93 protein-coding genes (2 of these 93 running past the window's edge) are annotated in these 115,343 nt (G+C 48.1%); 40 read left to right on the forward strand and 53 right to left on the reverse strand.

Annotated features, from left to right (window positions below; translation table 11 throughout):
* The 4 genes from ACJJJB_RS11950 to ACJJJB_RS11965 all read left to right on the forward strand — a co-directional run.
* On the forward strand, positions 1–1,143 hold the 3' portion of the coding sequence (locus tag ACJJJB_RS11950; RefSeq protein WP_445364977.1) for a TRZ/ATZ family hydrolase. It extends 183 nt beyond the left edge of the window; only the last 1,143 of its 1,326 coding nucleotides appear in the window; its start codon lies off the left edge, out of view; it ends in the stop codon at positions 1,141–1,143.
* A gap of 73 nt (positions 1,144–1,216) precedes the next feature.
* Positions 1,217–1,918 (forward strand): bifunctional 2-polyprenyl-6-hydroxyphenol methylase/3-demethylubiquinol 3-O-methyltransferase UbiG, encoded by a 702-nt coding sequence (ubiG, locus tag ACJJJB_RS11955; RefSeq protein WP_020413367.1) that lies wholly within the window; start codon positions 1,217–1,219, stop codon positions 1,916–1,918.
* A 12-nt stretch (positions 1,919–1,930) separates the two neighbouring features.
* On the forward strand, positions 1,931–2,590 hold the full coding sequence (locus ACJJJB_RS11960) for an HAD family hydrolase (protein WP_020413368.1): 660 nt from the start codon (positions 1,931–1,933) through the stop codon (positions 2,588–2,590).
* 60 nt (positions 2,591–2,650) lie between these two features.
* Positions 2,651–3,409 (forward strand): YciK family oxidoreductase, encoded by a 759-nt coding sequence (locus ACJJJB_RS11965; RefSeq protein ID WP_444901210.1) that lies wholly within the window; start codon positions 2,651–2,653, stop codon positions 3,407–3,409.
* 62 nt (positions 3,410–3,471) lie between these two features.
* Here ACJJJB_RS11965 and ACJJJB_RS11970 read toward each other — a convergent pair whose 3' ends face one another.
* Positions 3,472–3,786 (reverse strand): hypothetical protein, encoded by a 315-nt coding sequence (locus ACJJJB_RS11970; RefSeq protein ID WP_444946418.1) that lies wholly within the window; start codon positions 3,784–3,786, stop codon positions 3,472–3,474.
* 251 nt (positions 3,787–4,037) lie between these two features.
* Here ACJJJB_RS11970 and ACJJJB_RS11975 point away from each other — a divergent pair, with 251 nt between their 5' ends.
* The 3 genes from ACJJJB_RS11975 to ACJJJB_RS11985 all read left to right on the forward strand — a co-directional run bounded on the left by ACJJJB_RS11975 (position 4,038) and on the right by ACJJJB_RS11985 (position 6,499).
* Positions 4,038–4,457: a hypothetical protein gene (locus tag ACJJJB_RS11975; RefSeq protein WP_444946417.1), complete on the forward strand. Its 420-nt coding sequence runs from the start codon at positions 4,038–4,040 to the stop codon at positions 4,455–4,457.
* Between the two features lie 208 nt (positions 4,458–4,665).
* Positions 4,666–5,814, forward strand: coding sequence for a sigma-70 family RNA polymerase sigma factor (locus ACJJJB_RS11980; RefSeq protein WP_040628847.1), 1,149 nt, complete (start codon positions 4,666–4,668; stop codon positions 5,812–5,814).
* Between the two features lie 100 nt (positions 5,815–5,914).
* Complete coding sequence (locus tag ACJJJB_RS11985; RefSeq protein ID WP_157533489.1) at positions 5,915–6,499, forward strand: acyloxyacyl hydrolase; 585 nt, start codon at positions 5,915–5,917, stop codon at positions 6,497–6,499.
* A 19-nt stretch (positions 6,500–6,518) separates the two neighbouring features.
* Here the strand turns inward: ACJJJB_RS11985 and ACJJJB_RS11990 are convergent, their stop codons facing one another.
* On the reverse strand, positions 6,519–7,622 hold the full coding sequence (locus tag ACJJJB_RS11990; protein ID WP_445364978.1) for a glycosyltransferase: 1,104 nt from the start codon (positions 7,620–7,622) through the stop codon (positions 6,519–6,521).
* A 189-nt stretch (positions 7,623–7,811) separates the two neighbouring features.
* On the opposite strand from ACJJJB_RS11990, the gene ACJJJB_RS11995 reads away from it, so the two are divergent.
* The gene (locus ACJJJB_RS11995; RefSeq protein ID WP_020413375.1) at positions 7,812–8,702 is read left to right on the forward strand and encodes a TraB/GumN family protein; all 891 of its coding nucleotides are present in this window, start codon (positions 7,812–7,814) and stop codon (positions 8,700–8,702) included.
* A 266-nt stretch (positions 8,703–8,968) separates the two neighbouring features.
* Positions 8,969–10,279 (forward strand): OprO/OprP family phosphate-selective porin, encoded by a 1,311-nt coding sequence (locus tag ACJJJB_RS12000; protein ID WP_445364979.1) that lies wholly within the window; start codon positions 8,969–8,971, stop codon positions 10,277–10,279.
* 57 nt (positions 10,280–10,336) lie between these two features.
* Here the strand turns inward: ACJJJB_RS12000 and ACJJJB_RS12005 are convergent, their stop codons facing one another.
* On the reverse strand, positions 10,337–13,894 hold the full coding sequence (locus ACJJJB_RS12005; RefSeq protein ID WP_445364980.1) for an indolepyruvate ferredoxin oxidoreductase family protein: 3,558 nt from the start codon (positions 13,892–13,894) through the stop codon (positions 10,337–10,339).
* A gap of 277 nt (positions 13,895–14,171) precedes the next feature.
* Between ACJJJB_RS12005 and ACJJJB_RS12010 the strand changes: the two genes are divergently transcribed.
* Positions 14,172–14,642, forward strand: a complete 471-nt coding sequence (locus ACJJJB_RS12010; RefSeq protein ID WP_020413378.1) for an Lrp/AsnC family transcriptional regulator — start codon at positions 14,172–14,174, stop codon at positions 14,640–14,642.
* Positions 14,643–14,697: 55 nt separating this feature from the next.
* Here ACJJJB_RS12010 and ACJJJB_RS12015 read toward each other — a convergent pair whose 3' ends face one another.
* Both ACJJJB_RS12015 and ACJJJB_RS12020 read right to left on the reverse strand, forming a co-directional pair.
* Complete coding sequence (locus ACJJJB_RS12015) at positions 14,698–15,204, reverse strand: shikimate kinase (RefSeq protein WP_020413379.1); 507 nt, start codon at positions 15,202–15,204, stop codon at positions 14,698–14,700.
* A 37-nt stretch (positions 15,205–15,241) separates the two neighbouring features.
* On the reverse strand, positions 15,242–15,964 hold the full coding sequence (locus ACJJJB_RS12020) for an acyltransferase (protein WP_020413380.1): 723 nt from the start codon (positions 15,962–15,964) through the stop codon (positions 15,242–15,244).
* A gap of 107 nt (positions 15,965–16,071) precedes the next feature.
* On the opposite strand from ACJJJB_RS12020, the gene ACJJJB_RS12025 reads away from it, so the two are divergent.
* Positions 16,072–16,689, forward strand: a complete 618-nt coding sequence (locus tag ACJJJB_RS12025; RefSeq protein ID WP_020413381.1) for a class I SAM-dependent methyltransferase — start codon at positions 16,072–16,074, stop codon at positions 16,687–16,689.
* On the opposite strand, the gene ACJJJB_RS12030 is transcribed toward ACJJJB_RS12025, so the two are convergent.
* From ACJJJB_RS12030 to ACJJJB_RS12065, 8 genes are all read right to left on the reverse strand, one after another.
* Positions 16,618–17,724, reverse strand: coding sequence for a prenyltransferase/squalene oxidase repeat-containing protein (locus tag ACJJJB_RS12030; RefSeq protein WP_353376755.1), 1,107 nt, complete (start codon positions 17,722–17,724; stop codon positions 16,618–16,620). The two genes, ACJJJB_RS12025 and ACJJJB_RS12030, sit on opposite strands and share 72 nt — an antisense overlap.
* Before the next feature lie 5 nt (positions 17,725–17,729).
* Positions 17,730–18,482 carry a class I SAM-dependent methyltransferase gene (locus tag ACJJJB_RS12035; protein ID WP_020413383.1) on the reverse strand — a complete coding sequence of 251 codons (753 nt, stop codon included), beginning with the start codon at positions 18,480–18,482 and terminating at the stop codon, positions 17,730–17,732.
* Positions 18,482–19,825, reverse strand: coding sequence for a glycosyltransferase family 4 protein (locus ACJJJB_RS12040; RefSeq protein WP_020413384.1), 1,344 nt, complete (start codon positions 19,823–19,825; stop codon positions 18,482–18,484). The genes ACJJJB_RS12035 and ACJJJB_RS12040 overlap by 1 nt, the downstream gene beginning before the upstream one ends.
* Before the next feature lie 576 nt (positions 19,826–20,401).
* Positions 20,402–21,787, reverse strand: a complete 1,386-nt coding sequence (locus ACJJJB_RS12045) for a glutamine synthetase family protein (protein WP_282952927.1) — start codon at positions 21,785–21,787, stop codon at positions 20,402–20,404.
* Positions 21,788–21,911: 124 nt separating this feature from the next.
* Positions 21,912–23,261 (reverse strand): aspartate aminotransferase family protein, encoded by a 1,350-nt coding sequence (locus ACJJJB_RS12050; RefSeq protein WP_353376609.1) that lies wholly within the window; start codon positions 23,259–23,261, stop codon positions 21,912–21,914.
* Between the two features lie 329 nt (positions 23,262–23,590).
* A complete protein-coding gene (locus ACJJJB_RS12055; protein WP_445364981.1) occupies positions 23,591–24,262 on the reverse strand; it encodes a GntR family transcriptional regulator in 672 nt (223 codons plus the stop codon).
* Positions 24,259–25,365 (reverse strand): hypothetical protein, encoded by a 1,107-nt coding sequence (locus ACJJJB_RS12060; RefSeq protein ID WP_353376607.1) that lies wholly within the window; start codon positions 25,363–25,365, stop codon positions 24,259–24,261. Before ACJJJB_RS12060 ends, ACJJJB_RS12055 begins: the two co-directional genes overlap by 4 nt.
* A 60-nt stretch (positions 25,366–25,425) precedes the next feature.
* The gene (locus ACJJJB_RS12065) at positions 25,426–25,866 is read right to left on the reverse strand and encodes a VOC family protein (protein WP_353376606.1); all 441 of its coding nucleotides are present in this window, start codon (positions 25,864–25,866) and stop codon (positions 25,426–25,428) included.
* Between the two features lie 75 nt (positions 25,867–25,941).
* Between ACJJJB_RS12065 and ACJJJB_RS12070 the strand changes: the two genes are divergently transcribed.
* The 3 genes from ACJJJB_RS12070 (at position 25,942) to ACJJJB_RS12080 (ending at position 29,107) form a co-directional block, all read left to right on the forward strand.
* Positions 25,942–27,111, forward strand: coding sequence for a hypothetical protein (locus tag ACJJJB_RS12070; protein ID WP_353376605.1), 1,170 nt, complete (start codon positions 25,942–25,944; stop codon positions 27,109–27,111).
* A 135-nt stretch (positions 27,112–27,246) separates the two neighbouring features.
* Positions 27,247–27,993 carry an aspartate/glutamate racemase family protein gene (locus ACJJJB_RS12075; RefSeq protein ID WP_353376604.1) on the forward strand — a complete coding sequence of 249 codons (747 nt, stop codon included), beginning with the start codon at positions 27,247–27,249 and terminating at the stop codon, positions 27,991–27,993.
* A 403-nt stretch (positions 27,994–28,396) separates the two neighbouring features.
* A complete protein-coding gene (locus ACJJJB_RS12080; RefSeq protein WP_020413393.1) occupies positions 28,397–29,107 on the forward strand; it encodes an SIMPL domain-containing protein in 711 nt (236 codons plus the stop codon).
* Positions 29,108–29,159: 52 nt separating this feature from the next.
* On the opposite strand, the gene ACJJJB_RS12085 is transcribed toward ACJJJB_RS12080, so the two are convergent.
* On the reverse strand, positions 29,160–30,521 hold the full coding sequence (locus ACJJJB_RS12085; protein WP_353376603.1) for a metal-dependent hydrolase family protein: 1,362 nt from the start codon (positions 30,519–30,521) through the stop codon (positions 29,160–29,162).
* Between the two features lie 91 nt (positions 30,522–30,612).
* Here ACJJJB_RS12085 and ACJJJB_RS12090 point away from each other — a divergent pair, with 91 nt between their 5' ends.
* Entirely contained in the window at positions 30,613–31,224 is a 612-nt protein-coding gene (locus ACJJJB_RS12090; RefSeq protein WP_020413395.1) for a glutathione S-transferase family protein, read from the forward strand.
* A 437-nt stretch (positions 31,225–31,661) separates the two neighbouring features.
* Here the strand turns inward: ACJJJB_RS12090 and ACJJJB_RS12095 are convergent, their stop codons facing one another.
* The 4 genes from ACJJJB_RS12095 to ACJJJB_RS12110 form a co-directional block, all read right to left on the reverse strand.
* Entirely contained in the window at positions 31,662–32,573 is a 912-nt protein-coding gene (locus ACJJJB_RS12095; RefSeq protein ID WP_445364982.1) for a hypothetical protein, read from the reverse strand.
* Positions 32,574–33,496: 923 nt separating this feature from the next.
* Positions 33,497–34,087 (reverse strand): hypothetical protein, encoded by a 591-nt coding sequence (locus ACJJJB_RS12100; RefSeq protein WP_445364983.1) that lies wholly within the window; start codon positions 34,085–34,087, stop codon positions 33,497–33,499.
* Between the two features lie 2,931 nt (positions 34,088–37,018).
* Complete coding sequence (locus ACJJJB_RS12105; protein WP_026305088.1) at positions 37,019–39,835, reverse strand: M16 family metallopeptidase; 2,817 nt, start codon at positions 39,833–39,835, stop codon at positions 37,019–37,021.
* Positions 39,836–40,089: 254 nt separating this feature from the next.
* Entirely contained in the window at positions 40,090–41,178 is a 1,089-nt protein-coding gene (locus ACJJJB_RS12110) for a Glu/Leu/Phe/Val dehydrogenase dimerization domain-containing protein (protein WP_020413400.1), read from the reverse strand.
* A 347-nt stretch (positions 41,179–41,525) separates the two neighbouring features.
* Here ACJJJB_RS12110 and ACJJJB_RS12115 point away from each other — a divergent pair, with 347 nt between their 5' ends.
* A complete protein-coding gene (locus tag ACJJJB_RS12115; RefSeq protein WP_353376598.1) occupies positions 41,526–43,493 on the forward strand; it encodes a VacB/RNase II family 3'-5' exoribonuclease in 1,968 nt (655 codons plus the stop codon).
* Positions 43,494–43,617: 124 nt separating this feature from the next.
* Complete coding sequence (locus ACJJJB_RS12120; RefSeq protein ID WP_445364984.1) at positions 43,618–45,090, forward strand: aminoacyl-histidine dipeptidase; 1,473 nt, start codon at positions 43,618–43,620, stop codon at positions 45,088–45,090.
* Between the two features lie 1,353 nt (positions 45,091–46,443).
* On the opposite strand, the gene ACJJJB_RS12125 is transcribed toward ACJJJB_RS12120, so the two are convergent.
* The 3 genes from ACJJJB_RS12125 to ACJJJB_RS12135 all read right to left on the reverse strand — a co-directional run bounded on the left by ACJJJB_RS12125 (position 46,444) and on the right by ACJJJB_RS12135 (position 49,970).
* Complete coding sequence (locus ACJJJB_RS12125) at positions 46,444–47,349, reverse strand: polysaccharide deacetylase family protein (RefSeq protein WP_445364985.1); 906 nt, start codon at positions 47,347–47,349, stop codon at positions 46,444–46,446.
* Entirely contained in the window at positions 47,349–48,212 is an 864-nt protein-coding gene (locus tag ACJJJB_RS12130) for a GNAT family N-acetyltransferase (RefSeq protein ID WP_445364986.1), read from the reverse strand. The genes ACJJJB_RS12125 and ACJJJB_RS12130 overlap by 1 nt, the downstream gene beginning before the upstream one ends.
* 681 nt (positions 48,213–48,893) lie before the next feature.
* The gene (locus ACJJJB_RS12135) at positions 48,894–49,970 is read right to left on the reverse strand and encodes a bile salt hydrolase (RefSeq protein ID WP_445364987.1); all 1,077 of its coding nucleotides are present in this window, start codon (positions 49,968–49,970) and stop codon (positions 48,894–48,896) included.
* Positions 49,971–50,290: 320 nt separating this feature from the next.
* Here ACJJJB_RS12135 and ACJJJB_RS12140 point away from each other — a divergent pair, with 320 nt between their 5' ends.
* The 6 genes from ACJJJB_RS12140 (at position 50,291) to rdgC (ending at position 55,924) form a co-directional block, all read left to right on the forward strand.
* Entirely contained in the window at positions 50,291–50,689 is a 399-nt protein-coding gene (locus tag ACJJJB_RS12140; protein ID WP_020413407.1) for a VOC family protein, read from the forward strand.
* A gap of 401 nt (positions 50,690–51,090) precedes the next feature.
* On the forward strand, positions 51,091–52,191 hold the full coding sequence (locus tag ACJJJB_RS12145; protein ID WP_282952912.1) for an alpha/beta hydrolase family protein: 1,101 nt from the start codon (positions 51,091–51,093) through the stop codon (positions 52,189–52,191).
* 89 nt (positions 52,192–52,280) lie between these two features.
* Complete coding sequence (locus ACJJJB_RS12150) at positions 52,281–52,784, forward strand: hypothetical protein (protein ID WP_445364988.1); 504 nt, start codon at positions 52,281–52,283, stop codon at positions 52,782–52,784.
* A gap of 10 nt (positions 52,785–52,794) precedes the next feature.
* On the forward strand, positions 52,795–53,133 hold the full coding sequence (locus tag ACJJJB_RS12155) for a hypothetical protein (protein WP_444946405.1): 339 nt from the start codon (positions 52,795–52,797) through the stop codon (positions 53,131–53,133).
* Positions 53,134–53,638: 505 nt separating this feature from the next.
* Complete coding sequence (locus tag ACJJJB_RS12160; RefSeq protein WP_445364989.1) at positions 53,639–54,766, forward strand: alkaline phosphatase family protein; 1,128 nt, start codon at positions 53,639–53,641, stop codon at positions 54,764–54,766.
* Positions 54,767–54,931: 165 nt separating this feature from the next.
* Complete coding sequence (gene rdgC, locus ACJJJB_RS12165; protein WP_353376592.1) at positions 54,932–55,924, forward strand: recombination-associated protein RdgC; 993 nt, start codon at positions 54,932–54,934, stop codon at positions 55,922–55,924.
* A 98-nt stretch (positions 55,925–56,022) separates the two neighbouring features.
* Here the strand turns inward: rdgC and gnd are convergent, their stop codons facing one another.
* Positions 56,023–57,543 carry an NADP-dependent phosphogluconate dehydrogenase gene (gene gnd / locus ACJJJB_RS12170; protein ID WP_020413413.1) on the reverse strand — a complete coding sequence of 507 codons (1,521 nt, stop codon included), beginning with the start codon at positions 57,541–57,543 and terminating at the stop codon, positions 56,023–56,025.
* Between the two features lie 1,143 nt (positions 57,544–58,686).
* Between gnd and ACJJJB_RS12175 the strand changes: the two genes are divergently transcribed.
* On the forward strand, positions 58,687–59,169 hold the full coding sequence (locus tag ACJJJB_RS12175; RefSeq protein WP_020413414.1) for a PraA/PraB family alkane oxidation protein activator: 483 nt from the start codon (positions 58,687–58,689) through the stop codon (positions 59,167–59,169).
* Positions 59,170–59,605: 436 nt separating this feature from the next.
* Here ACJJJB_RS12175 and ACJJJB_RS12180 read toward each other — a convergent pair whose 3' ends face one another.
* The gene (locus tag ACJJJB_RS12180; RefSeq protein WP_445364990.1) at positions 59,606–62,608 is read right to left on the reverse strand and encodes a TonB-dependent receptor; all 3,003 of its coding nucleotides are present in this window, start codon (positions 62,606–62,608) and stop codon (positions 59,606–59,608) included.
* 401 nt (positions 62,609–63,009) lie between these two features.
* Positions 63,010–63,525 (reverse strand): sigma-70 family RNA polymerase sigma factor, encoded by a 516-nt coding sequence (locus ACJJJB_RS12185; protein ID WP_083922726.1) that lies wholly within the window; start codon positions 63,523–63,525, stop codon positions 63,010–63,012.
* Positions 63,526–64,555: 1,030 nt separating this feature from the next.
* Between ACJJJB_RS12185 and ACJJJB_RS12190 the strand changes: the two genes are divergently transcribed.
* The 6 genes from ACJJJB_RS12190 to ACJJJB_RS12215 all read left to right on the forward strand — a co-directional run bounded on the left by ACJJJB_RS12190 (position 64,556) and on the right by ACJJJB_RS12215 (position 69,517).
* Positions 64,556–64,933, forward strand: a complete 378-nt coding sequence (locus ACJJJB_RS12190; RefSeq protein ID WP_445364991.1) for a hypothetical protein — start codon at positions 64,556–64,558, stop codon at positions 64,931–64,933.
* 72 nt (positions 64,934–65,005) lie between these two features.
* On the forward strand, positions 65,006–66,478 hold the full coding sequence (locus tag ACJJJB_RS12195; RefSeq protein ID WP_445364992.1) for an alpha/beta hydrolase: 1,473 nt from the start codon (positions 65,006–65,008) through the stop codon (positions 66,476–66,478).
* A gap of 116 nt (positions 66,479–66,594) precedes the next feature.
* The gene (locus ACJJJB_RS12200; protein WP_020413421.1) at positions 66,595–67,689 is read left to right on the forward strand and encodes a PaaI family thioesterase; all 1,095 of its coding nucleotides are present in this window, start codon (positions 66,595–66,597) and stop codon (positions 67,687–67,689) included.
* Positions 67,690–67,829: 140 nt separating this feature from the next.
* Complete coding sequence (locus ACJJJB_RS12205) at positions 67,830–68,363, forward strand: DUF2058 domain-containing protein (RefSeq protein ID WP_020413422.1); 534 nt, start codon at positions 67,830–67,832, stop codon at positions 68,361–68,363.
* A 6-nt stretch (positions 68,364–68,369) separates the two neighbouring features.
* Positions 68,370–68,915: a DUF1415 domain-containing protein gene (locus tag ACJJJB_RS12210; protein WP_445364993.1), complete on the forward strand. Its 546-nt coding sequence runs from the start codon at positions 68,370–68,372 to the stop codon at positions 68,913–68,915.
* 14 nt (positions 68,916–68,929) lie between these two features.
* On the forward strand, positions 68,930–69,517 hold the full coding sequence (locus ACJJJB_RS12215; RefSeq protein ID WP_282953563.1) for an endonuclease dU: 588 nt from the start codon (positions 68,930–68,932) through the stop codon (positions 69,515–69,517).
* A 626-nt stretch (positions 69,518–70,143) separates the two neighbouring features.
* Here the strand turns inward: ACJJJB_RS12215 and ACJJJB_RS12220 are convergent.
* The 3 genes from ACJJJB_RS12220 to ACJJJB_RS12230 all read right to left on the reverse strand — a co-directional run bounded on the left by ACJJJB_RS12220 (position 70,144) and on the right by ACJJJB_RS12230 (position 71,883).
* Complete coding sequence (locus ACJJJB_RS12220) at positions 70,144–70,674, reverse strand: isochorismatase family protein (RefSeq protein ID WP_020413426.1); 531 nt, start codon at positions 70,672–70,674, stop codon at positions 70,144–70,146.
* Between the two features lie 107 nt (positions 70,675–70,781).
* Positions 70,782–71,216, reverse strand: a complete 435-nt coding sequence (locus ACJJJB_RS12225; protein WP_020413427.1) for a hypothetical protein — start codon at positions 71,214–71,216, stop codon at positions 70,782–70,784.
* 181 nt (positions 71,217–71,397) lie between these two features.
* On the reverse strand, positions 71,398–71,883 hold the full coding sequence (locus tag ACJJJB_RS12230; protein ID WP_282952908.1) for a hotdog fold domain-containing protein: 486 nt from the start codon (positions 71,881–71,883) through the stop codon (positions 71,398–71,400).
* A 449-nt stretch (positions 71,884–72,332) separates the two neighbouring features.
* On the opposite strand from ACJJJB_RS12230, the gene ACJJJB_RS12235 reads away from it, so the two are divergent.
* The 4 genes from ACJJJB_RS12235 (at position 72,333) to ACJJJB_RS12250 (ending at position 76,308) form a co-directional block, all read left to right on the forward strand.
* Entirely contained in the window at positions 72,333–72,980 is a 648-nt protein-coding gene (locus ACJJJB_RS12235) for a hypothetical protein (protein WP_444946399.1), read from the forward strand.
* A 352-nt stretch (positions 72,981–73,332) separates the two neighbouring features.
* The gene (locus ACJJJB_RS12240) at positions 73,333–74,355 is read left to right on the forward strand and encodes a phospholipase C/P1 nuclease family protein (RefSeq protein WP_020413431.1); all 1,023 of its coding nucleotides are present in this window, start codon (positions 73,333–73,335) and stop codon (positions 74,353–74,355) included.
* 58 nt (positions 74,356–74,413) lie between these two features.
* Positions 74,414–75,742, forward strand: coding sequence for a peptidylprolyl isomerase (locus ACJJJB_RS12245; protein ID WP_444946398.1), 1,329 nt, complete (start codon positions 74,414–74,416; stop codon positions 75,740–75,742).
* Entirely contained in the window at positions 75,727–76,308 is a 582-nt protein-coding gene (locus tag ACJJJB_RS12250; protein ID WP_282952906.1) for a hypothetical protein, read from the forward strand. The genes ACJJJB_RS12245 and ACJJJB_RS12250 overlap by 16 nt, the downstream gene beginning before the upstream one ends.
* A gap of 575 nt (positions 76,309–76,883) precedes the next feature.
* Here ACJJJB_RS12250 and ACJJJB_RS12255 read toward each other — a convergent pair.
* The gene (locus ACJJJB_RS12255; protein WP_051089500.1) at positions 76,884–77,858 is read right to left on the reverse strand and encodes a DJ-1/PfpI family protein; all 975 of its coding nucleotides are present in this window, start codon (positions 77,856–77,858) and stop codon (positions 76,884–76,886) included.
* Between the two features lie 742 nt (positions 77,859–78,600).
* Positions 78,601–80,685 carry a neutral/alkaline ceramidase gene (locus ACJJJB_RS12260; protein WP_444946397.1) on the reverse strand — a complete coding sequence of 695 codons (2,085 nt, stop codon included), beginning with the start codon at positions 80,683–80,685 and terminating at the stop codon, positions 78,601–78,603.
* 695 nt (positions 80,686–81,380) lie between these two features.
* On the opposite strand from ACJJJB_RS12260, the gene ACJJJB_RS12265 reads away from it, so the two are divergent.
* The gene (locus ACJJJB_RS12265) at positions 81,381–84,458 is read left to right on the forward strand and encodes a cellulose binding domain-containing protein (protein ID WP_444946396.1); all 3,078 of its coding nucleotides are present in this window, start codon (positions 81,381–81,383) and stop codon (positions 84,456–84,458) included.
* 110 nt (positions 84,459–84,568) lie between these two features.
* Here ACJJJB_RS12265 and ACJJJB_RS12270 read toward each other — a convergent pair whose 3' ends face one another.
* Together ACJJJB_RS12270 and pcaB are read right to left on the reverse strand one after the other, a co-directional pair.
* Positions 84,569–84,961, reverse strand: coding sequence for a nuclear transport factor 2 family protein (locus ACJJJB_RS12270; RefSeq protein WP_444946395.1), 393 nt, complete (start codon positions 84,959–84,961; stop codon positions 84,569–84,571).
* Between the two features lie 49 nt (positions 84,962–85,010).
* Positions 85,011–86,360, reverse strand: coding sequence for a 3-carboxy-cis,cis-muconate cycloisomerase (gene pcaB / locus ACJJJB_RS12275; RefSeq protein WP_445364994.1), 1,350 nt, complete (start codon positions 86,358–86,360; stop codon positions 85,011–85,013).
* Between the two features lie 1,129 nt (positions 86,361–87,489).
* Here pcaB and ACJJJB_RS12280 point away from each other — a divergent pair.
* Genes ACJJJB_RS12280 through ACJJJB_RS12290 form a run of 3 tightly spaced genes read left to right on the forward strand, consistent with a single transcriptional unit; the run spans position 87,490 to position 89,987 of the window.
* Positions 87,490–88,311, forward strand: a complete 822-nt coding sequence (locus ACJJJB_RS12280) for an iron-containing redox enzyme family protein (protein WP_445364995.1) — start codon at positions 87,490–87,492, stop codon at positions 88,309–88,311.
* The gene (locus tag ACJJJB_RS12285) at positions 88,289–89,059 is read left to right on the forward strand and encodes a class I SAM-dependent methyltransferase (protein ID WP_445364996.1); all 771 of its coding nucleotides are present in this window, start codon (positions 88,289–88,291) and stop codon (positions 89,057–89,059) included. Before ACJJJB_RS12280 ends, ACJJJB_RS12285 begins: the two co-directional genes overlap by 23 nt.
* The gene (locus ACJJJB_RS12290; RefSeq protein ID WP_445364997.1) at positions 89,052–89,987 is read left to right on the forward strand and encodes a TauD/TfdA family dioxygenase; all 936 of its coding nucleotides are present in this window, start codon (positions 89,052–89,054) and stop codon (positions 89,985–89,987) included. The genes ACJJJB_RS12285 and ACJJJB_RS12290 overlap by 8 nt, the downstream gene beginning before the upstream one ends.
* 98 nt (positions 89,988–90,085) lie before the next feature.
* Here the strand turns inward: ACJJJB_RS12290 and ACJJJB_RS12295 are convergent, their stop codons facing one another.
* The 11 genes from ACJJJB_RS12295 to cysM form a co-directional block, all read right to left on the reverse strand.
* A complete protein-coding gene (locus ACJJJB_RS12295) occupies positions 90,086–90,388 on the reverse strand; it encodes a hypothetical protein (RefSeq protein ID WP_020413443.1) in 303 nt (100 codons plus the stop codon).
* 512 nt (positions 90,389–90,900) lie between these two features.
* Positions 90,901–92,049 (reverse strand): tRNA-queuosine alpha-mannosyltransferase domain-containing protein, encoded by a 1,149-nt coding sequence (locus ACJJJB_RS12300; RefSeq protein ID WP_445364998.1) that lies wholly within the window; start codon positions 92,047–92,049, stop codon positions 90,901–90,903.
* An 83-nt stretch (positions 92,050–92,132) separates the two neighbouring features.
* Positions 92,133–93,014: an NAD(P)-dependent oxidoreductase gene (locus tag ACJJJB_RS12305; protein WP_282952894.1), complete on the reverse strand. Its 882-nt coding sequence runs from the start codon at positions 93,012–93,014 to the stop codon at positions 92,133–92,135.
* A 5-nt stretch (positions 93,015–93,019) separates the two neighbouring features.
* Positions 93,020–93,817, reverse strand: a complete 798-nt coding sequence (locus tag ACJJJB_RS12310; RefSeq protein WP_445364999.1) for an undecaprenyl-diphosphate phosphatase — start codon at positions 93,815–93,817, stop codon at positions 93,020–93,022.
* A gap of 3 nt (positions 93,818–93,820) precedes the next feature.
* Entirely contained in the window at positions 93,821–94,525 is a 705-nt protein-coding gene (gene tsaB, locus ACJJJB_RS12315; RefSeq protein ID WP_020413447.1) for a tRNA (adenosine(37)-N6)-threonylcarbamoyltransferase complex dimerization subunit type 1 TsaB, read from the reverse strand.
* A gap of 180 nt (positions 94,526–94,705) precedes the next feature.
* The gene (locus ACJJJB_RS12320) at positions 94,706–95,503 is read right to left on the reverse strand and encodes a hypothetical protein (protein ID WP_020413448.1); all 798 of its coding nucleotides are present in this window, start codon (positions 95,501–95,503) and stop codon (positions 94,706–94,708) included.
* Positions 95,504–95,769: 266 nt separating this feature from the next.
* A complete protein-coding gene (gene hemH, locus ACJJJB_RS12325) occupies positions 95,770–96,768 on the reverse strand; it encodes a ferrochelatase (RefSeq protein ID WP_020413450.1) in 999 nt (332 codons plus the stop codon).
* Between the two features lie 172 nt (positions 96,769–96,940).
* A complete protein-coding gene (gene adk, locus ACJJJB_RS12330; RefSeq protein ID WP_020413451.1) occupies positions 96,941–97,594 on the reverse strand; it encodes an adenylate kinase in 654 nt (217 codons plus the stop codon).
* Between the two features lie 147 nt (positions 97,595–97,741).
* Positions 97,742–98,569 (reverse strand): nucleoside triphosphate pyrophosphohydrolase, encoded by an 828-nt coding sequence (gene mazG / locus ACJJJB_RS12335; RefSeq protein WP_020413452.1) that lies wholly within the window; start codon positions 98,567–98,569, stop codon positions 97,742–97,744.
* A gap of 14 nt (positions 98,570–98,583) precedes the next feature.
* Positions 98,584–100,830 carry a GTP diphosphokinase gene (gene relA, locus ACJJJB_RS12340; RefSeq protein WP_020413453.1) on the reverse strand — a complete coding sequence of 749 codons (2,247 nt, stop codon included), beginning with the start codon at positions 100,828–100,830 and terminating at the stop codon, positions 98,584–98,586.
* Between the two features lie 646 nt (positions 100,831–101,476).
* On the reverse strand, positions 101,477–102,367 hold the full coding sequence (gene cysM / locus ACJJJB_RS12345) for a cysteine synthase CysM (RefSeq protein WP_020413455.1): 891 nt from the start codon (positions 102,365–102,367) through the stop codon (positions 101,477–101,479).
* Positions 102,368–102,586: 219 nt separating this feature from the next.
* On the opposite strand from cysM, the gene ACJJJB_RS12350 reads away from it, so the two are divergent.
* On the forward strand, positions 102,587–105,418 hold the full coding sequence (locus tag ACJJJB_RS12350; RefSeq protein WP_020413456.1) for a response regulator: 2,832 nt from the start codon (positions 102,587–102,589) through the stop codon (positions 105,416–105,418).
* Here ACJJJB_RS12350 and acpS read toward each other — a convergent pair.
* The 8 genes from acpS to ACJJJB_RS12390 form a co-directional block, all read right to left on the reverse strand.
* A complete protein-coding gene (gene acpS, locus ACJJJB_RS12355) occupies positions 105,415–105,801 on the reverse strand; it encodes a holo-ACP synthase (protein ID WP_020413457.1) in 387 nt (128 codons plus the stop codon). The genes ACJJJB_RS12350 and acpS overlap by 4 nt on opposite strands.
* Positions 105,798–106,547, reverse strand: a complete 750-nt coding sequence (recO, locus tag ACJJJB_RS12360) for a DNA repair protein RecO (RefSeq protein WP_020413458.1) — start codon at positions 106,545–106,547, stop codon at positions 105,798–105,800. Before recO ends, acpS begins: the two co-directional genes overlap by 4 nt.
* A 26-nt stretch (positions 106,548–106,573) precedes the next feature.
* Positions 106,574–107,473, reverse strand: a complete 900-nt coding sequence (era, locus tag ACJJJB_RS12365; protein ID WP_026305091.1) for a GTPase Era — start codon at positions 107,471–107,473, stop codon at positions 106,574–106,576.
* A 116-nt stretch (positions 107,474–107,589) separates the two neighbouring features.
* Positions 107,590–108,270: a ribonuclease III gene (gene rnc, locus ACJJJB_RS12370; RefSeq protein ID WP_020413460.1), complete on the reverse strand. Its 681-nt coding sequence runs from the start codon at positions 108,268–108,270 to the stop codon at positions 107,590–107,592.
* Positions 108,263–108,703 carry a DUF4845 domain-containing protein gene (locus tag ACJJJB_RS12375; protein WP_282952884.1) on the reverse strand — a complete coding sequence of 147 codons (441 nt, stop codon included), beginning with the start codon at positions 108,701–108,703 and terminating at the stop codon, positions 108,263–108,265. The genes rnc and ACJJJB_RS12375 overlap by 8 nt, the downstream gene beginning before the upstream one ends.
* Positions 108,704–108,751: 48 nt before the next feature.
* Positions 108,752–109,519 (reverse strand): signal peptidase I, encoded by a 768-nt coding sequence (lepB, locus tag ACJJJB_RS12380; protein WP_020413462.1) that lies wholly within the window; start codon positions 109,517–109,519, stop codon positions 108,752–108,754.
* Between the two features lie 43 nt (positions 109,520–109,562).
* Positions 109,563–111,368 (reverse strand): translation elongation factor 4, encoded by a 1,806-nt coding sequence (gene lepA, locus ACJJJB_RS12385; RefSeq protein WP_020413463.1) that lies wholly within the window; start codon positions 111,366–111,368, stop codon positions 109,563–109,565.
* Positions 111,369–111,501: 133 nt separating this feature from the next.
* Positions 111,502–112,899 carry a DegQ family serine endoprotease gene (locus ACJJJB_RS12390; protein WP_020413464.1) on the reverse strand — a complete coding sequence of 466 codons (1,398 nt, stop codon included), beginning with the start codon at positions 112,897–112,899 and terminating at the stop codon, positions 111,502–111,504.
* 175 nt (positions 112,900–113,074) lie between these two features.
* Here ACJJJB_RS12390 and mpaA point away from each other — a divergent pair, with 175 nt between their 5' ends.
* Positions 113,075–113,779: a murein tripeptide amidase MpaA gene (gene mpaA, locus ACJJJB_RS12395; protein WP_020413465.1), complete on the forward strand. Its 705-nt coding sequence runs from the start codon at positions 113,075–113,077 to the stop codon at positions 113,777–113,779.
* Here mpaA and ycjG read toward each other — a convergent pair.
* The 3 genes in view from ycjG to ACJJJB_RS12410 are tightly spaced (at most 40 nt apart) and all read right to left on the reverse strand, a layout consistent with a single transcriptional unit that may run on beyond the window.
* Positions 113,767–114,714: an L-Ala-D/L-Glu epimerase gene (gene ycjG, locus ACJJJB_RS12400; RefSeq protein ID WP_020413466.1), complete on the reverse strand. Its 948-nt coding sequence runs from the start codon at positions 114,712–114,714 to the stop codon at positions 113,767–113,769. The two genes, mpaA and ycjG, sit on opposite strands and share 13 nt — an antisense overlap.
* 40 nt (positions 114,715–114,754) lie before the next feature.
* Positions 114,755–115,183 (reverse strand): SoxR reducing system RseC family protein, encoded by a 429-nt coding sequence (locus ACJJJB_RS12405; RefSeq protein WP_020413467.1) that lies wholly within the window; start codon positions 115,181–115,183, stop codon positions 114,755–114,757.
* 29 nt (positions 115,184–115,212) lie between these two features.
* A protein-coding gene (locus tag ACJJJB_RS12410; RefSeq protein ID WP_020413468.1) for a MucB/RseB family sigma factor regulatory protein crosses the window boundary here: on the reverse strand, positions 115,213–115,343 show its 3' portion. 1,063 nt of this gene lie beyond the right edge of the window; only the last 131 of its 1,194 coding nucleotides appear in the window; the start codon falls outside the window, past its right edge; the stop codon is at positions 115,213–115,215.

Genomic DNA, 115,343 nt, shown 5'->3' on the forward strand with positions numbered 1-115,343 from the left:
TTGATTCCCGGCTTAATTAATACTCACAATCACGCCCCTATGACATTGCTGCGAGGCTATGCCGATGACCGCCCGTTAAAAGAGTGGTTGGAGCAACATATCTGGCCGACAGAACAACGCTGGGTGGGCCCAGAATTTGTTGCAGATGGCAGTCGTCATGCCATTGCCGAAATGCTGAGATCTGGCACCACTACATTTTCTGACCAGTATTTCTTTCCTGAGGCCGTAGCTTGTGCAGCACGGGAAAGTGGCATCCGGGCCCATATCGCCTTTCCTGTACTGGACGCACCCACTCCTTGGAGCCGGCATAGTGAGGAAGCACTACATAAGGGTCTAGCTCTTCGAGATGACTATCGCGCCCATGAGCGTATCGAAGTGGTCTTTGCACCGCACGCCCCCTATACAGTGGGGGATCAGACCCTGGAAAAAATCGCTGTATGCTCTGCGGAGGCCCAGGTTCCCATACAAATACACCTGCATGAGACTTTTCACGAGGTAGAAACCGCTTTAGAGAAAAGTGGAGAACGCCCAACTGAGCGCCTCTTGCGCCTGGGCCTGATGGGGCCGCAAACTCTATGTGTGCACATGGTCGCAACCAACGAAAGGGATATCGAGCTACTAAGTAAAAGCGGCGCCCATGTAGCGCATTGCCCCTCTTCAAATCTCAAACTAGCTTCCGGCTTCTGCCCTGCGACAGAGATTCTAGACGCCGGTATCAATGTATCGCTTGGCACTGATGGCGCAGCCAGCAATAACAGCCAGGACCTTTTTGCCGTAGCTAATACCGCCGCCCTTCTGGCAAAAGCAGTCAGCGGCCGAGCTACCGCTCTACCCGCACACCAAGCCTTGGCAATGGCCACTATCAACGGCGCACGCGCACTGGGAATTGATGAAATTACCGGAAGCCTTGAAATTGGTAAAAGTGCAGACATTACTGCTATCAATTTGGGGGGAATTGAGCAACAGCCAGTACACGACCCGATCTCCCAGCTGATTTATACCGGGGGCGGCCATAATGTAAGTGATGTCTGGGTAGCCGGCAGACAACTTTTAAAACAACGCCAATTGCAAACCTTGAACGAAATAGAGGTAGTTCAGCGAGCACAACTGTGGCGTGATAGAATTGCCGGCCATTCGCGCTGAGCGCGAATTAACCCCCAGTGATCCTATTACCGGCGAGGGTCGGCCACTAGCGACGGAGTTTGCATAGAAGTTCATGAGTAATGTAGATCCTGCAGAAATTGCCAAATTCGAACAGCTCGCCAGCCGCTGGTGGGATAAAGAGGGCGAATTTAAGCCACTCCATGAAATCAATCCGCTGCGCGCCAACTATATCGATGGACTTGCATCAGTCGCGGATAAGAAGCTATTGGATGTCGGATGTGGCGGGGGCATTTTGACGGAAGCCATGGCCCAGAGAGGCGCTGACGTTACCGGCATCGACATGGGAGAGGCACCACTGAATGTGGCCAAACTGCATGCACTGGAAAGCGGCGTAAATGTAAATTACCGGCGGGTAGCTGTCGAAGACTTGGCTGAAGAAATACCGGCTAGTTTTGATGTCGTTACCTGCCTGGAAATGCTGGAACATGTGCCCGATCCGTCATCGGTGATCCGCGCCTGCGCGAAGCTTGTCAAACCCGGTGGCCACCTATTTTTTTCGACAATCAATCGCACTCCTAAGGGCTGGCTTTTCGCAGTAGTAGGGGCAGAATATATCCTACGCTTACTACCCAAAGGCACCCATGAATACGGCAAGTTTATCCGTCCCTCAGAAATGGGCGCCTGGCTGAGGGAAAGCGATTTGGAGTTAAAGGATATTACCGGTATGACATACAACCCGGTAACTCGCACTTATAAACTCAACTCTCGCGATGTCGACGTAAACTACCTTGTGCATGCCATTAAACCCGAGTAAGCGGACGATAAAATGAAAGCAGCTTTATTTGACCTGGATGGCACTCTTCTCGATACCGCGCCAGATTTTATTGTTGTACTTAATCAACTACGGCATCAGGAACAACTGCCTCCACTGCCAGATGAAATAATCCGCGGCACGGTTTCCAATGGTTCTCGCGCATTGGTAACACTGGGGTTTGGCAAGGAAGAGGGAGACCCAGAGTTCAGCAGTCTGCTACAGCGCCTTCTGGATCTATACCTTGCTCACTTGGCTGAGCAAACAGCGCCTTTCCCGGGTATTGAAAACTTGTTGGACACCCTCGTGGACAACAGTATCCCCTGGGGCATTGTGACCAATAAGCCCGAGGCATTTACGCTACCATTAATGCAGGCATTTGAGCACTTGCCACCAGCAGCAGCTGTGATTTGCCCAGACCACGTCAGCAAGACAAAACCAGACCCGGAGCCCATTTTCCTGGCATGCAATCAAATTGGCTGTGCCCCCTCGGAAGCCGTTTATATTGGTGATCACGAGCGGGATATTGTTGCGGGGCAGCGTGCTGGAATGCCAACAATCGCCTGTAGTTATGGTTACATTGATGCATCAGACAACCCAGCCAACTGGGGCGCAGATCACTTGGTCAGCTCTGTAGAGGAAATCTGGCCCCTGCTTAAACAACATTATATTTAACTTTCTAACCCGCGCAGTAACGCCCAGCTCTTGTGCTTGGCGATAGCATCAGGATTTTTCATGTCAGAATTTGCCGGCGACTATGTTGCGCCCACCAACCTGCTCAAAGATAAAATAATACTCATTACTGGTGCTGGTGACGGCATCGGAAAAACTGCCGCAAAAACTTTCGCCTCACACGGAGCCACTGTAGTTTTGCTGGGGCGAACCACAGCAAAACTGGAAATGGTATATGACGAAATTGAAGCAGCTGGCGGTCCTCAACCAGCAATATTTCCGCTCGACTTGAATGAGGCCCGGATCGAGAATTTCGAAAACCTTGCCGAAGCAGTTGATCAAGAGTTTGGCCGACTGGACGGGCTGCTACACAATGCGAGTCTCCTCGGCCAACGAACACCACTAGCCAACTACAACTTCGCCACCTGGCAGCAGGTCATGCAAGTAAATATCAATGCAACATTTGGTCTCACTAAAGCCCTGCTACCACTACTGGAAAAATCTAAAGCTGGGTCGATTGTATTCACCAGCTCAAGTGTTGGTTTAAAAGGGAGAGCCTACTGGGGCGCCTACTCAGTATCAAAATTTGCTACCGAAGGGCTAATGCAGGTTCTCGCCGATGAATTGGATGGCGTATCAAATATACGGGTAAATAGCCTAAATCCCGGCGCCACACGGACATCTATGCGCGCCACTGCATATCCAGCCGAAAACCCCCAGTCTGTGGTAGCTCCCGAAGAAATAATGCCCACTTATCTCTACTTGATGGGAGATGACAGCCTAGGCCAGAGTGGTAAGCACTTCAGTGCACAAAAACGATAATATTGCTAACTGGAAAAACCGGGCATAGCTCGGTTTTTTTATGTCATAAATCAAGAAATTAATTAGCCCTTCCGCTGCCCTGGAGACTTCTTGTCCAGATCGCTATCCCGCTCTGTACCACCATGCTCAGGGGCATCTGCAAAAATATCCCCTTCAAACTCCATCATTTCATTACCCTCGAAAATCTCTGCTTTTTTATCTACCTTACCACTGCTGTCGAAGAGATTTTGCTGAGCTCCACCCTCGAGTGACTGACCTGCTACCAACTCCGTCGCTACCGCTAATGCCGCCCCCGAAACTGAAAGTCGCATGCCCTCATAACAAAAATAGGTGGCCACAAGGGCAAACAAGACTGCTGGAGTTGCTAGACTTTTCATTTTCCACTCCTGGATAGCTTTAATTTATAAAATTTTTCCAATTGATAAATTAATACCCAGGATTTAGTTGATATGCCCCCCCCTGGATACCAAGTCAGATTTAGCCAATAGATCAATCAGACTTAAGAATGAGGCTATTTTTCCACGCAGATTCAGGCAAAAGCGTGAAATATCGCACAAATTTCATTGTCCAGCCCTGCTGGGTCGGGCAGAATAACGCTAACACTAGGCAATAATATGAAATAAAGATTATGAAAGCGGTTCTTTGTTCTCTTGCTTTAATTTTATTGACCCCAATAGCGTATGCTAACTCCTTGACAAAACAGCTGGAAACCTGTTCTGCAATAGCAGTAGATGAAGATCGATTGGCTTGCTTCGATAGCCTCAGTGGCTCCTTGGAACAGCAAGCAAAACAAAACTTTGGCCAAGAACATAAAGCGACCCTTCAAGTTCCAGAGTACATCGAAGCCAAAATCGCCAAAATTCAAGATGACTCTTATGGTAAAAAAATTATTACGCTAGACAATGGCCAGATCTGGAAGCAAAGCGGAAGTGCACGCATATTTTGGGGGGCTGGCGATCTAGTCACTGTAGAGCGTGCCATGCTCGGCTCTTTCTTTATGAAACAAGCAGACGGCGGTCGCAAAATGCGAGTAAAGCGGGTTAAATAACAACCTTTCTTGTCTAAAGGGCAGTAACAGACCCTATTAGCTGCCCTTCCAACCTCAAAGAAGCCCGACAATTAGAACCTTCTAGTCATCGAAAGGAAGGCGCAATAATCAACTTTCATCTATGGTTAAGGTGAAATGGGCGCCACAGGCTGCCTGGAGAGACCAACCAGTACATATCGTTCACGCAGTCAACAGAAGGTTTGAGCACTTGTCCCGAGAAAATTTCTACTCAAGGGATGAAGACTGGCTGAAGGATACAGACAACGCCCTCTCCGATTCCTGCTCCAATGCAGATGATCGCGACCAGGCCACTGATGCCGGGCCCGATATCGAAGAGATTCATTCTGTTGGGGAGCCACTCTCTGAGAGTGGCACAACCCCCATGCAAAGCTACTTAAAGCACCTTTATCGACTCGAGCTGCTAACTCCTGAGGAGGAACACAGTACCACATGCATGCTCAGAGATCTGGAAGACAAACTCATTGTCATCTTACAGCAATACGGCACCGAGCTAGTGCAATTGCGCAGTGAAGGTGTAGAGCAACGGGGAAGTACAGGGGCCTATGATCATGGGCTGATCATAGAGCGCACAGAAGCCCTATTAGTCCTCGATCACCTACCACGCAGAGAGCGCAGTAGACTCAACGGCGTGCTAAAGCGCTTCCAAAAACAGCGCAAAAAGCTGATCCAGTGCAATCTGCGCCTGGTAATCGCCATTGCCAAGCGTTTTCGCAACCCATCGGTTCCTTTTATCGACCTTATCCAGGAAGGCAATGTCGGTCTGATGAAAGCCATAGAGCGCTTTAAGCCACAAATGGGTTATCGCTTTTCCACCTATGCCTATTGGTGGATTCAACAGGAAATCCAGCTGGCCCTGCGCCGAAATGAGGACCTGGTTCGCCAACCTGCAAATGTCCAGGATGATCTGAGAGCGATCTACAGGGCGATAGGTGAAGTCCGTGCCCAAGGGCTTCCCGCATCCGATGAAAATCTCGCTACGCAAACCGGCTTGGACCTGGAGCGTATCCAAAGCCTACTAAAGCTGCCTGGGCCCACCGGCTCGTTAGATGACCCTGTTGCCGATGACCAAAGCAGCACGCGACTCGACTACGCGCCAGCCGACGAACTCTACAATACCGACGAGCTGGTAACCAACCAGGAGTTGGCCGAGCGATTGCGTGAAGCTGTCGCGCGACTACCTGCCAGACAGAGAACTGTTTTAAATCTTCGCTATGGGCTGGTATCCGATAGAGACTGCTCATTTCGAGTCATCGGCGAACAACTGGGATTAAGTCAGGAAAGGGCCAGACAACTGCATTCCGACGCACTTCGACAACTGAAGCGGCAATGGCGCTGAAAAAAAGGAAGAAGCCGGTGGCAAGCCTCATCATTGAAACTTGCCATCGCCATCTTTCCCTCTAGTCTTAATAAAGCTCAATTAGTTAACATCGGAAGTTATGCGTAAGCCAGTGGTTTCATGTATGTGCGGTAATACCCTTAAAAATTACGCACCTTTTTTTATTTATGGACTCTTAATTTCCCCTTTCACTTTTGCTGAGTCAGAATTTATTGCTAGCGCAGGAAAGGGGCTGGGCAGTGAGCTGATGCAAGTGCACTCCATCTCAGCCGCAGAAATGGCAGGCTTCAGCTATTCCTACCTGCTCGCATCATCCAATCTCGACAACAATTTTTGGGAATGGTGGGGGCAAGGTAGTTATTCCCACATGCGAATAAAATATCGCGACGAAAGCCAGCAACAAAATATATTTGAATTAAAGCCTCTACTGCGCTGGTACCCACGCAATGAACCTCGCGGCGGATTTGGAGAAGCTGGTGTAGGCGCATCCTATTTAAGTAACGATCATTTTGGCAGTATCAGAATGAGCACAAAATTAAACTTCGCACTGCATTTTGCTTTGGGCTATCGCTTCTCAGGTGGCCATACACTATCTTTACGCTATAGCCACTTCTCCAATGCCAGGACCAATACACCCAACCCCGGCTTCGACTTCGCATCCCTAAATGGGCACTTCAATTTTTAGTCAGGCCAAAAATAGATTATCAAGGCCTATCCAGTAATTCATGGTAAAGGTTTACAGTTTGTTTAACTAAATCCTCATTATAAAAACTGTGAAATTCAATTTTTACTAAACGATCGGTTAAGGCTAAAGCAGCTTCAGATAAAGCTTCTACATTTTTGCGCTCTACGATTCCCTCCGGAAAACAATGGGCCAACACTTCCCCCGCACACGTATCCTTATAAGCAATCACTGGACATCCCATTGCAAGCGCTGCCATAGCATTCCTGCCGCATGGCTCATACGGGCGAGCAAGACTAACTAACACCTGGGATGAGGCATACAGCTCGCGCATGTCCTGGCGAGCCCCAAGGAACAGCACGCGCCCTTCTAAACCCAGTTCTTGGGCATATAACTCCAGCTTGCGGATATAACGCAAATCATCCTTTTGTTGCTTGCCAATAACCAAGCCCATTATATCCTCACGACCTCGCACTGAATAAGCGAGTCCCTGTAGAAAAAAGCCTAACTCTCCTTCCAGGGATAAATCCCCCGAATACAGCCACCAGTTTTTTCCCTCCAGCTGAGGATAATTATTCAGAAGACGCAAATGCCATTGCCCTGAAATGGGTTTGCTACGATCAAATTCCTTAGCGCCAACTCCCCAGGGAATAACACTGGCCGGCGAGACCATCTTCTTTCCGTAGTGCGCCTGTAATTGATTAGCCACTCCAAGGGATGTGGCGATAACCCGCTCCCCGGCAATCACACCAGCATCTCGGCGACTGGGTGCACGATTGCTATCGACATGGGTTACCAAACCTGGACGATTTACATCATCCATACGCCGCCAAGCCCGCGAAGTCAATAAAGCAGCTAACCGTCCATGCACATGTATGATATCTGCTTGTAGCCCGGCCAAAATATTAGTAAGACGCCGTACAAGGGGTTGTGACCAGAGGGGTTTTTTATTCAAAGGCAGTTGAATATGCTGGATACCATGTAGCTTGAGACGAGCAACCAGCGCCCCACCTGCCGAGATCACAACAGGCTCATGCCCCTGTTGGCTCAACGCTTGTATAAAGTCCAATGCGGCCTTCCCTGCATCTCCAGGCTCTAACTCAGGCCAAACTTGTACAATTCTCAAAATGTTTACCGCGAAAATGGAACAAAGTCACTATTTTGACTCTCACTGATTTAGTTTCCCAGTAAATTCCGCACATGCCAACGGGAAAACCTACACATATGGCCAGTTTATCTTTGCCGTCACCTCCAGTATCAGCGCCTACTCCAGGGTGTTACTATTCTTTCGCTTAAACAAGATCAGGGACCAGCAATGATTCATCGTTACTTATCACAGTCGATAGCTCTCGCTCTCATATTATTTGTCGGTTTAGTAAATGCCGCAGAAACTGACCAAGGTATCTTCTGGAAGGCCACCAAAGAGAACCAGACTATCTATCTGCTGGGCTCAATCCACTTAGCTACAGAAGACTTCTACCCCATGCGCCCCCAAATTGAGCGCGCCTATGCCGAGAGCGATGCCATTGCAGTAGAAGCCGATATTCTCGCTGCGGAAGGCGATATGCTGCTACAGCAGAAAATCATGATGGAATCAGTCTACCAGGGTGAACGTAATCTACGTGACGACCTCCCCCCGGAAACGTACAAACAGCTACAGAAGTGGATACAAAAGCACAATATGCCGGAGGCTATGTTTATTCGCCAGCGCCCTGCAATTGCCATGATTTCCATGAGTATGGTCGAAATGCAGGCCCATGGCCTCAATCCTGAACTGGGTATAGATCGCCATTTTCTGCAAAAAGCCAAGAAAGATGACAAACCGGTCGTTGAACTCGAAGGGGTTTTACAGCAGTTCCAACTGTTAAATGGCCTGGACAACCCAGCTCTTCTGTTACAACAAACCCTTGAGCAGCTGGAAGATATATCCAGCTTCCTCCCCAAGCTCACCAAGGCTTGGAAGGACGGCGATGAGAAAACTCTCCACCACCTAATTATCCTTGACGGACTCAATGAAAACCCGGAATACAAACCGCTTTACGATACGCTGTTTTTCAAGCGCAATGAAAATATGGCGAAGCGAATCAGCTTAAAAGCGCCAAACCATTCATCCCTGTTTGTTATTGTTGGAGCAGGACACCTAGTTGGGGGGGGCAGCATCGTGGAGCTGCTCAAAGAGGACGGATACAAGCTGGACCGGATATAGCCCCCACCGGATAATATTCGAGCTATTTGGTAGTACGAGACGATACTCCCTCCCAATAACCTTGCCGCCAGTTTCTTTTGGGCGGCAATCTTCTTCCCCCATTTCCCGCCAGGACAACAACTATTAACAGCAATCAGCTTTGCTCCATCTCGCGCGGGGTACATACAGAGAAAACCTAATACTCCCTTACAACTGGTCCATGCACACTTGCTAAACTGCAACAACACGCCGCGGTCGCTAAGTACCGCTTTGATACGGAGCGTCATATGAAATGCTATGGCCTATATTGCGCCTTAGCCTTTGCTTTTCTATCGCCCCCTGCTTTGGCAGACAAAGCCGAATCGAAAGGGGGGCTCAAAATTGTCTCCGACGACGGGAACTTTTCTGCGGAACTTGGAGGTCGCATCCATTTTGACACCTACCTCTTTGATAAAGATGATAGCTACTATGAAGACCTCATTCTCATTGACGACTTTGAAGAACCGGTAAATACCACAGATTTCCGTCGGGTACGCCTGGCAATGAAAGGGAAGCTATGGGAGTGGGAATATAAGCTCGAACGGGACTTTGCCACTAGCGGTACCGCTGGGCTTAGAGATGTTTATTTGGCAACCGAAGTCCTCGATGGAAGGCTCCGAATAGGAAACTACAAACCGAACCGTTCCATTAATGAGCTTACGTCCTCCAACGAAATCACCATGATGGAACGCGCCTTTGCTACCGCTGCCGGCATCTATGACAACCGAGGCAGGCAGCAGGGCATCGGCTGGAATACCTACTGGTGCTGCCATACTTTTGGCTTTGATTTGATAAATTTGCGCAATCCTGGCGACCCCCGCAATTCAGGTGTTGGCGCCACAACCAGGTTTACCTGGGCTCCGATTGATGACTATAAAAGTACATTGCATCTGGGTGCCTCGCTTAGTTATGAAGATGCCAATCAAAACACTCCTCCTCGGAGGGCCCTAGTCGAATATGCCGGCCGCCGCGGCCCAGAGCAATTAGTCGCATTGAGCCCAGGCGGAAACGCTTTCTTCTTTGGGGAATTTGGCGATGAGGAGTTTTATCTTGGGAAGCCAGAAGGTGATGTACTGATACTAGGTCTGGAACTGGCTGGTACTTACGGCCCTTTTTTTGCTCAATCGGAGTATGCTATTGGCAGATTCTCCGGTGACTTTTTCCTCTCCGAGCTCACTTTCGAAGAGTTTTTTGGTGCCCCACCCAACTTCTTTTGCGACCCACTTACTGGTTGTTTTATCGGTGACCAAAGTGTCCATACTTGGTATATCACTGGAAGCTGGGCAGTAACCGGGCAACACAAACCCTATAACTATAAGAAGGGTCTTTTTAAGTCAATTAAGCCCCGGCCTCCAGCTGGGGCTTTCGAAGTGACGGCCCGCTACGACACGATTGAAAATCGCGACATTCCCAATATGACGGTTCAAAATTTTGTCTTTGGATTTAATTATTATTTCAATCCCAAAGTGCGATTCATGTTAAATGTGACTCTAGGTAATGACCGCTTTACTGGAGATCAAACCCGACAGTTTGCTGTTCGCATGCAGGGATATTGGTAATTATCAACGAGGGAGGCTCAACGGCAAGCCGTCAAACCGCCCAATGAGAATTAATAATTAACCAACCTGCTGGGCATTAGCAGGATCAAATACCTCCACTTCAGAGGCCCGTTTGATATCGCGCACCGGGTTTTCGAATCGAGTGAGAGCCACATCACGCTGTTGCCTGGCTTTCTCCAGATTGGCCTCTTTCACGTGGCCATAGCCTCGAATTTCCTCTGGATAGTTGAGTAAATCAATAGCTGCGGCGTGGTTCTGTGCATTCAGCTCACCCATTACCTTATCGACCAACTCCTCATATTCGCTAATTAAGGCACGCTCCATTCTGCGCTCGGCAGTGTAACCAAACACATCCAATACGGTACCGCGCAGGAATTTTAATTTGGCCAGGACACCGAAGGCTTTAAACATCCATCCGCCAAACTTCATTTTGCGTGGGCGCCCCAATACCTTGTCAAAACGCGCCAGCAGGGGCGGGGCCAAGTTGAACTCCAACTCAATTTCGCCGCTGAAATTCTCCTGCAGGGATTGAGTAAAACGGCCATCGGTATATAAGCGCGCCACCTCGTATTCATCTTTATAGGCCAAGAGTTTGGCGTAATTACGCGCGACAATCTCTGCAAGCTTGAGATTGCCCGGCACTTTAAGAACTTCCGCTGCCTTCACCTTATCCACCAGGTTTTGGTAGCGCTGCGCCAGTTCAGTATTCTGGTAACCAGTGAGATGCTTTACCCGGTGAGCAACCACTTCTTCCAACCCCTGCGGTAAAGCAACAGGGACTTGGTCGTGAGCCAGTAGCTTGTTTAAGGTTTTGGAATCAGCAGCAGCAAGACGACCAGCGGCAAAGCCCTGCAGGTTGCCCTCAACTGCAACACCATTCAGCTCAATAGCCTGCAACAACGACTCCTGAGAAAGCGGCAATAACCCTTTTTGCCAGGCAAAACCCAACATAAAGATATTTGCGGCCAGGGTATCCCCCAGTGCCAACTTGGTGAGCCTATGCGCCTCTACAGACTCCAACTCACAAACAGCATTACTCAAGGTGTCTAATACAGCCTGAGGCGAGTGTGCATCCTCACGACCCAAAACAGTAGCAGCGGTTGGACTCAGATGGGTATTTACCACTGCCCGACTATGGGTTTCATCCAGCTTAGCCAGACAGGCTGCGAGGTTGCCCGCGGCAATCAGGTCACAAGCCATCAGCGCGTCTGCTCGACCATCAGAAATACGAACAGCCTGCAACGCGTCAGGCTTTGCAGCAAAGCGGATATGGGAATAAACCGCCCCGCCCTTTTGCGCAAGGCCAGTCTGATCCAGGGTACTGCAGGCCTTACCTTCAATGTGGGCTGCCATTGCCAGCAAAGCACCGATAGTAACCACTCCGGTTCCACCTACACCGGTTACCAGGAAGTTAAACGGCTCACCCAGGGCGGGTAGTTGCGGTGCAGATAATTTATCCGCCTCAGTGCGTAACACATCGCCAACCCCGGCACCTTTGGCCAGGCGCCCACCTTTCACAGTAACAAACGATGGGCAAAAACCATTGATGCAGGAGAGGTCCTGATTGCAACCAGTCTGGTTTACCCGGCGCTTATCCCCCAGGGCAGTAGCAACTTTTTCTACCGCGATACAGCTGGATTGCTGCACGCAGTCACCACAGCCTTCACACACCAGCTCATTGATAAACGGGCGCCCCTCTGCCTGGGGTAACAGGCCGCGTTTGCGCTTGCGGCGCAGCTCAGTAGCGCAGGTTTGGTCGTAGATAATTACTGTACAACCTTCAACTTCGCGAAGCTCTTCCATAACCGCCGGCATATAATCGCGATGGCGGATCTCCACCTCGGCAGGGAAAGATAGAGCACCCTTATATTTATCCGGGTTATCCATCACCAGTACAACTTTCTGCACCCCCTCAGCCAATACCTGGCGACAGATCATATCCGGTGCCAGCTCTCCGTCATGGGGCTGGCCACCTGTCATAGCGACAGCGTCGTTAAACAGAATTTTGTAGGTGATATTCACCTTGGCTGCGACAGACGCCCGAATGGCCAAGATTCCTGAGTGAAAATAAGTGCCATCACCCAAGTTCACGAATACGTGCTTTTCACTGGTAAAAGGCGCCTGGCCTACCCAGTTGACGCCCTCGGCGCCCATCTGAGTAAAGGTAAAAGTCTCCCTATCGAGCCACTGGGCCATATAGTGACAGCCAATTCCCGCGAGAGCACGGCTACCTTCAGGCACTTTTGTTGAGCGGTTATGGGGGCAACCGGCGCAGAACATGGGCAAGCGTGAAACACTGGAGCCCGCCTGCTGGGAAATCCGCTGGGAAAGGGCATTGAGGCGCATCAGGCGATGGCGACCACGCTCACCCAACTTGTCGTCACCCAACACAAAGCCCAAAACCTGGGCAACAATCGCCGGTGAAAGCTCACCGTAAGCGGGCATCAGTGGCTGGTCATGCTCATCCACCTTACCGAGAATACGCGGGAAATTAGGGTCTTTAACGTGGACGTTATACAGCTCCTCTTTAAGCTGCACTTCCATCAAGCTGCGCTTCTCCTCCAGCACTAGCAGGGTATCCAGGCCTCGAGCAAATTCCTGAATGCCAGGTACATCCAGCGGGTAAGTCATACCCACCTTGAGAATCCGAATTCCAAGCTGCTTAGCCTGGCCTTCATCAATCCCCATATCCTCAAAAGCCTGCATCAGGTCAAGATGGGCCTTGCCGGTAGTGACGATGCCGAGACTGGCCTCGGGATTTTCCAGCACAACTTTGTTCAGATTATTGGCACGGGCAAAAGCCAACGCTGCCGGACGCTTATAACGCCACAGGCGCTCCTCCTGCTCCAGGGGGTTATCCTGTTTGCGAATATTTAAGCCCCCCTTGGGGCGCTCGATTTCCGGATAGGTGAACTGCACACGCTGCGAGCCCACTTCTACCGTGGCAGAACTGTCCATATTTTCCGCCAGAGTGATCATCGCTACCCAGCAGCCACTGAAGCGGGACAACTCCAAGCCATAATGACCATAATCCAGTACCTCCTGCACAGTGGCGGGGTTGAGCACTGGAATATGCATATCTACAAAAGCAAATTCAGATTGGCCCGGGTATGAAGATGACTTACAGCCGTGGTCGTCGCCGGCCACAATCAGGGCTCCACCCTTTGGAGAGGACCCTGCAGCATTCGCATGGCGGAAAGCATCACAGGAGCGGTCCACACCCGGTGTCTTTCCATACCAAATGCCACAGACGCCATCTACCTCAGCGCCTTCAAACAGACCCACTTGCTGGGAACCCCATACCGCAGTCGCAGCCAGCTCTTCATTGACGCCCGGCTGGAAACGAATATTGTGCTGCCCCAGTAGTTTTTTGGCGCGAGAAAGCTGCAAATCATAGCCACCCAGCGGTGATCCGCGGTAACCAGAGATAAAAGTCGCGGTATTGAGACCGCGGGATTGATCCATACGCATCTGGTCGATCGGCAGGCGCACCAACGCCTGGATGCCAGAGAGAAGCACACGGCCTTTAAGGGTGGTATAGCGATCGTCCAGGGATACTTGCTTCTTTACCTGGTTGTCCGCCGCGCGCTGGGGACTGGTTACGTTATCAGTCATACACCTAACTTCCGGTCGTTTATTCTTCTCGAAACTCGGTTCGAATTTTAAGTCATTATTCTTCCGAATCGCCTCGTATCAGCAGTCGGATGCCGGGTTCGTGATGGGCCCACAGAATCCTTTGGCGGGCAATCACAAAAAGCATCCGCCCTGAGACGGATTGGTCAGGTCATACTAGTTCGTTAAGCGCAACAGAGCATTGCTTTATTTACGTAAATGTGCGTAAATTTGTGATGAAAATCTCGATCGATCAAATTTTTATAGGATAGGAGTCTTTATGAAGCGTTCGACAGACCTGGATGATTTTGACCGTAAGATTCTGCGAGCGCTGCAGGAGAACGCCGATTATTCCATGGCGGAGCTAGGAGACAAAGTCGGCCTCTCCCACACTCCCTGCTGGCGCCGGATCAAAAGGCTGGAGGCGGAAGGGATTATCCGTGGCCGGGTAACCCTGCTGGACCCCCGCAAGTTAGACCTGGGAGTGACAGTATACTGCTATGTCACTATCCACAACCATGACGAAGAATCCCTGAACAATTTTGAGTCTGCGGTCCAGGATGTCCAGGAAGTTGTAGAGTGTTATTCAACCAGTGGTGACAAAGACTATGTTCTACGTGTTGTCGTGGACAGCGTGGAGCATTATGAGCAACTTCTAAAGCGCTCTCTGGTGCACCTGCCCAACGTGGCCTCGGTGAACTCTACTTTTGCCTTAAAGCAAGTGAAGTACACCACCCAGCTTCCCCTCTGAGGAAAGATATAAGTCAGAGCCCCAACAATCAAGGGGCTCTACTGCCGCTCTAGGGTTATCGTGGCAGTTGACTTAACAACCGATCCAAAGCCTGCTGCATGGTCAGACCGTCGCAGTCTACCGTAATGTCCGCATATTCCCGGTACAGAGCTTGGCGTTCAGTAAACAGAGCTTCAAAAGTCTGCCCCGGAGCCTTAGCAATCCCGCGACTTTCATAATTGTGAATACGGCGGCGCAACTCTTCAGCAGAGCACTCCAAGAACACGATTGTGCCGAGCTCTTTTAAATTGGCCATACCTTCGTCGCTATAGACAGCGCTGCCACCCGTAGCAATGACATGGCTGGGCAGATGGGAAGCCGCAATCACTTCTCCCTCAATAGCCCTCAAATTCAAATAGTCGCTTTCTGCCATGATCTCCTGCAGGGTTTTCCCCTCCCTGGCTTGGATCAGTACATCGGTATCGACAAAATCAAGAGCCAACTCCTTTGCCAGCAACACACCCAGGGTGCTCTTGCCTGCACCAGGCATACCAATCAGAACAATACTTTTTCTTTTTTTCATCAGTTCAAATGTTCGAGAATAAATCGTGCATACCTTTTTAATCCCCACGGCGAGGGAAAACTACCGAACGCAACCAACCTAAGACGCCGTTGCCCTTGAGCATCATCTTGTCAAGCTCATCCAGATTATGGGCCTGGCGAAAAGCATCGGCAAATAATGCCTCACGAGTAATCATTCGGCGTTTGGGATTAATACTTTTTACAGGCTTTGCAGGATTACCAGCAACTACAGTATTTGCCGGAACATCCTTGGTAACCACACTGCCTGCTCCAACCACCGAATTATCCCCAATACTCACCCCCTTACAAATCGTCGCACTATCACCAATCCAGACATTATTTCCCAAGCGGACTGGTGCAGTGCAGCGAAAAGGCCTGGTGCGATTATAGAGTCCATGCCAATCCGAATCCGAAATATATACATTCGCGGCAATCATACAGGCGTTGCCAATTTCTATGGACTGTGCAGCGGAAATACGCACACCCGGGGAAATCAGCACATAATCACCGATGGTGATAAATGCCTCGCCACCCTTATGGCCAAATGTCGTAAAGCGAATACATTTTTCTGCATTGGAAATTAAATGGGGATAATTACCAATACGGACATTACTGCCAAAAACATAGACCGAAGAGGGATCCATCACTTCAGGCTCGACCCCCATGGCATCAAATTGTGGCAGCAGAAAGTACTCAGTGCGCCAGTTGCGCCAACGCAACTGTAAACGCTTCATCCAATAGGGCCTATGGTCCTTGCGCATACATTAAATTCTGTTTGATTTAGCACTACATATAAAACAAATCGCAATTGCTTTTGTATAAGCAGCGGTTTAGTGTTTGGTCCACAAAAAATAGCAAGCGGTTACCCATGTCCATTAAATTATCTATCGATATTCGAGCTATCAAAGGATTTCTTGCTGCCCATGAAGGTGAAGCACTTTACCATCTGGCCGCGGAGGCCAGCGGCCTGGGGCCCTGCCTGGAGGTCGGCAGCTACTGCGGAAAATCGACAGTGTACCTAGCTACCGCCTGCAAACTCACAGACAATGTGGTCTTCGCTGTGGACCACCACCGCGGCTCGGAGGAGCATCAACCCGGCGAGGAGTACCACGACCCGGACCTTTTTGACGAAAGAGCCCAATTAATGGACAGCTTTCGCAATTTTCGCGCAAATATCCGTGCAGCTGAGCTCGAGGACTGGGTAGTTCCTGTCGTGGCACCCTCTGCTATCGCTGCACGCCACTGGAATACACCTCTCGGCTTGGTGTTTATTGACGGAGGCCACTCTTTGGAAGCTGCGATGACCGACTACCGCAGCTGGTCCCGCCATATTGTTCCCGGTGGCTACCTCGCCATCCACGATATATTCCCGGACCCGGCCGACGGCGGCCAGGCCCCTTACGATATTTACAAGCTAGCCCTGGCTTCCGCTCAGTTCGAGCTCGTCGAAACTGTAGACACCCTGGGTATCCTGAGACGTATTTGAAGACAGTTGTACCGATGTAAACAAACTACTCGCCGGCGTCAGGTCGGCGAGTGCATCCGCCGCCAACAACATAGCACCCACAGTCCAAGTAGTTTTCTCTTCCGGCCAAACTGCCTCATCCCGATAGACATAACCAGTCCAGTAACCGCCATCACTGTCCTGCCAGCGGTGAAGCCCCCGAAATATAATCTCAGCACGGGAACGCTGCCCTGCAGCCAATAGTGCCATTGTCAGCTCGCAAGATTCCGCCACAGTTACCCAGGGCTCATCATTAACACAGCGACAACCCAGTCCCGCCACGACAAACTCATCCCAACGCTGATGCAGGCGAGTGCGAGCAGCTTCTCCAGAAAAGGCCCCTGTTAACACAGGATAAAACCAATCCATGGAAAAGCGTGCCTTACTTTCCCAGGTTCGATCGAAACGTTCCGGCTTGTGCCGCAAAGCGTACCCCAAAGCCTGGCGCCCCTGCTCCCAACTGGGGCGGTCAACACGCAGCTCTCTGGCAATGTTGATGGCACATTCGAGGCTCTTAAAAACCGAAGAACAGCCAGTTATCAGGGCATCTTTCTTTGGCTCTCCCTCTGCATCCACCGCCCAGTGAACTTCCCCGTGCTCCGTCTGCAGTGCCAAAACAAAATCAATTGCACGCTCAACCATCTGCCAGTAGCGGCGCAAAAAGCCTTTGTCTCCGCTAATCAGATAAAAGTGCCAAATGCCGGTGGCCACATAGGCAACAAAATTTGTCTCACGGCGCTCACGATTATCAACAGCACCGTTTTTGTATGCCGCCCACCAGCTGCCATCGGCCAACTGAATATCTGCCAACCAGCGATAAGCTTTTTCTGCGGCGGCAAATTCACCTGCGATTGCCAAGCCCATGGCCGCCTCAACGTGATCCCAGGGATCGGCATAATGTCCCTTAAACCAGGGAATAGAGCCATCGGGCAGTTGCTGGGAGAGAATATAGGCAGCACTGTCACGGACAAACCCATCGGGAAAGAGGTTTGTGTTTTTTACCGGAGGAATAACCATCTCACTCACGAACTCGCCTCCCCCACCAAGCGCAAAGTCTCCGGCGCTTCCTGCTCAGCTTTGACAAAATAAAGCGCGATACTTTTACCTAACAGCGGATTCAGTATCTTTTCCGCGGCACGAGTAAGCATTGGCTGCTTCATCAAGTCCCAAACCAACAAGCGATGATAGGCTGCAACTAAGCGGGAGTCCGGCTGATTCCAGAACAGACACTTCAGCCACCAATACGGGGAGTGCAAAGCATGAGCCTTATGGCGCGCAAAATAGCGATGCCCCAAGGACTCAATACTTCCCCTCAGCTCTTTCTCACGGAATATACGAATATGGCCCCCCTCCACCTCATGGTATTCATCGCTCAGTTTCCAGCAGACCCACTCGGGGAAGTAAGATGGTACCGTGGCAGCAAAAATACCGGAGGGTTTCAAAACCCGATCGATTTCTGCTAGGACCGCTTTGTAATCCTCAATATGCTCCAATACCTCTGAACAAATCACCACATCGAAAGTGGCATCGGCAAAAGGTAGCCGCAGGCCATTGGCAACCCCAAGTAACAGGCGCCCTTTGGCATGCTCCGGGCTTTTAAAAGGCTCAGCCCGCTTACTGGCTGTACGCACATCATCAAGGCATAAATCTATGCCGAAGATATCCACTTCATCAGTAATCATCAGGTGAATGGAGTGGCGACCTTCGCCACACCCGAGATCCAGAACTTTTTGTCCTGGGCGAAGACTCAGGTGCTTCGGATCTACAGTAATCATCAAGCCGCCTCCGCACCGCTGACATCTGCGCCAACTATCTCATCTTCATGTCGACGCTGCACTGCAGATTCACCCAGTATTTCACGGTAATAAGCCACGAGGCTCGCAGCTGCCAGCCCCCATGAGAACTTATCCTCTATTCGTGCCCTACCCTTAGCACTCAGCTCAGCTTGAAGAGATATATCCGACAAAACCCGACCAAGGGCTTCACCCAATGCCTGGCTGTTACCAGCCGGCACCACTATGCCAGCATCCCCTACCACCTCTGGTAGCGCGCCACCGTCGCTGGAAACTACCGGTGCCCCACAGGCCATGGCTTCACCAGCAGGCAGTCCAAATCCTTCATATAAAGATGGGCAGGCTACCACTGTGGCACTGCGGTAATACCCCACTAATTCAGCATTGGAAATGCCAGAGACAAACTGCACTGCATTCTGCAAATCGAGCCGATGAAGCAGCTCCTCCGTTGCCCCCCCCTCCCGTAGCTTCCCCACCACCAACAACTCGAGACCGTTAAACCTCTGGCGCAAGCTGGCAAGTGCCAGCAATAACACCCCCAGTCCTTTGAGTGGCTGATCTGCTGAGGCAGTTGTCATAATTCTAAGTGGCAGGCGCTCAACACTTTCGCTGGGGCTGAATATTTCTGTGTCGATGCCGTTATAGATCAGGTTTATCTGTTCTGGCTTCACACCAAACTGCTCGATGATATCCCGCTCTGACTGGCGTGATACTGTCACAATATGGCGCAGCTTACGTGAAACCTTGATCTGCATTTTCAGGAAGTTATGCCAGCGACGCACCAGCAGGCGAAAACGCCAATCCGGCGCCGCATCCAACGCCAATTGGCGATCACGGGTAATGGGGTGATGGATAGTAGCTACGACAGGCAGCCCACTTTTTTCAATATCCAACAATCCATAACAAAGAGACTGGTTATCGTGCACTATGTCATAGTCACGGCCGTGTTTACGCAAGTATTTGGCCACGCGGCGACCAAAGGTGTAAGGCTCGGCAAAACCGCCGGTGAGTTTGCTCCACCACTCAAAAAAGTCCGCCCAGGAAAGCAGGTGTTTAGCCTTAAGAGCTCGCACCGGGTTCTCAACCTCATACAGGTTCAGTCCCGGCATCTTTATCAAATTTACCCGCTCATCCAACTCTGGATAGGGTTGGCCTGAGATAACATCCACAGAGTGGCCAGCATCAACCAATGCCTTACTCAGGTAGCGAAGGTAGATTCCCTGACCACCGCTATGTGGATTGCTGCGATAACCTAATAAACATATTTTTAGCGGCCGCGTCTTGCCAGCCATTGGACCGTCTGCACAATTTCCCAAGGCGGTCATAGATTCCCCATCTGCTTGTTCTGAGGCCCACCTATCTTTCACCAATCCGGTAACACCGCGTCGTGGAGCTATGTTACGTCGACTGATAAATCGGGGGCCTTACGCTAGTAAAGCGGAAGAATACACTGGCGTGGAAATGACTGCTAGGCAGAAGCTGTCCACACTATTGGCCAACCCGACTGCCATGTAGATTGACGAGCCAAACTGAAAGCCACATACAGCAATGCTTTCCCCCCAAAGAGTGAAAACAAACACGACTGGATTCAGGAGAGCCTATTCCATATCGACCCAATCTATGTATTGACAGTCACTCACTGATCATTGGGAAAAAGAACCGAAGGAAATCCTAAGCATCTGCGATGGTGTAATGGATAACTGAAGAAACGTTTTGCGAGGATAAAAAAATGCCCGCCAGAGGCGGGCCAGGTTTCTCGAACACACTTTCAGGAGGAGAGTTTCAAGCGCGTTACGCACTTAAATTTAGGTATAGCAGAGTATTACAGCTCTCCATCTGCCCTGTCGTAAAAGCCGTTCAGTATTCATACAATCGGTGCTGTATCACCTCTTAAGTCATCGCTAAACGCGGTGCAAATAGCTCTGGTACTCCACATCTGTAACCCGTGAACCAATTTCCACCTGTTCCTGACGCTTAAGTAACAGGAATAATTCAATAAAGCGTGGATCAAGGTACTCACGCCATAGCTGGCTCTGCTCAAAACGCTTGAGTGCGCCACTCCAGGTATTAACCAATTGCTCACTTTCAACTTGATAGGCGTCGCCTTCCACTGGAGCTGGCGGTTGCAGCTGGTTTTCCAGGCCATGACAGACGCCAACAAGAATTCCCGCCAGAACCAGATAGGGGTTTACGTCTGCTCCGGCAATGCGGTGCTCAATACGCCGAGCTTCGGGGTTACTTGCCGGAATCCGCAAGGTCGTCGTGCGGTTATCATAGCCCCAGCAAAGATTTAGCGGCGCATGTGAGCCCTCCTGGAAGCGACGATAAGAATTGCTATGCGGCGCGAAAAATGCCATCGCATCGTTTGCGGTTGCCAACATACCAGCCGCCGCTTGGCGCAGCAGATCTGACCCCATCTCACTGCCGTCGTCAAAAACATTTTTTCCCGAACTGTCGATCAAGCTCATATGCACATGCATACCGTTACCGGCCTGATCCCCAAACGGCTTGGCCATAGTGCTCACCCGGAAACCATGGCTGCGGGCCACACCTTTCAACAGTCGCTTGAACAGTAGGGTCTGATCGGCAACCTTCACCGGATCAGCACTGTGCAACAAGTTAATTTCAAACTGACCTGGCGCGCACTCGGACAGTACAGAATCAGCCGGGATCCCCTGCTCTTCACAAGCAGCACGAACATCAGCAAAGAAGTGGCGCTGTGCATTCAGCTCAGACAAATCGTATACGTCTGTGGAAGGCACCAACTCAGCGTCGTTATCACTAACCGGGCGCGGTCGTGCCAGGTGATCCACCTCATCACGTAACAGGTAAAACTCCAGCTCGGTGGCACAAACTGCGGTGTAACCAAGTTTTTTTAATCGATCCACCACTCGCTGCAACTGGGCGCGTGGATCTGCGTACAGTGCGCTTCCATCCGCCTCATGCAGTTGCATATGCAATTGGGCCGTCTCTTCTCTGTGCCATGGCGCCAGGCTGATCGGCGAAACCGGCAAGCAGACACCGTCGCTGTCTCCACTGGCGAAGACCAGGGGACTGTCTTCGATATCCCGCCCCCAGATGTCCAGGCTGACAGCGCTGCGCGGCATCTGCAGACTGCCTTTAAGCAGTTTTTCTGCCGCCTCGGCAGGCAGCCATTTGCCACGGGGCACACCGTTAATATCGAACATAAAGCCTTCAATCCACTTTAGGTCCGGGTGCTCTGCCAGGAATTTACGCGACTGCTCCAGCAGCTCTGGCTGGGCAGTGAATTCTTTTTCTTGAGACATAAGTTGCCTGAGGTAATCCAGTCAAACCGCAAAAGCGGCCTTGAGCCACCACTCACATCCGCCACCGACAGACGATGAGGGGCGACCTAGGGCCGCTCTCATAAATAGATGCGATACCGCGAGTTTACGCCAGTGCTTTTGCGGTATCGTCCAGGGCGCGATGCGCCTTCTCCACCAACTCATCGACCTGCTCAGTGGTAATAATCAGCGGCGGCGCGATAACCATTGCATCGCCCACAGCACGCATTACCAAACCGTGCTTGATACTGAGATCACGACACACTGCACCTGCGGTACAGTCGTCATCGAAGCGGGCACGGCTCGATTTATCTTTTACAAGCTCCAGTGCTCCAACCATACCCAGACTTCGGGCTTCACCGACAATCGGATGCTCTGCCAGCTCAGCCCAGCGCTTGGCCAGGTAAGGGCCTGTCACATCGCGCACATTCTCAATAATTTTTTCATTGCGCAGGATGTTAATTGTCGCCAATCCTGCCATACAAGCTGCCGGGTGCGCTGAGTAGGTGTAACCGTGAGTAAATTCACCACCCTTACTTTTAATCACGTCAGCAACACGATCACCCACCATGGTGCCGCCCAGCGGGAAGTAACCATTGGTTACTGCTTTGGCAAAAGTCATCAGATCGGGCTTGAGGCCGTAAAAATCTGCGCCAAACCACTCACCGGTGCGACCAAAGCCAAAAATCACTTCGTCCATCACCAGCAAGATATCGTACTGATCCAGCACCTTCTTCACTTCTGGCCAGTAGGTTTCCGGTGGGATTACTACACCACCAGCACCCTGTATAGGCTCTGCAATGAAAGCGGCAACTGTCTCAGGTCCGAGTTCCTGGATCTTTTCATCAAGGCTGCGCGCAGCATGAATGCCGAACTCTTCCGGGGACATATCGCCACCCTCGGCAAACCAGTAAGGCTGTTGCACATGCTCAATGTAGTCCAGCGGCTGAAACTGCTTATGCATACCACTCATACCACCGAGGCTAGCACCGGCAATGGTAGAGCCGTGATAGCCATTCTTACGGGAGATCACGATACGCTTCTCAGGTTTATCCTGAAGATCCCAGAAACGGCGAATCAGACGCAAGTTCGTATCGTTTGCTTCGGAGCCGGAGCCGGTAAAGAAAACGTTGCTCATATTGGCCGGGGTCACCTCCGCCAGAGCATCAGCCAGCTCAATAGAAGGCACAGTGGTGCACTGGAAGAAGCTGTTATAGAACGGCAGGGTATTCAACTGCTCATAGATGGCATCGCTAATTTCTTTACGGCTGTAACCCAGGTTACAACACCACAATCCAGACATACCGTCCAACATACGATTGCCATCGATATCAGTGATGTAGGCACCTTCAGCGCTGGTAATCACTCGGGTACCCTGCTGGCCCAGATCGTTGAAGTCCGTAAAGGGGTGCAGCAGGTGCTCGCGGTCGTGTTGTTGCAGCTCACTCTTGTTCATATTTCGCTCCTGGCTTTTGCTCTGGGGCTTTCCCGCCGCTCCGGACAATCAGCCTCTGCTTGTCGGGCGGAGGTTTTCCCGCAATCTGTCACCCGCCCTGCTCAATGGGTATCACAAGGCGAATTATTACTACCAAATTTGTGATCACATTTTAGTAGCGAGACTCACAGAAGCGCAAGATCTATCTATGCCTCACAGCAACCTTAAGGTCGAATGAGGCCAAGTGGGCAAACTGAGGGAAAGCTAAAACCAGATGGTCATTTTGTTTGGGCGACGTCTCCTGCCACGCGCGGTTTGATGTACAGCGGGTTAACAGTCACGGCGGCTTGCTAGAGCAACTCCTCAGCGGAGATTGAGCCGAGCCCCTCTTCTATATCCTGGCGAATGGCGCGGCGAATCCTCTCTACACTTCTGTCTGCAATGGCATCCAACAAATCCTCGTGGCGATCCGGCAGCTCCTGAACACCAAAGCGCTGAAATACAAGATGCTGAAGAGGCGCTGTCTGCAGCCATAAGCTCTCGATCAACGAGAGAATGATATGCGGCCGCCCCATGCGATAGAGAGTAAAGTGAAAATCGAGATTAGCAGTGACATACTGCTCAATATCCTTTTGTTCGAGGGCAGCCGTCACCCGCGCATCCAGGGCTCGTAGCTGCTGCAGTTCTTCCTCCTGTACAAACGGCAGGGCCTGCTCCGCAGCCTGGCACTCAAGCGCAACACGCGCCGCACAGATCTCATCGAGCTTCTCAGGAGTCATTGTCGGCACCGTGACACGACGGGTATCGGATAACTCCAAGGCCCGCTCAGAAGTCAGGCGCCGCAAGGCTTCACGCACCGGCATAGGGCTGCAATCCAGCTCCGCAGCCAAGCCGCGAATGGTAATCGCATGCCCCGGCAAAAATTTGCCACGTAAGATAGCATCTCGCACCTGGAAATAGACTCTCTCCTGAGTGGTGCGAAACTCTTCCTGCGGATGATTAAACTCCTGCGCCATGTTCATGCGGCCCTGACCTGATGTAACTTGTGCGGAATATCATCGAAGCCAACCTCTATGAGGTGGTCCGCTGCACGGCCACTCTGCCAGACTTCATGGAAATCATCGGCAACCCATTTGCTCAGTTCCACAACCTTCTTCCAATAGCGAATCCGTTCCTCGCGGCCCATCTTATAAAAATCATTACGATCAGGGATTTTGCCATAGGGCAGCTTCGCCACGAATGCAGGAGAAGGTGCCACCAACAGTGTCGATGACATAGCATCACCTCGCACACGACGCCAGGAAAGCCCTTTATCAAACCAGCCCGGCACCATAAACGGGAAAAAGTGCGGGTAGAGCACCAAACCCTGGGGGTGACTGAAACGTAAATCAAAATGGTAGTCGGTGATACCACCATCACGATAATTTCCCTGTGGAGCACCAGCGGGGTTGCGAACTCCCGCCATCACCAATGGAATAGAACCACTCGCCAGGACCGCTGCACAAACATTGTCCGCGGATAGCGCCGTATCCACCGTACTCAGGTTGCCAAACCGTACTGCGGCATCACGGCCAGAGTGAAAAACCACCCGTTCCCAAAAAGCGCTCAGGCTGTGCCTGGAGAGCGCGTTGGCCATGGCCGATGCAAACAACGCCGGGGCCAGGAAGGCGCGCTTTTCACTAGCCAGGGGACCGCGGCCACGCACAGTGACAAAATGGCTGTGCCACAGCGGGTTGCCTGCTACTTCGCCTGCACCATTTTCACCTAAAACATTGAGCAGGATTTGCTCCCCGGCAGCAGTGATCTCCGCCGGTGTCGGTTTGTCTGAGGCATAACTCTGATGGATATAACCATATTCCAAGCACTCCAGGGCCTCCAATGGCTCCGCCATGGCGTAACACATATTGCGAAAGCTACCGATTGAAGACCCCAGTGTCGCGATAGGATCACGACGCCCCTTAAAAAATTCCCCCATCAGTACCCGGTCCAACTGGCTGATGACCAGCCACTTGGGGCCTCCTGAGGCCCCCACCAGGGTGGAAAACTGTTCCTGGCGTAAGCCCTCCTCACGAATCTGGTGCGCCGCATTTGCGCCGGCCAATAATATGCAACTGGTATTCTTCACAAAGCGTCTCTTAAGGTATCCATTCAGGCGGAAGTGTACCGGGTTTGAATCCTGAGGGGATCACCACTCTCCGGTATTCTCCATTGATTGCCAGGGTTCCTGAGGCGCCAACGGCTGTCCATTTTGTAGTAGCTCTATCGAGATACCATCTGGAGAGCGAAAAAATGCCATATGTCCATCACGGGGAGGCCGGTTGATAGTCACGCCCGCATCCATCATCCGCTGGCAAACGGCATAGATATCATTAACTCCGTAAGCCAAATGGCCAAAATTGCGCCCGCCACCATAGGATTCCGGATCCCAGTTGTAGGTAAGCTCCAGCATAGGGGCCTTATTTTCCCTTGCGGCATCTACATCTTCCGGTGCAGCCAGATACACCAAAGTAAAGCGACCTTTGTCGTAATCGTTACGCGTTACAAGCTGTAGCCCTAACTTTTCACAGTAAAATTTTAAAGATTCTTCCAAGTCGGCCACGCGGACCATTGTATGCAGATACCTCACCCTCTACTCCTTCCTGCTATCAGGATCTAAAATCGCGGAATAATAAATAATTCAGCCTCGCGTGGCGAAAAGCAAATGTATAAGAAATTCTATCGAGCCTTTTCACAAGCCCCTAGCGGCAGCCCCTCTGCCATGTTGCATATGGCCTGCCACTCCCATCATTATTGGCCGGATATCACTCTGGAGGCGGTGCAACAATATTGGCACGATGCGGCACTGCTTGCCGACGATAAATGGGGACCCATTTTTCACGAGAAAATACCCGCCTGGCAAAATGCTGTCGCGCGCACACTACAAATTCCAGATGCCGGGCAAATCGCTATTGCCCCAAACACCCACGAATTGGTTTACCGCTTGATCAGCGCCCTGGATCCCGCCAAGCCACTGCGCATACTCACCACCGATAGCGAATTCTACAGCTTTGCACGCCAATTACAGCGACTCGAAGAATTGCCCCATGTGGAAGTAACGCGTATTCCAAAGACCCCCTATGCGACACTAGCCGAGCGCTTTGAGAGAGAGCTGCATACCCGGAACTACCAGCTGGCTTATGCCAGCCTGGTATTTTTTGATTCTGGCGTGGTATTCCCCGAGCTGCTACGTATTACTGAGCAAAAACCCGAGGAAACCGAGTTTGTTATTGATGGCTACCATGGTTTTTTTGCTCGCCCCATTGACCTGAGCAAGGTCGCAGATAAGGCCTTCTTTACTGCAGGCTCCTATAAATACCTAGGTGCCGGTGAAGGTCTGTGCTTTATGAGTATTCCATCCCAGTGTCGCTTGCGCCCGCTCAACACTGGCTGGTTTGCCGAAATGGCAGAACTTGAAAATCGCCCTGGAAGTGTCAATTACGGGGATAACTGGCTGCGTTTTGCCGGCGCCACTATGGACTATTCCTGCCTGTACAAGGGTCTTGCCATTTTCGATCTATTCCGACGCGAAGGTATCACCGTAGATAAAATCCACCGCTATGTCCTCAATGCCCAAAGCCGCTTCCTGAACACAATGGACAAAAACAGCCACCCGCTACTCAACCGGGAGCGCCTGATTCACCACGACCTGAAGGAGGGCCATGGCCACTTTTTCACGTTCGATTGCAGCACAACAGAAAACTCAGAAAAGCTACAAAAAGAGCTGAAAGCCCGAGCAGTCCTTTGCGACAGGCGCCAACATCTGCTGCGCCTGGGCTTTGCTATCTACCATGACGACAATGAAACTTATCAGCAGGTTTTTGGCTCTCCCTAAATAAATTCGCGGGCACCGTTCTGCTGACTAACATACCAAGCTAGCCAGCGGCCCGCTCAGCCTCTATTGATCCATACTCTAATCCATACTTTAGCGGGCGATATAATCTAGAAATAAGAGAGTCTGGACCTGATCATGAAGCTGCTTCTCCTCAACCCAAATACCACAGAATCTATGACGTCACTAATGGCGGGCGCCGCACAAAGGGTTGCATCTCCGCGCACCAAAATCGTAGCGACCACCGCCAAGATCGGCTTTCCTTATATTTCAAGCCGGGTCGAGGCCGAAATTATTGCTAGTGATATCCTCGAGACAATTGCTGAACACCACACACAGGTAGACGCAGTCATTATCTCTGCATTCGGGGATCCAGGTCTTATTGGTGCGCGTCAGTTATTCGACATTCCCGTGATCGGTGTTGCCGAGGCGGCAATGCTGACCGCTTGTGCGCTTGGCCAGCGCTTCTCGATAATCACATTTAGCGATAGTTTGGCGGACTGGTTTCGCGATGGTGTGCTGCGTGCCGGTCTCGAAAATCGCTTCACCGGCATTCGCCTACCTAGCGAGCGTTTCCAATCGATCGAAACCGTACAGGAAGAGCTTAGCGAAAGCTTGGTTCAGCTCGTAGAAGAAGCCGCATATACTGACCGGGCAGATGTCGCCATCCTCGCTGGAGGGCCACTCGCCGGTCTTGCCACAAAGGTTTCTGGCAGACTGCCGATTCCTGTAGTCGATCCAGTCCCTGCCGCTGTCGTGCTAGCAGAGGGTCTTGTACGGCTCAACCCAGGCATTGCCCGCGTAGGTGGTTTCGCCCGTCCGCCCGCGAAAGACACATTGGGCCTCCCCGATAGCCTCGCCAGGCGAATAGAGCACACTGACTGAGCTTCTTCCAAGCCCTCCTTATAATAATCTCTACTCTCCCGACAGCTCTGACTCATAGAATTACGGCGGCTGGATTTAGCCTGCCAGGTACAGCCTGCGATTGAGCATCCTAAAAACACATGCAGCCACGTGTTTCCAACAGATGTCGATACCTTCTTCTCCTGGGGTTTGTTATCTACCAAGAAAGATGAAACTTATCAGAAGAAATTTAGCTCTGATTAAGTTGGCAGCACTTTCCCGGCCAAGTGGCAAGCCAATATTGCCAAGCAGCTTGTCTACAGCTCCCCGATGATCCGTTATGCTGACCTTCTTGCTCAGCTGCGGTTCAGAAAGGCACTGATAGTATTTGGCGCCTAATGCATCGGAGTGATGCCAAATCCATAGCGATTGATAAGGAAAAATCATGAAGTTAGTAAAATTCTCGACAATCACAGTGCTTACTCTGCTTATCGCCGCTTGCGGAAATGGGCAGGCTCCCTCCGAACGGGGAACCCTGGTCTCTATTGCGGCTCACGGTGAAGCCAGCCAGATACCAGATGTAGCCAATATTTCCGTGGGCGTGGTAACAGAAGCCCAAGACAGCAAAAAGGCCATGAGTGATAACGCTGAACAAATGGAATCACTGATGGCGGCGATAAAGAAAGCGGGTATCGCCAAGAAAGATATCCAAACCAGCGGTATCAGCCTTTCTCCCCGCTATCGCTACCAACAAAATCAAACCCCGAAAATAGTGGGCTATACAGCGCGGAATACGGTGAGCGTTAAAGTGCGTAAACTGGATAAACTGGGCCAGGTACTGGACGGTTTGGCAGCTGCTGGAGCAAACCAAATTCACGGCCCAAGTTTTGAAATCGGCGAACCTGGCCCGGTCAAAGCGGAAGCCCGTGAAAAGGCCCTCTTAGATGCCCAGGAGCGAGCTACTATCTATGCAAAAGCCCTGGGAATGAAAGTTCGAAGAATTGTTAGTATTTCTGAAAATGGCAATGGCGGTATGCCCCGCCCGATGATGCTGCGCAGTGACATGGCGGTAAAGGAAAGCGCTTCAACCCCAATCTCTCCCGGTGAGACGACCCTTTCCGTAAATCTTGAGCTGGTATTCGAACTGGAAGACTAAGACAAGCTTTCCGGCTCCACCAATATTTTATGGGGCCGGAAATCTGTTCCCTTCAGCTCTCGCCCACACCCTCGATAAATACCTCAACCGCAGGTTCGCTGGGCTCCTTAAATACTTTGCCCCCTTTCATTACAAATTGCACCCGCTGCAATTCGGAAATATCCTCCAGGGGATTGCCCGCGACTGCGATAATATCGGCAATTTTACCCTCGCTGATGCTACCCAGCTCATCCTGTACCTGCAGAAGTTGAGCCGCATTCCACGTGGCCGAACGGATAGCGTCTGCTGGCGTCATACCACCTTGCACCATCAGTACAAACTCCCGAGCATTCTCTCCGTGCCTGGTGACCCCTGTATCGGTGCCAAAAGCAATTTTGACACCGCGCTTATAAGCTTTGGAAAAAGTATCCTGCATTAACGGGCCCATAGTTGCTGCCTTGGGGCGCACAATATCTGGCAGGAACCCTTCGATTGCAGATTTTTCAGTCACCCACTCCCCCGCCATGAGTGTCGGTACAAACCAGGTACTATTGCGCCGCATCAGGTCCATTACTTCTTCATCCATGTAGGTGCCGTGCTCAATTGAATCCACTCCAGCACGGATCGCACGTATCATCCCCTCCTTGCCATGGGCATGCACCGCCACGGTAAAACCATAGTCCTTAGCCGCTGCAACAATGGCCTCAAGCTCATCCTGCATAAACTGTGGGTTCTGTCCGCTTTTGGCAACACTCAAGACACCACCGGTTGCAGTAATCTTGATTAGATCTGCACCATCTTTATAGCGCTGACGTATTGCCTTACGAGCAGAGATTGGGCCATCGACAACACCATCGACCGGGCCGGGATTACCAACCAGATCTTCACGGCGTCCATTTGTGGGGTCCGCATGGCCACCGGTGGTAGCAATTGACTTACCCGCAGTATAAATTCTCGGCCCCTCAATCGTGCCAGCTTCAATAGCCCGGCGCAGGCTCACGGTTACATTATCGTGATCACCAAGATTGCGTATAGTAGTAAAACCCGCTTGTAATGTGCGATTAGCTGCATCTACACTGCGCAGAGCAAAGTCTGCCGGATTCCAGGTATAGGACTCCACGTAAGCGCGAGGACCAAACTCATAAGTAAGATGGCTATGCATATCCATAAGCCCTGGCAATACGGTGTACTCGCGCAGATCTACCAGGGACTCCCTATCCCGCTTGGCAAATCCTTTTTGTACCGATTCAATCCGGCCACCCACCACATGAATGGTGCGATTTTCCAATAATTTTCCATTAGTGCTGTCGAACATTTTCCCCGCATAAATAGCGATACTCTCTGCAGATACCGGCAGGCTGAAGAATCCTACACAAACCGCCACGGCAGTGGCGGTGCGGCGAAAGAAGCTGTTTCTCTTGGCACTTGTGGTCATTGTCCTCACCAGTAAGTCTCTCTTAGATTTGAACTGTTTTTATTGGAAATCGTACAATTTACCGTAATCGCCAAGGCGAGAGGAAGCCCCTATGAAAATCTATGAGTTTGCGAGTGCACCCAATTGCCGCCGAGTTCGTATGTACTTGGCTGAAAAAGGCATTGATGTAGAGTTTGCTCCTGTGGATATTACCAAGGGGGAAAATCTCACCCCAGAATTTCGCAGCAAGGATATCAATAAAAAAGTACCGGTTTTGGAGTTGGACGATGGCGCCCACATTGCCGAATCTGTGGCTATCCAGCGTTACTTCGAGGAATTACACCCAACCCCTCCCCTTTTCGGGCGAAATGCTAAAGAAAAAGCCCTGGTGGAGATGTGGAATCGTCGCGCTGATTTTAATTTGATGTTCGCCGTTGGGATGTGCTTTCAGCATGTTTCCGGATTTTTTAAAGACCGTATGAATGTCTACCCAGAGTTTGGTGAGGATGCAGGTAAACGCGCCCTGAAGTTTATGAGCGTTTTAAACGATCACTTTTCCGATAGTGAATACCTGGTTGGCGACTATTTTTCAGTCGCGGACATCAGTATGGTTTGTAGTCTGGACTTCGGCAAAGTTCAAAATCTGCGCCCGAATGAAGAAAAGCACCCCCACCTGATTCGCTGGCGCGAGCAGCTCAAGAAGCGCCCCAGCTTTAAGGTATGACTAAATCACACAACTAATTTCACTTCATAAAGATAAAGACTATCGCCCCATATAAATAGCGTGGGGCGAATTTATCGAGAAAGAACCTGAAATTACAACAGCATAGATTTCATTCAAACAAACAAGTCATCATCCGACTAATATTTAGGGTTACTCTAACAATTAAGCTTCTCTAGATTTCACCACCTTCAGGTCTCCATAAGTTACCATCAACAAATATAGAGGAAACGTCGCAAGTTCAGTCGACAGATTATGGATAGAGTTTTCGACAAAATTAACTTGAACCCAGACATTGAAAATTGTAAGAGATTGCCCAATAAGATAGCAACTGTGAGGCTATGACTGTACGAAAACTACCAATGTATTGAAATCTATTAAGAAACTCCTGAGGAGGGTGGCTACTAACAGAATTTGCCTAATACGCTCACCAAAAAAACCTATATTAAACCAATATCAGTAAGAGCATCCTTCAGTGCCTGCTGATTATCATCCAAAGACCAACCTAATATTGACTGACTTAGTTGTCCGTCGTGAAAGAAGTAAAACGCCGGCGTACCCAAATTAGCATCTAAGAAAGACCACGATGATGAATTATATATCAAGCCGACCGGTAATTTTGGATAAGTTTGCATCCAGTTTTTATGCTGCTCAACTTGCAGACTTCCGCCTGGCTGGGTAAGCCAAACAGAATGCTTAAAAAACATCTTTTTAAATTGTACATCATCACTAATATAATTTGCTGCAGTCCTGGAAAAACGACATCCAGGATTTGAAATAACTAAAATAAAAGGACCCTGTGAAGGAATCTCAAAAGCACGCTGCTTAAGCGACGAATTTTCAAATTCCAAAATAAATGGCTTTTCGAGCGCCAGGTCATTAACCCTGTTAATTTTAGGCAAATATTCCAAATATTTTAATTTCTTTTCGTCAACCATACTTCTGGCTAATTCGAACTGCCCAGCGGCAACATAGGCTTTTTGCAAATCAGCATAATGCCGTTTCTTTACAAATTCTTTTCTTTCAAGAAACTCCAATAGCCTACGCAAATCACGGGTATAATTAACCTGAGGATCATAAAAATTGACAACCGTTACAGCTCTAAATAAATATTCTAGATCCAGCTGTCTTAGCTGCTCCTCACCAAGGTTAGCTATAATTGGTTTAAAATTCTCTAGATATAGACTCTCAGCTACCTCCCTTCTTTCCTTAATTGAGCCAAGCTCTACATTAGAATAAATTTCACTCAACTGATCGTAACGATCCTTGATAGAAGTGTTACTACTTGCCCATATCTCCACCACGCTTAAAAAGGGCAGCATAAACAGTATCATTACGGGTGTTTTTTTCATTATGATGTCCTAGCTTTATGATAATCCCTTCCGGCTCAGAAATCCGTTTTCGACTGCGTCTGATATATAGCCCTGAAAAAGGAAGCCTTTCAAAGACTGAGCGTGTGACACAACATTTAACACCTTTAAGAAAAGTTCATCCATAGAACCAAACCACCAATACATGGACACATAATTTAAATTACACTAAGGTGTTCTACCGAAATATATAGATTCTTAATTATTCCGGACAGGAAAACTAATTTTTCTATCTTCGCCTGTATACGCAATCAGCATCCTTCTACCAGCCAAGCACAACAATACTTTGGTAGTTTTATTATAAACTGTTATTTTCTTGCCCAGAACACCTAATTGGTTAAAGCAATGCAAACCTGTATCAAAATTCACCTTGCTACTATATTTCCGAGGAAATATGCACTCGAAGCTATTTTATTTAGCCACTGAAAGATCTTCAACAATGAATATCTCGTTAGCATAGATTGACTTTCGACCAACGCTATTTATCTATTGGCTACTGAACATCTAAAGTTAAGATGGCACTCGATTTAAAGCCATACTGTAATTCACAGTATTGTCATTACAATATTAGTCCAGTCCTGCCACCCTACTACCCGCCAAGATTCTTCCACAAAGATGCAGACAACTGGAACACTGATTTTCAAGTAGCAATAGCAGCCCTAGCCTTGAATCTATAGCAACACCGCCTTTGAACTGCACTTGTCAACATTCATGTGTTTTGACGTAGTTTTCGAACCTTTAGCCTGCTATAGCTTTTCTAGCAATCTACAGCAAAAATTGAACTCAGAAGGCAGGCCGATCCTATGACAGCTCCAGAGAAACTATCCTGCCCCAACCACTGGGCGAAGGCAGGATAAACCGTGTAGATTAGTAGCGCCCTAATAAGCTAGCTTTAAATCCGCAGATTAGGGATAGTTACACGTCCGTGAATTGCACATAGAGCGCGCCTGCTTTGCACAATAACGAATCGGCCAGCCACCCATATCTACGTCAGACTTACAAGTATAATCTTCGACCCACTCCCAATTAAGAGAGAGTGCAGCTTCAGCTCGCTCTGCTATCGCTCTGTCTTTTTCTGATTCCACAGTTAAATTTTTCATCGCCAAGGTAAATGACTGCAAACCAAATAATTCAAGGATATCATGTACTTCTGTTGCTGTTGGCCCATATTCTAACATCCCGTAATCAAACCCAGCCAAACCCTTGTCGGTGAATTTTAAGCTGTTGATAAATAGCTCTCGCTCTATTTCTGGCAACTTCCCGAGGGGCGTCTTTTCCACTGGATTAGCCACCAGATAATGATTTAAGTCTGCCTCACTTTTGATTGGAGCATTCAAGAATTCAACCTGCCTCTTTAAAGACAAAATTTCCTCTTGAAGCTTAAGGAGAGCACTGTTCTCTTGAGCACCTAAAGAAACATCCTTAGAAAATACCTGCTGAGAAAATACAACAAGCAAAAGTGCAAACGTTGTACCAATTAACCTTAAATTTTTCATACTTCAATTCCTTTGAATAATCATATTTTTGCACCAAAGAAAAGTTAACAGCAACTTTTCCGGGCCGTAACTTACCAACCATATAAAAAAATGTAAAGGTTAATTATGTGCGACACCTTCGCAAAAACCCGGCCTTACGAAGGGTAATATTAAATTCCATCATGACAACCTTTCCAACAGATTGACTTATTTCCAGAACCCTCCCACCCACATACCAGCCGAATAATCATCGTAAACCATGTCGAACTTTTTATCGCAATTATATACTGGTGACAACCGGGAATTACCTATTTCAAGCCTTAAGCTTTAACGAATAGAAATTATGCTGACTACAAAGCCAATAAGCTTTCCGCACAGCACCCCCTATAATTGGCACCCCAAAATTCACGAAGAACCATTTTAGCCACTTCCACCTAATTTATTTCAATTTCAGTAAAGCAGAACCCTAAAATCATACCTTTTTGTGAACTTCATTTTTATATCCACCATGTACAAAATACCTCTTGCTTTGAGTCAATTTCATAGCACACTGATAGGTGAAGTGAAAAATCCCTGGATATTCTAGACATAAAAGCTCTAGAATGATTAATATAAGCATCCTCCCCCCCTTACAGACTCGCCCTCTTAATTTCACCATCACAAATTACTATTTAATTTTAGGTGCAAATGATGTTATCCAACCACGATAAAATTTATAGAAGACACTAGGGATAAGCTAATTATAGGAATCAACAAACAAGGGGACAGGGCTCTCAGATTGCGCTCCTAATTTGAATACCAAGATGACCCCAACTATCTTAAGCTAGACACTCTAGGCAGGAACTCCTCACAAGCCTTAGCATGTTGATGACGAGAAATAATCTTAAGCGCCATCAGCATTGAATTAGCGGCGCAAATCAAACTGAAGTGTAGACATAGAGCTTGACTACCATAAATAGAAAATAAGTACAGAAATTATTTTCAGGCCACTGCACAGGATCCAGCTTATTATTCCGTTAATTTTGCCAACCCCTGAAAGCCGTCCCTTAATAAACCTCAGACCCCCTCAACGCTTTAACTCAGCAACTCATAACTTCGCTGGATAGAAACTTAAATAACACCCTCGAATGACCATCAACTAAATAGTATTTAGAGACAGCTAACTGGCCGCCCTTAGCATATATCTCAATCTGGCAGGCTCAACTGAAAAGTTGGTTATTTTACTTTGCAAATACAACCTTAAACACCATCATCGTAACGAGATAAATTTTCCTGGAAAAATAGATCGTATCAATTTTGATTTAAGCAGCTTTCTCGTTCCGAACTTCAAAAAACAACTTGTATAACAATTGTACACCTTTAAAACCATCAAATGATTCATTTAAGAACCTTGTAATCGGACAATACATTCAAAAATGATAGATTTCTTACCTGAAGGACCAACTCGAAAATAGCAAAGTTTTAATTATCGACCTGTATATCAATTGGACTCACTAGAAAGTTGGAGTATTATTGCTCCCCACAATATCATTGCCAGTGGCCTCATCTTTTAGCAAACCAGGAAATAGCATAACCAACCTTTGCATGCCCCTGATTCTGGTTAATTGAAGACAGCTTGGATCTCAAACTGTTTTTTTCAAGAAGTAGTAGGATTCCTGATCGACAACAATGAAGCAAGTTAAAATAGGTCTGATAAATTACCCCAAAATGTATGATATGCTTTGACACAGGATTCACAATCATCCAGCCTGCGCGACCTTTCCGGGAAGGCAAACCCCTCTTTCAATTTGACAATCACTTCATTTATCGATGGTATGCAAATCAAATAATCGTGACACTCTTAATCAAAAAAGTTCTTTTGGCAGCTATATATAGTTATTACCTATTCTGAGGTTGAAAATTATCCCTCTTGCTTGGCAAATGATCACCAAAGGTTTTCCCTGCCTCATGCGGGACTTATACGCTGTCCTGCTACCCATACTTTCTGGTTTTGCCCACTATTAATACCGACACCCTCAACAGGATTTGTATTTATGAAAGCCTGTATTGTTGAATAACAACTCCAAGAGATGATCAGGGTCTTTAAACCATACAGTGCCCAACCAAAGGAACACATTGAAATTACGTGAATTAAAATACTATTTTTCCGGCAACTCCAACCCCAATTCGCACCCCCGTAAAAAATAGATATTATTTCCTTCTTCTATCTGCTTTCGAAATCAATAAGTGGCGATTTATACAGACTTTGATGTTAAACAGAAAATATATACACTTACCTTCGAAAAAATTAGATGAATGACCATCCAGCAGCGGATTACTAGTAATCTAGTTAGCCCGCCAGAGAGAGCTCATGCGCCCAGACTTTGCACATATCTATGTCAATAGGACTGTGACCAGGCTTAACATCTATAAGGTAACCGGCTGTGGAGATGAGATTTTCTGCCCCTCCCAGAGCCAACAAAGAAGCTGACCGCCTGGACAACTTCGCGTACGATACTATCCGCACCTTGAAAATGGACTGCATTCGTAGATATTGACATATCCCATGCTACCGTTGATTCACCCAGCCTTCCTCCAGAGTAGATGGGGGCGGCAGCATAACAATCAACCTAAGCAAGTTGAACAATAAGACTCATGAAACACCTGTAATGCAAAAAATAATTTATAGTAGCCTCTTAATACATCTAGAAGTTAAGGCACCCAAACTAACCCTGCAGCTTCTGTTAAATTGTTTGGCATCAAAGCCGCGTAAAATCGATGGGCATTTATTCATTTCACAGGCTTTGGTTGAGCTCGCCCCCCATAACCATTCACTAATCGGTTCTAGCAGAGATATTCGAATTGCAAATCAAGCATTCAAGTACTTTTTTATCGTAGAAAGTTTTTAAATATGCGCTACAAACTCAGGTTGAAAAAGGCCATAAAGGCCTTTTTCAAAAGTCTGATAAAGCCCTAATCCTTTGAAGGCAGAACTTCTACCGGGCCAATATCCAGCGCCTCTACTTCTCCCTTGATCTTATCCAGGTCTCCAACAATGACCCAGGTAAATTGCTCGGGGGCCAGGAATTCCTGTGCCGAGGCTTCAACTTTATCGGTATCAAGCGCGGCCACCCGCTGTGGGTACTCAGCGATATACTCCTCCGGCAGCCCCTTTTCTACCTGCCAATTAATACTGGAAAGCAATTGCCCCTTGGTTTGGAAGCGTGCACTCTGCTTGAGTACCTCATCATTTCGGTAATCTTCGAGCTCCTTCTCCGTAATTGGACGATCACTGAGATAATCCCGATACTCTTTCACTAACTCCTGTATTGCTGGTGCGGTTTTATCCGTTTGCACTGGCGCGAACAAAATGTAGGGACGCTGGCCTTCTGTATCCATAGAAACAGCGCGAGCTCCATATGACCAGTGCTTATCTTCACGCAGATTCATATTTACTCGGGAAGTAAATTTCCCTGCGATAATATTGGCCATTGCATCGAAGGCCTCAGCACCTTGGGGTTGCCAGGGAGGCATAACCAAACCGGCCATGATAAAACTCTGCTGCGCTCCTGGGCGATCCAGCAAATACACTCGGGCTTTTTCGGGACGCTCAACTTTAGCCACTTCAATTTTTGGTAATTCAGTTTTAGGTGCCTTCCAACCACCCAGAGTTTCGTTCAGTAATGGCTCAATTTCTTTTTCCGTTACATCCCCCACAACCGTCAGAGTGGCGTTATCCGGTCTCACCCAGGTTTTCTGGAAGTTCACCAGATCTTCCCGGGTTATTGACTTTATCCCCTCGGGAGTACCGGAACCGGTCAACGGTGAACCGTAGGGATGATCTGGACCAAACAGCAACGGCGGCAGCTCACGCAGAGCCAAGCCCTGGGGCTGTGCCTTTTCCTGGGCTATGGCATCCAAGCGGTTGGATTTTACCCTTTCAAGATCCGACTCAGGGAAACGGGGCTCAGTCACCACTTTGGCAAACAACTTCAAAGAGGGCTCCAACTGGGTCTTGAGGGCGCTCATACTGATGGAGTTGTAATCCAGTCCGCTCCCCCCGCCAATACTCACCCCAAGCTCCTCAGAGCGCGCACTAAACTCCAGGCTGTCCAGGTCTCCAGCACCCTCATTTAACATTTGAGCAGTCACAGAGGCGAGACCAGGTTTATTCTGATCGGCAGAGGCCCCACTGCGGAACTGCAAGTTCATCAATACCACAGGCGTATCATGACGCTCCGCCAGAACCACCTTGAGGCCATTTTTCAATGTAAATTCGCGCTGCTTGGGCAACTCCAACTCTACATTCTTATCGACCTCTGGCAATTTGCTGCGGTCGGCACCCTCTGTGGCGGCGGTGTACTTTTTCTCGGGCTCGATGATCAAGGTATAGGAATCATCCTTTAGCCACTGCTTTGCCACATCCTGCACCTCAAGCGCGGAAACTTTGGCATAATCTTCCACACCTTTAAGCAGGGCCCCAGGATCCCCATAATAAAATTCAGAGCGGGCAAGAATATCGCTCTTGCCACCAAAGCCACCGGTTTTTTCCAGCCCCTTCACCAACCCGGCAAATTCTCCCTGCTTAACTCGGCGTAGCTCCTCTGCGCTCACCCCGTTTTTCGCAAATTCTCTCAATTCTTTATTCAAAAGTTTTTCAACTTTATCGAGGGACTGCCCAGGTTTCACATCGACAATAATCATCAACTGCCCAGCCAGCTGGCGCCCATAATAAAAAGCGCTCACACTCGTCGCTACTTGCTCATCCCGCACCAAGCGACGATAAAGTAGTGAATTTTTTCGGTTAGCCAACAAGGAGGTCATCAGTTCAAGTGCGTGCTCCTCATTACTACCTACCGCAGGAACATTCCAAACTTTGTAAATACGAGTTTGCGGCACCTGGTCTCGTACCACCTCCCGTTTTTTAACCTGGGTAGGCAGTTCCCAGTTTTTAATTCGCGGTTGTACTCCTGTGCTGGGTATATCGCCAAAATACTTGCGCGCCTTGTCCATAGCCTCATCAACACTGACATCGCCAGCAATTACCAAAGTGGCATTTGCCGGTTGGTAGTGATCTGCAAACCACTTTTTCACATCCTCCAGGCTGGCATTATCCAGGTCTTCCATTGATCCAATTGGCGTCCAGGAGTAAGGGTGATCTGCCGGAAAAGTACTCTTGGCAATAATGTCGAAAGCCTTTCCATAGGGAGCATTCTCCCCCTGGCGCTTCTCGTTTTTTACCACTCCACGCTGTTCATCCAAAACTTCCTGGGTGATAGCGCCCTTGAAGTGGCCCATTCGGTCAGACTCCATCCACAGAGCCATATCCAGGGCACCTTTAGGCACAGTAGCAAAGTAGTTGGTGCGATCATTATTAGTGGTGCCATTCATATCCGTAGCACCCGAGCGCTGGAAAGGCTCGAAGTATTCACCTGGATAGTTCTCACTGCCGTTGAACATCAGGTGCTCAAACAGATGTGCGAAGCCAGTTTTGCCCTGCGGTTCATCCTTGGAGCCCACTTTGTACCAGATATTGGTGGAGACAACCGGGGCTTTGCGATCCTCGTGCACTATCACCGTCAACCCATTGGGCAGAACTTCTTTGTGATAGGGGATATCCAGCTCCGGCGGCGGTACATAGGCCTCTTTATCGGTGGCTGCTGCCTTGCTGCTGGCAGCGGCTTCTTTATCCACAGATAACGCATGGGGTGTATCGTCGACAGACTTGCCGCAACCGGCAAGACCTGCAGTGGCAATAACGACACTGATAAGTACTGGACGCAAGTCCATATTGTCACTCCCTCTTAATAACCGCGGCTTCAGGATGGCAAGTTTAGGCCAGGATTCACTCCTGATATCTGCTAAACCCTCAGCACATTCAAACAGTGGATCTGGCATCTTACCCGGTTGCCAGATCGATCGGACAAATATCAGACAAAAAAATGGGCACCGAAGTGCCCAAAAAATACATCACAGAGAGAAATGATCAAAGCAATCGCCTGTGGCGATCAGGTCACCGACACTTCTCTTGCGTTAAACTGCTGTTATGCGGCTACAGTGCCGGATTTATTCTCGGTATCGCCAGTCACAGAATGGTGGCCAAAACGCTCTTCGGCTATACGGTCAGCAACATGTGCCGTAGTCTCACCAGTCTCATCCGCACGTACAAACACCTCTTTCATAGTGCTGCCAATTTCTTCAATGTGCGCACGCACCTCATCAGCGTTGTAGTCGCCTTTCTGCTGGTAGTACACATCGATTATTCCACCGGCATTAATTACATAGTCCGGGGCGTAGAGGATTCCCTTCTCACGCAATGCTTCTGCGTGACGCTCTTCAGCTAACTGGTTATTTGCCGCACCGGCCACCGCACCAACTTTTAGACGGGAAATAGTGTCATCATTGAGGATCGCACCCATGGCACAGGGAGCAAATAGATCCACATCGAGGTCAAAGATCTCATCAGCGGTTACAGCAATCGCGCCCAGCTCAGTCACTGCGCGATCAATGTTGTCCTGGAAGATATCGGTAACGAACAGCTCCGCACCGGCATCTTTCAGCAGCTTAGCGAGGCGGAAACCCACATTACCAACGCCCTGGATGGAAACTTTCAGGCCGGTAAGGTCAGTTTTACCCCAGCGATGTTCCACCGCAGCTTTAAGGCCCACAAATACACCGTAGGCTGTAGAAGGAGACGGATCACCACCGTATTCAGAGCCCGCAAACAGTCCGGATACATATTCGGTGGTCTCACCAATCACACTCATGTCAGCGACACTAGTGCCGGAGTCCTCAGCGGTGATATAGCGACCACCGAGGGTATTGATAAATTCGCCCATGGCGCGCAGCAACTCAGGAGTCTTTTCCTTGCGTGGATCACCGATGATCACAGATTTCCCGCCGCCGAGCTTTAACCCCGCCATTGCAGACTTATAAGTCATGCCTCGGGAGAGGCGCAATACATCATTCAGTGCCTCACCATCATCGGCGTATGGCCACATGCGACAGCCACCCAGTGAGGGACCTAAATTCGTATTGTGTACCGCGATAATTGCCTTGAGTCCGCTCTTAGCATCTTGGTAAAACGCCACTTGTTCGTGTTTATCGTAGGCGGAATGGGAAAAAATACTCATTAACTGTTCCTCTCCGGAAGGCCGGTTCTACAGCTGGGGAACAACCACAGCCCTTATCTGTTTTTATTCAGGGGTAAGATTATATCCACCTTCGACAGATAAAGTTTGCATATTTTGCACATAACCACAAAGCAATAGCTAAATTGTCACATAAAGCATATTTTTTTAGGATAAATGACCTTGCGAAAATATAGTCGCCTAAGCGGTCAGCAATCCTGACCTCCCCTTCAACCCACCGCACGGCCCCATTAGCACAGGGATACTTTCTTCCACTACCGGACTCCGTTACATCGTGTCAGCATGGTCTGGTAGAATCCGCGCCCAAATCGACCCGAGAGATAAACTCGATGCTGAATGCCGACGCTCTGAAACAACTTTCACAACTGAAAACAGATATTCGCTCCAGTAAGGACTTTGCCGAAGGCCGGGTACGCGGCAGCAATGGCAAATTTGGCTTCGTGGAGCTGGAGGATGGACGGGAGGCCTTTCTGCCACCCAACGAAATGGAACGTGTTTTCCCAGGTGACCGGGTTCGCGTCTGCATTACAAAGGAGAGCAAAGGCAAACTGACAGCCGAATTAGATGCCCTACTCGACAGCCAGCTGGATTACCTGGTTGGCCAATATGTACAGCGAGGTCAAGGGCACTTTATCCAGCCCACTCAGAATGGCCTGTCTCGATGGATTTTCCTGCCTCCTAAAGCAAGGGGCAAGGCACAGCCAGGCGAATTTATCGCCTGCAAAGTCAATCGTCATCCCTTTAAGGACGGGCGCGCCCAGGCAAAAGTTGAGACTGTTATCGGTAAACCAGAAATGCCTGGCATTGAGCATGCCTATGTAGTGGCCCAATACAAGCTACCTGAGCAGTTTGGCCCGGCAGCGGAGAAACAGGCTAAAACCATTTCTGAACAGATTGTCACCAATACCTCTGAGCGCACCGACTTATCCGAATTGGGCTTTGTCACTATTGATGCGGAAACCACCCGCGATATGGACGATGCCCTCGCCGTTACGCCTAGCGAAAACGGCTGGACCCTGCATATCGCCATTGCCGACCCCTCAAGTGCTATCACCGAGGGCAGCCCATTGGATCTCGAGGCGTTTAAGCGCGCCCACAGCCAGTATCTCCCTGGCGAAACTCTGCCTATGCTGCCGCGCAGCCTATGTGAGGACCTTTTTTCCCTGATACCTAATGAGTTGCGCCCTGCACTGGTAGTACACATCGATATCGACAGCGACGGTAAAATTATTTCAAGCCGCTATGAATTTGCCGCAATTCGCTCCCAATATAAATTGAGCTACAACCAGGTAAGCCAACTCATAGAGGGAGATGAGTCCGCGGTACCGGAAGCGCAAAAAGAAAGCTTGCGCAACCTTGCCGCTCTGTATGAGGCCCGCGCCAAATATCGCGCAGGGCACTCCCTGGCAATGGAAGAGCGCCCTGACTATGAAATTCACCTCAACAAAGAGCGCAAGATCGAGCGTATTGAGAAGCAGGAGCGCAATATTGCCCAGCGCATGGTTGAGGAAGCTATGCTCGCCACCAATATCTGCATCGGAGCAAAACTGGCAGAATTACAGCAGGGCTGCTTCTCAGTACACCTGGGTTTTCGCGAAGAGCGGATGGGCGAAGTAAGAAGCCTTCTAAAGGAATTACTCCCAGAACATGCGGAAAACGATCTCAGCCAATTGCAGAACTATTTAGCGCTGGTTAAACACCTGGAGAGCCATGAAGATGCGCAAATGCGCAACCTTCTCGCAGTGCTGAAGCGCATGCTGCGTCCCGGCCAGCTCAACAACAACTCCGGTGCGCACCTGGGTCTGGGACTTGAGGCCTACGCCACCGTAACCTCACCCATTCGCAAGTACAACGACCTGTATAACCACCGCGTACTGCGCGCAGCATCTGAGAATAGTCCTGCGAAAACACTGAGCGACACAGAAATCGAGAGCCTGCAAGATAGCCTGCTCCGTGGACGCCAAGCCAATCGAGCCCTCGAACAATGGCTTTACACTCAGTTTATGCAGGATAAAGTAGGTCAGGATTTTACTGGCAAGATTGTCCTGGTTAATGGAGCTGGGCTGGGCGTACGCTTGGACCAATACGGCATTGATGGATTTGTCCGCTTGAACGGCGATAAAAAGAATCTACCCACATTTGACGGCAAACACTTAACACTCACCCACAATGAGCAAAGTTTTCAGTTAGAGCAGACCGTCAATGTCAAAGTTACTGCGGTGGACATAGATAAACGCCGCATTGCACTCGAGCTTTTGTCAGAGAGCTCGGTAACTGAAGAGGCCCCACAAAAGTAACGACGAGCAACATCCAAAGAGCCCGGCAAATGCCGGGCTCTTTCCTGTTACCTCTTGGTCGACCCCATAAACAGGTTTTACAGGAAACGACAATTAATCCCATAAGAATGATTTGAGGCCACCAATGAGCAATATTGCTGAGCTGAACCCTACCCCTCTCTGGAAACACTTCGCCAAACTTTGTGAAATCCCCCGCCCTTCCAAGCATGAAGATAGAGTTGTTGAGCACATTGTCGATTTCGTCAAAACCCGCGGCCTGGATGTGCAGCTGGATGAGATTGGCAATGTTATTATCAAAAAGCCGGCAACACCGGGCATGGAAAATCATCAAACTCTGGCGCTGCAAAGCCATGTCGACATGGTGCCGCAAAAAAATGCGGATACTGAACACGATTTCCTCACCGACCCTATCAAACCGCATGTTGATGGTGAGTGGATTACCGCCGAAGGCACTACCCTTGGAGCCGACAATGGCATCGGCGTCGCCGCCATTCTTGCCTTGATGGAGTCTACAGATATCCCCCACCCCGCCCTGGAAGCTCTGCTCACCATCGATGAAGAAGCGGGCATGACCGGTGCTAAGAACCTGCAGCCAGGCTACTTCGAAGCCGATCTGCTGTTAAACCTCGACACTGAAGACGAAGGTGAACTCTACATTGGCTGTGCCGGTGGTATCGATGTCAATGCAGCTCTGCCCTACAAGGCAATACCTGTGGCAGCTGGCAGTCAGGCATATAAACTGTCTGTACGCGGCCTGCGCGGAGGCCACTCAGGGCTGGATATTGATAAGGGACGTGGCAATGCCAATAAGATTGCCAACCGCATTATCGATGCCGCCCTACGTGAAATTCCTTCTTTGAGAATCGCTACATTAGATGGGGGAAGCTTGCGCAATGCCATTCCCCGAGAGTCATTTAGTACCCTCGTAGTTCCTGCTGACAACCAGGAGCAACTACAAACAGTTGTCCATACTGAAAGCGCACAAATTGCGCGGGAGCTGGATAACGAAGCGGCACTGGAAGTTAGCCTGGAGAGCACCGATACACCACTCAATACAATGGATATCACGAGTCAACAAAAGCTGATTCGCGCTATTCGCTGCTGCCCCAATGGCGTGGAGCGCATGAGTACCGCACTGGAAGGTATTGCTGACACTTCCAACAATTTGGCCCGCGTGGTCACTATAGAAAAAGACGGCCAACACCGGGTTCAAATACAGTGCCTGGTACGCAGCCTTTCTGATAGTGCTAGGGATCAGCACAGCCTGGATGTAGCCGCTACTTTTGAATTGGCCGGTGCAGAAACCAAACTGGATAATTCATACCCCGGCTGGACGCCAAACCCCAACTCACCACTACTCGCGATGATGAAGGGTGTTTACAAAGAAATGACCGGAGAAGAGCCTGAAGTGAAAGTGATCCACGCCGGCCTGGAGTGTGGCCTTCTAGCCAAACCTTACCCCAATTGGGATATGGTCTCATTCGGCCCCACCATTCGCCGCGCCCACTCGCCAGAAGAGAGAGTACACATCCAAAGTGTCGCCAACTTTTGGGATTACTTTATTAAAGTTGTTCAGGCAATCCCAACTAAAAACTAAACTCCCTTTCGTGCCTATTAATTATAAATAGAATGATCCCGTTACCATCCATCGGAGTGAGCCCGGTGGATGGGCTGCTCACCCACTCCCTCTTACGACACTATCTATAGTCCTTGCGAAGCAATCACATTTCTCAGGCGCTAATAGAAAAAAATCGATTAAAAAGATTAAGGGCTAGACTGGGAGCTAGATAGATACTTTTTAGATTAAATTTCAATCAAAATAAGAATATGGAACTTTACATCCAACCTTCTAGTCAATACATTCACTTCAACTATGACATGGAAGAAGCAATAAAAAATTTAAGTTTGTCTGCAATCCCTAAAGCGTCACAAACTACATTCATAGGTGTGGGCACTAAATTATTAAAGGATACCGGCCACCATAGCGCTTCAGTCACAGATGAAAAGCTTTAAACCGGAATATTAATTTCTCAAGGAAGTTATATAATTTATGAAAAATCTAATTTTAATATTGAGCATTTTTTCTCTAACAGCTTGCGGAACCGTTACCACCTTATCAAGCACAGATCTCGAAATTGCAAGAAACTTAAAAAAGCAGAAAACTAATTGTGAATCCATCCCTAGAGTTTATAGCGGGCTGTCGTACAACATGTGCAAAATGCATTCAAATAGCGAATCTTTGAATTTTGCACCGCTTCTTGGGGCCTATCTTGTTGACAGTGTTCTCTCCGCAGCCACTGACACAGCTGTCCTTCCCTTCACAATCTATGAGCAGCATAAGAGTGGAAACATATTAGTTCAAAGTAGCCAACATTAACTTGTCCGATACTAGCTACTTTCCAATTCAATCGGCCGGCGCTTAAGGGGTCGGCTGGTTTGACTCGCTGGACTATTGAAGATAATATCCACAGTATTGTCAATTTTCTTTATTGCAACCCTCACGTCTGTTTGATCAAGTAGATAGGATATACACATCCTTAACTTTGTTGTGGGCATTAGCGCAGGCAGCTTTTCCTGTAAGCGATTCCATGATTCATCATAAGCACCCACATCATCGCAATCCACTCCAGGCTGATTAATAAGGAATTCTGCGGGATGCTATGAATATCAGCCAATTCCTTTTTAATTCATACCAAAATGAATAGCTGCCTCTTCAAAGCCCCGCATGAGTAGCTATTCTTTGCCCGGTCCATGATCCAAGGCATTGTTTATCAGATAGGTGCAAACAGGAATTTTTTATACCCCTATGCCGAGATCCGCACTCCGAATCGAAAATCAATCGCTTCAACTTTATGCAGAGACTCAAGTAGAGAGTTCAGTGAAATATAGAGCACTAACCATCATACAAATACCAGGAAAATTCAGAACCTCAAGATATCCCCCAAAAACTCTATATATTATTGCTCTTAGATTGCTTAGATATCCACCATTTAGCAACATCCTCCCGACGACAAATCCAAACAGCTTCAAAGGTAATGATATAATCTAAAAATCGAGCAATAGCCATAGCCCTGGCCGGGTGCCCACTAATACGACCATGTAAACCAATACTCATCAGTTTGGGGCTTTTCTTTCCCTCCTTCCAAAGACAGTCAAAAGCGTCCTTCAACAATAAAAAGAAATCCTGCCCCGATGAAAAACCATTAGGCATTAGATATCTCATATCGTTGTTCACTAAGGTGTATGGTATTATCAATTTCTCAGATATACTGGACTGCCAATAAGGCAGGTCGTCACAATAAGAATCAGAAATATAAATAAGATCACTCTCATCATTTAGTAATTTCCTGGTATTAAGGCTCGTCCGACCCGTATACCAACCTCTAGGTGGACATCCTGTTATGTGCTTAATTATTTCAATAGTGCGCCTAATACCCTGCCGCTCATCTTCAACTGGCACTGTCTTATAATCCAACCAGCGATAGCCATGACCCGCAACTTCATGCCCCCCTGCAGAGAGGGCCTCCCCAATTTTTGGATTTAATTCCAGCGCCAATCCCGTAGCAAACGCAGTTAACTTTAACCGTCTCTCCTCAAATAGGTTTAGCAAACGCCAAACTCCAGCCCGAGCACCATACTCATACATACTTTCAACACTAAAATCCCTCTCACCTACCCGGGGAGGCCTACCAGAAATTTCATGTAAATAAGACTCAGATTGTCCATCACCATTAACCAGTGTAGATTCGGACCCCTCTTCAACATTAAGAACAAATTGCACGGCAACTTGAGCCTCATCAGGCCACTGAGGATGCGGAGGTTTACCGGCATAACCAATCAAATCTCGCTTTTGCATTAGCCTAACTCAAAAGTTGTAACGCCAAACACGCGATTATGCATAATTTTCGGTTTGGGCCCTAGATACATTCTGGCACAACCAAAAACTTCCTCCATACCGTATGCTCGGGCCAATGCCATTGCTGCAGGATTATTTTCTGGAACGTCCAAGAATACTTCCTCACCTGCCGCATGTACCAATAACTGATCACAAAGGGACTTTGCTACCTGTCGATCATTTGCAAATAGAGGTCCAATTTTGAATCCTTTTCTACACCGACGCATTACTCCATACCCGTCAAGGCGACTGTCCTTTAAGTACCCCAAAGACAGGGCCTCAGGTTGAGCTATCCACTCCTGTAGAAACTTACCCCTGCAGGCAGGAAAACAAGCGCGGTCATATTGGTTTAGATGATCAAAAGGCACTTGGCATAGAGGAACAACACTCCCTTCAAGGGTTTTTATCCTGCTTGAGGGCCGGCAAACAAAACGCAGGTTACGATGCGAGAAAGAAAATCCGCCCTTGGCATAGTAGCTTTGCATGTCAAAAACGCCATCTAATCCAACAGTAGACCCAGGACAGAGCCGCGCCAACATTTTATCTCTACGTATATGCCATAAGTAGTTTCCGTAGCCACGATGTCTAAATTCTGGCCGCACAATAAAAAAACCCATAAATCCATACCTCCCATCGTAGGAAGTAATCGCTCCACCTCCTATCAGTTCCTTGCCTTTTAATGCTGCAACGAATGCTTCAGGGTCGGTATTCCAAAATATTTCCGCATCATTTAACCCAGGATTCCAGCCTTCCTCTGCCGCCCAATCCACCAATAAATCCACTTCCCCTCTTGTCATTGAGCGAATAGTAAGCTCTTGAGGCATTATTTCCTCCTTTTTAACCACATGTTAAACATTACTTCAAATATGCAAGAGAACCTTTATTAAACTGAATTTTCTCCATATTTAAAAAGTGGATTACTGAAAGCATTGTTCCATATGAAATACTTAACAGAGATAAAATTGAAAATACATGCATAGGAATTACACACCAAGCTTGCCTACGAAAGAAAGCAATTATTACGTAGCTTTCCAATATGTACATCCCAAGAAATACTCCCAGCACTATCAGACCAAAATCCAGCTCCAGAGTGGATATCTGAACGATAAAAAATATAATAACGGTAAAGAATAGAAAATTACCAGCAAGGCGAAATCCCCAGACAACTTTTATTCTAGGTAGTGCTACAGCCTTCTCAATATTCCTTCGCGAATGAGTCAATCTCTCTGATGCACTTTTCGAATTGAATTTACTTACCACTAAATCCGCTTGTGGTGTCTGATATATACCACCACTCACAACACCCCGCTCAAATACATCCCATCTACTAGTCAAGCAAAATCGCACCAATAAGAGACTTTTTATTATTAAACTGTTAAAAGGGCATATTCCGCCGCTTGAACAGACAATTTTATCATCATTTTCAAAAGCCGCTTCCCCTATATTGACTAGATACTATTTTGAGGTGAAGTGAGAGATATTTCTAACATCATGAATTGTAGGTCTTATTTTGGTGCAAGAAATTTGAAAGGACTCGCCGGCTTAAATTCAGAAACAACCTCTCCCCCAAGATTCTCAGGAACATCCAGTTTCATACTCATTACTTGAGCACCGAGACTAAGGTTTAACTTATCAAGATCCACCCAAATGACTGAGGGATTGATAACCGATTCAAAATAGTAGCGTTTGGCAGACTGGTCTATCACTGAACGCCACAATGTCGAGGCGATATTAGGCTTCTCTGGATTACTCATCCCCAGAGGAACGCTAACAGCGCGTATTTGTGAGAACACGGAAGCTAATGCATCCCTACGCGCATTGTATTTCGGGGATGACTCCAAGGCATAGCTAGCTCGCACAAACCTGTCAGCTGCACTAATAGTACCAGGCAGAAAATTCTGGCCACCAATAAGGTCCCAATAGGTATTGATAGCTAGTTGTTGTCCATAAATTGGCGAGTTTGTCATTACCGTGTATTGTTTCCCATGATGAACCTGCAATTCCCCTTTTATATATTCAAATATTGCAGAATCACCAGATGGATCAGAAAGAGCAATATGTGCGGTAGCCGGCCTGCCATTGGGCAGATCTGTACCAACCACGGTGAAAGGCTCTCGCTTCATCGCATTTACCGCTTCACTAACTGTACGAAAGTTATCCAGAAAATATTGTAACCAGGCCCCAACCGAAATTGTTGGCTTACCCCGTGCTTCCGGATTACCGTAATCCGCTTCAGCCAGATATAGAAGATTTCCCACTAAACCAGCTTCATTGATCCCATCTGAAGTCGCAGACTCATAGATACTGATCACAACAGAACCATAATTGGATGTCCACTCAATAGAGCCTCTACCAACCCCTCCGTTGCGTTGCATCCCCTTTGGAAATGCCCAGAAATCCATAGCAGCTTTAATATCACTCCAGTCCATGCTTCTTCCGGTGATATAGTTCCCTGTACCAGTTCCATATAATATCCGCGTGCAAGCTTGTGAAGATGCAGCAACCAGTAAGAGGGAAAAAAAGAGGATTGAAGCAACCCAGTAAAACAAGGGCTTGGCTTCATTTAAATTATGCAATCTCACAGATATTCTCCGCTTGCTTTAGGTATTCAATAATTCACCCTTCATCTAAAAAGTTCACTTTATCTAACAGACTCAAACACAATAAAAGTGAAAATATATGTAGAATAGTTTTAGCGCATATGAGGTATTCAGCATGTAGAAATTGAGATGTATAACCTCAAATCTAACGAAAACTCTATTTAACCTCCTATTTCTGGCGTGCTTTCCAACCAAACGGATTCACACCCCATTCTTTTTAAGTAAAATTCCCCGTTACTGAAAATGATTACACTATGTAGGAAAGAAAACTCACGCCGATCCAAATGTAATAGGGGGAGAGTATGAACTCCATTGGTAGACTGGTAATTTTGGTCAGGGAGTACGAAGAGGCAATCAGGTTTTATAGAGATAAGCTGGGCTTTGAAGTATTTGTCGACTCCGAAGCGCCTCCCCTTCGGTTCGTCCATGTCCGCTTACCAAAACAGAAAGATGTAGGAATCTGGCTACTTCAAGCTTCCTCAGAAAATCAGGAGAAGAGTGTCGGAAAACAAACTGCCGGGCAACCATGCGCCGTCATTTATACGGATAACTTTCAGAGTGAATATGAACGCCTGGTGGATAACGGTGTTCAGTTTACTAAGCCCCACAGATCTGAGGCTGGTGCAGAATTTGCACACTTTGAAGATTTATATGGCAATGAGTTTGTCCTAGTTGAACTGAAAACCGAGCTTGCTGAGTAAATTTTATGGGCCTTTGTCGATTCCCTCACTTGGGCCCAATTTGTGAAGCGGTTGCCCTCATGCCTAACAGACTTTCAGATTTCTTAGAACCTTCTGGATTACCCGATACTTTCCTGAAAATTTCCTGTTTACTTCTCCTGCCCTATCACATATAAATCGGACAAGACTCATTCATTGGGTACCAAGTTCCTGCCACCTTAATCACGATCACTGGGTGAGCCCGGTTATAGAACAAATTTTCGGCACTGGAATGTGCCATTGCTGACTTTCTGCCAGCATACGCCTAAAGATAAGGAAGTTCGTTTCTCAAAGCAGCACCGAACAACAAAAGTTTAGTTGGCTATTGGCCTTCGATCAATTTGGAGTGCTCGCGCTACCGTTACCGATCATTTGGAAGCATCATGAATAGAAGCCTGATTTTGCTGGTTCCCGGCTTAACGAGGGTCACCAGCACTGCTCAGCTGTCCGAATTCACCGAAGGACTTATCGCAGCAAGCGAGCGCATGCCGCTCACTCCCATTGCAGATCCCTCTATTCCCCCTGGAGTCCACCGCTTACGAGTAGCTTCGAGCGGACAGCCCCAGGAGCTGGATCTTGTGGAGGCATACTGGAACGACTTGGTTCCCAGTATTACTCAGCAAACGTTGAAAACTCGGCTTGCCAGAGGATTCTCATTGATCTGGTTCTGGCTTGCCAATCTTCACATCTGGAAAGGGGTACTTAGACGTAAATACTTAACCTTTGGCCTGACGCTATCGGCTCTTGCTTTTATTGTCTGGTACCTAGGTACCATTATTTTATTTGTTGAGGCCATAGAGCCAGCCACAGACAACCCTTTCTTCTTCCTGGTGGAAAAGTTGAAGCGCTCCGTGGAGTACATTGGTGGCTGGCGAATATGGGCTGTAGCCACGGCAATAGTGGCATTAATGCCGGTCTCTCTATTAGTGGACATCTCTGATTTTTGTAAGCGCTACCTCACCAATGAACCGGCGGCCAGGGGCAAACCTGCGGTACGTTTTGAAATAATCCGACGAGTACGTGAACAGTTGGAAAGCAGCCTTGCACAAGAAAAATACCAGTCGGTGACCATTGTCGGACACAGCTTCGGTAGTGTTGTCACTGTTGACCTGTTTGCTGACCTTCCCCCCATTGGAGTCCCTGTTCGCATACTCACAATGGGTTCCCTAATTGAGGTATTAGGTAAGCAAGCACCCTGGCTACAGAATGAAGTACTTGAACTGTCCCAGCGCAAAGACTTAATTGAGTGGATTGATATCAAGTCTCACTCAGATTGGTTTGCCAGCGGATCGGCAGTACCAGATGCCCATCATTGCTATGAGCGTATTATTGGCTCATATGGCACTTTCCCAGACAAGCTGGCTGCCAGGGTGCACTCTCGTTACTTTGACAATCAGGAGGCCGTGAGGCTACTGCTATCTTATTACGAGCGACAAAATAGTATCGTTAGCCCTAGCGAAAAAATAGCCATAGAGCCAGCCTGAACCAATAACAAAGCGCACTGCTCGTGCCGGTAAGAAATTTCCAGAACACAACAGTCACCAACAATACACTTACAGCAAGGAGAGTAGAGATGTCAGCCAACCAGTCAATGAAAAGAGCATCGACTCTGTGCTTATTTCTGGCGATTCTTGTCAGTAGCTGTACCCAGCTTGCTCCCAGGTATGATGCGGAGCTTTATTCAGGCCTAACCGAAGTCAATGCTGAATTGATGCAATTCTTTTCCTCGGTTTCCCATGGCACCAACAAAGACTCCTATAGCGAGAGAAGCCAAAACTATCACTCCTTAATTGGTAAAATTGATGCGCTGGCCATGCAATCAAATACCCGACCTATCCCCAACAAGGATACTTTGAGAAAAATCAACAATTACCTTGACTCTACAGATAGCACTATTAGTTTTGAATCTGCACCACCAAGTGTTGCTTCCCTTGAAAAAATTTCCGGCAGTCTCAATCGAATGCGAAAGGAAGATGAAGATAAGGGACTGCGCGCTACTGCTGTTGCTCTCTTCAAAAATGAAGTTGTAATCTCCATGGACCAGGCCCTGACCTATGAATCTTTTCTAAACCGCTGAGGAATTAGACATGTCACTTGACGTTAACCAGCTGATTTCCAATATCAAAGATGCAGCTTCCACAGTTATCAATCACGATATCACCGAGATTCGCGGTTTTTCAGAACGCCAACTGGCTGCACTGGCACTGCAAGCAAAGCTCATCGCCAACGCAATTTTGGCCGAGGAAATTGATGATGACCTCAGAGACTACTTTCTAGACTCCCTGGAAGATATGGCCCTAAACTTTGCCAAAACTTTACGTGGACTTCTCGCAGTCACTATTGAAAAGGTTTGGAATGCGGTTATCGGTATTATTTGGTCAGCAATAGAGGCCTGCACTGGAATTTCATTGAAAATTGCCTCTTGACCCTAAATAAATTTTTCCATCTCACGCCCCGAAATTTTATCGTAAAGCTCCGGGGCTTCCAATTCATCAATGTATAACCCATTTTCTCATGTTTTGTGCCCAATCAGAGCCTATCCCTAATTTTGACTCCCTAAGAACGGAATACTTATTGAGCCTCTAATCAGAATACTAAGCTCGCTTCCCCTTAACCCGTTTGATGAAGACAACCTGGGTGGTGTAGTTTCAGGCGGTGCCTGGGGGGCGCTCCGTGCACAATATCACTATCAGTTATCCTGGATTTCTAAGTAACTTTCCATAAGCATCCAGGCAGCTCCCAATGAGCGCTGCTTGGATGCTTAAATTGGCTCACCTAAACAGTTGCCCTTCGCAAAATAAAGCTGAATAAGCTTGTAGTTTTTTCTTACCGTGTTTTTTCGGTAAAATTTGGCATCGCTCAAACCATAAAGAGATATAGCGCGATATAACAAATAATAACACTGGGCAACGCCCACAGAGGATACACCCTATGAAGGCCCTTCTCACGGCAATACTGGCTATAACACTTTGCGCCCACTCTAAGGCTGCCGATAATCTGGTACTGGTAACTATTGATGGCTTGCGCTGGCAGGAAGTTTTTTCCGGTTACGACCAGGAAATATTGAATCACGAAAAGTTTACGGAGAATAAAGATCAATTGATCAAGCAATTTGGAGGCGAATCAGCAAAGGTAAAGCGAGAAAAACTTTTTCCTTTTATCTGGAATAAAATAGAAAAAGGCGGATTTCTGGCCGGTAACCGTGAAAAGGAATCTTTTGCCAATATCACTAACGGCTGGTGGTTTTCCTACCCAGGCTACAATGAAATCCTCACCGGGCGCGCCGATCCAAAAATTAACAGCAATGATCCACTACCCAATGACAATATCACTTTCCTGGAATGGTTAAATAACAAACCAGAGTTTGAAAAAAGTGTAGCTGTTTTTGGTAGCTGGGGCGTATTCTCAGCTATTATCAACCGGGATCGAAGTGGTGTTTTTGTCAATGCAGGATTGGAACCCGCCAACTGGCCTGGAATATCCCAGCGTGCTCAATTTCTGAATGAACTGCAAGGCCAGCTGCCAGTTTTCTGGCAGGATGTACGCCCGGACGCCTTCACCTATGGGCTCGCCAAAGAATATTTAATCCATAATAAGCCAAAAATGCTCTATATAGCCCTGGGTGAGACCGATGATTTCGCCCACGATGAACAGTACCACCAATACCTCGATTCCGCCCATCGCAGTGATGTAATTCTCGCAGACCTATGGAGTACCCTGCAATCTATCGAAGGCTACCGAAACAATACTAACCTGATAATAACCGTGGACCATGGCCGCGGTAACATTGCCGAAGCCTGGCCACACCACGCCAGCGGCCCGGCACTGACTCAATATTTTGGCAAGGAAGACCACCCACACAAAAATGGCATGCCCGGATCAGATGAAATCTGGATTGCAGCACTGGGCCCGGATATCAAAGCACATGGTGAAGTATCAGGGGGCCCCACTCTGTACCAGAATCAGATTGCCGCCACAGCATTACAGTTGCTGGGTTTCACTCCCACAGATTTTTCCAGGGACGCCGGTCCAGCCATAGATAACTTAGTGAAGAAATAGCCTTTTCTGCTTCGGGGCCACTATGGCTGGCCCCAGTCAGTTCAGCAATAGAACTTGGTGCAATCGTCTCCAATCTGGCATTTGGAAACAGCTCACTAGCTGCCCCGCCCCAGTTTCCGCATAATTGTCGGCCGCACTCGTAACTAAATACAAATGGCCTGATGTATGTGGTTTAAAAACCTTCGTGTCTATCGCTTAACCAAAGAATTCAGCCTGGATGCTGAAAAATTCAACGAACTACTGGAGCCACAGGCATTTATACCCTGTGGCAGCCAGGACTCCTCTCGCTATGGCTGGGTCCCCCCCCTTGGACGCCACGGTAACCAGTTGGTCCACTCCACCAATGGCTACTTAATGGTCTGTGCCAAAAAACAGGAAAAGGTTCTGCCCGCGGCAGTCGTCAATGAAAAAGTCGAAGAGCTGGCACAAGCTATCTCCGCAAAAGAGGCCCGCCAGGTTGGTCGCAAAGAGCGACAAAACCTGAAGGATGAAGTGTTGCTTGAAATGCGGCCTAAAGCCTTTGCTCGCTCGCGCCTACACTACGCCTATATCGCACCCCACGATGGTTTGGTCGTAGTAGATGCCTCCTCAGCATCTGCCGCAGAGGAATTGCTGGAAAACCTCCGCGAAGCGATCAGCAGCCTTGCGGTAATCCCCCTTTCCGCCAAAAATTTGCCACAGCAAACCATGACCCACTGGCTCACCGCACCTGAAGCGCCAATACAGTTTGATTTTGGCCATGAATGTGAGCTTCGAGACCCTAAAGACAGCGGTAGTGTGATCCGCTGCAAAAACCAAGACCTTTGCGCGGAGGAGATACACAACCACCTGGTGGCGGGGCTTCAAGTCCACAAGCTGGGACTGGTCTGGCGTGGAGGAGTTGAATTCCTGGTTGACGACCAGCTCTCCCTGAAACGCGTCAAGTTCAACGATGAATTACTGGAAAAAGCCGATAGCGCCGATGCAGATAATGCAGCTCTGCGCTTTGACGCCGATTTTGCCGTAATGACCCTTGAAATCTCAGCTCTGCTCAAGGACTTGCTTGCCGCTTTTGGCGGAGTAAATATGGAGGCTGCCAGCGTGGAGGAAATAGTAGCCAAAGCCTCACGTGGAGAAGTCGATGAGCGGGTACGAGAAGTGGAAGAAGTAGCGTTCTGAGTACTTACCCGGTGCCATTCGCACCGGGAGGCCCACCGGGTGAAGCCCACTCCTACCCTCAGAATATATGTGGGCTCTTCCCCTCACTCTCTATCAGATCATATCTCTACAACAGGGCGACCTGGCTCACTCCAGAGTACGTGGTATTTCCTCTGCTCAGGCTGGTCCACACGGGAGAAAGTATGCGCGCCGAAGAAGTCCCTCTGCCCTTGTAGCAAATTAGCTGGCAGGGACTCTGTGCGGAACGCATCGTAGTAACTCAAAGCCGAAGACAGTGCCGGTACCGGAATACCATTCAACGTGGCACTGGCAACCGCCTGACGCCAATTGCTTTGGTGTTCGGCAATCTGCTGAGTAAAGAAGTCATCCAATAACAAATTGGACAGCTTGGCATCGCGCTCATAAGCATCGCTGATAGACTGAAGAAATACTGCACGGATAATACAGCCCGCCCGCCAAATACGCGCAATCTCAGAAAAATTCAGCTGCCAGCCCTGCTCTCGCGCAGCCAGCTTCATCAGGTCAAAGCCTTGGGCGTATACACAAATTTTCGCGCAGTACAGGGCATCGTGCAGCTCCTGGATTACCTCATCACGCTGCTCCACCGCTACCGGGGATACTGACGGCCCCTTTAGTTTCTGAGCAGCACGAGAGCGCAGGGTCTTACGCGTAGACAGGGAACGAGCATAAACTGCTTCGGCAATACTCGGTGCCGGACATCCCACCTCCAGACTGCTGATTGCCGTCCACAGCCCTGTTCCCTTCTGGCCGGCTCGATCCAGAATCACATCAACCAGCGGCTGCTCGGTGACAGAATCCAGGGTGGATAGAACTTCCGCACTGATATTGATCAGGTAGCTGTTCAGTGGGCCGCGATTCCATTCTCGAAACACTTCAGCAATCTCGGCTGGTGACATCTCCAGGGCACTGCGCATCACATGGTAGGCCTCACAGATCATCTGCATATCAGCGTATTCGATACCATTGTGCACCATCTTTACATAGTGACCGGAACCAATGGGACCAATATAGGCCGCACAGGGCTCTCCCTCACGTACAGGATTGCCTGGCTCAAAGCGCTCGATAGGTTGGCCACTGGCCTTATCGACCTTGGCTGCAATGGAGTGCCAAACCGGCTCTATACGGCTCCAGGCATAACGGTCACCACTAGGCATCAAAGAGGGGCCAAAACGGGCACCAACCTCGCCTCCGGATACTGCCGTGGTAAAAAAGATCAGCTTACCTTCATATCGCTTGGCGCGCTCAACGGAGTCAGTCCACAAGCTGTTACCGGTATCCACCACGATATCGTCTGCTTTAAGCCCTGCATCCAGTAGCTTGCAGCAAACATCATCTACTGGTGCACCCGCTGGCACAGACAGAATAATCAGGTGCGGCGCCTTTACTTTTGCCAACAGCTCGGTGTACGAATTGCAGGTCTCCACCCGTGCCGGCTGATCACCGCGCTCTTTCTTGTCCTGCTCCAGCAGTGCGTTGAGCCGATTGTGATCCAGATCGAAAGCACAAACCTTGTAGCCGTTGTCAGCCAGGTTCAGGATCAGGTTCTTACCCATCACACCGGCGCCGATAAAGCCAATATCGCACTGTGAGTCAGACATCAAGTTCTCCGTACTAAGATAGGGGTCTTTCAGGGGCGCGGAGTATAGCAATATGAATACGAGGCCGGGAGAGCAAAGATCCAGCGACATCACCCTAATGTACAAAAAACAACCAACAAAATATTACTTACTGACAAAAACTCAGCATGGAGTAGGTACTTTCCTAGAGGGATTAGGTTGGACCAGCCCGGTATATCTTTTAGCGCCAGGGCCCTGATCACAGGCAAGTACAATAGCCTTCTTCCCTGTCCACATTCACCAGGAACAGTCATTCTGTTAACCATTACAAATGGCTGATATAACCTTAGAAATCAGATCCAGAAGACAGCTTTCACATAGCGGCAGGAAGTAGATTCCATTTATAAGAGAGATGACAACCAGAAGATCGGCTATGCCAGTTTTAACTTTTCGTTGAGGCACACTGTCGGAGATCTGATAGGTAACTCCAACCAATCCACCGGAGGGAAGTTTCCAAAAATGTTAGAGTCCCCATTACCAAGTTCAATTAAATCCTCAAAACAAAGAGTGGTATTATCTTAAATAATTCACGACTTTTATTTACCGCACCACAGAAAACCGTAAAAAGTTATATCCCAACTTATTTTTAAATAAATTTGAAAATGCAGGATGTACTATCATAGTCACTTCAGACCACTTTTGGCAGTTCGCCAACATTCAGCCTTCATTCATCCCTTCGATCCCCCAGGCTACATCTTTTAATTTTCCAGGAAGTATGAACTCATCGTATAAAAAATATAAACTCCAAAATGTTTAAAATGGAAATCATTATCGCTCAACAGATCCAATATTGAGGATAACCAAATCCCACTGTGGTAAAGGCTTATTAGGTACAGAAATCTTAATATAAAATATTCTGACTATAATCAACTAAATTTGAGGATAAAGAATGTTCTTTACCGATAAAATCGCGTCTATTTGAGTTATCCCTCCCCCCAATAATCGTCCCTGTTCGTCTTTAAGGATGGATGGTGTTGATACTTAAACCCTATTCAGTTTTTCTAGGCTATAAGTGGAATCACCTCCAAGCGATGATGCGCTTATTAAAAGGCGGCGGATTATAAATACCCAAGTATTGACACTACGCCTGCCGTAACTTACAAAGCTACTAGGAATATTATTATTATGAAAAAGATCCTTACCGCTGCTTCTATCTGTCTCGTTTCCCTTGGGGTTACCAGTCTAGCCAACGCCGAAACCTGGTCCCCTCCGGGTGCTATCGCCTTGGCAAATGTTGGCACCCTAACGGTTAAAAAAGGAATTTCTCTTAACTGCACACTTTCAGGCAGTGTAAATTCCACCGGCGCAGATGCTTCAGTAGGCAGTCTTGCGCTATCGGGCGGATTCCTCAATATGTGCAACAGTGTCTCCTTCAATAATCTTCCCTATGACCTGATAGGAAACGCAAACAATACAGTAACCTTAAAGAATGTTGCTGTTGCCGCCGTAACTGGTAACTGCGCTGGAGATTTAACAGGTTCTTTCGATCAATCAACAGGAAGGATCACCTTTAATAATGCTCAAATTCCGAGTGTAGGTTCAGGTAGTGCCTGTGTAATTAATGGCGTTGTATCAACCAACCCACAATCCTCATTCACTGTACCCTAAAAAACCCTCGAGGTAGCCAATTTAAAATACCGCCGGCAACCGCTAGCGGTATTTTTTATAAATAACTAATGAATTTCATTTTAAAGCATTTTCTTATTACCCTTACCTTTATATAAAATACTACTATTCAAATCCTCTTATAATGTCATGCAACATTAATCCCTCAAAAGGAAATCAGGCCCTGCAATTACAGTACCTTCATAGTAGAATACGCTAGAGAAGCTATTCCCTACAACCAACCTAATCTTGAAAGAGAATAAATATCAGCTCTATTAATCTAAAAATTAATTTAATTTAGATATATAGTAAATTAGCAATCTATCAGAAGAAGACAAAGGAAAAGCCACAGTAAGTAAGAGATGAAATACCGCATTCTAACTTACTGTGACTACTCTAATCAGCAGGCCTCCGATACCGGGTTTAAAAAGTAAAAGTATTAAAAGCCTTTACTGACACTAAACCCAACAATACGAGGCTCTAAAGTAAATACATTTGTAGTAAGACCTGAATCATCACTATTTGTAAACATATCTGTAATCGGCGCATCGTCAAATATATTTTTCACGTAGAGCTGCATATACAGTTCAGAATTCGGGTTGTTCAAGCTCACAGAAGCATTAAGGTTGCTCCATGCCTTCAAACGATCATATTCTGTATTATAAACACGTGCATAGCTCTCAGATTGGCGATAGTAATCCGCCCGCAACGTCAGATCCCAGTCCTCAATAGGAATAGTATGTTCGACACCAAAATTCACAGTAAACCGCGGAGCATTAGGTAGCTCGTTACCACTCAGATCAGCAGCAAAGCCCCGCCCTCCATTTGGAGCATCAGTGAGTGGATTATAAGGATCTACACCATAAAGCAAGTCCCAGCGCGCAAAGCCCTCTATCTCTGGCGTAAATGAACCGTATAGAGCAGAGCCTGCACAGAGTGACCAAATGGCAAGCACATTGCCGGTGGCGGCAACTGTTTCAACCAAATCCACTGGTGCAATACAGTTTGAAGGAACCTGAATACTAGGCCTTACCAACATCCAATCTTCATTTCCTTGAGTGCGATTCATAACATCAATAGACTCTTCACCATCTGCGATACGAGTCTTCAGGTAGCCCATATTCATATCAACTCTGGTGCTATCTGTAAGCTGCCACGCCAGCTCAAGCTCAAGCCCCATACTCTCCGCATCAAAGTTCTCATTTAAAGAAATGCGATCAACAATTTGGGAAACTTGATAATCTGTATAATCATAATAGAAGGCGTTGGCATTGAATGTCAGACTTCCATCTAACATTACATTCTTGGAGCCGATTTCTATCGCATTAACAAACTCCGGTTCAAAGGAGTCCTCCAGGGGTTGATACTGCACTACGGTTGGATCAATCTCTGCTCGAGGTGGATTAGTGCCGCCCCCCTTATAACCGTGAGCAAAAGATAAATAAAACATGGTATCGTCAGTAAAGGGGGTGTCTACTCGCCAATCTAGTACCGCACGGCCTGTATATTCCTGCCAATTCTGAGTAACTTGATCTCCCTCTGGATATCCTCGGTGAACAAGCCCACCTGAACGCTGGCCCGATATTATTTCTCCTGTTTCACTATCAAAGCTTGTACCTAACAGTAACTGGCTAGGTACAGGAGTTGATTGCTTACGGTCATCGGTGTAGCGCAAACCTGTGGTAAGTTTTACATCCTCTGTGATCTGCCAATAGGCCTCACCAAACAGGGCCCATGAGCGAGTTTCCACTAAGTTTCTACTAAGAAAATAGTTATGCCCCTCCTCATCAATATTCTCAAGTGAATTTGGATCTACATAAATACAATCCATATCACCCGCACCGACCTCTGGATCAATACATTTTTCAGAAATCAATAAACCTGTATCAGGGTCTCTGGTACCGTTATAAAAATATTCTGCAATCAAACTAAACATATTATTGAATACAAAATAATCATCCTGGGTTTTAAAGTCCAGGTAGTTAGCACCTAATGAAAAGTTCCAGGGCCCATCAAAAGATGTCTGTAACCGGAATTCCTGGCTCCATTGTTTATTATCGGAGCGGCTAATATCTACTGCTAATATTCCATCAGAGGGGCCTAACTGTGGATCAGTATAAATTCCTCCAGGGGTGGGAACAAATTCAGCAGAATCATTAAAAATTGGGTCTGATACATAACGATTGTAATCTTGAGAAGAGTAGTAATCATCCTTTGCATAAGTTGATTGGGAGAAAAAAGTGAGTGAATTACTCAATTCCCACTCAAAATTCAGCTGCACTAAATCATTTTCAGCACGGAAAACTGGATCATAGCTGGTGGCAATCTCACGTAAATCCCTTGATTGCTCTGCATTTCCATAGGGATTACTGTAATAGTCGATAATCGGAAATCCAGTATCTAAATTGATAAACTGGGGTACCAACACAAAAGCAAACCCTCTTCCATTCGGCGCGCTATAGGCATCATCACTGTAAATTGATGCCGGCATACACCCCTGGCTAAAGAAAATAGAAGTAATTTCTGTTAGCTCAGTATCCCCGATCGTCGATGGTCCCGGGTCGGTGGTACATAGCTGCTTGCCAGTACGTGAGCGTTTGTCATCTTCTTCAAAGTGCTGCCAGATCAGGTTTGCACTAAAGGTTTCACTGGGTTCCCACTCAAAAATGGCACGCGTGGAATAAAGATCCCTATCATTTACATCGTTCCCAGTGTAGGTATTGGTATCAAAGCCATCACGTTTGGTCATAGCACCTGAAAGCCGCAGTGCCATGGTATCGCCCACCGGCAAGTTAAACATGCCACTTGTGCGCTTTGAGTTATAGCTACCTATTTCAGCTTTAATCTCAGAAGCAAATTCATCCTCTGGCATCACCGGCAACATATTAACCACGCCAGCAGTCGCATTTCGGCCATACAAAGTACCTTGAGGTCCTCGTAACACCTCTACTCGCTGTACATCAAAAAACTCCTGCTCGAACAACCGGTTACGAATAAGTGGTGCATTATTGAAGCTCACCGCCACCGCCGGATCGGTTGCAGCAGAGACAGCCTTGGTACCAACGCCACGAATTGAGAAGTTATAGGTACTAAAGTTTGATTTGGAAAAGTTTACGTTAGGCACCGCACGAAGTAGTTCTTCACCCCGTTCAATCTTCAGGGCATCTATATTGTCCCCCGACAAGGCAGAGACAGCGATAGGAACATCCTGAATACTCTCCTCTATTTTTTGTGCTGTTACGGTAACTTCTTCGATAGGCTGCCTTGCTCGACTACTTTTATCCTCGCTTTGGTCATCCTGAGATAAGGCTGTCAATGGCGTCGCAGTCATTACCATGCAGGCAATCGCAACGCTATACCAAGGGGTATGATTATTGACTGGATTAGTGGTACGAATCGCTTGTGCAATCAACTTTTCTTTCTTACGAAGGCTCATCATCATACTGAGTCTCTCTATATTATTTTCTCTATTATTTTTAAGTCAGCCAAACACCACCTTATCTCAGGCCTAACCAAGTTAAAGACGCAACACACTCGCGGTAGGGGGGATTAAGATTACCCGCCCAGAGAACATCAAACATAAATCAAGAACAACAAAAACTTATATTTTTAATTGATATAAACTTCCAACTTCCAACTTCCAACTTCCAACTTCCAACTTCCAACTTCCAACTTCCAACTTCCAACTTCCAACTTCCAACTAGAAAATAGTAGCTGATAAAAATGAATCCCCCATACAAAACAACAAATAAATCAACAACGTCTTAAACACCAAGATTAAAAAACTAATCTATTGAAATTTCCCTCAAGATGTCTCACTTAGCCTAGTCAAAATCGGCAACGTCAAACGGCCTCTTCCATTACCTTCCGAATTCGAACTAATGCACGTTGAATTAGCTCCTTTACTGACTCCTTGGAGATTCCCATGCGCTCGGCGATATCTTGGTAAGTTAAACCTTCAAAGCGATGAAATTTAAATGCTGTACCTGCTCTTGGCGGTAATCTCAGGATAGCTTGACAGACACGACGGCAATCCTGCATCCCTATAACCGTTCGCTCAGGTGTGATCACATCTGGAATATCTATCTCAGAACTAAGTGGCTCATGATATGCACGGCAGCGAGATTTCTGGTAGCGGCCATGGCTTACCAAAAGATTTTTCGCAATTGTGTAGATATAACTCCTTGGATTTCTAATATTCGTATTAGATTTCTTCATCTGAAAATGCAGATGCGCAAAAACTTCTTGCACCAGGTCATCCACATCAGAAATATTCACCCTGGAAGAAAAATATCGCCTCAACCCCAAACGATACTCCCCGACCCATGAAGCCATATCTTTTTGGCAGCTTTTGTTCATAGGCAAACAAGTATTTGGTCAATTGAAAGTGTGCCAACCGCCTAGAGCTTCATCACTAACTCGACTAGCGCTAAGCCGGTAATTAAAACTGGACGAACACCAAAAAAACTTATTTGAATTACCACAAAGCTTTCAGAGACTTATAAAATTATGACCATTAATTCACAAAACCAATCAAAAATGCAGACTGCTAGGTCAAAAACACACTTTAAAAGAATTCTCTCTGGAAAATTTTTCTTAAATTTATTTTGACTTATTCGGTTTCCAGAAAATTTAGAATAACTGCACCACACTTATTGATAAACGCCTTCAATAAACTAAATGGTGAATAGAACGCCTATATGTTTCATAAGTGAACAATCTCTAGAATTACACGCCACAAGATTTCCAAGTTTAGCTAGCCTAAGAGGCATTGATCACTCATTGAGCGACTCCACAGCTAGCATCGCAAACCTTCATAAATTTGTAACTGGTACTAAAGAAAGCCTACTGCAGTTTATCCAAAGGCCACTTGACTTTCCCCCGCATCATTCTAATAACATAGAAAAAGCCTCTCACCAGAAAAACAATTCCCCACTGGGCACTATAAAAACCAGCAGAAGAGTCAGAATTCTGTATGGCAGCTCAAACAAATCCAATACTTTGCCCTCTAGTTGCCTAATCGCCGTCCAATAAACGCCCTGGAACCAATCAAACTGGCACAAAAAGATCAAACATAAGCACCCCATATCAAACAAATTTAGGCTCATTAATTGAAATTTTCTTTTCTTTATATACTTTATTCGATAACCTCTGTGACTTTAGTGACAACTTTTAAATTCTTTACTTTTTCACAACCCTCGTATCGTAGTAAAAGAACTTGGAGAGTTGAACCGGAAAATATCCACTTAAAAAACAAATAGTGATTTTCTATTTTTTCAAGGAAAAATAATAAAATGGAGAGACTCTCTTAAATTATGTACTCCATTGTTACAGCTTCAAGCCTACCTTCAGAGGTGCTGGGAAAGAACACAATAATGCCCTTACAGGTATGATGAACCATTTCGGATTACAGAAAGCAAGATTTTGCGGATGCGACCGGGGAGGTTTTATCGTTGATGCTATGGCCCTACTCTATTCCGGGTGCCATGCTGGATTGACAAATATCGGTACTCCGCACATTTTTCACCCAAAGGAACTTCCAGCAATGGATTTGCCAATAAAAGAAATCACAGATAAACCAGATTATAGCCAGTTTTTACAACAGCCTGAAATTCAAGAAAATCTGCTCAATAACCATGTAGATAATTTCTTCTGTACATTTTTTCAAAAGAGCTATCTGGCCAACAAAAATCTTTCCAAGATGCCAAATAACTCTTCAGAACGAAAAGTCGAACTTGCTCCGATGATAAGTTCCACAACCGGATAGCTAATTGGCTTGAGTTGACTTTTTCTATCACAGACAATCAAAGCAAGCATATTAACAAGCAGGCAAGTTTGTATGAAAGGACTTAAAAGACTAACCCTTTTTTGGAGTTCAGCAGTTGCTGGTCTCCTATTGACCTCCTCTCTCGGGCATGCAAAAGCAATAAATAATGAAAAGCCCTATACATTTGCTACCTGGAGTAAAAAAACTGCAGATGGTTACAGAGGTTTTTTTAAGGTCCCAGAAAATCGCGCTATCAAAGATAGCCGCAACCTTTCAATTCAGTATATCCGCTTCCCTTCGACAGGTAAAAAGGCGGGTCCGCCTATTGTCTATCTGGCTGGGGGCCCCGGCGGATCCGGAATTATGGCAGTCAACTATCGCTATGAAATGTTTATGGCATTGCGGGAATACGGTGATGTCATTGCCCTGGACCAGCGCGGCACCGGGCATTCCAATGACCTGCCTAACTGCGAGTCTAAGCAGATAGTTCCACCGCTCATCTCCACCTCCGATTCGAAATATGTTGAACTGCATCAAAGTGCCCTTCTTGAATGCCTCTCTTTCTGGCGCGATCAAGGTGTTGATCTCGCAGCCTATAACACATTGGAAAGTGCTCGTGATCTAGAGGCTCTACGGCACCATTTGGGAGAAGAGAAAATTGTATTGTGGGGCACTTCTTACGGCAGCCATTTGGCACTAGCAGCCTTAAAGGAGATAGAGGGGTCTATTGATCGGATTATTCTTTCCAGTGCTGAGGGGCTAAACCAAACTATTAAGCTACCTTCCCGTACAGAATCCTATCTGGATCGCCTTCAAAAAGCCATCGATCAGCAGCCCGAAGCGAAGGCGATTTACCCAGATATTAAAGGCTTGATACATCGCGTCCATGCAAAGCTGGAAAAGCAACCTCTAAAAATTCAGCTTCCGCAAAGGGATGGGAGTAAGCTGGATACCCTATTACAAAGCAGAGATATGCAACAAATAGCCTCTGCATTTATTGCAGACCCCAAAAGTGCAGCCCAACTGCTCGCTTTTTATCGTGCAATAGACTTGAGAGAGGTACCGGCCTTCAACAAAGTTCCTTCCCGTTATTTTCCTGATGGGTTCCTACAGCCTGGAGCTCCCATTACCCTCAGACCGATGCCCACTGCTATGGATATTGCATCCGGTATCGATAAAGGACGCAAAGCCAAGGTGGCCGAACAAGCTAAAGCTAGCCTGCTGGGGGACTACTTAAACTTTTCATACCATTATGACGGCTTGGCGCCAGAGCTGGACTTGGGAAATCGCTTCCGGGCAAACCCGCAAAGTGATGTGCCCGTATTATTATTCAGCGGTACGCTAGATGGCAGAACTTATATTGAAAGCCAACACGAAGCCGTTTCAGGTCTTTCAAATACAACCTTAGTAACCGTAAAAAATGCCGGTCACAACTTGTTTATGGCCTCCGAAGAGGTTCAAGACACCATAAACTTATTTTTGGAGGGGCGCCCTATTGAAAAGACAACGATTACGGTGGATCTGCCCACTCTAGCTATAAAATAGAGGCTCTCTATAGGTTTTCGGTAGTGGCATTCTTGCCGCTACCTATCCACTACACAATATCTCGTATCCCCCACCCCCGCACATTAACCTTGCTATAGATGCAACTGGAGGCGGGGATGACCAATATCACCGACGAAGTTCATCGCGGCGCCATTTGTGACCTGCGAGCACTTCAGCAACCTGGATTGCAGACATTCAAGCAATATATTCGCGGTAGCCTGCCAGGACCTCCCTTTTGGCGCTTAACTGGCATGCAACCTATTGAGGCAGGGCTTGGAAAAGCTACCTATTCCATGCCTATTACACCTTGGTTAGCTGATGGTACCGGCATTTACTGGGGCGGTATCTATGCAATGTTCGCTGATGCTCCCCTGGCTTCCGCTATCTGGACTACCCTACCCGCAGGTAAAGTACTGAGCACTTCTGAACTGAACATGTGCTTTATCCGGCCAATTACCACTAGTACTCAGAACATTGTCGGCCGGGCAACGACGATTCACTCCGGTAGCCAGGTTGGCCTCTCCAGCCTGCAGATCAACGACCAAAATGGCAGGACTCTCGCTTATGGGAGTACCCGCTGCTTAATAGCAGACTTTCCAGTCAGCCCAGATCAAGAGCTTCCTCTACCAGACTTAGGGCCCACCGAGCCACCTGATCCTTATTTACGCCCTCCTCCTGAAACCTTCTTTTGTGATATGGCACACTTTCCAGAACAAGTGCCCATTGAACTTCAGCGGTTGACGATCAATGAAGGGCGAATGCATCCAGTTTGGTTACTTACTGGCTATCGAGCAGTCGAGATAGAAAATGGGCGCTGTATCTCTACCATGCCTTCCTCCCCCTGGTTCTCTAATGGAACTTTATCCATTTATGGTGGACTTCTGGCCTGGGCTGCAGACTTCACCATGGGCGGAGCTGTTTACTCCACTCTACCTGCCGGATCTATCTTCGCCACTCTAGATATGCATATTCGCTTTGCACGACCAGCAAAGCTCAACAGTGGGGATTTGATCTTAGAGTCCCAGGTACTTCACCGAGGCCGGCAGTTAAGGGTTTCATCCTGCAATATTGATACGCCCAGCGGTAAGCGCGTGGCTATTGCCACTGGTTCCGCACTGGTTATCCCCGGCGGTGCTCAGATGCTTGCGGATGGCAAACAGCCAGATGAAATTATTGCCACTGCAACCTCAGGCAAACCTTGGACACCCTGAATAAAATTCCTTATCAATGCTAAGGCCAACTTCAGGTAAAATGCTCATCACCAACATTCAGGCAAAGCCTCTGAATATTTTTTGACCGAATAGTCGCCTATTGCGACACCAATTCCAATGTAACTTTTGGGAAGCACACTATGGCCTCATTGCAAGACCAACTCCTGCAAGCAGGACTTGTTGACAAGAAGAAAGCCAAACAAGTTAGCAAGGAAAAGCGCAAACAGCAGAAAGTTGCTAAGAAGTCTGCGCAGCCCCAGATAGATGAAACCAAGCTGGCCGCACAAAAGACTCTCGCAGAGAAAGCTGCTCGAGATCGCGCCCTGAATGCCGAGCGAGATGCCGCTGCTCAACAGAAAGCTATCGCAGCCCAGATCAAGCAATTGGTGGAAACAAACCGCCAGCCCTACTCTGGAGAAACGGCTTACAATTTTACTTTCGACAAGAAGATCAAAACCATCTACGTCAGTGATGAACTACGCGATCACCTGATAGCCGGTCGCCTGGTGATTGTCGCCCAGGATGCGCGTTTTGATTTGGTGCCCAGGATAATCGCCGACAAGATTGCCGAGCGAAACACTGAGATTATCGTTAAACCTGCTGAAACATCAGCACCGGTAGATGAAGACGACCCCTATGCAGATTTCCAGATCCCCGATGACCTTATGTGGTAATTGGCAATGAAGCAAGATGTTGTCCAGGTAGTGGAGCAATGGCTCACCGATGTGGTGGTGGGCTTAAACCTCTGCCCTTTTGCGCGCAAACCTATGCGCGCAGGCCAGATACGCTACATAGCCAGTGAAAGCAATAACGACCAGGCCCTGCTGGCCGATTTACATACAGAACTGCAACGACTCGACAGTACGCCAGAGAGTGAGCTCCTTACTACCCTGCTGATTATTCCCGATCATCTGCAAGACTTTGCCGACTACAATCAATTTCTCGATCAGGCCGAATGGCTACTGGAACGCTACAACTATGTAGGCACTTATCAGCTGGCCAGCTTCCATCCGGACTACCAATTTGCCGGAACAAATCCGAATGATGCTGAAAATCTCACTAACCGGGCCCCTTTTCCTATCCTTCATCTATTGCGTGAAGATAACCTGGAAAAAATGATCGAGCTTTACCCAAATCCAGAGAGCATTCCTGAAAATAATATTCTTCAGGTTGAATCACTGAATCAAGAAGAAAAGCTGCGACTCTTCCCCTACCTTTTCCGATAGCAAAATCTCAAGTGATGAAATCCCTGGAAGAACTACTGCGCTTGAACAAGCTGATCCGCCTGATCGGATTTGACGATGCCCCTTTCAAGAAAGAGCGAGGCACGCCAGTAAAGGTTAGCGGCATCGTCTGTTCCAATACACGCTTCGAGGGAATGCTATGGGGAGAAGTGAAAAAAGATGGTATGGAGGCCACCCAGGTCATTGCTGAACTGTTAAAAAACAGTAAGTTTTATAGTCAAATAAACGTAATCCTTACGGATGGCCTTGCTGTCGGTGGTTTTAATATTATTGATTTACCTGAACTCTCAAAAACTATCGATCGCCCTTGTATTGCCGTTATGCGTAAGCTACCGGATATGGCAGCCATAGATCGCGCCCTTCAAAACTTCCCCGATTACCGGCTCCGCAAAGAGACGTTGTTAAAAGCCGGCGAAATCCACTCACTCAGGAATTTTTATTTCCAGGTACAGGGCTGCAACCCCGATATCGCTGCCCGGGTACTGGAGCAGGCAACGGATAATGGCAACGTGCCCGAAGCACTGCGGTTAGCACATATGATCGGTGCCGCGGTAATAACGGGACAAAGCGGTAAACGGGCATAGAATGATAGTGAAGGCTGAATTTACTCCTGCCCTTTTTATGCATAATAAAAGCAAGGGGGTTCAAGGAATTAACTCACACTTGCTGGGCAAATATCGCAAAAAATTTTAAACCTAAAGAAGTAAGTTCACACAGCGCCAATAAAACGCATAGGACTAGGCCTGGCTATGCTAGAGGGGGAGTAGAACTCCAACAACGAAAAGAAAACGGCAGGCTGTGACTAGAACTACAAACCACCAGACTTAGAGCGCCCAGCTGCCCGAGGCTGACGAGATAAATAAGAATCATTAAGAAAGACGCATATTCGACCGTATTGGCATGGGCTCTCATCCAATTATGTAAAGTGTTATCCAGCTCAAAGGAATGCCCCATCTTTTACTTACTATGCCCTATAGCGACAAGAGTCCCAAGGAAAAGCGATAATGCGACTAGAAATCCAATACATAACTAGTACACATTCATAAAAATTTCCTCTCTAATCGGCCTGACAATTACTTAGCAATATATCGAGTCGACTAATTGGTATAATAAAAAACCAAATTAAATCCTGGCAATTCCTTGAACTTCTTTCAAAAGCTGATAATTCGGTAAAAAACCTTAATATAAGCAAACAGTTATAGAGGGAAAATTATTGCAGAATTTCCTCCAGCAGTTCCACCCGAATAGTTGTGTCGTCAGTAATCAGCTCACTCCATATCCAGTTATGGTGGGCTATTACAGTTTGTGCCTTAAGGTGTGGACGGTCTTTCAAGGTATGACAATCAGAAGCTACTAAGATATTGATCTTATGGCTCACAGCAGACCTAATAGTGGTATCTACACAAAAATCCGTCGCCCATCCGCTGACAATCAGACGATTTACATTAAGCTTTTCCAAGGTGTGCTTTAGATCTGTCTGATAAAAAGCATCATTGGTTTTTTTTCTAATTACAAGATCACTTTCACTTTTTATCAGATCATCCAGCAGTGCCCAGCCCGTAGATCCGGGCAGGAGTCCCTCTTCTTCAAGCCCATCATGCTGTATAAATATTACACTTCCATCTCGCTCCCTAACCCAGGCAGCGAGCCTGTTTATGCGGGCTATGGTACCGTCTACATCAAACTGATTACGCTCCGCAAAGGAAGCTTCCTGCATATCAATAATCAGCAAAACATCCATAAGTTCACTCTGTTACTCACCCACATAGGTGGAGGCGATTGATTCATATCTTGCACCCTGCCGCAATTCATCGGCAGTCATTAGGAGCCTTCAAGTACGACTTGGCATTAAAGGATAACAGCGCTGTCCCTGGACTTATCAGCAAAAAGTGCCACAAGGGAAAACTGGGAAAATCCCTGGTCCGTAGATAGATATTCCTTACACCAAAACCTCAGGTTCTCCGTAAATGCCTCCGATGGCTCCAGCGCAAGGAAATGACACCGCACGACAATATCAGAATCCTTCTTCCTGCTATCGTCAGTAATAGAGATTGTCAATGTAGAAGAAGCACTTTCCCAGCGAATCAGGAAGTAGAGGGAAGAGTCATTGATACTCTCATTGAGCTTGGATACGGCCATACCCAAGGTCTCGGTTAAGTCCTGGTATACATCACTATCTGTAATAGCATTGCTCTTCGCATGGTACAGCTGGTATTCCGCACCGTCATCACTGACCAAATCAAGCAGGCCTGATGATCGACCCAACTTCCACTCTAAGCCCATAATTCCTCCAGATAGATACAGTTTAAGAAGCCGGGTATTTTACGGATTCCTCAACCAATCCACACCTGTTGAAATCAAGGTTAGTACAGGTGCACATTTTCCATACAGGTAGATGGCTGGTTAGCCGGCTTCTTAGGCAAGGCTTAGGAGTAAAGAACCTCCAAGCCTTCCAGAACAGCATTTATTTGGCGCTGGGCCGTTGGGATACGCGCATAGTGATATCTGCATGGAAAACTTCTTCCCCGTTCTGGTCGAAAACCCCGACTGGCATGATTACATCACCCGCATCAATAGATTCAAACTCAGGGTACTCACATACGGCTCTCAAGTTAGTTTTAGCCATCTTCAAGTACTTAACCTCCATCCCTACAGGTATCCAACGAAATCGTCGATCAAGGGATACATCAAGACAAACGCCACCAGCTAGCTCGGCGGCATTACACATGGCAATAGCATGTACAGTTCCAATATGATTAGTAACACTCCAGCGCTTTTTTAAGAGCACTTCGACATGTCCTGGGGACACTTCGGCAAAGCATGGCTTGATAGACCTGAAATATGGAGCCTTGAAGGCCACTACTTTAGAAACTGCCCAGCGCCCGAGTGCCGAGCTCCCAAACTTTTTCCACAATTGCAACACGGGGCTTTTCGAAGATTGATAGTCCATCTTGCCTCACTATCTAAATCATTGGTTGACGAACTTCCTCATAGGCATCCGTCGTTGCCCGCAACTATACATGATCAAAGGGTTACGCCAGATAATCAGATCTATCAGGTTTATTGACCAGCCTAACTATCGGAGAACAATACAGCCGAAGATCTGCACAAAGAATAAGAAATACCGGATATCTTCCGGTAATAGCTATTAGTATAAGCGAAAGCCTCTTTCCATCTTTGATGGTTATAAGTTTAAAAAAGAGACAAGAAGATAATTTGGCATCAATGTCTGCGGAGTCCCTTAATAAACACATGTTAATCTGGCAATCAGATCTAGCGAGTGGTCACAAAAAATAGCAGCTTTCGGGGGAAATAAACTTCTATTTTTACTCATAACCAAGTGGCAGATGCCACATTATGGGTATTTTTGTTTCATACGCCTATAAAAGGAAAATAAACATGGCAATCTTACCGGCAACCGCATTCAATCAACTGCAAACAAATACATCAACTTTTCTGAAAACCTACCCAGTTAGAATTTATGGTGATCCTGGAGCATCAGGAATAACTCAATACTGCATCGGCAATGGCGGAAATTCATATCGTCCTGGAACCATTCTGGGAACACACAATATGCACTCAACTGAATCTTTCCACATAAGGGGTAATGCTTTTTATCTTGCGACAAATCCACACCTGTTTTTTACACACTCCATACATATGGATGTCGGTGCGGCAAACCTGGGTTTTTATCGTTTACCCAGCGCAACTGGGCCCTCAATGATGGTAACCGGCCAACTATCTGCCTGCTCTTTTGTCATCCGCCCAGTCATAGGCAGTACTGCCCTTGATGTTGCTCATGTACAACCTGCGGCTGTTAATGGCGATACCCTTCGCAACAACCTAGCAGCTACTTACGGGACAGCCTTTGTTTATGGCACCAGCAATCAACGGGGGTTTTACAATGGGGCAAATCGTACCGTTTCAGTTATTGGCATACGTACAGGTACTAGCTGGAAAATATACGCGCAGAAACATGACAGAACCACGGGGGATTATCGCATTCTCAGTGTGTACGAGATCTACCCGACACATCAAAAACTTTAATGACTAAAAATACTAAAAAAAGAGTCTTAAAGAAATTTCAACTGAGGACTCAGCCTGTATCATTAAAGACAGCCATATTGTATAAACAATCAACACTTTCACCTGAGAATTTACGTAATAAAGCGCCCGAAATAATCTTAGTTATTTAAAGTATCCAAAAACTATAAATCTTTTCTTCATGTTTCCTTATATGAGATCCATCGCATAGATTGACCGCTTACACCGAGCCAATTGATTATCTTCATAGAAACGCATTAAAACTGTCATTTCTCGCCAGCATACTTACGCCCGCTCGCCTTTGGGCTTCCACAGGCGCTCTCTATAAGACATAAAAACCATATCAGGAGCTGTCGTGAAGAAAATTATCACCACCGGCCTAGTCCTCGCGGCCTTAAGTGCATCCTCTACCCAAGCATTCCAACAGATCACCCATAAGCGCATTGCAATTGACGCTGTTTCCTATATGCGCAACAACCCAGAGACTACCGAATACAATAAACTCAAAGCTTGGGTAAATGCGGCCGGATTTAGTGTAGATGAGTTTGCGGAAGTACTTGGCCAGGGCGCTTATGATGTTGACGACTTCAAAGATACTTACCTGTGCGGGGCAATCACTGGTGACTGTGTCTACGCTCCAGTGTTTAACGCCGGAGCCTCACTAGTAGGTTACACAAGCTATTGGCATTTCCAAAATCATACCCGCGGTTCAGATGTTCACGGGAACGATCTCGGCGGCTACAACTACGACCTGCTTACCGTATGGGACAGCATTGATAATATGGCAGCTACCTGGCTGGTTGGCGACTATCTGGATGATGGTAATGGGGGAATGACCGGTTGGTGGTCAGCCGATGACTCAGAATACAATACCTATGGTATTACTGAAGCCAACTATCGCCAGGGTAGCCATTCCTCCAAATCGATGTATGACGACTTTGAGGAGATCCCCTTTCAACCTATCGACAACCTCGGCCAGTACTGGTACAGCCAATTCCTTGCCCAACCAACCGCACAAACTCTCGGCTTTGTAATGCATACCACTGACCTGCTTCAGCCACACCATGTGTGGACCACCTCAGGGCTCAACCACAGCGGTTGGGAGGGCTGGGTTGCAGATTACTACGATAGCGAAAACCTCAATGACGAAGCACTGGTTGCTCAGGCCATGTCTAACTTTACTGCTATAGGGCAAAGCAGCGATGATATTCGCCCCTTACTGACTCAAGGCGGCGCCCTCGCCTATGCCAATGGTGGTATTGTTTTATCCAGTACCGATCATAACGACAGGCTGCAAGTGGCCAAAACGGTCGTGCCTCATGCCATTGCAATGGTGGTTCATATCCTCAATCACGCTGCTCAAAAAGTCAGTGAATAACAACAAGAATTAAGCACTCACCACTGGCGCCCGCAGCCGGTGGTCTAAGGATATTCTGATGAGAGTTATCTGGGTATTGGCCGCCGTACTGATAGTGACCACTCTGGCTTTCGCGGACTCACCTACAACGCTACCAGATAGTGTTGCAGCAAGAGTTAATGGCGAAGATATATCTCTAGCGGCATTAGACGTATTTGTAAAAGCAGCACGTCGCCACGATAAAGAGGCCAACAGGCGGTCAGTTCTCAAAGGGCTTCTAGAAAGCCATCTACTAGCCACGATGAACACCACGAAGTCTGTAATAGATAACCACAACACTGTAGGCTACGACTACCATACGCAGGTTGAGCAACAGCTCTTCAAACTGATTCGCAGCGCTTACCAGACCCCGCTTGAAAAGACCATGCAATCTGCAAACGTAAACAGCAGTCTGGATTTTCTAACAGCTCCTCTGACACTTAATATCAACAAACTCAAACCAATTCTTCAGTTACAGCAAAAGCTCTATAGCTCCATGACAACTGACCAACGGAATTCAGCGGAGCAGCTAGTGATTGCTCGCTACAAGTTCAGAGATACACAAGCTGAACAAGTATTGACTTTATGGGACTTATATCGTCGCCAGAATATTCAGCTTAAGGTACAGATGCACAGCTTGAATTTGGAATTCATCCGCGAGGCCATAAAGCAACAGCTCACTAGCGCCTATGTGTTAGATTGGTTTGAAATCGGCTCATCCTTGGACCAGGTATCCCGCGCAACCGTCAAACAGTGTATAGAATATGCCCTACAACGTGATCTTCTATTACAAAATATGGGATTGATTCATGATATTCACGATGAAAACCCACATCTCCAAGCTCTCGTAAAATCTGTGACAAAGAAAGAAGTCCATCAGTACTATAAAAAACACAAAGAGAACTTCAAGCGTATTGAAAAGGTTCACGCCTATCATATCCGCCTGGAATCACAAGAAAAGGCCGATCTTGTCTATAAGGAAATCAAAGCCGGCCTGCCCTTTCATAAAGCAATTCAGAAATACTCTAACGCAACAGACCGTAACTCCAACGGCAGCCTGGGGTGGATTGATCGAGAAAACCATCGCGATCACTGGACACTCGCCATGGCATTTAGCCTCCCTGGAAATACAGTCTCAAAACCCTTTCGCAGCCCCCAAAAAGCCGGGGATGTGCACTGGGAAATACTCTGGATAGACCAGCGGGAAGTTAGCTATCAGCCAATCGAGAGCGAATCGGTGCACTATAGAGCCACTAATGCTATTGCTCAGAAAAAACTCCAAGAAAAATTTTATACACTGATATCACTGGCTAAAAAGAATGCATCCATACAATTAAATCAGAGGTTGCTGTCTTGCGAATCTTGCTAATTGTAGTCGCTCTAACATTAGTTGGACTGATCATTACTGCAGTGGCTCTAAATGATCAAAGCATAGCTTTGGATGGGATAGTCGATAGGGACAAACCTAAACCAAATTTCCCTTATTCCACCCAAGCTCACCAACCTTCGACAAAAACCGTAGTTACCCAGTATTCAGAACTCAATGTAAATAATGACTTCGCATTCTCTTCAAACCCTAAAAGCGTAGCTGTGCAATCATTAGCAGAGACTATGAAAACTGGCGATCCACGTACACCTCCACTTGCCCCTAAAAATAATCCACGCACAAAGCCAAGCACTGAAGAACTTGCATCTCGCGATCTCTACCGAGAGTTTGAAGCTCGGCAGGAACAGGCCATATATGCCTCTTTTGCCGCAGCTGCGAAGCATAAAATTACGGAGCTAGAACAACAAATTGAACTAGGGAAGCAGTTTGGTATAAACCAGGAACAACTCTACGAGGCGACTCAAAAACTGGATTCGCTGCGAAAACAAAGAGAAATTATTCTCAGGGATCACCTGGAAGTCGATACCGAATCCCCCACAAAGCAATAGCTATAAAAGTCAGATTTAGACCCTATACGCCTTTATAACTTTTCAGTCTATATTCAAATAAGTCAATAAATTTTCGCAAATGGAAGCTTATAACACTATCATTTCCGGTGTTTTAAACCTGAGTGGAGCCAAGCCAGGTAGGAAGGATAATTGTGAAAGCGGCCCTCCTTCTCTTATTAAGCTTATTCTCCACTTACTCCCTGGCATCCTCTGTCAGGGTCCAATTAATGGACTGGGATAGCATTTGTAAAGTGCAAGTAACTGGTGGAAAGAACCCCTCATTCACAAATTTCCAAACCTACAAAAATGTAAGACGGGGCTGGGAGATTGAGCGCCCCTACCAAATTTGCTACCGTCGCAATGAAGAGCCCTCACAGTGTAACTCAAAAATGACTTTGTGGCGCTGTAAAAGATATGTTGAATCGGATGATCCCAAGAGCAACACTTTCCCGCTATTCTGATTTTTTGAAAAATAGGATTGGATCAAATGTCATTGCAAACTCATAGCGCAAACTAAATATATAACTTAAATTTTAACGGAGATTCCATACGCACTAATAGCCACAACCGCCAAGTTACGACGCTTGATCCAATATACTTAACTTAATCATCCAAGGATTGACCTCAGAAGGAGAAACAAAATCAATCTGCAGTACAATACCATCATCAGAAAACCGATATATCCATTTATTATCAATAAATTTTCCCTGACTAATTTTCCAATCTGGATTCTCTTTCATCTGTTCACTTAACCAGGCTTTTACAGTCTCCACATCACCGGAAACCTGAAATGCGGTATACCAATCTTCCAAGTCGCCATAGCTATATTCCTTAGAAACAAATTGAATTGACTCAGGCAAGTCACCAAAATTCGGCATAATTTTGTCTGCCATTATACCCCGGATATAACCGCCCTGCGGCTGCCACTGGTACTCAATCTTCGCCGCAACACTTCTGGCTTTCTCCATCGTATCAATCTTGCTTACCAGGTATAGAGCACCATCTATTCCGGATGAAAGACCGGCGGTAGTAATGATCTTCCCGTTATCTACAAACTTTTTATTCTTTACCAATTCGATATCAGGGAAACTTTTCTCGAACGAATTGAAGGCTCCACGAATAGTGGTTGCTTTCTTACTATGAAGCAGCCCGGTATTCGCCAAAATAAAGGCACCGTTACATACCGATAGCACATACTGCACCTGCTCAGACTGCTCCTTAATCCACTGCAATATCTCCGGGTTCTCCATCGCTTTATTGATGCCACCCCCAGGGATAATTACCGCATCAAATTGATTCTCTTGATCAAAACTGGCATCTGGAACCACCTGTAATCCCATCGCTGAAGTAATGGTTTCACCATCTTCAGAGATGGTTGTCAAACGATAACGCGCCTGACCAAAAACCTCATAAGGGCCAGCATAATCAATAGTTTGTGCACCATCGTACAATAATATTCCAATATGGAAAGCGTCCTTAGATATAGAGTGGGCCCAAGCCTTACTACTTAAAAGTAATGAGCACAGGGCAGCCCAGAAAAATATTTTCATGGTTATAACCTTAAATTCGAAAGTCAGTTATTTTTAGCAGGAGCAAAGGTTTATTCGACAATTGATCAGACACATCATAAAAATTCCGCTATATGAATAGGGCGCCTCCAGTCGAGGCAGTTGAAAGCATAAATTAATAGCATTAGTCGCAAAGGACATAAAGCCGACAAATTAGGACATCAATTATCAGAGAAGGAGCCTTTCTATCTCATTGATAATATTTAAGCTCGGCATTGGCAATGTTTATATAGGCTCCACTGCCCTATGTTTCTTCGCAACAAACCATATTGCCCGTGCTGGGCCAGTGAGGTCCCTAAATGAATCTATTGAATTAGATCAGCCTCACCCCGTTCACGAGCAATAATTTTCCATAGTTCTTTATAGATTCTGGGGATTAGCTAAGCCTGCTTTTCGGCAAGCACTGCATCTGCAAATAACCCCAACCCATACATTGCGAATAGCAAGAACAGCTAGTTATTCATATATCAGTAAAGTAAAAAACTTTCCCTATATTGCGTATTACCAGGCGGACTACATGTGTTTTAGAGAATGGAGAAACCGCGATTATACTGATGGAAAAGCGGAAAATGAATTACATAGTAGAAGCAGAATAAAAAGAAGAACAAGCAACTTATAATGGCACACAAATATAGTATATTTAGGGCATTTATAGAAAATATGGCATTACCTAGATGTCGATATCACAGTTTCGGTAATGCCATCTAATTGGTGCAGGAATCTGCTAATTAGCTACAGTAAAGTTGCTTGAGGTGCCACTATAGCTGGAAATTTTTCCTGTCCACCCACTCTTCCAGTTTCCGTAATGCTTAATACGATATGTGCCAGCTGGAGTATTTTCACCAATTGTCCACTGCCCTTCAGCAAAGGAACAAGCCAGACAATCTATAGCGGTATCCCTGGTCCAGATAAAACGGGTATCCAAATCATTATCCGTAAGATAGGTTTCCCAGCTACCATTCACTTTTCGCTGAATCTCAATAAACGTGCCGCCAGTCCTGAAATTATTGCGAGGATGTCCAGAGCGAAAAGAGGCGCTCACCATGTCTCCGGCAGAGTAGCTGTTACCGACATCATTCCAGACTTGCCCAAAAGATTCCCAAAGACGCTTATCATCATAAACCACCCCGATAACATGAATCACCTGGTCATTAGATAAATCTGCAGGTGTTGGGCCTGCATCGACTTCCAGATTATTGTTCATGGCATAGGCCATCTCCGTGTAGATTTGCTGGTAAGCTGCAAGGGTGTTGGGGCCAAAGATAGTATGGCCACCCTCATAGTGCTGCATATCAAATTCTTCGTGTGTAGTCACGTAACCGCTATAGGCATTCGCCAGACCGGCAATCACCACCGTAGAGATTCCATTACCCTGCATAGCTGAGAGCACCTGCTCTTCCAAACGGCGCCCCGCCATAGTAGTCATCTCACTGGGCGCAGCAACCAGGGCAAGGGAGCCGATTCGAAACATCTGAAATGGTAAATAGGGTGTGTACAGCTCTTGCCCCACCACTTTACGCTCTACAAAGGTTGGCTTTGGATATTGGCAGGGATCATCCTGAGTCTCGTTGAAAACAGCCACCACAGAAAAAGCGTTCATCAATCCAAATATCGGGAATCCATCAATTACAGATTCAAACAGGCTTTCGCTGCGATCCCATTCTGTACCCTCATTATCTACAGACATACCTTCGAAGATACCGTCAATTCCACTGGGGCCATCCCAGGTAGAACCCGCTGTAAAGGACCAGCCAACCGCGCCTTCACATATATCCTGCTGTCCTACTCCAGTGTACTGTCCCGCCACTGTGTAGCCTGGGAAGTAGATGATTTGATGACGATAGTCCAGTTCCCCTGTCAACTTGTTAGCTGCTGACTCATATAGTGACTGCGCTTTGGAAAACTGCTTTTCTGCAGCCAGCTCTAAACTCGCATATTCACTAGTACCGCAGCCATCTCTGGGGCCACACACATTAGGAGAGGCATCACCCAGGTTGCTGTTGGCAAAAGCCGCCACGAAACCATCTGAGGTATTGGGCTGGCCAGCAGCCCAGGTTTCAAATAGGTAACTGGCCGCACCTTTATGGTCGCTACTCAACTGGCGTTGTTCGGTTCCGAGGGAAACATTGTGCACAGCAAACCAATTGATAATCCCCATTGCCTCATTATCCGATCCCACCAATTTGAGCTGACTCATGGTTTTATTAGTATCGTATTGGTAATTACTAATATCGGAATTTTGTGCGTAAGGTTCTGGGTTGCGATTAACACTGGTATTGAGCAGGGTACCCTGATCGAGATAAATATCGCCTTCCTTCAGGCTGTTATTCGCTGAGACAATAGACTGGTAAATACCCTCCACAATCGCGCTATAATTATCTCCTGCGTAACCCAATGCACTCATATTCAACATTACATAGTGATCGTAACCACCAGGCCCCACATGAGTATGAGTTGCTGTGAGCATGACATTCTCATCAGTGAACCTATTATTGCCATACTTACTTTTAAGTTTGGCGATTACACCCTGTTTAACGCCCTGGGGAATGCCCTGCAGATCCGCAGAGACAAATACTAGGCGCCGACTATTCTGTGGATTCGCGATAATAAACGCGCGGGACCACAAACGGGTGTGAATTCCCTTTGTTGTTTGCCCTGTCTCACCATAGCCAACCATACCAACATCGGCGGCTGGGCCCGTAATATCGTATTTACCAGTACCCAGCAACCAGTCCGCACCGAATGCAAGAGGGGTAGCGCCTACTAGCCCCAAGAGCACCACACAAATCTTGATTATTATTTTATTCATTTTTTCTCCAAATAATTTGCTATAGCGATGCCTATACATAGCATGAGCCATGGAAAGAAGGCTGACCTTACTTGCAAAAATTATTCTGATAACGCAGTGAAAGAAACTGGCTCGATAGCCAGCTTTACGAAGTACAACTACATGACTGTACTTTTATTATTTCTATTATTTCTTCCTGATAGAGACAAACCTATACAGTGAATAGAGCTTAGACAGGTATGACAATATTCTTCCTTGATTCGCACCTTTTTATTAAGTTAATACTTTGGCACGCGGGTTCCATGATACTTCATTTACGCTATCCACAGGTTTGCAATAACTCCCAACAGACCAAAAGCCAGGGTAATTCGCAATGCCAGATCTGCAATTAGGATTTATTAAATATAGATATCATTCATAGGCCGAGGTCGATGTAATTTCCACTTACTTTGAGAGGATCATCGGAGATGACCAGAACGTTTTTAGTTTAGCTTTGATGAATTTATGACTATTCCAACAAAAACGCGCACCAATTTGGAGCGCAATCAGGAACTACCCGAGATGCCTCTAGCTTCCGATAAATTTTGAAGCACTCACGAGCCGACAGAAGATGTGAATCAATAGTCATTTATTCAGCATAACTCCTTTAAACGAAACTTTATCGCCAGGAAGGAGCCTTAGCTGTTGGTACAAATTTAATAATTAGTGGTTTCTTGATGCATATCCGACTCATCAAAGCAAGCATGGTCCCTTTACTTTTATTAGGGCTTTCTGGTCAGGCGCTCGCAGCTACAAGCTGCGACGTGAACCTGGTTGTTCAGAGCCAGTGGAATACCGGTTACATGGCCGCTGTAGTCGTTCGAAATACTGGCAATGAACCCATCAATGGCTGGTCAGTCGACTGGCAGTGGCCCGCAGACCAAGTCATCGATCACTCCTGGAATGCCAAGATTAGTCAAAGCGGCAATATCGTTACCGCGGAGGGAACTGGCGATTTTGCCACCATACCAACAGGCGAGGCGCGGTCCTTTGGGTTTAATATCTCCTACTCTGGGGGCAAGCAGATCCCATCCAAGATAAATGCCAGCTGTAATAAGCAAGCATCTTCGCCCCCAACACCTACTGAACCGCCAACAAGCACTCCACTATCCCCAATTGAGCGCTACAACTACATTCTCGGTACCCAGACAATCAGTCCCAAGTACAGTTTTACCGGAGAAGGCTCCCTTGTGGAGTCTGCCAAGGCCATTCATGCAATGGGCTCGAATTTTCTTAAGATTGCCCTCTCCACGGGCCTGTATGATGAACTACGAGGCAAAGGGCTGGACTACCAATTCAAACGCATGCTTGAAGAAGTGCCCGCTTATCGTGAGGTCCTGGAAATGGATTTTTCCCACTATATGTTTTGGGTGGAAGATTCAGGCTCCTGGATGGACAACAAGGGCATGTCCAAAGATGAACTAACCTGGCAGTACGATAAAATTTATGCCCTGGCTGAATACCTGCTAACGCAATATAACGGATCTGGTAAAACCTTTATGATCGGCCACTGGGAAGGGGATTGGAACCTGGTGCAAAAGGCAGACGGAACCCGTGATGACAACCAGGAAAAAATCGACCCCATACGTATCCAGGGATTAATCGACTGGCTCAATATTCGTCAGAAGGCCATAGATGATGCTAAAGCCAATGTAGCCCACTCCGATGTCAACCTGTATCACTATGTTGAAGTCAATAGGGTTGAATCAGCAATGCAGGGGAAGGAGCGTATTACCAATGCCGTACTGCCCCACACTAATGTGGATCTGGTGTCTTATTCAGCTTATGACCTGACTACCAAGGAAAGACACTCAGACTTCGCCACCTTACATACCGAGTTAACCAAAGCTTTAGATTTCATTAATTCAAAGCTTCCCACCAAGGCAGGCTTGCCATTTGAAAAACGAGTATTTATTGGCGAGTACGGATACGGTGAATCCTGGTTCAAAGACTGGGGCACCCGCTCCGGAGAAGCACAGGATATGCTCTCGCGCAATGTGATTAAAACTTCATTGGAGTGGGGGACTCCTTTTATCTTGTATTGGCAGATGTATGGTAACGAGTATGACAGCTGGGCTAATGAGTTTGTCGGCTACTGGCTGATCGACAACGAGGGGAACAAAAAACAGATTTACCAAACACACCAAGAGTTCTATCGGGACGCCAAACAATACCTGATCGATTTTCAGGCAAAGCAGGGTATCCTACCTACAGAGCAAGAGTTCCGCGCCTACGCACTTAAGTGGTTTGAGTCCACTAAATCCCCAACAACACCGCCAACTCCAGCACCAGACACAACACCTGCACCAAGCCCGGAACCTGCCCCCCCACTGTCATCCTCTGGCCAGTGTACTGTGGAATACACTGTCCAAAATGACTGGGGCAATGGCTTTATGGCTAATGTGGTTATCCGCAACACTGGAAATACCCCCATTGAGAAATGGCAGGTACAGTGGCAATGGCCAGGTAACCAAAAAGTGGCCCATCACTGGAATGCTCTGATAAGCGAAAATAGCGGTACAGTGACTGCCAGCGGCCAGGACACTATTCCTCCAGGCGAGGCTCGGGCATTTGGTTTTAATGGTGAGTACACGGGTGAAAATATTCAGCCAAACCTGACCACTAGCTGCCAGTCCAATAGCGTAACAGAACCCTCTCCGCCAAGTACCCCTATACCTACAGAACCAGAGCCCCAGCCCACTGAGCCGTCCAATCCCAATAAAGGCAATGCCAACAGCATAAAACTCTGGCTTATTGGGGACTCGATCACCTATGGCATGACAACACTACCCTTCAACTCCAATGGCTTCCGCTCCCAAATTTGGCAACATCTCTTCGATGCCTCCAATGGCAAATCCAGTTTCCCGCTTACCGCAAGTGAGAGCAATGGCTCCCTCCAAATTCTCTACAGTGGCAAGCCCATACACACTATCGGAACTGTAAATGGTCCAACTGGCCCAGAGGACTTGGCACAACAAAGCAGGAATTACTGGCATTCGGGAATCCCAGGAGCCACCACAAGCGATATGCTCTGCTTCCTAAACCCTACAGGTCATCAAGTTCCATCTGGCTATAATTTTGCCAACTGCGCTCAATCCATTGCTAACTTCAATTCGGTAGCTACCGAAATGTGCCGGGAAGGCAGTAACAGTGCCGGATGGCTAGGTAACCAAGCCTGCCAGCTGAGTCAAAGCCTCTCCGACACAGATGCCGTTGTGATACCTATCCAACTGGGAACCAACGACATTACTTTCTTAAATATGAATGGCGCCACCAATTGTAGTGCCGCACCTGATATAGGAAGTATCACAGCCAGTCGACTGGAGCAGGTTGTTGCCGGCATATTGTCACCAGCAAATATTACGGATAACTCTACTCTGGTGGGTAAAATATATAGTCACCTTTCTTCATTAGGCATAGCCGATAAAAATATTGCCTTTGTAATCTCGATGATTCCTCGCCGAAGTAATATTGACGGGCAAGACCCCCAAAATTACTGCACCGATTACTACAATGCCCAGATTAAAAATGCGGTAGAAAATGCCAGAGCTTCTTTTAATATGTTCCTGGCAGATCAGGGCAAAATAATCCCTACTGGTGACTCGGTACATCCCACTACAGCAGGTCACAAGGTCATGGCCTGCAACCTGCTGTATGGTTATAGCTATGGGCATTCTGAGAGCTTCAACTGCCCAATACCAGACAGTACTCCAACTTCTGGCTTAGTGAAAGCACTAGAAAGCGTCATTCACTAGTTATACTACGATTAAATAAAGAGTTAGTTGTATAAAAAGACAGGATGGCGGCATGGCACATAAATTTGTGCCATGCCTCTAGACAGAAAAATCTAACCCATAAGAATTTCTCAATTAAAATCACTCTTAACTGGAGCAGTATCATAAATGATAGCTACGGAAGAGAATCCACTTAGGTCAGTAGCAAGGTCAAAAATATCAACCGTGTTAATAGTAGCTGGCTCCTTGCCTTTTATAGTACGCGTATAAGTCATATAAATAGCAACCTGATTTGGATTCATCACTCCCTGCATAATATTTTTTAACTCCAAGTGACGTTCTTCTGTTGCCTGAGTGACATAGGAGTAAAAATCATCAACCTGGCACTCCCCAAATATCGGAGAATAAACCCTCGCACCTTCTGTAAAAACAGCCTTCAAAGCCTCCAAATCACCTTGCTCCAAAGCCGATAAATACTTAAGACATAATCTCTGTATAGCTTCAGAGCGAATTAAATTTTTCATAACTCAAGAAACCCCAGCCTGAAGAGATTTACCATTCAAATAAACATCTTTACCGCTCCTTCCCGGCCAGGGTTTGATCAACCATCTCACCACACAATCCTAAGTAGTTCTTGGGATCCAATAATTCATCCACCTCACTGGAACTGAGATTTGCAGATATTTCCGGGTTTTGTTTCAATAACTCGGCAAATGACTGCCCGCTTTCCACCGCATTACAACAGATCTGATATACCAGGTCATGGGCTTTCTCGCGTCCAATCTTAGGACCCAATCCCATCATAACTGCCTCAGAGGAAACCTGGCCTCCAGTCAGTTTTAGGTTTCGCATCATATTTTCCGGGTACACATTAAGTCCACTTAAAGCAAAGCGCGCTTGCGCCAAGGTTGCAGCCGACAGGCAAAATATTTCAGGAAGTACCACCCACTCAATTTCCCAGGTACCCGTAGCTCGCTCATGATCCTCTTCCATAGCATTGAGCAGAGCTGCCACCTGCTGCCTGATAATCGGCACAATGCCACTGATATAGACTGAAGAGACAGGGTTATGTTTTTGTGGCATCGTACTGGAAGCTCCTCGCCCGGACGTAAATGGCTCTGAAACCTCACCCACTTCTGTCTGCGCCATTAATTTAATATCGAGAGCGATTTTCCCCAGCGTGCCAGTGATCAACCCCAGCAGGCAGGCTACCTCAGTGATTCTATCTCGCATGGTATGCCAGGCAATACATGGCTTCCCTAGCTTAAGCTCCTCCATAATCCCCACCTGTACCGCCAATCCCTGGCTCCCTAACGAGGCCAGATTTCCCGCTGCGCCACCAAACTCCCCAACCAGTGCACGTTTTTTAATTTCTTCTAAGCGCTGCTGGTGTCGATGGAAACCAGCCAGCCATACAGCCGCTTTATAACCAAAAGTTATTGGTACAGCCTGTTGCAAATTACTTCTCGCCACCATCGGCGTATCCCGATACTCTTTCGCCAATTTAGCTAGTGCAATTGAGATTGCTCCCACATCAGTTTCTATCAATTCCAATGCTGCACGAATCTGTAAAACGGTAGCTGTATCAGTAATATCCTGGGTTGTAGTTCCCCAGTGGCACCATTGCCCCAACCCTTTATCGCATAGTGCTACCAGCTGTTGTACAACCCCAAAAACGGGATAACCAATCAACTCTGTCTGTGCCTTTAAGCGTACGAAATCAATCTCATCGGCGTTGCAGTGGCTGCAAATCTCTTTCGCCGCCTCCTCGGGGATGATCCCCAATCGCGCTTGAACTTTTGCCAGGGCCGCCTCGACATCCAGGTAGTACTGAACTCTCTGTTTATCTGAAAAAATATCTCGCATTGCCTGCGTGCTGAAAAGATCACAGAAAACTACTGAGTCAATAAGAGTTGCTGCCACGATCCACCTCTAAAAACCAAGGCAAAGCTTGCAGGTCCTTTGAATTCGCCCGGGCTGGTAGTGCAATGAGATTGCTCAAAAGCGAGACTAGCGGTACAAACAGTCACTTCTCAAAGAAGAATAGACAATAGCATTCGGGGCTTAATGAGCTATTAGTTAGTAGCTATTTCCTTCTAGGTCAACTTAATTGATAGAGAATGCAGGCATCCTTTACTCGGCCCCTGGTCAGATGACTGAGCGTTCCATATATAAAGTACCAATTACATCTACATCAGTGAACATTTGCGGTAGCTAAGTATGCCAATTTTTTTCTTACATACAATCTCTCGCCCCACCCTAGCCAGTAAATCAATCCTCAAAAGCCATTTAGTTAACAGAGAATTTTCTTTCCAATTACTGCCTCGTTAGCAGTCTCTACTCTGAAATCACACCACCTACTTATCGACATAAAATCATGATACTGCCAAGAAAATCCAATTGGTACCAACCATATAAATAGTAAAGAAAACCTTAAGTCACAAAATCCCTACTAACCTTCTAAGCAAGAACATCCTTCCAGTACCACTCAAACTTATGCTTTTTCACTCATACTGGGACTCAACTTAAGCTCCAAGCTCCAATCACAAATAAATAACCCTTGAATTGATTTATATCAATTTATACTTCGATTCGGCTTTACAACAATAAGAGCACAAAAAAATTCAACACCAAATAAATCCTTCAGCCCTACGCCACACACATAAACAAAATATAGAAGCTGACAAAAAGAAATTTAAATTTTCTTGAATTAAAAGCAACTACAAATAAATGGAAAAGAGAAACACAAGAGGCGAAAGCCCATTAACTTCAATATATCAGAAAATAAATACCTACAAGTAGGTATAGCCACACACCCCGTAGCCAAAAACTAATTAAATTTTCTCAAGAAAACAGAGGCAACAAACAACCGGAATCCGTGAATAATAATCATGATATTGCTAGAAAAAATTTTACTCCGTATACTCAAAATCCGTTTACTGGTCGAGCAACCATTAAACGCTATTCACACAGGATGTTCGTTAGCAAACTGAAATAATTACTTGTTACGGTTGCCAACTTTCGGCTCAACAGATGGAATTTAAGGCTTCAGATGAATAATCATAAAAGAGCCTGGCTAGAGCAACTCTCTGAAGAAGCGCTAAAGCACAGGGCTATCAACCACCCATATCTCAAACAATTCAGCAGTGCATCCCTTCCAAACTTTCGCTATGCGGTCGCGGATTTTGCTCAACAGTACGGAGTTTATTCATCCCGTTTTGTAAACTTGCTCACTGCTGTGATTTCCAGATTGACTACCCCGAAGCACCGGAACATTCTTCTGGAAAATCTCGCAGAAGAGTCTGGACACTATGAAGAAAAAGAGCTTATAGAGCTGGAGACTCACGGGATCAGTGCAAGCTGGGTCCGGAACATCCCACACGCACAGCTGTTTGAGAGCTTCAGAAAAAGGGCGTTACACGGAACACCAGAAATAGGAATTTCCGATGATCCTGCTATATGGTATGACATGCTCTCCGGAGTATTGCTTTATGGCTCTACTGAAGAAGCTATCGGGGCTTTAGGATTAGGTACAGAGCATATCGTCAGCTCTATTTATCCTTTCATTGAAAAAGGCTTAAAAAGCCTACCCGAATTTCAGCCGGAGGATTATTGCTTCTTCTCTGTTCATACACTCATTGATGATGACCATGCAGAAAGCTTAAACCAAATCGCATTGGATTTTGCCAATACCGAGGAGGGCCGCAAGCGTCTTCGTCACGGAGTGCTTAAAGCCTTGAACTTAAGGGCCGCCTTCTGGGATGGCATGTTGGAACGTGCAATTAGGGGTCCGCAAAAGCCTCTCGAAAATCTAAATAATTATACTCAACAAGCATCTGGAGTGGCTCAGGATGAACCAGCCCTTATCAACTGAAACAATCTATAACGCCCAAGCAGGCAACTGGTTGCGATCTGAGAAGGTCCTTTTAAGTGACTTTACTGCAAGACCTCGAGTGCTTGAGGAGTTAGGAGATATTGCTGGGCAAGACATTCTGGACTTTGGATGTGGCGAGGGTTACGTCTCACGCATGATTCTGGAAAATGGTGCTCGTTCGATATTTGGCATCGATTCTTCTGCGGAGATGATCAGTCAAGCACAGGCAATGGCAGCAGAGCTCGAACTATCCACTGCCAGTTATACGGCTGCTAATGCTGTGACTTTTGACCAATTCCCACAAAAGAGCTTCGACAAGGCCATTGCTGTATTTCTTTTCAATTATCTCACGATTGAAGAGATGACTCAGGTAATGACAAAGGTTAGATCACTGTTAGCCTCCACCGGGGCCTTTGTTTTTACCGTGCCCCACCCTTGCCTACCATTTATGCGTGAAGAAACACCACCGTTTTACTTTAAGCATGGAGATAAAAGCTATCTCGATGGCATCAATCAAACTTTCGAAGGAAAAATCTGGCGCAGAGATGGAATTCCAGTATCTGTGCGTTGTGTACACAAAACCTTTTCACATTACTTCGAAGCACTCAAAGCAGCCGGGTTTAATCTTTTGCCGCAGGTGAATGAGCTTGCGGTAACAGACGAACACTTGGCATTGGACCCTGAATTCTTTGGCCCTCTGAAAGGTTACCCTCTGCATGTTTTATTTAAGGTACAAGTAAATGATTGAATTGGCTCCCAGAGAAGAGGTGTGCGCTCAAGCGTGGAAGGCTGCAGATATAGCCTCAAAATCCAACTGGAAGTTTGCTTGGCCTTCCGGCTGGCAAGAGGAAGTAAAAGCTCTTCAAGATTGGGCTTCCAATCAGGATCATCCTGTTGAATCCTTGAGAGCCGACTCAGTACCAACCCCACAGTTTGATCAACTTGCCCAACAGATCAAGCAAGAAATTGCACACGGAAGCGGTATAACCTGGATTCAGGGGATTGATGGCTTCGATCAAGATACACTCAATCTTTTGTTCTTAAATATCAGCCTGGCAATGGGGCAAACTATTGATACCTATGGCAGGTTGTACGGTATCCTGGATACAGGTCGAAGTTATAAAGATGAAGCAATTCCGGTATCACAAACTAATGCAGCTACCGGGGTACATACAGACAGCTCGCAACGTACAATCCAGCCCAATATTCTCGGCTTGTGCTGTATCACCCCTGCGATAAAAGGTGGAAAATCCAAAGTGGTCTCCGCAGCACAGGTCCACGAAGCCCTAAGAGAAAGAGAACCTGGCAAGCTCGCTCTACTCTATGATAACTATATACGCGATCTTGTCACCCCAGGCAGCGACAAGAACCTACAGAATATCCTTAACAATCACTTCCCCATTTTCAGCTACGAAAAGGGTAAGTTATCAATTCGCTATATGCGCTACTGGATTGAAAAAGGTCACCAGCGGGTCGATCAACCGCTAACCAAGGAGGTATTGCAGGCTTTAGACATGCTCGACGGGGAGCTAAACAATGAAGAAAACGTTGTCAGCTTCTATATGAACTCAGGAGACATGATATTTATCGACAACACTCGGATTCTTCACGATCGGGATGAGTTTGTTGACACACCCGAGCAAAAACGCGTTTACACTAGAGTATGGATAAATTGAGCCTCTATTAAATCACACCAATTAAATCCTTAACTGAAAATAAAGCCGAAAGGATAATTAGCATAAACTCTCTTTTCGGCTTTTAAGAATAAAAACCATCAACGCCCTTGTGATTGCCCCGTTACGACTGTTTTTCTTAGCTTATTAACATTTCTGGCCGTTTCCACTGAATCACCTGCCCACTCCTCTGCTGTCATGCAGACCTTCTTTTTGAATCTCGATCCCGTCCCTTCGCGATACTTACACACTAGTTCACTCTTTGGTTCCTCCTGTTTATCGAGGTTAGAGGCCAATTCTTCAACTTGACCGTCTTGATCAGACCCCGGCCTATTTGATACGGATGTACAACCAATAGCTAGCACCGAAAATAGAACTGCCAGGGCCAAAAAATACTTACTCATGATATATCCTTATCAATTTCCATATGAAATCCGAAGCTAAAGAATATAACATTGATATAAAAACAAGAAAAAGCTTCGATGACTTGATCTACTTGCAAGACAGCAAGATATAACACTTCTCTCAGCGCGCCTTACAATGGACAAAGAATAAAAAGGCACCATGATTTCCGCATCAAGTCAAAGCGTAAATTATTCTGCTAATATGAGCATATTCGTGGCAGCATACCACGCACGCGGCCTTCTCAGAGTGAGGGGGGATACTGCTGGCTTATGGAATGGTACCAAAACCTCTATCTATTGCCATCTCTATTCTGTGGAGTATAAAAGTCAAGACTAGTGAGGGCCCATAAGCTATAGGGCTGCTAGCAGTACTTTTCAAGCCAGGGAGCGGCTGGCCGTTCCCAGATCCAGGCCTACTGATATGAACTTTAGATACCTAAAAAAGCGTTACACAACCCCACTAAAGTCGCTTAGTCGGTGAAGTTTTTCAATAGGCTTGGCTAATAATACTTTTATTTACAATAGCCGACTGTATCGGAGATACATCTGCTCAGAGCACAAAAATATTTATCTCTATAGCTTTCCCATGAAATATTATGAAAGTCCAATTTTACTAACGTTTCCGCACATTGAACTCTTTTGGCCATAGATTCAAGCTTTGTAACTGCATTCCTCACCCCCAAGTAACGCAATTGCTCAGGATAAAACTCCGGGTAACACTGCTCATCCGGCACTAATGGCGTGCAGCCCATCGCTGCGGCCTCCATTACCGCTAGCCCCTGAAACTCGTGGTAAGCGGTAGATAGAAATACATGGCTACCACGTAAGGTTTGCCGGTAGAGATGTTCGCTTTCCACATACCCCATCACCAAAAGATTTTGGCAGAATTCCTGCTTAATCTGCTTAAACTCTTCCGGGCTGTTACGAAACGACTGGCCCATCAAGTTGAGCAAGAACTTTACCTTTTTCTCTTTTAGGCCCTGAAGAATCTGCAGTAGACGATCGGCGCCCTTGTCATACTCCCAGCGGGCAGCCCAACTGATGATCAATGTATCCTCGGTTACCTCTCCCTGATAACCCAGTCCCCACCGGTGATCCCAACAAAAATTTGTTTGTGCGCTTTTTTTGACAAAGAGCGCATCTTCCAAGGGTACAGGCAAGACCTTAGATTTGTTTTGTACTTCCTCGCAAATTCCTGTAGGTACACAATCGGGAAAACGTTTGAGTAATGTAACAGCTCCCTCAATTAAAGTGCGACGATTAAATTCTGAATTAAAAAGAACTAGGTCCCCAGCCAATGCGGTATAAATATTTAGCAATTGAGGCTCAATAGATTGGTACGCATCTGTACTCACCGGATAAGCAAATTGATTCTCATGAAAATAAACAACAGTGGGAATCCCAGCCAGCTCTGGCACTAAACCGCGTAAGGCACTGAGATCCGTCATTGAAGTTGTAATAACAAGATCCCAATCCTGCTTGAGGGCTTGCGCAGCCTCCCCTCTGGCCCAGGTCAGGCTATTTCCACGAATGCGCCAACTGAAATATCGTGGGGGCAGGGTAAGGACTGTCCACTGCCATTCGGGAAAAGCGGCAACCAGACCCTTACGCCAGCGCTTGTGGCTGTCCGCATCATAGGCCGAGAGCAATAGAACTTTCATCGAGAGTTAAACAATATAAATTAGGAATGCAGGGTTGGAAATAACTGCATCCAACCCCGAGAGCAGCTTTCAAGTAGAGAGTATCAATCGAAGGAACGCACATTCATCAGTCGCGCAAACAGGCTGGAAGTATCCCAGCGGGCACCACCGATTGCCTGCACTTCGCTGTAGAACTGATCCACCAATGCAGTGACTGGCAGCAATGCACCATTACGCTGAGCTTCCTGAAGGACAATAGCCAGATCCTTACGCATCCAATCTACTGCGAAACCGTGGTCATACTCGCCAGCCAGCATTGTCTGGGAGCGGTTTTCCATTTGCCAGCTCTGCGCGGCACCTTTGGAAATTACATCCACTACTTGCTCCGCATCCAGCCCGGAAGCCTTGGCAAAATGCAGGCCTTCAGCAAGCCCCTGGACTACTCCGGCGATGCAGATTTGATTGACCATTTTGCACAGTTGGCCGCTACCTACCGGGCCCAATAAGGTTACCGCTCTGGCGAAAGTTTCAATTAACGGATTAACTCGCTGAAAATCGGCTTTATCTCCGCCAACCATAACAGTCAACGCCCCATTTTCAGCGCCTGCCTGGCCACCAGAAACCGGGGCGTCAAGAAAGCCTATCCCCTTGTCACTGCCAATGGCTGCCAGCTCCCGAGCAACATCCGCCGAAGCAGTAGTGTGATCTACGAATAAGCTACCTTTCTCCATAGTGGAAAAAGCACCTTGCTCTCCAACCACTACCTGACGTAGGTCGTTATCATTACCCACGCAGGCGAAGACGACTTCCGCACCTTTAGCCGCTTCAGCCGGGGATGGGAAGCTTTCCCCTTTGTATTCCTCCAACCACTTTTTTGCTCGATTAGCGGTGCGGTTGTATACCCTTACATGATGACCAGCTTTTGATAAATACCCAGCCATCGGGTAGCCCATCACCCCCAAGCCAATAAACGCTACAGTTGCCATATTACCTACCCCCATATCATCCAAATCAGGACCGCACCCAGTATCAGGCGATAAATTGCAAAAGGTGCCATACCGATACGACTAATAAACTGCAGAAAAAAGTGAATACATAAGTAAGCACTAATAAACGACAACACAGCACCCAGCAGAATATCGCCCCAGGGCACAGTTTCCAGTGAAAGCAAGTCGTATGTCAGTAACAGCGCCGGCAGTGCAATTGCTGGTATCGACAAGAGAAAAGAAAAGCGTGCGGCAGCCTCTCGTTTCATTCCTAGCATTAACCCCGCTGTCATGGTTATACCTGAGCGGGAAGTACCAGGAATCAGTGCTAATACTTGGGCCAAGCCAATCAACAATGCCTTTTTCCAATGGAGTTGAGCCAATGTTTGTGTGCGCACCCCACGCACATCCGCCCACCAGAGAAGAATGCCGAAGCCAATTGTGGTCGTGGCAATAACAGCTGCTGAGCGAAGATTGGCTTCGATAAAGTCTTTGAAAATCAGCCCAACCAAACCTACCGGAATAGTCGCCAATACAATCAACCAGGCAAGCCTGCCCTCATCGGTAAAGTCCCCGCTGGCTAACCCTCCAAGCCCATCCCGGATCAGCGCCCAAATATCTTTACGAAAATAAGAAACAACCGCTATCAACGAACCAAAATGCACAGCGACATCAAATGCAAGTCCCTGGTCCTGCCAGCCCAATACCTCGGCAGGTAAGATTAAGTGCGCTGAACTAGAGATAGGCAAGAATTCAGTAAGCCCTTGGATCAAGGCCAAGACAACAATTTGAAATATTTCCATGGGTTACTTCTTAGATCGGATTTTTTGTCGTTTCTGCCAGGTGACCTCATTGCGAAGATACACAGGCTCTAATTCTTGTGCGGTCACCACCTTACCAGACAGGTATAGTGGCACAGCCAGCTGGGCAACCTCCCTCGCATGTATCAGGGTACCCAAGTCAACCCCACCCATGTGCGCCATGCGCAGAGCCTCATAATGCCAACCAGGTCCAGCACCATAAATAGGGGGTGATATGTGGGACTCTTTTAATGACATCAGCACTTGCTCAGGGTGCTGTACCGCCTCAGGCACCTGGCTTTGATGTGGTTCGCTAGCAGTGTAAATACCCCAATATACCTGCTGCATCCTCGCATCCAACATGGGCACTATTGAAGCTTCACCCCACTCAGGATGCGCTCGCCTGGCCCCTAGGGCCAAAGCAGCTAAACTGGACACCGGAACCACCGGCTTATCCGCTGCAAAGGCCAGCCCTTGCACACTACTGATAGCAATGCGCAGGCCGGTAAATGAGCCTGGCCCTCGACTAACTGCAAAAGCATCCAGCCCCGCCAAAGTCAGCTCCATTTCAGCCAACACTTCATCCACCATCGGCAACAGCCTACGGGTATGGTCCCGCTCAGCCTGAACAAAACGCTCAGAAATCTGGCCATTGCTGTAGAGCGCTACAGAGCAAGAACCAGAAGTCGTATCCAGGGCAAGAATCTTCACAACAATCTCAGACCAGGTAACTCAAAGAGAGGGATTGTGGCATGGTCGCAAGGGGGAGTCATGTAAATTAACAAAGAGCCAAAAACTACAGGGTACCTTCAATAGAAAACCCCGGACGGAGCCGGGGTCTGAGATAGCTGTTTAGGCCCAGCTATAAAGTAGGGTTTAAGTGAACTCGGGCTATGCCGCTTTCTTTGGCGGACGGCCGCGACGGGCAGCACCCGCTTTAGGCGGACGGCCCCGGCGGGCAGGTGCTTTCTTAGCTGTTGCAGCTGTAGCCTTTTTGGGACGCCCTACCCTCTTGGCCGGCTTGGCCGCGGTAGTAGCTTTCTTTGGGCGCCCTACACGCTTGGCCGTCTTGGCTGCAGTGGCTTTCTTAGGCCGACCTGCTTTTTTCGCAGAAGTCGCTTTCTTGGCGACCGCCTTTTTGGCTTTTTGTGCTTCCGCCTTCAGCTTGGCAGCGGCTTTCTTCTCAAACTCTTTGGCTTTGGCTGCGGCTTTCTTCGCCGCAGCCTTTACCTTAGCCTCTGCCTTCTTCTCCGCAGCCTTGATCTTCTTGGCGTGGGCCTTATCGCGAGTCTTTTTCCAACGCGCTTCAAACGCCTTTAACGCGGCAGCCAGATCTTTATCCGCCTTGGCAGACAGGCTATCAGCCAGAGTGGAAACCTTTTCTTTGGCCGCAGCCTCTGCTAGACGCACAGCATCCATAGCCTTGGCTTTGGCGAGATTCATCTTAGCCATTGCCAGCTTGGCGCGTAACTCCTTTGCCTTGCTATTGGCAGTAGCCAATGATGTTTTTGCTGCTGCAGAATTACTTTTTTGGGCCCGTGCTTTTGCTTTCGCAACACGATCTAATTGCCCATCAAGTGATTTACTCGCCGCATCAACCGCCTTTTGCGCTTTCGCGACTACTGGCGACGCTGCAGTCGAACCAGTTGCCTTCTTTGCACGCGTACTCTTTTTTACTACTCTTGCCATCCCTTGTCTCCTCACTGAAAAGAAGAAGTACATCCAAAAGTGTGCCGGCAGCATTGCCTGTTTGCTATCGAATAAAAACTGCAACGGGCTGTTTTTATCACTTATGCAGAGCGCCGCACCGCCAATTTCGATACAACTTTATCAAAGTTAATAAAAATATCCGGCATTGCAAGTAAAAAAGCGAAAAATGAGAAATTTTTCAGCAAAAAAGTATGTTTTTCTTATCAAATTTCTCCTAAACGGCTTTTTCAGGCCGCTGATAGAAATTATTTTGGCCCAAACAACTTTTCTTCAATGATCGCGGCAAGCGCTTCGATATGATCTTCACGCAAATTTAGAGCAGGAATATAACGATATTCACTGCCTCCAGCATTGATAAAATTAGCGCGATTCTCTACCGAAATTTCTTCCAGAGTCTCCAAGCAGTCTGCTGAAAATGCCGGACAAATAACATCAACACTCTTTACTCCGCCCTTACCCCACTCAATCAGCGTTTTATCGGTATAGGGTTGCAACCATTCAGCCTTACCAAACCTTGACTGGAAAGTGACTTGCCACTGCTCTTGTTCAATTTGTAATTCTTCTGCCAGAAGTCGTGCAGTTTCAGTGCAATGTCGATAATAGGGATCCCCTTTATCAACATTTGCTTTTGGAATTCCGTGAAATGACAGCAGTAACTTTTCTGCCTGCCCTTGAGCCTGCCAATGCTCGCTGACTGAGTTCGCAAGGGATTTAATATAGAGGGGGTGGTGGTAATAATCCCGAATCAATGAAATATCCGGAATATCACGACTTTTGCGAAAAATTTGCGCCACTTGATCGTAAATTGCGGCAGTGGTCGTAGCTGAATACTGTGGATATAGCGGTAAAACAGTGAAAGTTTCACACCCTTTTTTGCGCAAATCACCAATCACATTGTCTAACTGCGGCTCTCCATAAGTCATCGCATACTCGACCACCAGATCATGGCCATTATCACGCAGATACCCCTGCAACAGCTCGGCCTGACGACGCGTATAGTAAAGAAGTGGCGAACCTTCAACTGCAGCACCATCAGCACTGCAATTCCAAATCTCTTTATAGGCGGGCGCAATGCGCTTGGGGCGAAATGGCAAAATGAAGCCATTCAGTATCGCAAGCCACAGTGGACGAGGAATTTCCACTACCCGGGGATCGGAAAGGAATTCCTTCAAGAAACTTCTCACCGCTGGCGCAGTTGGCTGTGCAGGAGTGCCCAAATTCATCAAAATTATCGCACTGGACATAGAGGGGCCTGTCTGAAAAACAAATTTGCCAAGAAAAACTGCCGGCAATGTTAATGACTGAAGAAATAACTACAAGAGAAAAGGCTTTCCTAAATACCAGCAAAGGAGCTGTCGGGAAGAAATGAAAAAGCCCCCAGGTGGGGGCCTTTTAGAGTAACTGTCACTGAAGCAATCAGCTCAGAGCTTCAAAAACCTTCTCACGTATATCATCCATACTGCCCACTCCCATTACTTTTGAATACTTGGGAGCAGCCTCGGGAGAGCGGCTTTCCAGCTCGCGGTAGAAACCAACCAGAGGAGCAGTCTGCTCATGGTAAACAGCCAGACGCTTGCGCACAGTTTCTTCAGTGTCATCACTGCGCTGTATGAGTGTCTCACCAGTCACATCATCCAGTCCTTCACTCTTGGGCGGGTTATAGACAATGTGATATACACGGCCAGATCCTTCATGCACACGGCGACCAGATAGGCGCTTAACGATTTCCTCATCGTCAACAGCGATTTCCAGTACATGATCGATATGGATATCTGCATCCAACAGGGCCTGCGCCTGAGGAATAGTGCGAGGGAAACCGTCAAACAGGAATCCATTTGTGCAGTCTGACTGGGCGATACGCTCCTTTACCAGGGCAATAATCAGGTCATCAGAGACCAGCTTGCCGGCTTCCATAATATCTTTCGCCTGCAAGCCGAGAGGTGTGCCTGCCTTCACCGCTGCACGAAGCATATCGCCGGTGGAGATCTGCGGAATGCCGAACTTCTCTGTTATGAATTGTGCCTGAGTGCCTTTGCCGGCTCCCGGCGCCCCCAAGAGAATAATTCGCATGTTCAGTTAGCCTCCAAAACTGTCGACGCACCAATAGAGCCGCCGTGCCAAAAGAGCGCTACCTTACACGCAGACCCCAAATTGGGCAAGATTGCTGCTAATGCGAGGCTAATCCCGCAAGATATCCGCCCCCCTTTCGAGAGAGAATCATTGAGCAGAGCCCGGTTTCTCCTCCGCCTTGGCTCTATCCCAAAGCTGATCCAGCTCCTCAAGGTTAGCGTCAGCTGGTCTACGCCCCTGAGCCTTCAGGACTGCCTCTACACTTCCAAAGCGTCGCTCAAACTTTCGATTGCAGTGGCGTAGTGATGCTTCCGGGTCTTCTTTCAAGTGACGAGCAGCATTTACACAGGAAAACAGTAAATCGCCAAGCTCCTCCCTGGCATGCTCACGATCTCCAGTTTCAACAGCCTCGCGTAGCTCTGCAACTTCTTCCTCGATCTTGTCCAGCACGCCACTAATATTCGGCCAATCAAAACCCACTTGGGACGCACGCTTCTGTAATTTGGCCGCACGCGTCAATGCTGGTAGCCCTACCGTAACACCGGCTAGAACTCCAGACTCGCCTTTGGCATTACGCTCTTCAGTTTTTATCGCTTCCCAGTTCTGCTTTACCTGGGCTTCATCCACAGAACCAGAGTCATTGTCCCCATAGAGTTCTCCACTGGGAAAAACATGCGGATGACGGCGTACCAGCTTGCGCACCAGAGTATCGACTATACGTGAAAAATCGAAATAGCCCTGCTCACAACCAAGCTGTGAGTAGAAAATCACCTGAAATAACAGATCACCGAGCTCTTCATGGAGGTGTTCGTAGTCCTCAATTTCAATGGCCTCAGCTACTTCGTAGGCCTCTTCGACCGTAGAAGGAACTATGCTGGCAAAAGTCTGCTTCAAATCCCAAGGGCAGCCGCCGTCCGGGTTACGCAGCTGGGCCATCAGGTGAAGCAGGTCCTCCACCTTGTATTTATCTTGCACCTACCCCCCCTTATTCAGCGCAACATGCGTCTCTTCGCCAACGCTACATTAGGCAGGCGATTAATGCGATGCAGCACGTAACTCAATTCTTCAAAGTTGTGAATTTCAGCAGTCAGCACCATTTCAACGGTGTGCTTATGCTTATTGGAATGAGTCTGCATAGCCGTGACATTAATTTTCTGACTATCCAGCATGGCGGTGACATCTCGTAGCAGACCAAGGCGGTCATAAGCCTCAATAATGATTTCTACCGCGTAGAGTTCACGCGGCTTTTCCGCCCAGTTTACTTGCAGAACGCGCTCTGACTCCTCCGCCTGCATCCGTAACATATTGGCGCAGTCCTTGCGGTGAATGGAAACCCCGCGCCCGAGGGTGATATACCCCATAATTTCGTCACCGGGCACCGGGTTACAGCAACCGGCAATATGAGTGAGTAAATTACCTACTCCATCAATATAAACATCTGTCTTACCCTCACCACGCGCGACCGATGCGGTAAGAGATGGCACGCGCTCAGCATAATCAACTTTGACCATACGTTGGGCGGTATTTAATACCTGCCCTACACCGATATCACCCGCGCCTACCGCTGCATAGAGGTCATCCAGCGAGTGCATGTTCAGTTTCGCTGCTAGCTTCTCAAAGTCAAAGTCACTCAGGGCCAGTTGTTTAAACTCGCCATCAAGTATGCTGCGGCCATCGGCAATATTCTGGTCACGTGCCTGCTGTTTAAACCAGTGAATAATCTTGGCACGGGCACGCGAGGTAGTGATATAGCCCATCCCCGAGGACAGCCAATCACGACTCGGTGCCTCACGTTTACTGGTCAGGATTTCTACCTGGTTGGCAGTCTGCAATTCGTGGTTTAGAGGGACAATCCGCCCGTCCACTTTTGCTCCACGGCAGCGATGACCAATTTCAGTATGGATTTTATAAGCAAAATCCAGCGGCGTAGCCCCACGGGGCAAATCCACCACATGGCCATCCGGGGTGAACACATAAATACGTGAGTCCCCTTCGCCGGTCTGCAGATCGTCCTGCAGAGGGTTGCCTCCCACCTCTTCGTGCCAGTCGAGCACTTGGCGCAGCCAGGAAATCTTCTGCTCATAGCTATCCTTGCTCTCACTTTTCAGGTCAGTACCCTTATAGCGCCAATGGGCGCAGACACCATATTCGGCTTCCTCATGCATAGCAAAAGTACGAATCTGGACTTCCAGCACCTTGCGCTCTGGGCCAATAACCGCTGTATGCAGAGAGCGATAGCCGTTCTCCTTGGGAGAGGCAATATAATCATCAAATTCATTGGGGATATTGCGCCATAGGTTATGCACTATACCCAATACCGCATAGCAATCTCGCACTGTAGGTACAAGGATACGTACAGCGCGGATATCATAAACTTGGGAAAAGCCGATATTCTTGCGGCGCATCTTACGCCAGATACTGTAGATATGCTTTGCACGGCCGTAGACATCTCCCTCAATGTCTGCCTTAGCCAACTCTTTGCGCAGAAGCTCCAACACCTCATCAATATACTTCTGGCGCGCCAGCCGCTTTTCATCCAGCAAGCGGGCAATCTGCTTGTAATCGTTTGGCTCCAGGTAGCGAAAAGAGAGGTCTTCCAATTCCCATTTGATATGACCAATACCCAACCGATGGGCAAGCGGCGCATAGATATCAGCCACCTCCCGCGCCACTCGAGTACGCTTTGCCTGTTCTACATTCTTCGCTGCACGAATTGCACAGGTTCGCTCCGCGAGCTTGATCAGAGCGACTCGAACATCATCCACCAGAGCTACCAACATGCGGCGGATATTTTCAGAGTGCTCTTCTACAGCACCACTTTTACGTTCATCTCCTGTATCTGCGCTGCGACTGCGAATTGCCGCCATTCGCAACACCCCTCGGATCAGCTTGGCTACTGTCGAACCAAACTCTTCCTCGACACTTTTAATTGGCATGCGCTTTTCACGCACAGCCCGATAAAGAACAGCTGCGACCAGAGCTTCTGAATCAATTTGCAGATCCGCCAGAATCTCTGCCATTTCCAGGCCAGTAGCAAAACTACTTGCGCCTTCCGCCCATATGTTTTCCGCTTCAATAGCCCGCTGTTCCGCTTCCGCGCTCACTTCAGCGGCGCGGCGCAGTTTTACTATCGCAGCGCCATCCAGACCCGCCAATTTCTGTACATGACGAAGCCAAGACTCCAGGTCGAGTTCGCTCTCACCTCCGAAGGAATGATGTTTTCTGACTTGAACCATGTCTTACCGGACCGAAACAGGTATTTGGAAACTTACTGGCACTCCCCACCCAACTACGAAACTGCAGTGCCAGGTAAATAAAGTGTGTATAGCCCTTAAAGGAGCGCTTCTATCATAGGTTTGAACACACTAAAGTCCACGATTTTCTTTATATTTTTCAACAAGCTGCGCGAAATTCAGCATTCTTTCGCAGCAGCTTGTCAAACTTGACAAGAGAATAGCTGCGAATACAACCAGCCCTCTGGCTGGACAGTCACATAAAATACTTGTAAAGAAATGCCCACGTGTAAAAGTAAAAGCCGACCCACAGTACAAACCATTTGCAATAAAATTTTGTTTTGTAGATTTTCAAAAACCAGCATTAACTAAGAAATGGCCCTTCGAAAAGTTTCTGCCAAAAGATTAAACACTCAACAAATGCCCCCAGACAGCCTAAAATGGCTTCATCTAAAAAAGTCCAGCAAGTGAGGAATTACTCAGTTAAAAAAATTGGGAATGCAACCAAGGAAGTAAAACCGAATTTACTAAAAAGGAGTAAATTTTATTTTGTGAGAAAAATTAATTGGGAAAAAAGGAAAAATATACGCGTAATGTTTGCTGAGGAACAGCTAGGCTGGCAATAAGGTCTCACCAGCCTGAAAAAAATTTACTGGTTAAACAGTCCTGAGGATAAATAGCGATCTCCTCGATCACAAATAATGGCAACGATAATAGCGTTTTCCACCTGGGTGGAAAGTCGCAGCGCACCAGCTACAGCGCCACCCGAGGAGACACCACAGAAAATACCCTCCTCTCGCGCCAACCTCCGTGTCATATCTTCAGCTTCACTCTGATCCATATCGATGACCAGATCCACTTCTTCAGGGACAAAAATCTTTGGCAGATAAGCTTGAGGCCAACGGCGAATACCGGGAATACTGGACCCATCGGTTGGTTGCAACCCAACAATCTGGATCTCCGGATTTTGCTCTTTCAAAAAACGACCACACCCCATAATGGTGCCGGTTGTTCCCATAGACGAAACAAAATGTGTTATTTCTCCTCCTGTCTGCTGCCAAATTTCTGGGCCTGTGCCCTCGTAATGGGCTAGAGGGTTATCAGTATTGGCAAACTGATTTAGTACCAGCCCCATACCGTCACTCTGCATTTTTAGCGCCAAATCACGTGCGCCCTCCATGCCCTGTTCCGCGCTGACCAGGATCAATTCCGCTCCGTAGGCAGTCATGGATGCCTTGCGCTCGGCTGTAGCACTATCAGGCATAATCAGGATCATACGGTAGCCTTTTATAGCTGCCGCCATCGCCAGGGCAATGCCGGTATTGCCGCTGGTTGCTTCGATCAGGGTATCACCAAGCTTGATCTGTCCCTTGGCTTCAGCCCGGTTAATCATGGAAAGTGCCGGACGGTCTTTGACAGAACCAGCAGGATTATTCCCTTCCAGCTTAAGCAAAATCGTATTGCTGGTATCACCAGGCAGGCGCTGTAATTTAACCAGTGGAGTATTGCCTACACAGTCAGCAATTGTGGGGTAATCCATAGTGCATCCAGTTCCAGACAGATATTGCGGCCGGACAGTTTACCTGAACGCCTACACATCGCTAAATACCAACTCTGTATGTGGACTATATAGTCGGGTTATTACGAAATGACACTCTCGAGGAGAAACAATTTCTTCAACTCTTTACATGAGAGTGCACCACCTGATCCATATAGGTAAAATGGGGAAAAAATAATCGCACAAGGCCCTTCTTTCACCATGGCCCCCAAAAACTCAATTCCATCCCTGCCAGCCCCCGGGGAATTGCGTTCACTGCGCTCCACTATGTTCCGTTTTACGGTTGCCCCGGCACTGATCCTGGCAATGACTTTGGCACTGGTCTTTACTCTGCAACAGATGCATGACCGGCGCCAGCTGCTACTCAGCCACGGGCGGGCCAGTGCAGAACAACTTGCAGAACTCATCGAGATGAGCGGAGGGCACCCGACCGAACTGCGCATGGAATGGCTGCGCAAAAGCTTATTGGCCTTAATGCTAGAGAAGGACATGGTGCGTTCGGTGCATATCTATTCCACCGAAGCGAGCAAGAAACTCCCATTGGACCTGGCGACGGGACTGGGTCTACTGGCTAGCGTCGGCCCGCGCCCACGAACCCCAATAACAAGTGAGCAGCTGCAAAGGCGCGAGCCATTTATTTTTGAGGATGACGAAAGCTTGCAGGTATTGCAGCCCCTAAAGGGTGATATTACCACCTGCTGGATTAGTATTGAGTTGCACCGCCCCTATTTCCTGGTGGGCACTTACCAAGTGATTCTTGTAGGGCTGGTCGGCTTGATTATCTGCACTCTGGCAGCGCTGGCCTGGTCGGTAATCCTCTCTGAGCGATTTGCCCACAGCCTCGTCCGGATGGGGCAAGTATTACAGGCCATTGGGCGCGGAGAGTTCGACCGCCGCACTCACGAAATCGAGAACCGGGAACTCGCCCAATTGGCGAAGCAGATTAATGAAATGGCCGAGGGCCTTTCCAGCTATCAACTCGAGTACAAGTCTAATTTAATGCAGGCTATGGACGATATGCGACAGTCCCTTGATAGTATGGAGGAGCAAAATATTGAGCTGGATCTGGCTCGAAAGAGAGCTCAAGAGGCCAGTCGAATCAAGTCTACCTTCCTGGCAAACACCAGTCACGAGATCCGCACCCCCTTAAATGGCATCATCGGCTTCACCAATTTACTGCTGAAAACCGAGATCGACGAATTACAGCAGGACTACCTGCAAACCATCCTGCGCTCGTCGGAAAACCTGCTCACCACTATCAATGATATCCTGGATTTCTCCCGCATCGAATCTGGCAACCTGGTGCTCGATCATATTCCCATGGATCTGGGGCAACTATTGGAAGAAACTCTACAGATCCTCGCTCCTTATGCCTACGAGCATCACTTGGAACTAGTGCCACTGATTGACCCCCAGTTACCCTCTACACTGGTTGGCGACCCTTTACGCACCAAGCAAATACTGACAAACCTGTTGGGCAATGCTGTACGAAGCTCTGAAAATGGCAATATACCTGTACGCCTTACGGTACAAAGCAACAATGATTCTGAACTGGTGCTGCGTATCAGTGTTACCGATCTCGGCAACCGCATAGATGATGCTGGACGTCGCGAGCTACAGCAGATTCTCAATACCAAGACACCGCAACATGCACAACAGATCAGCGCCAACGGCCTCGGCATGTCTATTGCCCGCAGCCTGGTTGAGCGCATGCGTGGCAGCACCGGCCTGGAGAAAGCGGCTAACGACGGCAGTACCTGCTGGGTACAGCTGACTTTGGTCCCCGAACGCAACCGCGGCATACCACCTAGGGTAATGTTCCCCAATTGTCGCATCCTGATTGCCGACCCCAACGAACTCACCCGCACCCAGGTAGCACAACTGCTCAAGCAGTGGCAGGTTGAACCCGTGGAGCTCACCGATACCGACACGCTTCAACCAGCCATTGAACAAATGTGGCGACACGACGCACTGCCTGATGCAGTGATTATCGATACTGCCATCGCCAAAGGGGATTTCGACAGCTTCAGTGTCAAGGTGCAATCCCTAGTGGATGCTTACCAATGTCGAGTTATTGTTCTTGGAGCCCCGGCTGAGCTTCGGCGTTGCTACGAGCAGCTTCGCACCCGAACACTTACCTTCCTGGGCAAGCCGGTAACTAGGGAAAATCTGTTGCGCGCATTGAAAAGGTCAGTGCCGCAACAAAGCCAGCAGCGCTCCAGTAGCGGAGCCATACCCGCCCTCCCCTGGCCCGCCCCGCCACGGGTCCTCGCAGTCGATGATCACGCAGCCAACCGGCGCCTAGTTGGTGAACTACTACGTGCCCAGGGTGTCGAGGTGGTTATTGCCGCTAGCGGTCAGGAGGCCCTGCAACACTGGCAACAGAGTACTTTCGATCTTGTCTTTATGGACATCCAGATGCCCGGTATGGATGGTATTGAAGTTACTCGCTGTATCCGCGAACGGGAAGCCGGCAAACGGACACCAATTATCGCCCTCACTGCCCACGCAGGTGCCGAGGAAAAAGCTCGATTGTTATCCGCAGGACTGGATGACTATCTTAGTAAGCCCGTGAGCGAGGCCCAGCTATCCCACATGATCAAACGCTGGCTGAAACTTATCACACCGCAAGTGGTGGAAAAGCTGAATTTCAACAAGATGCGGCTTGTAGATATTGGCGAGAGCCTGACTCTAGCCAATGGCGATGCCAAGCTGGCCAGGGATATGTTGCAGATGCTTGTGGATGGGCTGGCTTCCGATGAGCGTGAACTTGAACGCCTACAAGTCATCGGTGACTTCAAAAGCATGTTTGAACTAACCCACCGAATGCACGGGGGGTGCTGTTATTGCGGCGTTTCCAGGTTGCGCGAAGCCACCTGTGTTCTGCAGGAAGAGTTGCGCACACAAAAAGATGATGAGCCGGCAGGGATTGATCGTCGTAAGCTGGATGCTGTACTGAGGGAGATTCGCGCTCTGCGTGAGTGGGCCTCGGAGCAAGACCTGGATACGCTTTTTGGACTCGAGGTGGCCTAATGCCTCTCGAAAATCACAAAAGCTAAAGCTGCATCCTTCTCATCGGAAAGAGACAGGTGAATCACGTCAACCCCCATAGCGCGAGCGCGTTGCTGCGCTGCGCCACTCAGCAAAACCTGAGGGGCTGCCCCTTTACGCCGGCGTATCTCAATATCCTGCCAGGAGACGCCTTCACCAATACCTGTACCTAATGCTTTGCCCAAAGCCTCTTTAGCGGCAAAGCGTTTGCACAAGTAGGCCGCACGATTAACCTCAGCCAGGTCAGCAAAATCACAGCGTTCACCATCGCTCAAGATACGCTCAACAAAGCGCCCACCATGGCGCTTCCAGACCGCGTCAATACGCTGGTAATTACAGATATCTGTACCGATACTAACAATCACTTCCCATAGACCTGTTTAAACAATTCGCGGCTCTGCAGTGGTTTATCACAAAGTAAGCTACGTAGTAATAAGCGAGTCAAACGCTTCGCGGGGGCCAACAACCCTATCGGCCAGTGCCCATCATCTTGCGCCCTTGCAATACCCAGCAACTCGGCTCCACGAAATTCACTATCGCACAGCACTCCGCCCTGAGGCCGAAATATTGAAACAAAACCCCGCTCAAGTTCGAACCGATAACAACTATCCGCAACCACCCCCCCCTGACCACCAGCACATTGATCCAGCGGCGGACAACTACCAAGCTCAGTGAGCAACCGTAGCTCAAAGCTACGTAGCGGGCCTTCCATCTCTGTGCTGTCACTGCCACCCAAGTTAGACAGTATCTGCAGCAGCCCCTGATAAGCGGCAAACAATGCATAGTGAGCCTCCCCTTCCGGTAACAGCCTTACCAGCAACTCATTGGAATAAAGGCCTCCGTATACGGCCCGCCCTTTCAGCCAAAGTGGACCACCGGCATTTTCTACCGGGCCCAGGGTCTTCAGTGGCCCATTACCTAGCAGGGAGACCAGCAGAGGTGAAAATGGTTGTAGGGCTTGCCGGCGTCGCTGCTTGTCCCTACGCGCACCACGAGCAACACAACTGATTCGCCCAAAATCTGGTGTGAGTAATTCCAAAATCAGACTGGAGTCTCGATAGGGGCGGGAGTGCAGGATATACGCCGGCTGTGCCGGCGGAGGTGTATTCATACTGTCAGCAGCCAGGCAAAGACCTGTTACTCATCGCGATAGCCGAGACTGCGCAGGGCTCTCTCATCATCAGACCAACCGGACTTCACCTTTACCCACAAATTCAGCATAACTTTACTGTCAAACAACCGCTCCATATCCTCACGTGCCTGGCTGCCGATTTGCTTGATACGCTCACCTTTGTTCCCAATAATGATTCGCTTTTGCCCAGAGCGCTCTACCAGGATCGCGGCACTGATATGCAGAATTTTGCCTTCCTGTTTAAACTCCTCAACCTCAACAGTCACCTGGTAAGGAACTTCAGCTCCCAGCTGACGCATAATTTTTTCACGCACAATCTCCGCAGCAAGAAAGCGGGAACTGCGATCGGTCACCTGATCTTCCGGGAAAAAGTGCTGTCCCTCTGGCAGGTGCTTGAGAATCACCTCCTCCAGAGCCTCTAGATTGACATTGCGCAACGCCGAAATAGGTACGATTTCTGCCTTGGGATGCTGCTCTGCCAAAGTCTGCAGTTGTGGCAAAAGTTCTCCCTTATCCTCCAACTGATCTACCTTGTTAACTGCAATAATCAGAGGGCATTTCAAACCCCGTAGCTTATCGGCCACCAACTGATCGCCCTCACTCCATCGAGTGCGCTCCACGACAAAAACCACCACATCCACATCCCGCGCAGCACTGGATGCAGCCCGGTTCATATAGCGGTTAATCGCTTTCTCTTGATCCGAATGCAGGCCTGGCGTATCCACAAAAATAATCTGGTTGGGGCCCTCGGTTTTAATACCAAGCATATTGTGGCGGGTGGTCTGTGGCTTACGTGAAGTAATCGCCAGCTTTTGTCCCAGCAAATGGTTCAAAAGTGTGGATTTGCCCACATTGGGACGACCTACAATCGCGACATAGCCGCAGCGAGAGGGTTGTTCGCTCAAAAAAGTTCTCCGAAAAAGTTTGGAGGCGCCCGGGAAGTCCGGAACCAGCTCACCCCCAGTGCAGGGGGCTGTCATTTCGAGACAGGCGGGGTTACGCCTTCTCAACTAGTGTAAGGTTAATCCTGGCCGGTAAGCTGCCTGTAAGCTTCTACAGCAGCGATCTTTTCTGCGGCGCGACGACTGCTAGCCTCTCCTCGAGCTGGTTGTGCCAGACCGCTGACCCGACATTCAACGATAAAGTGCTGGGCGTGTTCAGCGCCGGAGACATCCACCACAGAATACTCCGGCAGTGGCTTCTTGCGCCCCTGCAACCACTCCTGCAGACGAGTCTTCGGATCCTTTACAGTTTCCAGGGACAGGCCTTGCAGCCGCGGGGCAAACCACTCCAATACCCTGGTGCGCGCAGCCTCTAGACCAGCATCCAGGTAAATAGCACCGATCAGGGCTTCCACCGCATCAGCCAGAATTGAGGCGCGCCGAAAACCGCCGCTTTTCATCTCACCTTCGCCAAGGCGCAGGCAGTCTCCAATATCCAGCTCACGAGCTAGCTTTGCCAGGGTTTCTCCGCTGACCAACTGCGCACGCAAACGGCTTAACTGCCCTTCCCTGCCCTCGGGAAACTGTTCGTAAAGCGCAGCCCCAATAGTAAAACCGAGAATAGAATCGCCAAGGAATTCCAGACGCTCGTTATTGCGGCTGCCGTGGGAGCGGTGTGTCAGCGCAAGCTCTAACAGATCACCTTGTTCAAACTTGTAGCCGAGACGCGTACACAGGCGCTCCAGTAAAAGATCAGTCACGTTTACGGAATTGCTCCAGATCTACCAGTGGATCACAGCAAAGCTCCGGCTTGGCCGTGTCGAGCTGCTTGTTAAACTTCATCACGACATCGATGTTGTAAATCAACGGCTGCCGCAATTCATAATTTATACTGACCACAGTACTCTTAGCGCCGCGAACGACTTGCAGAGCCTTGGTGGGCTCTCCTCGCACATTGTTGATCAGAAAGTAGCGACCCATCTCTTTTTTGATCTGGCCCGCTGTCATATTTTCCAATTCCGGGTTTTCACCCAGGGTTTTTAACGCTTCGTTAACGTAGCGCGCATCCACATAAGCCGGTGCCATTTTGGATACGCAGGTTAGAGCAAAGCCAAGCACCGCAATAACCAATAACCAGCCCCAATAGCTCATACCGCGCTGGCGCTCCATTGAAATCCGGATAGCACTACCCATAATTATGCCCTCAATCCTTATCGCCGACGCACTGTCGGCCAGTTCTCATTATTGGATAGAGCCTACACGTTTAAAACTGGGCAAACTGAGCAGTTTGTCCCAATGCATCCAGATAGCAAACGCCTTGCCTACCACATCGCGCTCAGGCACAAACCCCCAGGCGCGACTGTCGAGACTGTTATCGCGGTTGTCGCCCATCATAAAGTAGTGGCCTTCAGGCACTGTGCCGCTAAAGTTTCCATACTCTCCGGGGCTAACATTTTTCGCCATTAGGTGACGCTGGCCGTAAAGGTTCTCCCACATAATCTCAACCTTAGGATTAACCGGTGGGAGCGCCTGAATTAACTCCTGTGGCGCCAGCTCTCCATTTACATAGAGCACGTTATTTTTCAATTCGATCTTATCACCGGGCAAGCCAATCACTCGCTTGATGAAATAGGTATCGTTCATGTGTGGTGGGAAAAACACCATCACATCTCCGCGCTGAGGCTCACCGATATCCACCACTTTCGTCCGGGATACAGGCAAGCGCAGACCGTACTCATACTTATTCACCAGAATAAAGTCGCCAATCTGCAAGGTGGGGACCATAGAAGCAGACGGAATCTGGAAAGGCTCGACAATAAAGGAGCGCAATACAAATACGATAGCCAGAATCGGGAAAAATGATTTAGCGTATTCAACAACAACTGGGTCTTCCTGCTGAGCGCCAGCCTCTTTCTTGCGACGACGAGCGAAAAACAGACTGTCCACCAGCCAGATCCCGCCACTGATTAAAACCAACCAGAGCAGAATCAGAGGTAAATTAATATCCATTGCGAGTCTCTATTATCCTTGATCTCAATAGCAGGCACGCCCACTACTGGTCCACCTTCAATACAGCCAGGAAGGCTTCTTGCGGCACTTCCACACGGCCTAACTGTTTCATACGGCGCTTACCCGCTTTCTGCTTCTCCAGCAGTTTTTTCTTACGGGTAACATCACCACCATAACATTTTGCGGTCACATTCTTACGCAGGGCTTTCACCGTAGTCCGTGCAACTACCTGTCCACCAATCGCCGCCTGGATCGCCACATCAAACATCTGACGAGGAATCAGCTCTTTCATCTTCTCCGCCATAGCGCGGCCCTTCTGCTGCGCATTTTCGCGGTGAACAATCAGGGCCAGGGCATCAACCCGGTCACCGTTAATCAGGATATCCAGACGCACCAGTTTTGCTGCCTCGAAGCGTACAAAGCTGTAATCAAGGGAGGCAAAACCACGGCTCACAGACTTGAGGCGGTCGAAGAAGTCCATCACCACTTCGCTCATTGGCAGCTCGTAACGCAGGGATACCTGTGAACCAACGTACTGCATATCTTTCTGGATTCCGCGCTTCTCCACACAGAGAGTAATTACGTTGCCCAAATACTCCTGCGGTACCAGGATATTCACCTCGGCAATAGGCTCTCGCATCTCCTCGATATTACCCACATCAGGTAGGCGCGAGGGGTTGTCCACCATCACCACTTCGCCATCGGTTTGTTCAACCTCATAGACTACCGTCGGGGCAGTGGTGATCAGGTCCAGGTCGTATTCGCGCTCCAATCGTTCCTGGATAATCTCCATATGCAACATGCCAAGGAAGCCACAACGGAAACCAAATCCGAGGGCATCAGATGTCTCGGGCTCATAGAACAAAGAAGCATCGTTTAGGGATAGCTTCTCCAGCGCATCCCGAAAGGCTTCATAGTCGTCTGAACTTACGGGGAACAAGCCGGCATAGACCTGTGGCTTAACTTTCTGGAAGCCCGGCAGCATTTCAATTTCATCGGCACCCTTGGCATGAGTCAGGGTGTCACCCACCGGCGCACCATGAATATCCTTAATACCGGCCACCACAAAACCTACCTCACCAGCGCGCAAAACACCGGTTTCGTGGCGCTTAGGGGTAAAGATGCCGATACTGTCCACCACATGAGCGCGGCCAATAGATTTGGTAACAATCTTGTCTTTGGTTTTCAGGGTTCCCTGCACTACACGAACCAGGGATACAACTCCCAGGTAGCTATCGAACCAGGAATCAATAATCAAGGCTTGAAGAGGCGCATCTACATCACCCTCAGGTGGTGGTACCAGTCGCACCAAGTCTTCCAGGACATCTTCCACACCCAGGCCTGACTTGGCACTGCACCGGGTGGCATCGGCGGCATCAATGCCGATGATATCCTCAATCTCCTCAGCAACCTTTTCCGGGTCTGCCTGGGGCAAATCCATCTTATTGAGAACTGGAATAACCTCCAGCCCCTGCTCAATAGCGGTGTAGCAGTTGGCAACTGACTGGGCTTCCACCCCCTGGGCCGCATCCACAACCAGGAGCGCACCCTCACAGGCTGCCAGAGAGCGAGAAACCTCATAGGAGAAGTCCACATGTCCTGGCGTATCAATAAAATTCAGCTGGTAGGTCTTGCCATCCCGCGCCTTGTAATCAAGCGTTACGCTTTGCGCTTTAATGGTAATTCCGCGCTCGCGCTCCAGTTCCATACTATCCAGAACCTGTTCGGCCATCTCCCGGTCGGAGAGTCCCCCACAGTCCTGAATAAAGCGGTCAGCCAGGGTAGATTTCCCGTGGTCGATATGGGCAATAATGGAGAAATTGCGGATATGAGAGAGATCTGTGGCCACTGCGGAATAAAAACCCTTGAAAAATCAATTGATTAGCTGGCAACCATGCCAACTGTGTGGCGCAAGTCTAACAGAACTCATGGATGTAGGTGAGAGGCAGGTGACCCATTGGGCCACCATTCGCCTCTCACCCTTAGCTTTCTATCTTGATAGTGCGGAAAGTTGACTGGCCGGCACGGAAGAATCGGATAGGCAGTAGCTCGTCCTCGGGAAGCTCCTTAACCACAGTTTTGTAGTCTTTTATATCCCCTACTTCCTCAAATCCGAGCTGGGCAATGATATCGCCACTACGCAGTCCTGCCTTAGCTCCAGGCTTGCCAGGAATAACCTGTTTAACGAGAACACCGGTCTCAACATTCCAGCGCTGCTTCATTCCATCTGGGATTTCTTCAACTACTACCCCAAGACGGCCACCAATACTGGTAGCTGGGTGGCTAGCAGCCTGGGTTCGTTCACCGTCAGAACCGGGCAAAGCACCAACAACCACTCTCAGTCTCTCAGACTTGCCTTTACGCATCAGCTCTACAGGAACCTCTGTACCCGGGCGAATTTGACCGACTACATGGGGCAGATCGCCATGTACGCCGATTTTGCGGCCATCAAAGCTGGTAATTACATCACCGGCTTTAATACCCGCTTCCGCTGCCGGCGTGCCAGGACTCACCTGCTCCACTAGCGCCCCAGACGGCTTGCCAAGCCCCAGAGCCTCGGCCATATCACGATCTACATTGCGTATACCTACACCCAACCATCCGCGATCGACACGCCCTTTCTCTTTTAGCTGCGCCACCACATCTTGGGCCAAGCTTGCTGGAATCGCGAAGGAAAGGCCAATAGAACCGCCGCTACGTGTATAAATCTGCGAGTTAATACCCACAACCTCGCCATTGAGGTTAAACAGTGGACCGCCTGAGTTGCCGGGGTTAATGGCCACATCCGTCTGGATAAATGGCACGTAATTCTCACGGCTTTCATTAGGGATACTGCGCCCCATAGCGCTCACGATACCGGCACTAGCGGAATAATCGAGGCCAAACGGCGAGCCGATAGCGACCACCCATTCACCCACCTTCAGCTCTTCGGAGTCACCCCAACGCACAGCAGACAGGTCATCCGCCTCAATCTTGAGTAAAGCGAGATCGGAGCGAACATCAGTACCAATCACCTCTGCCTCATATTCACGGCGATCAGTCAGAGTGACCGTCACCTTATCGGCACCGTCAACCACATGGTTATTCGTCACGATATAACCGTCGTCCGAAATAATAAAACCAGACCCCATACTGGCAACCGGGCGCTGCTGACGCCTTCGCGGCTCAAGTAAGTGGCGGAAAATGTCTGGAATTTCCTGCTGGTATTGGGGGGAGCTATTCCCTCGCGCCACACGGTTGCGGTCCACGGTATTGATTTTCACCACCGCGGGAGAGTTATCCTCAATAAGCTCAGTAAGTTCAGGTAGCCCTCGGGCACTGGCAGCGCCTGAAATGAGGAGACAGAGCACCAAGAAATATTGTGTACAGCGTTTAACCATAGGTTTGTTACCCCTAGTGATCCCTTCTAATATGAAACCATTGGATTTTGAGTCCCTTCCAGGGCATGCCTTCTACACCGGCTCCGGCCCCTTGGGGGACATTTTGTAACGATTTAGTGGCGATGCAGCTACGAAAGTTCTGCCGCCGTGTGTAAATCTGTGTAAAGGGCCAGCGATGTCTAAACTGCGCCCGCGCCCTGAGCGCGGCCAATTTCACCTCCCCAGGGAGGTGTATGGATACAGCGCACTGGGCGCTCCACTTTTTTATTTTCCCGCGCAATCCGGTCACAACCACGGACTGGTTATGGCCGGCACTCACGGCGATGAAGTCGCCGCTGTGGTCGCCCTCTCCTGCGCTCTGCGCGCATTGGCATCGGGCCAGCTGAAACATCATGTCATACTGGCGGTCAACCCCGATGGCTGCCAATTAGGTACCCGTTGCAACGCTTGCGGGGTAGACCTCAACCGTAACTTTGCCACAAAGAACTGGGATGCGAGCGGCAACGTATACCGCTGGAACAGTTCCGCCGAGGCCCGCGATGTAAGGCTCAGCACTGGCGATGGCCCCGCCTCAGAGTGCGAAACCGCTTCATTGTGTCAATTGATCGCCAAGCTTAACCCCGCCTGGGCAGTTTCTATCCACGAGCCTCTTGGCTGCGTCGAAGATCCTAAGGAAACAGAACTCGGTGCCTGGCTGGCCAAAGGACTGCGGTTACAACTAATTAAGGAAATCGGCTATCAGACTCCAGGCTCCTTTGGCACCTGGTGCGCCGAACGGGAGCTGCCCTGCATCACTGTGGAATTTCCACCGATTTCAGCTGACGCTGCCAGCGAAGACTATCTGGCGATACTCATTGAACTACTCACTTACGACCAGTAAACCCGACCTGCACCAAAGCGTAAAGGGGGTTCCGCATCCTTTGCAAGCCAAGTGGGGCCGTCCAAGTCCAGATAGCGCGCCCTTGGTCCCAGGGGCCAAGCCGCACGGATAGCCCGAGAAGTGCAGAGCATACAGCCGAGCATCAACCCAAACCCCTCAGCAACAGCCTGATCGGCCAGTGCCCGCGCCTCAGTGATTCCGCCAGCTTTATCGAGTTTGATATTGACCATCTCGTAGCGGCCTTTCAGGCGTGGTAAGTCAGCACGGGTATGACAACTTTCATCCGCGCAGATCGGCAGTGGATGAGGGAAGGCCTCCAGGAATTCATCATCACTCGCGGGCAGTGGCTGCTCCAGCATGGCCACCCCCATTTCAGCAAGCTTTTCGCAGCGCTCAATCAGGCCATCGCTACGCCAGGCCTCGTTGGCATCGATGACCAGCTCAGTGGCAGGAGCGGCGGCACGCACCGCGGCCACCCTTTCGCTCACGAGCTGGTCATCCAATTTCAACTTTAACACCTCTACTCCCTGGGAAACAGCGACACTGGCAGCATCAGCCATCGCCTCTGGGCTCTCGATAACCAGGGTTTGTACGGTAGGCAATGAATCGGGACCAGCGAAGCCATCCCCTTTGTACTTTCTCTCCCAGTCCACTAATGCACAATCCAGAGCGTTACGCGCAGCGCCTGCCTGCAGGCGTGACTGTAATTGCGCCTTGTCCAGGCCCGCAGCTAACTCAGATAACAGCGGTTCAAGTTGGTGCATCACTGAGTCTGGGCTCTCTCCATAGCGAGCGTAGGGGGTGCACTCACCAATTCCGACAATGCCGCCCCACTTCACCTCCACCACGACCACTTCAGCCTCAGTGCGGGCACCCCGGGATATGACGAAAGCTGTGCGCAGGGGCCAGCGCTCAGCGTAGCAGCGGGCCAGCATGGAGAGTCTCCAATCGGGTTTATGGAGCTATCAGTTTAGGTTAGGAGCGGTCGCTGCCGGGCTCGATACGCAGCAATACAGGAGTGTAAGCAGGGTTTGAAGACTGGTGGCGGCTGTACCAGCGTACCCCCAAAGCTCCCACCATCAAGCCGAGAACTGCGCCAATCACGGCGCCAGTTTCAGCGAAAAGGTAATCTCCCAATAGCGCTACCAGCACCAGGGAAAGCAGTGGCAACAAGTATACCAGTAGTGTACTACTGGTCAGAGCACTCTCGGTGATTCCAATAACCGCTGTATCATTCAGAGAGATTTTGTCGGCGGGGAAACCATTTAAAGCCGCCCGCACACGTGTGGAAGAGGAGAAAAAGTCTCCGAGCAAACCAGTTCCGCAGCCAGATTTAGCCTCACAGCCATTACAGGCACTGCGCTGGATGGTTTCCACCCAGACGGCATCAGATTCTATGGCCACGACTCGGCCCCGCTCTTCTAGCAAGCAATTCAGCCTTTTTCGATGATGGAGCTGGCCACTCTACGTGCTGTGGCATCGGGAATCTCTCCAACAACTGTGACGGTATAGGCCACTCCCTTCACCTCCATCCGGTCCATATAGGCGACAGTGGCACCGCGGA

The sequence above is a fragment of the Microbulbifer variabilis genome (assembly GCF_052468405.1).

Excerpts from the sequence above, each read along its gene's own strand:
- ubiG (WP_020413367.1), top strand. The coding sequence starts at position 1,217 with ATGAGTAATGTAGATCCTGCAGAAATTGCCAAATTCGAACAGCTCGCC.
- ACJJJB_RS11960 (WP_020413368.1), top strand. The coding sequence starts at position 1,931 with ATGAAAGCAGCTTTATTTGACCTGGATGGCACTCTTCTCGATACCGCG.
- ACJJJB_RS11965 (WP_444901210.1), top strand. The coding sequence starts at position 2,651 with ATGTCAGAATTTGCCGGCGACTATGTTGCGCCCACCAACCTGCTCAAA.
- ACJJJB_RS11970 (WP_444946418.1), bottom strand. The coding sequence starts at position 3,786 with ATGAAAAGTCTAGCAACTCCAGCAGTCTTGTTTGCCCTTGTGGCCACC.
- ACJJJB_RS11975 (WP_444946417.1), top strand. The coding sequence starts at position 4,038 with ATGAAAGCGGTTCTTTGTTCTCTTGCTTTAATTTTATTGACCCCAATA.
- ACJJJB_RS11985 (WP_157533489.1), top strand. The coding sequence starts at position 5,915 with ATGCGTAAGCCAGTGGTTTCATGTATGTGCGGTAATACCCTTAAAAAT.
- ACJJJB_RS11995 (WP_020413375.1), top strand. The coding sequence starts at position 7,812 with ATGATTCATCGTTACTTATCACAGTCGATAGCTCTCGCTCTCATATTA.
- ACJJJB_RS12000 (WP_445364979.1), top strand. The coding sequence starts at position 8,969 with ATGAAATGCTATGGCCTATATTGCGCCTTAGCCTTTGCTTTTCTATCG.
- ACJJJB_RS12005 (WP_445364980.1), bottom strand. The coding sequence starts at position 13,894 with ATGACTGATAACGTAACCAGTCCCCAGCGCGCGGCGGACAACCAGGTA.
- ACJJJB_RS12010 (WP_020413378.1), top strand. The coding sequence starts at position 14,172 with ATGAAGCGTTCGACAGACCTGGATGATTTTGACCGTAAGATTCTGCGA.
- ACJJJB_RS12015 (WP_020413379.1), bottom strand. The coding sequence starts at position 15,204 with ATGAAAAAAAGAAAAAGTATTGTTCTGATTGGTATGCCTGGTGCAGGC.
- ACJJJB_RS12020 (WP_020413380.1), bottom strand. The coding sequence starts at position 15,964 with ATGCGCAAGGACCATAGGCCCTATTGGATGAAGCGTTTACAGTTGCGT.
- ACJJJB_RS12025 (WP_020413381.1), top strand. The coding sequence starts at position 16,072 with ATGTCCATTAAATTATCTATCGATATTCGAGCTATCAAAGGATTTCTT.
- ACJJJB_RS12030 (WP_353376755.1), bottom strand. The coding sequence starts at position 17,724 with ATGGTTATTCCTCCGGTAAAAAACACAAACCTCTTTCCCGATGGGTTT.
- ACJJJB_RS12035 (WP_020413383.1), bottom strand. The coding sequence starts at position 18,482 with ATGATTACTGTAGATCCGAAGCACCTGAGTCTTCGCCCAGGACAAAAA.
- ACJJJB_RS12040 (WP_020413384.1), bottom strand. The coding sequence starts at position 19,825 with ATGACCGCCTTGGGAAATTGTGCAGACGGTCCAATGGCTGGCAAGACG.
- ACJJJB_RS12045 (WP_282952927.1), bottom strand. The coding sequence starts at position 21,787 with ATGTCTCAAGAAAAAGAATTCACTGCCCAGCCAGAGCTGCTGGAGCAG.
- ACJJJB_RS12050 (WP_353376609.1), bottom strand. The coding sequence starts at position 23,261 with ATGAACAAGAGTGAGCTGCAACAACACGACCGCGAGCACCTGCTGCAC.
- ACJJJB_RS12055 (WP_445364981.1), bottom strand. The coding sequence starts at position 24,262 with ATGAACATGGCGCAGGAGTTTAATCATCCGCAGGAAGAGTTTCGCACC.
- ACJJJB_RS12070 (WP_353376605.1), top strand. The coding sequence starts at position 25,942 with ATGTATAAGAAATTCTATCGAGCCTTTTCACAAGCCCCTAGCGGCAGC.
- ACJJJB_RS12075 (WP_353376604.1), top strand. The coding sequence starts at position 27,247 with ATGAAGCTGCTTCTCCTCAACCCAAATACCACAGAATCTATGACGTCA.
- ACJJJB_RS12080 (WP_020413393.1), top strand. The coding sequence starts at position 28,397 with ATGAAGTTAGTAAAATTCTCGACAATCACAGTGCTTACTCTGCTTATC.
- ACJJJB_RS12085 (WP_353376603.1), bottom strand. The coding sequence starts at position 30,521 with ATGACCACAAGTGCCAAGAGAAACAGCTTCTTTCGCCGCACCGCCACT.
- ACJJJB_RS12090 (WP_020413395.1), top strand. The coding sequence starts at position 30,613 with ATGAAAATCTATGAGTTTGCGAGTGCACCCAATTGCCGCCGAGTTCGT.
- ACJJJB_RS12095 (WP_445364982.1), bottom strand. The coding sequence starts at position 32,573 with ATGAAAAAAACACCCGTAATGATACTGTTTATGCTGCCCTTTTTAAGC.
- ACJJJB_RS12100 (WP_445364983.1), bottom strand. The coding sequence starts at position 34,087 with ATGAAAAATTTAAGGTTAATTGGTACAACGTTTGCACTTTTGCTTGTT.
- ACJJJB_RS12105 (WP_026305088.1), bottom strand. The coding sequence starts at position 39,835 with ATGGACTTGCGTCCAGTACTTATCAGTGTCGTTATTGCCACTGCAGGT.
- ACJJJB_RS12110 (WP_020413400.1), bottom strand. The coding sequence starts at position 41,178 with ATGAGTATTTTTTCCCATTCCGCCTACGATAAACACGAACAAGTGGCG.
- ACJJJB_RS12115 (WP_353376598.1), top strand. The coding sequence starts at position 41,526 with ATGCTGAATGCCGACGCTCTGAAACAACTTTCACAACTGAAAACAGAT.
- ACJJJB_RS12120 (WP_445364984.1), top strand. The coding sequence starts at position 43,618 with ATGAGCAATATTGCTGAGCTGAACCCTACCCCTCTCTGGAAACACTTC.
- ACJJJB_RS12125 (WP_445364985.1), bottom strand. The coding sequence starts at position 47,349 with ATGCAAAAGCGAGATTTGATTGGTTATGCCGGTAAACCTCCGCATCCT.
- ACJJJB_RS12130 (WP_445364986.1), bottom strand. The coding sequence starts at position 48,212 with ATGCCTCAAGAGCTTACTATTCGCTCAATGACAAGAGGGGAAGTGGAT.
- ACJJJB_RS12140 (WP_020413407.1), top strand. The coding sequence starts at position 50,291 with ATGAACTCCATTGGTAGACTGGTAATTTTGGTCAGGGAGTACGAAGAG.
- ACJJJB_RS12145 (WP_282952912.1), top strand. The coding sequence starts at position 51,091 with ATGAATAGAAGCCTGATTTTGCTGGTTCCCGGCTTAACGAGGGTCACC.
- ACJJJB_RS12150 (WP_445364988.1), top strand. The coding sequence starts at position 52,281 with ATGTCAGCCAACCAGTCAATGAAAAGAGCATCGACTCTGTGCTTATTT.
- ACJJJB_RS12155 (WP_444946405.1), top strand. The coding sequence starts at position 52,795 with ATGTCACTTGACGTTAACCAGCTGATTTCCAATATCAAAGATGCAGCT.
- ACJJJB_RS12160 (WP_445364989.1), top strand. The coding sequence starts at position 53,639 with ATGAAGGCCCTTCTCACGGCAATACTGGCTATAACACTTTGCGCCCAC.
- rdgC (WP_353376592.1), top strand. The coding sequence starts at position 54,932 with ATGTGGTTTAAAAACCTTCGTGTCTATCGCTTAACCAAAGAATTCAGC.
- gnd (WP_020413413.1), bottom strand. The coding sequence starts at position 57,543 with ATGTCTGACTCACAGTGCGATATTGGCTTTATCGGCGCCGGTGTGATG.
- ACJJJB_RS12175 (WP_020413414.1), top strand. The coding sequence starts at position 58,687 with ATGAAAAAGATCCTTACCGCTGCTTCTATCTGTCTCGTTTCCCTTGGG.
- ACJJJB_RS12180 (WP_445364990.1), bottom strand. The coding sequence starts at position 62,608 with ATGATGATGAGCCTTCGTAAGAAAGAAAAGTTGATTGCACAAGCGATT.
- ACJJJB_RS12185 (WP_083922726.1), bottom strand. The coding sequence starts at position 63,525 with ATGAACAAAAGCTGCCAAAAAGATATGGCTTCATGGGTCGGGGAGTAT.
- ACJJJB_RS12190 (WP_445364991.1), top strand. The coding sequence starts at position 64,556 with ATGATGAACCATTTCGGATTACAGAAAGCAAGATTTTGCGGATGCGAC.
- ACJJJB_RS12195 (WP_445364992.1), top strand. The coding sequence starts at position 65,006 with ATGAAAGGACTTAAAAGACTAACCCTTTTTTGGAGTTCAGCAGTTGCT.
- ACJJJB_RS12200 (WP_020413421.1), top strand. The coding sequence starts at position 66,595 with ATGACCAATATCACCGACGAAGTTCATCGCGGCGCCATTTGTGACCTG.
- ACJJJB_RS12205 (WP_020413422.1), top strand. The coding sequence starts at position 67,830 with ATGGCCTCATTGCAAGACCAACTCCTGCAAGCAGGACTTGTTGACAAG.
- ACJJJB_RS12210 (WP_445364993.1), top strand. The coding sequence starts at position 68,370 with ATGAAGCAAGATGTTGTCCAGGTAGTGGAGCAATGGCTCACCGATGTG.
- ACJJJB_RS12215 (WP_282953563.1), top strand. The coding sequence starts at position 68,930 with ATGAAATCCCTGGAAGAACTACTGCGCTTGAACAAGCTGATCCGCCTG.
- ACJJJB_RS12220 (WP_020413426.1), bottom strand. The coding sequence starts at position 70,674 with ATGGATGTTTTGCTGATTATTGATATGCAGGAAGCTTCCTTTGCGGAG.
- ACJJJB_RS12225 (WP_020413427.1), bottom strand. The coding sequence starts at position 71,216 with ATGGGCTTAGAGTGGAAGTTGGGTCGATCATCAGGCCTGCTTGATTTG.
- ACJJJB_RS12230 (WP_282952908.1), bottom strand. The coding sequence starts at position 71,883 with ATGGACTATCAATCTTCGAAAAGCCCCGTGTTGCAATTGTGGAAAAAG.
- ACJJJB_RS12235 (WP_444946399.1), top strand. The coding sequence starts at position 72,333 with ATGGCAATCTTACCGGCAACCGCATTCAATCAACTGCAAACAAATACA.
- ACJJJB_RS12245 (WP_444946398.1), top strand. The coding sequence starts at position 74,414 with ATGAGAGTTATCTGGGTATTGGCCGCCGTACTGATAGTGACCACTCTG.
- ACJJJB_RS12255 (WP_051089500.1), bottom strand. The coding sequence starts at position 77,858 with ATGAAAATATTTTTCTGGGCTGCCCTGTGCTCATTACTTTTAAGTAGT.
- ACJJJB_RS12260 (WP_444946397.1), bottom strand. The coding sequence starts at position 80,685 with ATGAATAAAATAATAATCAAGATTTGTGTGGTGCTCTTGGGGCTAGTA.
- ACJJJB_RS12265 (WP_444946396.1), top strand. The coding sequence starts at position 81,381 with ATGCATATCCGACTCATCAAAGCAAGCATGGTCCCTTTACTTTTATTA.
- ACJJJB_RS12270 (WP_444946395.1), bottom strand. The coding sequence starts at position 84,961 with ATGAAAAATTTAATTCGCTCTGAAGCTATACAGAGATTATGTCTTAAG.
- ACJJJB_RS12280 (WP_445364995.1), top strand. The coding sequence starts at position 87,490 with ATGAATAATCATAAAAGAGCCTGGCTAGAGCAACTCTCTGAAGAAGCG.
- ACJJJB_RS12285 (WP_445364996.1), top strand. The coding sequence starts at position 88,289 with ATGAACCAGCCCTTATCAACTGAAACAATCTATAACGCCCAAGCAGGC.
- ACJJJB_RS12290 (WP_445364997.1), top strand. The coding sequence starts at position 89,052 with ATGATTGAATTGGCTCCCAGAGAAGAGGTGTGCGCTCAAGCGTGGAAG.
- ACJJJB_RS12295 (WP_020413443.1), bottom strand. The coding sequence starts at position 90,388 with ATGAGTAAGTATTTTTTGGCCCTGGCAGTTCTATTTTCGGTGCTAGCT.
- ACJJJB_RS12300 (WP_445364998.1), bottom strand. The coding sequence starts at position 92,049 with ATGAAAGTTCTATTGCTCTCGGCCTATGATGCGGACAGCCACAAGCGC.
- ACJJJB_RS12305 (WP_282952894.1), bottom strand. The coding sequence starts at position 93,014 with ATGGCAACTGTAGCGTTTATTGGCTTGGGGGTGATGGGCTACCCGATG.
- ACJJJB_RS12310 (WP_445364999.1), bottom strand. The coding sequence starts at position 93,817 with ATGGAAATATTTCAAATTGTTGTCTTGGCCTTGATCCAAGGGCTTACT.
- ACJJJB_RS12320 (WP_020413448.1), bottom strand. The coding sequence starts at position 95,503 with ATGGCAAGAGTAGTAAAAAAGAGTACGCGTGCAAAGAAGGCAACTGGT.
- hemH (WP_020413450.1), bottom strand. The coding sequence starts at position 96,768 with ATGTCCAGTGCGATAATTTTGATGAATTTGGGCACTCCTGCACAGCCA.
- adk (WP_020413451.1), bottom strand. The coding sequence starts at position 97,594 with ATGCGAATTATTCTCTTGGGGGCGCCGGGAGCCGGCAAAGGCACTCAG.
- relA (WP_020413453.1), bottom strand. The coding sequence starts at position 100,830 with ATGGTTCAAGTCAGAAAACATCATTCCTTCGGAGGTGAGAGCGAACTC.
- cysM (WP_020413455.1), bottom strand. The coding sequence starts at position 102,367 with ATGGATTACCCCACAATTGCTGACTGTGTAGGCAATACTCCACTGGTT.
- ACJJJB_RS12350 (WP_020413456.1), top strand. The coding sequence starts at position 102,587 with ATGGCCCCCAAAAACTCAATTCCATCCCTGCCAGCCCCCGGGGAATTG.
- recO (WP_020413458.1), bottom strand. The coding sequence starts at position 106,547 with ATGAATACACCTCCGCCGGCACAGCCGGCGTATATCCTGCACTCCCGC.
- ACJJJB_RS12375 (WP_282952884.1), bottom strand. The coding sequence starts at position 108,703 with ATGGGTAGTGCTATCCGGATTTCAATGGAGCGCCAGCGCGGTATGAGC.
- lepB (WP_020413462.1), bottom strand. The coding sequence starts at position 109,519 with ATGGATATTAATTTACCTCTGATTCTGCTCTGGTTGGTTTTAATCAGT.
- ACJJJB_RS12390 (WP_020413464.1), bottom strand. The coding sequence starts at position 112,899 with ATGGTTAAACGCTGTACACAATATTTCTTGGTGCTCTGTCTCCTCATT.
- mpaA (WP_020413465.1), top strand. The coding sequence starts at position 113,075 with ATGTCTAAACTGCGCCCGCGCCCTGAGCGCGGCCAATTTCACCTCCCC.
- ycjG (WP_020413466.1), bottom strand. The coding sequence starts at position 114,714 with ATGCTGGCCCGCTGCTACGCTGAGCGCTGGCCCCTGCGCACAGCTTTC.